The following is a 114,593-nucleotide window of genomic DNA, read 5'->3' on the forward strand; positions in this document are numbered from 1 at the left end:
GGGGGGGGGGGGGGGGGGGGGGGGGGGGGGGGGGGGGGGGGGGGGGGGGGGGGGGGGGGGGGGGGGGGGTGGGGGGGGGGGGGGGGGGGGGGGGGGGGGTGGGGGGGGGGGGGGGGGGGGGGGTGGGGGGGGGGTGGGCGGCTTGGGTGAGGGTGTGGGTTAGGGGGTGGAGGTCCGGCTCGGTGAGCGGGCTGACGGTGAGGCGTAGGGCGGGTGGGCTGGCGATGCGGAAGAGAGCGCCGGGGGCGGCTAGCCAGCCGGCGTCGCGCAGCATGGTGGAGGCGACGGTTTCGTCGGTCACCGGCACCCACACGTTGAGTCCGCTGCGGCCGTGTGCGGTCAGGCCACGTTCGGCGAGGGCGTCGACGAGTCCGCGGCGGCGGCGTTCGTAGCTGTCGGCGGCCCGTTCGATCAGGGCGGTCACCGCCGGGTCGCGCCAGAGGGACAGCACCAGCCGCTGCGCCACGGTGGAGACCCAGCCGGTGCCGACCCGGGTACGGCCGGCCACCCGGGCCACCGTCGTCTCGTCTCCGGCCAGCACGGCCAGACGCAGGTCGGGGCCGAAGGGTTTGCTCACCGAGCGGACGAAGGCCCAGTGGGCGGTCGCCCCGGCGAGCGGGTGCAGCGGTACGCGGGCCAGTTCGGCGGCGTGGTCGTCCTCGATCAGCAGGACGTCGGCGCGGCCGGCGAGCAGGGCACGCAGGGCGGCGGCGCGGTCGGCGGAGACGGCGGCGCCGGTGGGGTTCTGGGCACGACTGGTCACGATGAGCGCCCGGGCACCGGCCGCGAGCGCGGCGGCGACGCCCGCGACCAGTGGGCCGTCGTCGTCGAGTGGTACGCCGATGGGGCGCAGGCCGAGGGCGGCGATGAGGTCGAGTTGGTTGGCCCAGCCGGGATCCTCCACCGCGACGGCGTCACCGGGGCGCAGGTGGGCTGCGAGGAGTCGTTCGATGCCGTCGAGCGCGCCGCTGCTGAGGGTCAGTTCGGTGGCGGGTACGCCGTCGGCGGCGAGTCGCTGGCGGGCCGCCTCGGCGAACTCGGGCAGCGTGCCGGCGTCGGAGTAGCTGATCGCCGGGCCGATGGTGTCGGCGAGCGCGGCGAGGTGGGGGCCGAGCGGCGGCAGCAGCCGCGCGTCGGGTTCGCCTTTGGACAGGTCGCGCAGCCCGGCGGCGGATGGGGGGCGTAGTGCGGCCCGGCGGGCGGCCACCGGTGGGCGGGGGCGGACCCGGGTGCCGTGCCGGCCGGCGGTGACGATGAGTCCGCGTTGGCGCAGTTCGGCGTAGGCGCGGGAGACGGTGGCCGGGCTGACGGCCAGGTCGGCGGCGAGGGCGCGTACCGGTGGTAGCGGGTCGCCGGGGGCGAGGGCGGCGTCGCGGATGCCGGACTCGATGCTTGCGGAAATCTCGGCGGCTGTCGCACCGCTCACCTGATATCGTGCTGACACAAATTCAGCATTGTACTAGAACAAAGGTGGGAGCATGTACGCGCCGACCGCCCGCACCACCGCCAGTCGCTCCCGGGAGCGGATGAGTTACGACCGCGCCGCCGCCCACGCCGTCCTCGACGAGGCGTACCACTGTGCCCTCGCGTTCACTGTGGACGGTGAGCCTCGGGTGCTGCCCACCCTGCACGTACGCCTCGGTGACACGCTCTACCTGCACGGCTCCACCGGCAGCCGGCCGCTGCTGGCCGCCCGCGGTGACGGGCTGCCGGTCTGCGTGGCGGTCACCCTGCTCGACGCCCTGGTCTACGCCCGCTCGCAGGTCCACCACAGCGCCAACTACCGCTCGGTCATCGCGCACGGCACGGCCCGACTGGTCACCGACGCCGCCGAGAAGGCCGAGGTGCTGACCGCCCTGGTCGACAAGGTCGGTGCCGGTCGCGCGGCGGACAGCCGACCGCCGAACCGGCGGGAACTGGCCGAGACCGCCGTGCTGGCGTTGCCGTTGACCGAGGTCTCGGTACGCTCCCGTGCCGGTGGCGTCATCGAGGAGCCGGCTGACCACGCGCTGCCGCACTGGGCCGGGGTGGTCCCGTTGCGGTTGACCGCGGGCCTGCCCGAGCCGGACGTCGGGGTCACCACGCCCGTGCCGGCCTACCTGCGACCGACCCGCACGCCGTGGCACGAGCCCGTGGTGCTGCGCGGCGAACACGTGCTGCTGGAGCCGCTGGACCTGAGCCACACCGAGGGCCTGTTCGCCGCGACCGCCGATCCGCAGGTGTGGCAGCATCTCGGGTTCCCCCGGCCGGCCGCCGCCGACGAGTTGGCCGCCCACGTCGGCGCCTACCTGGCCGCCTGGCAGCGCGGTGAACAGGTGCCGTGGGTGCAGCGCTGCGCGGTGACCGGTGCGGTGGTCGGCACCACCTCGTACTACGAGATCGACCCCGACCGGCGGTCGGTGGCGATCGGGCACACCTTCCTCGGTCGGCCCTGGTGGCGTACCGGAGTCAACACCGAGGCCAAGCTGCTGCTGTTGGAGCGGGCCTTCGGCGACCTGGAGGCGGTGCGGGTGGTCTGGCACACCGACATCCGCAACGAACGTTCCCAGCGGGCCATTGAGCGGCTCGGGGCCACCCGCGAGGGCGTGCTGCGCAAGCACCGGCTGCGCCCGGACGGCTCGTGGCGGGACACCGTCCAGTATTCGATGACCGTCGAAGAGTGGCCGAATGCACAGGTCAGGCTGCGGGAAAGGCTTCGCGCGAAGGCACCTTCGGCCTGATGATGTCCAGCGTGCTGGGGATCACCGACATCTGGACGTACGTGCTGGGCACCGTGGCCATCGTGCTGCTGCCCGGGCCCAACTCGCTGTTCGTGCTCTCCACCGCCGCACGACGCGGGGTGGGTGTCGGTTACCGGGCCGCGGGCGGCGTCTTCGTCGGCGACGGGGTGCTGATGTTCCTCTCCGCGGCCGGGGTGGCGTCGCTGCTCAAGGCGTACCCGCCGGTCTTCCTCGTGATCAAGTACGCGGGTGCGGCGTACCTGGGCTATGTCGGGTTGACCATGCTGCGCGCGGCCTGGCGGCGCTGGCGGGACCGCAACGATCCCACCACCCCGCGGCTGATCGACGCCGCGCAGCCGGCGGAGATGCGCAGCCCGTTCCGCAAGGCGCTGGTGATCAGCCTGCTCAACCCGAAGGCGATCCTGTTCTTCGTCTCGTTCTTCATCCAGTTCGTCGACCCGACCTACCCCTGGCCGGCGTTGTCGTTCCTGCTGCTCGGCCTGATCGCCCAGGTGACCAGCGCGCTCTACCTGACCGCGTTGATCTTCGCGGGCACCTTCCTGGCCGCCCAGTTCCGCCAACGCCGCCGGCTCTCCGCCGGCGCGACCACCGCCGTCGGCGCGCTCTTCCTCGGCTTCGGCGTCAAGCTCGCCCAGGGCTGAGGTGCAAGGAAGGGCCCCTTGTTAACGCCTGAGGTAGTGAAAGGGCCCCCTGTTAACACCTCGGCTCCGGCGCGCGGGCGGATGGGTCAGGTGCCGTCGCCGCCGGTGCCGGCACCACCGGCCGTGCCGCCGAGGCCGTAGCCGGGCGGAATCGGCTGGTCGGGCGGGCGGCTGACATGCGCGGACTCGCTGATGTTCGCCGACCAGTCGGCGTGCGCCGCGGCGGCGGCGTGCCGGTTGATCGTCTCGCGTAGCCAACCGTCGACCGTGGCGGTCCAGTCCCGCTTGTCGGCGTCGACGTGCCAGCTCCGGAACCGGCTGATGCTGGTGTGGGTGATGCCCGCCAGCGCCAGCCGACGGTCGCACCAGAAGATCACCTCAAGGCCGGCGGAGTTGGTCACGAAGATCACCTCCAGCTCGGTGATCGGCCCGGCGTAGAGCGGGCCGACCCAGAACCCCCACCGCTGGTGCAGGGACAGGGTCTGCTCCACCCCGGGCAGCCGGCCGTCGATCAGACCGGACTGCCGCGCGCTGAAGCCGAGGGTGTCCAGCGCGCCGAGGATGTGCTGCTGGGTGGGGAGCGGGTGGACGAAGATCGGCACCATCGCGCCCTGGTCCAGCGCCGGTTCGATGGCCACCTCGGTACGCAGCCCCATCCGCAGGCTGAGCAGCGGTACGCCGCCGAGCGTGGTCACCGGGGTCTCCCAGGGCAGCGGGAACTCGAACGGGATCGACCGGGCCCGCCCCGCCCGTAGGACCAGAGCGTCGGACACCTGCGCCTGGTGGAACTGCACCAGGCGGCGGGGTGCCTCCGGGTCGTCCGGCTCGACCGTGCTGACCAGGCCGAGCCGGACATGGTAGACCGGCACGTCGACGGAACCGGCGATCAGGTTCACCCGCCCCGGCAGCCGTAGGCCGGGGCGGGTGCTCGGATTGGCCAACGCGGTCTGCACCGTCAGGCCCGTACCGCCCGGTGACACCCCCGTCAGCCGCATCCGCGTCGCTCCTACCTCAGCCGGCGTACCGCGCGGGGGATCGGGTCGGTTTCGTCGTCGAACTCACCGATGACCTCCTCCAGCAGGTCCTCCAGGGCGACGAAGCCGACCGGTCGGGTCGGACCGGCGCCGTTGCGGACCATGGCCAGCTGGGACTGGCGGGCCCGCATCACGGCCACCGCCTCGGTCACCGTCGCCGAGTCGGGCAGGGTGATCGCGTCGTTCATCAGATCCGCCGCGGTGGCATCGGGCCGCACGGCGGCGGCACGTACCGCCTCCCGTACGTGCACCAGACCGCAGACGTCACCGGCGGCGTCCAGCACCGCCAACCGCGACCGGCCGCTGTCCCGGCTGACCTGTTCGATCCGCTCGACCGGGTCGTCGCGGCGGACCGTCACCATCCGGTCGAACGGCTCCATCACCTGGGCCACCGTGGTGCCCTGCAGCTCCAGCATGCTGGTCAGCAGCTCGTGCTGGGCGGCACCGAGCAGGCCGTGCTCGCGGGACTGCTCCAGCAGCATCCGCAGCTCGTCCGGGCCGTGCACCTGCGCCAACTGGTCCTGCGGGTTGACCTTCGCCAGCCGCAGCATCGCGTTGGCCACCGCGTTGAGGGCCGACAGCACCGGCCGGGCCACCCGGGCGAAGGCCCGGAACGGCAGGGCCAGCAGCAGCGCGGAGCGCTCCGGGTGGGTGATCGCCCAGGACTTCGGCGCCATCTCGCCGACCACCAGGTGCAGGAAGGTGACCAGGCTCAGCGCGAAGATCAGCGCGATCACGTGGCTGGCGCCGGAGGGCAGGCCGACGGCATGCAGCAGCGGCCCGACCAGTCGTTCGATCGCCGGCTCGGCCAGGGCACCGAGGCCCAGCGTGCACAGGGTGATGCCCAGTTGCGCGCCGGCCAGCATCAGCGACAGCTCGCGTACGCCGTCGAGGGCGGCCTTGGCCGCCCGGCCACCGCCGACGGCCGCCTGTTCCAGGCGGTACCGCTTGCTCGCCACCAGGGCGAACTCGGCGGCGACGAAGAACCCGTTGAGGGCGAGCAGGATCACCGAGGTGATCAGCGCGAATCCGGTGCTCACGCGGTCACCTCCTCACGCCCGCCGGCCAACTGCAGGCGGACCGAGTCGGCCACGTGCCGGTCGACCGCGAGCACCTCGACCAGGGCTCGCGGGGAGACCTCGGCGTTGTCACCGTCGGCAGGCAGGTCGATCTCCAATCGGTCCCCGACCTCGGGCACCCGGCCCAGCTCGCGCATGACCAGACCGGAGAGGGTGTCGTACTCGGGATGTTCGGGCAGCGAGATGCCGGTGCTGTCGGCGACCTCGTCGATGCGCCAGCGCGCCGGCACCACCCAGGAGCCGTCGTCCTGCCGGGCCGGGGCCCGCTCCGGCGGGTCGTCCTCGTCGCGGATCGGGCCGACCAGTTCCTCGGCGATGTCCTCCAGCGTGATCACGCCGGCGAAGCCGCCGTACTCGTCGACCACGCAGGCCAGCTGACGGTGCCCGGAGCGCAGCCGGTCCAGGACCGTCGGCAGCGGCAGCGTCTCGGGCACCAGCAACGGTGGTACGGCCACCTCGCTGATCGGGGTGGTGGCGCGCTGCGCCGGAGGCACCCGGAGCACGTCGGAGATGCCGACCACACCGACCAGGTCGTCCACGCCCTCGGCACCGCGTACCGGGAAGCGGGACCGGCCGGTGTCGAGCAGTTCGACCACCCGGCTGATCGTCTCGTCGGCGCGTACGGTGTGCACGTCGACCCGGGGCACCATGACCTCACCGGCGGTCAGCTCGCGGAAGTCGAGCCCTCGATCGAGCAGCTCGGACATCTCGGCGTCGAGGTGCCCTTCCAGGCGGGACTCGGCGATGATCTGTTCCAGGTCCTCCGGGGTGGCGCCGCTGGGCAACTCCTCGATCGGCTCGATGCCGACCCGTCGCAGCAGCCGCACCGCGGCCCGGTCGAACAGCTTGATCAACGGGCCGGCGATCGCCATGTAGAACAGGGTGGACCGGGACAGGGCCCGGGCGACCGGCTCGGGGCGGGCGATGGCCAGGTTCTTCGGGGCCAGCTCGCCCACCACCATCTGCACCACGGTGGCGATGACCAGAGCCAGCACGACGGACAGCGGCAGCGTGACGCCGGAGGAGACGCCGGCCACGCCGAGCAGTTCGGCCAGTCCGGCGCCGAGGTACGGCTCGGCCACGTAACCGACGAGCAGGGCGGTGACGGTGATGCCGAGCTGGGCGCCGGAGAGCATGAACGACAGCCGCGCGGTCACCTCCAGGGCCCGGGCGGATGCCTGGTCGCCCTCGGCGGCGCGCTGCTTGAGCTTGCCCCGGTCGACGGCGACGTAGCCGAATTCCTGCGCGACGAAGTAACCCGTCGCGACGGTCAGAACGATGATCAGGAGAAGACCGACGAGGATCAACACGGGAAGCTCAGGGCTCCCGGGGTCGTCGGGTCATGTGGATGCCGGGGCTTACCCGGCTGGCTACTGCTGCCCTCCTGGGCAGAAGAGTCGATCATGCGGTCATTCTACCGGCCCGGCCGCCCCCGTCGTGTGGGCTGGGCGGCCCGTGCCTCCGGGATGTGAGATGTCCGCCGGCCCGAGCGTCACCGGGACACCGCGGTCATCAGCAGACCCATCCGTCACCGTCAGCGGTCGGCCAGTTCGTCGGCGTCGAGCAGGCCCCGATCGAAGCGCCCGGTGCGGTAGGCGGCCCGACCGATCATCTGGGCGGCAACCGGGGCGGTGGCCAACTGGAAGACGCCCACCAGCGCGACCATGCCGAGGTCGGAGAGGGTACGCAGCCGCAGCACCAGCCCGAGCAGCAGCAACAGCACGCCCAGCACCTGTGGCTTCGTGGCGGCGTGCATCCGGCTCAGCGTGTCGGGGAACCGCAGCACCCCGATGGCGGCGGCCAGGCTCAGCAACGCCCCGGCGACCAGGCTGACGGCACCGAGCCAGTCCGCCACGTCGGTCACGGTGAGGGCCCAGTCCACGGCGGGCGGCATCCCGCCCGGCCCGGCGGCGGGCGGCGTCACGACTGCTCCCGAACGGCGAAGCGCACCAGGGAGACCGAGCCGACGAAGCCGAGCAGGGCGAGCACCACCAGTACGGGCAGCGTGCTGGCGTGCCGGTTGAGCGCCGCCTCGGCGCCCACCGCGCCGACCATCGTGGCGAGCAGCATGTCGGCGGCGACCACCCGGTCGAGCAACGACGGCCCCCGGTAGAGCCGGACGAGGGCGAGCAGCGCGGCCATGGAGAGCAGGCCGGCGATCATCAGGCCGAGGAGGAAGGTCACGACAACTCCTTGTCGACGGGTACGGAGAGCACCTGACGCAATTCGGCGTTCGAGCCGACCGCGGCGACGATCCGCCGCTCCACGACGCGGACCTGCCGACGGGCGGCGACGAGATCCGCCGGGCCGTGCACGTCGAGCACGTGCACGTAGAGAACCGCGGCCTGCCGATCCGTCTCCACGATCAGGGTGCCGGGGACGAGCGACAGCACCTCGGCGGTGAGCGCCAGGTTGAGATCGGTGGGCACCCGCAGTCGGACCGCCACGATGGCCGAGCGCGGGACGTAGCCGGGCTGCACCGCGATCCGGGCCACGTGCAGGCTGGCCCGGATCAGTTCGCCGACGAACCGCACCGTGAACACCAGCAGCCCGCGCAGCCGCAGTCGACCGTCGAAGGTCACCGGCGGCAGCGGGAAGAACAGCACCACCGCCGCGGCCACCAGCATCCCACCCAGCAGATTCGCCCAGCTGAAGTCGCCCCAGAACAGGTTCCAGGCCACCACCAGCCAGCCCACCGCCAACGCCCGGTCGCGTCGACGTCCCAGCCGGGAACGCACACCCTGCGCGGGCGTCGCGTCCGGCTCCGGCCGGGTCACGGCGGCCCGCCCGGCAGGACGGCATGGATGTACGGGGTTCGTTCCCGCAGGTCGACCGCTGCGCCCGTGGTCACGTCGAACAGGGGGCCGGCCGCCACGGTCAGGGCCACGCCGAGGACCACCAGGGCCGCGGTGGCCCCGACCGTCAACATGGGCAGCGGTGCGCTCGAGTTGACTGTCACGCAGGGCACCCGCCAGAACGCCATGCTCCACGCCCGGCTGGCCACGTAGAGGGTGAGCAGGCTGGTCACCGTGCCGACCGCCACGAGCGTCCAGGGCAACGCTCCGCCGACGGCCGCGCCGGCCTGGAGCAGGCCGAGTTTGCCGAGGAACCCGGAGAACGGTGGGATGCCGGCGAGGTTCATGGCCGAGACGAAGAAGAGCAGTCCGAGCAGGGGCGCGACCCGGGCCAGCCCGCCGAGGCGGCGCAGGTCGGTGCTGCCGGTGCGTTGCTCGACCAGGCCGGCGACCAGGAACAGGGTGGTCTGGATGGTGATGTGGTGGACCACGTAGAAGATCGCGCCGACCAGGCCGGCCACCGTGCTGAGCCCGACTCCGAAGATCATGTAGCCGATGTGGCTGACCAGGGTGAACGAGAACAGCCGCTTCATGTCCGACTGGGCCACCGCGCCCAGGATGCCGACCAGCATGGTCAACCCGGCCACCACCAGCAGCAACGTGCCGGCCTGCCCGCCGGGGAAGAGCAGCGTCTGGGTCCGGATGATCGCATACACGCCGACCTTGGTGAGCAGGCCGGCGAAGACGGCGGTGACCGGGGCCGGGGCGGTCGGGTAGCTGTCGGGCAGCCAGGCCGACAGCGGGAAGACCGCCGCCTTGATGCCGAAGGCCAGCAGCAGCATCAGTTGCAGGCTCAGCCGGACCTCGTCGGGCAGGGCGTCCAGTCGGGCGGCGAGGTGGGCCAGGTTGAGGGTGCCGGTCGCCGCGTACACCAGGCCCACCGAGATCAGGAAGATCATCGAGGCCAGCACGTTGACGACCACGTAGGTGGAGCCGGTACGGATGCGCAGCCGGGTGCCGTTGAGGGTGATCAGGACGAAGCTCGCGGCGAGCAGCATCTCGAAGCCGACGTACAGGTTGAACAGGTCACCGGCGAGGAACGCGTTGGTCACGCCGGCGGTCAGCACCAGGTAGGTGGGGTGGAAGATGGCCAGCGGCGCGCTCTCGCCGGTCTCCCCCTGACCCTGGCCGATCGAGTAGAGCAGCACGCAGAGGGTCACCGCCGAGGAGACCACCAGCATCAGCGCGGCCAGTTGGTCGGCGACCAGCACGATGCCGACCGGTGCGGGCCAGGCGCCGATCTGGACGACAAGTGGCCCGTGCTGGTAGGCCCGCATCAGCAGCAGCACCGACACCAGCAGGGTGGCGCTCAGGCAGCCGACGCTCACCATCCGCTGCGGCAGGGGCCGATTCGCCAGCAGCAGCGTCAGTGCCGCGCCCAGCAACGGCAGCAGCACCGGCAGCGGTACGAGCGCGCTCATCGTCCGCTCCGGCCGGGCTTCGACGCGTACCGGATCATCCCGGCCCCTCCCCGCGCCGCCGCCCGGGTGCGGGCGCGTCGAGTTGTTCGGGGTCGAGTTCCGGTGGCTCCTCACCGAAGTCGACGGTCGAGACCTCCTTGCGCGCGGCGCGTTGCTTGATCCGCTGGTCCTCGATGTCGTCGGGCACCTCGTCGTCGCCGTCCAGGTACCAACTGCGGTAGCTGATGGCCAGCAGGAAGGCGGTGAAGCCGAAGGTGATCACGATGGCGGTGAGCACCATGGCCTGCGGCAGCGCATCGCTCATCGCCGCCGGGTCGGTGACCCCGGCCACCGGCGCCCCGCCGGGCCGTCCGCCGAAGATGATCAGCAGGTTGATCCCGTTGCTGATCAGGATGACGCCGAGCAGGACCCGGCTCAGGCTGCGTTCCAGCAGCAGGGTCACGCCGCACCCCACGAGGATCCCGATCGCGAGGAAGGACACCAGGTTCGCACCGGTACCGGTCACCTGCGCCGCCCTCTCCCACGTTCGACGGCGAGCACCCCGGGCCGCCCGCCCGAGGATTCGATGTTCCGGTCGACCTCGGCACCGAGACTGCGCAGCACGTCCAACGCCAACCCGATCACCACCAGGTAGACACCGACGTCGAAGAAGAGCGAGGTGACCAGGTAGAAGTCGCCGACCAGCGGCAACCAGAAGTCGATCTTGGCGCTCTCCAGCGCCTCGCCACCGGCGAACATGCTGGCCAACGCACCGCCGACCGCCACCGCCAACCCGGCCCCGAGCACGGTGCCGGCGTTGACCGGCGCGGCCTCGGCCAGTTCGTACCGACCACCGGCGAGGTACCGCATGGTCAGCGCCAGGCTGGCGACCAGCCCGCCGGAGAAGCCGCCGCCGGGCGCGTTGTGGCCGGAGAACAGCAGGTAGAACGAGAACAACACGGCGGTGTGGAAGATCAACCGGGTGACCACTTCCAGCACCAGGGAACGGTTGCGCTCGTGCAGGGTGGCACCGCCACGCAGCCAGACCGGTCGACCGGCGAGGACCTCGCCCCGGTCGACGTCCAGTCGACGTGGCCGGGGGCCGGTGCGGGACCGTTGGAAGACCAGGCTGGCCACCCCGGTCGCGGCGACCACCAGGACCGACAACTCACCCAGGGTGTCCCAGGCGCGGATGTCGACGAGCGTCACGTTCACCACGTTGCGGCCGTGTCCCTGCTCGACGGCGAGCTGGGGGAAGTCCTCCGAGATGCTGCGCGCGTGCCGGGCGGTTGCGGCGGCGACGGCGAGGCCGGCCACGGTCAGCCCCACGATCGCCCCGATCCCCCGTCGGAGCCAACGGCTGCTCCACAGCGGACGCACCGAGAACCGTTTCGGCAGGCGGCGCAGCACCAGCACGAAGACCGCGATCGTCACGGTCTCCACCAGGAACTGGGTCAGCGCGAGATCGGGAGCGCCGTACAGCACGAAGAACATCGCGGTGCCGTAGCCGGTCATGCCGACCAGCAGCATCGCGGTCATCCGGCGACGGGCGCCCACGGCGAGGAGCGCCGCCACGCTGATCACCACAAGCACCACCGGCTGGGCCGGCGTCAGCCACAGCGCGATCGGGTACTGCCACGGCTGGATGTACAGCAGCACACCACCGGGCACGGCGGCCAGCACCAGCAGGATCAGACCGAGGTACTGCGGCAGCGAACCCCGCTGGGTGACGCTTGTGACGTCCACCGCGACCCGGTCGAAGCGGTGGGTGACCCACTCGTACCCCTGCTGACCGGTGACCGGCGCGCGTACCCGCGCCAGCGCGGGGGCCAGCGGACGGCGCAACCAGAACACCACCGCGCCGCCGGCCAGGACCAGCACCGACAGTCCGAGCGCCAGGTTGAGGCCCGACCAGATCGCCAGGTGCGCGTGCACGGGCCCGAAACTCTCGGCGTACGGCCGCAGCAGGTGGTCGACCGGGCCGGCGGCCAACCCGGCGGCGAGCCCGACGAGGGCCAGTCCGGCCGGCGGCAGCAGCATCGTCGGCGGGATCCGCCCCAGCCTGGTCGGCGCGATCCCCGGGCGGCTGCCGAAGGCGCCCCAGAGGAACCGGAGGCTGTAGGCGACGGTGAGCACGGTGCCGACGACCAGCACCGCCAACACCACCGGTCGGTCGGTGAACGCGGCGAACACCGCCTCCTTGGCCACGAACCCGAGCAACGGCGGCACGCCGGCCATGGAGGCGGCGGCGAGCACGGCGACGCCGGCCAGCACCGGTGCGGCGCGTCCCAGCCCGGAGAGTTTGCGCAGGTCCCGGGTGCCGGCACCGTGGTCGATCACGCCGACCACGAGGAACAGCGTCGCCTTGAACAGCGCGTGCGCGGCCAGCATCGCCACGCCGGCCAGCGCGGCGTCCGCGGTGCCGACGCCGATCGTCACCGCCAGCAGGCCGAGTTGACTGACCGTGCCGTAGGCGAGCAGCAGCTTCAGATCGTGCTGCCGCAGCGCCGCCCAGCCGCCGATCACCATGGTGGCCAGCCCGGCGACCAGCACCACCGGTCGCCACGGCGCGGCCCCGGCCAGCACCGGGGCGAGCAGGCCGAGCAGATAGACGCCGGCCTTCACCATCGCCGCGGCGTGCAGGTACGCGCTCACCGGTGTCGGCGCCGCCATCGCCACCGGCAGCCACGAGGTGAACGGCAGCAGCGCCGACTTGGACAACGCGCCGAGCAGGATCAGCAGCACCGCAACCACCAGGTACGTGCCCTCGGGCAACGGGCGCGCGGCGATCTCCGACCAACGGTAGGTGCCGGCGTGGTGGCCGAGCATGATGAACCCGACAAGCATGGCCAGGCCACCGAGCGTGGTCAGGATCAACGCCTGACCCGCCGCCCAGCGGGCCGAACGCCGCTCGGCGCTGTGCCCGATCAGCAGGTACGACAGGACGGTGGTCAGTTCCCAGCAGACGTAGAGCAGGAGCAGGTCGTCGGCGAGGACGAGCCCGAGCATCGCCCCGGCGAAGCCGACCATGACGGCGGCGTACTGGGCCGTGCCGACGGCGTCCGCCGGCAGGTAGCGCGCGCTGTAGACCAGCACCACCGCGCCGACACCGCCGACCAGCAGCGTCATCAGCCAGGACAGGGTGGTCATCCGCAGCGCCAGGTCCAACCCCAACTGCGAGATCCACGGGTACGTCTCGACCACCGCGCCGCCGTGCGCCACGTCCGGCGTACGCACCAACGCCCACCCGAACGCGGCGGCGGGTGCCAGGGCCAGCGGGTAGCAGGCACGCGGTCCCCACCGACGCACCAGTAGCGGCGCCACGATGGCTGCCGTCAGGTGCAGGGTCAGCAGTACGAGCACGCGCGCTCCCGTCGAGGTGGGGCAGCGGCGCCCTTTTCGCGTGCTGGCGCCTAAGAGGGATCAGACGATAGTTTCACCGCAAGCCAGGCGACTTTGGCGAAAAAGCCCCATATCTGATGCACCTTGCCGCAATGGCATGACGGTCCTCGGCCAGCCGTGCCACCGCCGCTTCGGTGGCACGACGGCGGCTGCGCGTCGGACGCGGTGCGGGTGCTGCGCGTCGGACGCGGTGCGCTGGTGGTGGCCGGTGGCGCGCGGTCAGCTGTGCGAGGGCCGCGCCGGGTCGCGCGCGGGCTCCACCATCAGATCCGGCCGGCCGATGCGCCGCGCCGCCTCGTTCACCAGCCGCTGGGTGGCGGTCAGGGAGCGGACGGAGAGCAGTCGGCCCCGACTCTCCCGACGCAGCACGAAGTAGTGCACGGCAACCCGCACCTGTGCCCTGTCGGCGGCGCTGGCCTGTGCGGTGACGACGACCAACTCCCGCAGGCAGCTGGCGAGCCGTTCGGCCAACTCAAGGTCGGGGCCACGCAGCCCGGCACGCAGAGCGACGACCCGACTGTCGACCTTGCGGATCAGAACGTCGGTGCCGGATCCTGGGCCCCGCTGCTCGACGGCCATCCGACCTCCTCCCCGCTCATCACGCCGCGGGTGAAGTTACTTTATGTTGCCTGTCACAAGCAAGCAGTTAAGTAAGACTTAACGGATTAAGCGCTCAAACAGCGATGAGCCTTTTAATAACCCCCTAATCTCCTCAGTTTGCCCCCGGCGCCGGTCCGCGGATGTCGGTGCCTCGGTGCAGGATGGGCTGGTGGACTCCAGCGCAGCACCGACGGGCGACTCGACGCTCCCCCGTTTCGGTGCGGCGACCCGGGAATGGTTCAGCGCCGCCTTCGAGGCGCCGACGGCCGCCCAGGCGGGTGCCTGGACGGCGGTCGCCGCGGGCCGCAACGCTCTGGTCGTGGCGCCGACCGGGTCCGGCAAGACCCTCGCCGCGTTCCTCTGGTCGCTCGACCGGCTGGCCCGCGAGCCCGCCCCGGCCGATCCCCGACACCGGTGCCGGGTGCTCTACGTCAGCCCGCTCAAGGCGCTCGCGGTCGACGTCGAACGCAATCTCCGCACCCCGCTGGCGGGCATCCGGCAGGCCGCCAGCCGGCTCGGGCTACCCCCGCCGGAGATCACCGTCGGGATGCGTACCGGCGACACCCCGGCCGACGAACGCCGGGCCTTCGCCCGTACCCCACCGGACATCCTCATCACCACCCCGGAGTCGCTGTTCCTGCTGCTGACCTCGGCGGCACGCGACTCGCTGCGCGGCGTCGAGACGGTGATCGTGGACGAGGTGCACGCGGTGGCCGGCACCAAACGCGGCGCGCACCTGGCGCTGTCCCTGGAGCGGCTCGACGAGCTGTTGCCGGCGGCGGCGCAGCGGATCGGGCTCTCCGCGACGGTCCGACCGGTCGACGAGTGTGCCCGGTTCCTCGGCGGTGCCCGCCCGGTCGAGGTCGTCGCCCCGATCAGCGCCAAGACGATCGAGGTCAGCGTCCAGGTGCCGGTGGAGGACATGACCCACCTCGACGAGGCACCAGCCCCCGGGGACGAGCTGGGCGGTCCGCGCACCGCGTCGATCTGGCCCGCTCTGGAGGAGCGCGTCTACGCCCTGATCCAGGCCCACCGTTCGACAATCGTCTTCACCAACTCCCGCCGCAGCGCCGAGCGGCTCTGTGCCCGGCTCAACGAACTCGCCGCCGAGCAGCCGGTGGGCGAGTCGCCGACGGCACCGACCGGCGCCCACCGCACCCCGGCGCTGATGATGGCTCAGGCCGGTGCGGTGACCGGCGCCCCGCCGGTGATCGCCCGGGCGCATCACGGCAGCGTCTCCCGGGAGGAACGCCGGCACATCGAGGAGTCCCTCAAGGCGGGTCAGTTGCCCGCCGTGGTCGCCACCTCCAGCCTCGAACTCGGCATCGACATGGGCTCGGTCGACCTGGTGGTGCAGATCGAGGCACCGCCGAGCGTCGCCGCCGGTCTGCAGCGGGTCGGCCGGGCCGGGCACCAGGTCGGCGCGGTGTCGCGCGGCGTGGTGCTGCCCAAGCACCGGGGCGACCTGCTCTCCTGTGCGGTGGTCGCCGAGCGGATGAGCGAGGCCACCATCGAGGAGCTGCACCATCCCCGCAATCCGTTGGACGTGCTCGCCCAGCAGATCGTCGCGATGGTCGCGCTGGACCAGTGGCGGGTCGGGGACCTGGCCGCGGTGGTGCGCCGGGCGGCACCCTTCGCCGAGCTGCCCGACTCGGCCCTGCACGCCGTGCTCGACATGCTCTCCGGGCGCTACCCGTCGACCGCCTTCGCGGAGTTGCGTCCCCGGCTGGTCTGGGATCGCGCCACCGACGTGCTGACCGGTCGGCCGGGCGCGCAGCGACTCGCGGTGACCAGCGGCGGCACCATTCCCGACCGAGGGCTGTTCGGCGTCTTCCTGGCCGGCGCGCAACGCGCCGCCCGGGTCGGCGAGCTGGACGAGGAGATGGTCTACGAGTCCCGGGTCGGCGACGTCTTCCTGCTCGGCTCCTCCTCCTGGCGGATCGAGGAGATCACCCCGGACCGGGTGCTGGTCTCCCCCGCGCCCGGGCAGGCGGCCAAGATGCCGTTCTGGAAGGGCGACCAGCCGGGCCGCCCGGTGGAGCTGGGCCGGGCGATCGGGGCCCGGATCCGGACCCTGCTGCGTCACGGCGACGAGCAGGCCACGGCGGCGCTGCGGGCCACCGGGTTGGACGACTGGGCCGCCGGCAACCTGCTGGCGTACCTGCGCGAACAGCAGGCCGCGACCCGCGCGTTGCCGGACGACCGGACGGTGGTGGTCGAGCGGTTCCGCGACGAGCTGGGCGACTGGCGGCTGGCCGTGCACAGCGTCCTCGGCGCCCGGGTGAACGCACCGTGGGCGCTGGCCGTCGCCCGTCGACTCGGCGAACGCCACGGCCTGGACGCCCAGGTCCTGCCCTCCGACGACGGCATCGTCGTACGCCTGCCGGACACCGCCGACAGCCCACCCGGCGCCGACGTGGTGGCCTTCGATCCCGACGAGATCGCGCAGCTGGTGGAGGAGTCGGTCGGCACCTCGGCGCTGTTCGCCGCCCGGTTCCGGGAGTGCGCGGCGCGAGCGCTGCTGCTGCCCCGCCGGGACCCCCGCCGCCGGCAGCCGCTGTGGCAGCAGCGGCAACGCGCCGCGCAACTGCTCGACGTCGCCCGCGAGTACGCCGACTTCCCGGTCACCCTGGAGGCGGCCCGGGAATGCCTCCAGGACGTCTTCGACGTGCCCGCTCTGGTCCAGGTGATGCGCGACCTCGCCGGCCGCCGGGTACGCCTGGTCGAGGTGGAGACGCCCCGACCGTCGCCGTTCGCCCGCTCCCTGCTCTTCGGGTACGTCGGCGCCTTCCTCTACGAGGGCGACGCCCCACTCGCCGAGCGCCGGGCCGCGGCCCTGGCCCTGGATTCGGCCCTGCTCGGTGAGCTGCTCGGCCGGGTCGACCTGCGCGAGTTGCTCGACCCGGCGGTGCTCACCGAATCCGAGCGGCAACTGCGCTGGTTGACCCCACAGCGCCGACCCCGCGACGCGGAGGACGTGGTCGAGTTGCTGCGCCAGCTCGGCGACCTGAGCGCCGAGGAGTTGGCCGAGCGTGGCGTGCCGGTGGCGTGGCTGACCGATCTGGCGGCCGGCCGCCGGGTGCTGCGGGTCCGCATCGCCGGGCAGGACCGCTGGGTGGTGGTGGAGGACGCCGGTCGGCTGCGGGACGCGCTCGGGGTGGCGCTGCCGGTGGGGGTGGCGCAGGCGTACCTCGAACCGGTGGCCGACCCACTCGGCGACCTGGTCGCCCGGTACGCCCGCACCCACGGTCCGTTCCCGGCGGCCAGTTGCGCGGCCCGGTTCGGCCTGGGGGTCTTCGTGGTGGAGCAGGCACTGCGTCGACTGGCCGCCACCGGGCGGGTGGTCTCCGGCGAGTTCACCCCCGACAGCGTCGGCACCCAGTGGTGCGACGCGGAGGTGCTGCGTCTGCTGCGCCGCCGGTCCCTCGCGGCGCTGCGTCGGGAGATCGAGCCGGTGCCGCCCCGCGCGCTCGCCACCTTCCTGCCCCGGTGGCAACAGGTCGGCTCGTCGGCCCGGGGCGTGGAGGCGGTGGCCGCCGTCGTGGAGCAGTTGCAGGGCGTGTCGGTGCCGGCGTCGGCGCTGGAGCGGCTGGTGCTGCCGGTTCGGGTGGCCGACTACTCTCCCGCGTTGCTCGACGAGCTGTGCGCCAGCGGCGAGGTGCTGTGGGCCGGTGCCGGTGCGATCGCCGGCGGGGACGGCTGGGTCACGTTGGCCTACGCCGACGTCGCGCCGCTGCTGCTGCCCCCGCCGGACGACGCACTGGCGCGTACTCCCCTGCACGACGCGGTGCTCGACGCCCTCGGCGACGGTCAGGCATTGTTCTTCCGGGCGCTGTCCGACCGGGTCGGTGCCACCGACGACGCCGAGTTGACCACGGTCGTCTGGGATCTGGTCTGGGCCGGGCACCTCACCAACGACACCCTGGCGCCGCTGCGGACGGTGCTCGGCGGTGGCGGCGCGCACCGGGCCCGACCGGCGGCAACACGCGGCCGCTACCGACGCCCGGGGCGGGTGGCGCTGCCCAGCCGGGGCGGTCCACCGACGGTGGCCGGTCGGTGGTCCCGGTTGCCGGAACGCGACGTCGACCCGACGCGGCGGGCCGCCGCCCTGGCCGACGTGCTGCTGGAACGACACGGCGTGCTCACCCGGGGGGCGGTCGTGGCCGAGCAGGTGTCCGGTGGCTTCGCCGCGGTCTACCCGGTGCTGGCCGCGCTGGAGGAACGCGGTGCCGCCCGACGTGGCTACTTCGTCGACGGGCTCGGCGCGGCACAGTTCGCCGTGCCCGGCGCGGTGGACCGGATCCGCGCCCTGGCCGAGCCGCTGGACGCCACGCCGGCCCGGGGTGGCCCGGCCGTGGTGCTGGCCGCCACCGACCCGGCCAACCCGTACGGTGCGGCGTTGCCCTGGCCGGAACGGGTGGTCGACTCCGGCGACGCGGCGGCACCGGCCACCGGCCACCGGGCCGGCCGCAAGGCCGGTGCCCTGGTGGTGCTGGTCGCCGGTGACCTGGTGCTCTACGTGGAGCGGGGCGGGCGGACCATCCTCTCCTTCACCGACGACGCCGACGCCCTGACCGGTGCCGGAAAGGCCCTGGCCGACGCCGTCGGTTCCGGCGCGTTGGGACCGATCTCGGTGGAACGGGCCGACGGCGAGGCGGTACGCACCTCCGCGCTGCACGACGCGCTCACCGCCGCCGGTTTCCGGGCCACCCCACGCGGCCTGCGCCTGCGCGCCTGATCCCACCGGCGGCGGGGTCGCCCCCGCGCTCAGCGCAGGTCGGCGAGGACCTTCTCGTAGCGCGGTCGCTCGGCCTTCGGCGTCGACGCCTTCAGGTAGTTCAGCACCACCGTGCCCTTGCGGTACGAGACGCCGTCCCACAGTTCGGCCATGTCGGTGGCGCTGCCCTCGTCCGGGAACACGTACACCGCGATGCCGTCGGTGACGACCAGTTCGGAGCAGCCCAGCCCGAGCCCGTCCGGCCCGCACTCGTCCGAGCGGTCCCGCGAGTTGGCGACCTTGAGCCCGGCGGCCCGGAACGCCGCGATGACCTCCCGGGCGCTGGGCGCGTCCGCCTGGCGGGGCGGCAGCTCGATCGGCGGCGGGCTCAGCGGCAGCTTCGGCGAACTGCTCTCGGTGCTCGCCTCGTCCGACGGCGCGCCAGTGGACTCGGGTCCGGCGGCGGCGGTGGCGGTGGCTTCCGGGCTGGGCGGCGGCGGCGCGGTGCTGTCGGCCGACGTTACCGTCGGGGCGGCCGTGGACGGCCGATCCGGGTCATCACCGCAGGCGGTGAGCGCAACGGTGGCCGAGAGCAGGACGACGGCGGGCAGAATCTTCCGGTAAGTCACTCCTGGCAGTCTGCCGAACCCTCCGGTTCCCGGGCAGTGGCCGGTCGGTCAGTGCGCCTGTCGCCTATCCGCTATGGCGGGCGCTGCCCGGCCGGATGGCGGGCGCTGCCTGCGGGGGCCGGTCGCCGCACGTACGATCCGATGCCGTGACCAGTCGTACGCGCACCACCGGGTCGGCCGAGGTCGTCTCGCTGACCACCGACTACGGTCTGGCCGACGGTTTCGGGGCGGCCTGTCACGGGGTGATCGCCCGGCTCGCGCCGACGGTCCGGGTGATCGACGTGACCCATCTGGTGCCACCGGGAGACGTCCGGCGGGGTGCGGCGGTGCTCGCGCAGACCGTGCCGCACCTGCCGGTCGGGGTGCACGTGGCGGTGGTCGACCCGGGTGTGGGCACGGCCCGCCGGGGCATCGCGCTGGCCACGCCCGAGGGCCTGCTGGTCGGGCCGGACAACGGTCTGCTGCTCGACGCCGCCGCCGCGCTCGGCGGGGTGACCGGAGCGGTGGAGTTGACCAACCCACGGTGGCAGGCGGATCGGGTCTCGGCGACCTTCCACGGTCGGGACGTCTTCGCCCCGGTCGCGGCCCGGTTGGCGGCGGGTGGCGCGCTGGCCGACGCAGGCCGGGCCGTCGATCCGTCGACGCTTATCCGGCTGCCCGACCCGGTGGTCGAGGTGCTACCGGACGGCTTCACCGCCGAGGTACTGACGGTGGACCACTTCGGCAACGTGCAACTGGCCGCTGCGGCCGAGTTGCTGTTGCCGCTGCCGGACCGGGTCCGGATCCGCCGCGTGGGCGAGGAGGGCTGGGAGCGTACGGCGGTGCACGGTCGTACCTTCGGCGACGCCCCGACCGGCGCCCTGGTGGCGCACGCCGACTCGGCCGGCCGGGTCGCCTTGTCGGTCAACGGCGGCCGGGCCGCCGAGCTGCTCGCCGTCACTGCCGGTACGCTGCTGCGGATCGATCGACTCGCCGGCTGTTGACCGGCCCGCTGCCACACGCACGAAACGTCCACTGTGGAAGGCTGTCGGAGTGGAAGAACGCTGGGTGCCTGCCGCCTGTCCCTGCTGCGCCTCCCGCACCGGCGGCGGCACCTGTCCGGTCTGTTTCTGGACCGACGACGGGCAGGCCGACGCCGACGCCGACGTGGTACGCGGCGGGCCGAACGGCGACCTGAGCCTGACCATGGCCCGGCTCAACTTCGCCGTCTACGGTGCCTGCCACCCCCGCTACCAGGATGCGGTACGCCCCCCGCGGCCCGAGGAACTGCCCTGACCACAGGGCGAGCCGTAGCGGCGCCCAGCGGGTGCGAGGCGGGCCGGTGCCGCCTGACACCGGCCCGCCTCGACGCACCGGTTCAGCAGCGCGGCACCGTCCCGCCCCAGACCGTCGAGATGTACGCGTGGCTGACGAACTGCCCGCTGGCCAGCCGGTTCCACCGGTTGGTGGTGCGGTACGGGCCGGTCACGCTCTGCCCGGTCACGTAGCACTGGATCGGCACGTTGGCGTACTGGGCGGCCAGGCCGCGCGTCGCGTAGCTGGTGCCGGGGCCGCTGCGGATGTTCAGCGGTCCGTCACCGACCACACCCCGAGATCCGGTACCGGTCCACAGGTACGCCACGTCGACCCAGGCGTTCGTGGTCAGTTGCAGCCCGTCCCAGAAGGTGCCGTCGGCCAGGTCGATGCCGGCCGGGTTGAGCACCACCCGACCGAACTGGTCCCGTCCCCCGTTGTAGCCGGACTGGTAGGCGGCCTGCGCCTCCGGCCGACCCTGCGGCAGGTCCTTCCAGTTCTCCCGGACCGCGCTGGGGTTCCAGTAGTCGTCGCGGGTGTTCCACGGACCGACGTCCCAGACCGGGGCGTACTCGCATCGGCTGCCGGTGGTGGTGCAGACCCGGACGGTGTAGTCGCCGCTGTTGCGGGGTGACAGACCGCGCCGCGACGGCAGGGCCACGAAGTGGTCGCGGGCCACCACGACGTGCCCGTTCGCGGTCGTGTTGCCGACCAGGCCGATCCGGGTCGCGTACACCCGGTAGGTGAGGCCCGGGGTGGCGGCGGTGACGGCGACCCGGTCGGCGGTGAGCCGGACGGCGCGGACCTCGGCGGTCGCGCCGGACCGGCTCGCGGTGAGCACCACCCGGGCCTGCACCTGGCGGACCGGGCTGTCGAAGACGGCGGCCGGGACGGCGTCGCGCCATTCGGTCCAGCCGTGGGCCCGCCAGCCCCGGACCTGGACCGTCGCGGCGGCGCCGGGCCGGGTGGTGACGGTGACCTCGGCGCGGACCCGGGTCGCCGGTGCGGCGAGGGTACGCGCGGAGGTCACCAGCATGCCCTCGGCGACGGCGCTACGCCGTGCCGGGGCGGCGGGTGGGCGGGCGTCGGCCAGTCGCAGACCGGCCCGGGTGTGCCGCACGTTTACGTCGTCTGTGTCGACGACCGACAGATCGGCCTGCCACCGGTCGGTACGGGCGGCGGATGCGGATGCGGGGTGCAGGGCCACCGTGAGCACGGCGGCCATGGCGAGCGAGAGGACGGGGATGCGGAGATAATTCATGGGCAATCCTCCAGATATTTCCCCAATCCTGCCTAGGTACGCAGATCAACGAGAAGTGCGATACAGATAGCGATACACGCGAATTGCGCTCGGTCGGGGGATAATGCCGGGATGCCCGAGGGTGACACCGTGTGGAACACCGCCCGCGTCCTGGCTCGCGCGCTCACCGGGGCCCGGCTGACCGGCAGTGATTTCCGGGTGCCCCAACTGGCCACCACGGACCTCACCGGGTGGCGGGTGACCGACTGCGCCAGCCGAGGCAAGCACCTGCTGATCCGGCTGGACGAGCCGACCGACGCAGCACACTGGACGCTGCATTCGCATCTGCGCATGGACGGCACCTGGCGGGTGTACGCCCCGGGAGAACGCTGGAGCGCCCGCCCGGCCCACCTGATCCGGGTGGTGCTGTCCACCGCGACCTCGACCGCCGTCGGCTACCACCTGCACGAGGTGGCGCTGGTGCCGACCACCGAGGAGCATCGGCTCGTCGGGCACCTCGGCCCCGACCTGCTGGGGACGGACTGGGACCCGCAGGAGGCGGTCCGCCGGCTGGCCGACCGACCGGCCGAGAGCATCGCCGAGGCACTGCTGGACCAGCGCAACCTGGCCGGGGTCGGCAACCTCTACAAGTGTGAGCTGCTGTTCCTGCGCGGGATCAACCCGCGCACCCGCGTCGCCGACGTGCCCGACCTCGCCGGCCTGATCACCCTGGCGCACGACCTGCTCGCCGCCAATCGGGGACGGTGGACGCAGAGCACCACCGGGTCGCTGCGTCGCGGCCAGACCAGTTACGTGTACGGGCGACGGGCCCAGCCGTGCCGGCGGTGCGGCACCGCGATCCGCAAGGAGGAACTGGGTGAGCGGGTCACCTACTGGTGTCCCCGCTGCCAGCCCGCCCCGACCTGACCTGGTCGGACCGGCCGTTGTCGGGGTGGCGGGCGACAACACGCCGGATGAGCAGCAAATTGACACGATTGGGTACTTCCTTAACCGGCAGGTCACGTCGCATGCTGCGGTTGAGCGCTCACGGATAGTCAACGCAGCGCGATGTGGCCGACCACGTCGGGGTGGTGGCCGCCGCGCCCCGATCACCGGGAGAGCCATGGCCGTGTTCCGTAGACTCCGGTCGACCTGGCTCGACCGTGCCACCCGCAGTGACCGAAGCTCGTCCCCGACCGTCCCCAGTGCTCGCACCGGCCCGGCGGCGGTCACCGACGTCACGGCCGTACCCGAAGCGGCCGGCACCCCCGCACCGGCGAGCCTGGACCCGGCGGCGGCACCACGCTGCTTCGGCCCGGTGCCGAACCACGCCTACAGCCCCCTGCCGGCCCTCGACTCCACCGGCGCGGTGGTGACCGGCACCGGCATCCGCAAGTTCGTCGACCCACTGCCCGGCCTCGGCGCGTTGGGGCGTACCCCCCTCGGGGCGGAGCTGCCCGTCGCGGTGCCGGACACCATCAGTCACCCCGGCTGCGACTACTACGAGATCGGGCTGACCGAGTACACCCAACGGCTGCACCAGGACCTGCCGGCGACCCGGCTGCGCGGCTACCGACAGCTGAATCTGGGCACCGACAGCGACGGTCACAACACCGTCGCCCCGCCGTCGCGTGCGTGGCACCTCGGCCCGGTCGTCCTGGCCCGCCGGGGCCGACCGGTGCGGATCAAGTTCATCAATCAGCTGCCGGCCGGCCCGGCCGGTGAACTCTTCCTGCCGGTGGATCCGACCGTGCCCGCAGCGGGCGAGGGTCCGCTCGGCGGCCCGGCGCCGTACCCGCAGAACCGGGCGGTACTGCACCTGGCCGGGGCGCACACCGGTTGGATCAGCGCCGGCAACCCGTACCAGTGGATCACGCCCGCCGGTGAGATCACTCCCTACCCGACAGGCGTCGGCCTGACTCCGGTGCCCGACATGCCGCCGCCGGGGCCGGGTGCCACCACGCTCTACTACCCGAACGAGCAGAGTGCCCGGCTGCTGTGGTTCCACGACAACACCGTCGGACTGTCCCGGCTGACCATCTATTCCGGACAGATAGCGCTGTTCCTGCTCACCGACGAGGCGGAGGATCGGCTGGTCGCCGACGGGGTGCTGCCCGACGAGCAGTTGCCCCTCGTCTTCGAGGACAAGACTTTCGTACCGGACGACGCCCAGCTCGCCGCGCAGGACCCGACCTGGGACCGGCACCGTTGGGGAGCCCGGGGCAGCCTCTGGCACCCGCACGTCTACCAACCCCGACAGAACCCGTACCAACCCGACGGCCGCAACCCGACCGGCCGCTGGGACTACGGCCCGTGGTCCCGTACCGTGCCGGCTGCCGGGTCGGACGCGGCGGCGGTGCCCAACCCGCGCCACGACCCCGTCACCGAGCCGGACGAGCCGCCGGAGATGCCGGGCGTGCCGCATCCCAGCGCGGTGCCCGGCACGTACGGCGACACCGTGCTGGTCAACGGCGCCGCCTACCCGTACCTGGAGGTCGAACCCCGGGTGTACCGGTGGCGGATCCTCAACGCCTGCACCGACCGCTGGCTCAACCTCCAGCTGTACCGGGCCGGCTCGGACGAGCCGATGTGGACGCCCGAGGGTCAGCTCGTCGACGCCGACGCCGGTGAGGTGCCGATGGTCGACGCGGTACGGGCACCGGGGCGTCCGGCGGGCTGGCCCACCGACGGTCGACCCGGCGGGGTGCCCGACCCGGACGCCGGCGGACCCGAGCTGATCCGGATCGGCAACGAGTGCGGCCTGTTGCCGGCCCCCGTGGTGATCCCCAACCGGCCGGTCGGGTTCCGCTACGACCGACGGGATCCGGCCGTGCTCAACGTCGACGGGCACGCGCTGCTGCTCGCCCCCGGTGAACGGGCCGACGTGCTTGTGGACTTCGCCACCGTCGCCCCGGGCAGCACGCTGATCCTCTACAACGACTGCCCCGCGCCGTTTCCCGCCTTCGACCCCCGCTACGACCACCACACCGGCGCACCCGACCGTACCGCCGAGGGTGGCGCGCCGCCGTCCGTCGCCGGCTACGGCCCGAACACCCGGACCCTGCTGCAGATCCGGGTGGCGGGCACCCCGGCCACGCCGTACGACCTCAACCGGTTGCGCGAGCGGCTACCCACCGCGTACGCGGCCAGCCAACACCCCCCGATCGTGCCCGACCCGGCGTACGACCCCTGCTACGGCACCGTCACTGCCGGCGCGACCCGCATCCCCGTGCACGCCACCAGGGTCGATTTCACCCCCGCCGGTGCCGCCGCACCGGCTGCCCTGCCGCTGACGGTCAAGGCGGTCCGACAGGTCTTCGAGCCCGAGCACGGCCGCCTCACCGGGCGGCTCGGGGTGGCGCACCCGCACGCCGGGCCACGCACCGAGACCGTCCTGCCGCTCGGGCCGACCGACCCCGCCACCGAGGTGCTGCACGTCAGCGACCCGGCCGTGCCGGTCGGCGCGCCGGGCGACGGCACCCAACTGTGGCGGGTACGCGGCACCGGCCGCCAGAGCCACCCGGTGCGTTTCGACGGGCTGGACGTGCAGGTGGTCGGCCGGGTCGGGCGCGACGGCGCGATCCGTCCCCCGTATCCAGGGGAGCTGGGCTGGAAACAGATCGTCCGGGTCGACCCCGGCGAGGACGTGATCCTGGCGCTGCGCCCGGAGGCACCGCCCCTGCCGTTCAAGATCGGTGACAGCGTACGGCTGCTCGATCCGACCCGGCCGGTCGGTGAGCCGGTCGGGTCCACCCCCGTCAGTCCGCTGGACGGGCGACCGGCCTCGGTGGTCAACCAGTTGGTCAACCTGGGCTGGGAGTACCGCTGGTGCAGTGGCGCGGGCGGGCACCGCGACCAGGGCATGAGCCGCCCTCTCGTGGTACGCGTGTCACCCCGGGCACCCAGCGGGCTGACCGCCACCGCCGCGCCCGGCTCGGCGACCGCCCTACCGGCGATCAACCTGACCTGGACCGGCAACGGCAGCCGCCCACCGGCCACCAGCCATCTGCTGCAACGCGCCACCGACGCGACGTTCACCAGCGGGCTGACCGAGCTGACCGTGGCGGCCACCGCGACCCGGTACACCGACGCCACAGTCACCCCCGGCGTGACCTACCACTACCGGATCCGGGCCGAGAACGCGGTCGGCTGCTCGGCCTGGTCGAACAGCATCCCGGCCTCGGTGCAGCTCACCGCGCCGACGAAGCTGTCCGCGGCGATCCCACCGGCCGCGCCGCTGCGCGTCGCGCTGCGCTGGGCCAACCGGTCCTTCGCCACCGGCATCGACGTGCAGCGGGCCACCAACCCGACCTTCACCAGCGGGCCGGGCACCACCGCCATCGGCGTCGGCGACCATCACCTCGACCCGGCGGTCGCCCCCGACACCACCTACTACTACCGGGTACGCACCACCTACCTGGGTGCCGCCTCACCCTGGTCGACGGTGGCCACGGTGACCACCCCACCGGCGCCGGGGGTACCGACCTCGGTGAGCGTGGCCACCAGCACACCCGGCCCGGACACGGCGACGGTGATGTTGAGCTGGGCGGCGAGCACCCCCGCCAGCCAGGGCGCGGGCTTCACCGTGGAACGGGCCCTCGACGTCGCCTTCACCCGCGACCTGGCCACCTTCACCGTCACCGGCCGAGGCTTCACCAACACCGGCCTGGCCCGAGGAGTCACCTACCACTACCGAATCCGCTCGTTCAACGTCGTCGGCACCTCTCCCTTCACCCCACCCCTCCCCATCACCACCCCCGAATAACCCTCCTGTGTTGATCAAGAGGTTTGGTCTGGACCCGTCGCTCTGGAGACCAAAACCTCCTGATCAACGGGGCATTCCGGGGGTGGGGTGGGGGCGGAGTTCGGAGAGGGCGGAGGCGAAGCCGTGCAGGAGGTCGGTGGCCTCCGTGAGGCGGGTGGCGGCGGGGTGTTCGAGTTGGGGGCGGTACTCCTCGGCGAGGTAGCCGGCGGCGGCCACCACCAGACGCTCGTACGCCGTCACGCCGGCCTCCAGTTGGCCGGTGAGCGCCTGGTGCGCCTCGGCCAACGGTGGCCGGGCGTCGGCCGGCGCGAGGCGCAGGGTGCGCTCCACGCTGGCGACCCGGTCGGCCAGCTCACGCAGGGACTGCTCGGCGACGCTCGCCTCCGCGACCGCCGGCTCGGCGAGACCGGTGAGTCGGTCCGTCATCCCGGCCATGGTGGTGGCGGCCCGGTCCAGCCGTTCCCACGGACCGGCGGCGCTGGTGCCGCGCAGTGCGGTGCGGGTACGGACCCGGCGCACCTCGGCCACCACCCCGGCACCGGCGGGCAGCCGTTCCACGGCGGCCACCAGGCGGGCCCGGTTGCGGGCGGCGGCCTGGGCCGGATCGAGGGCGGGCGGAGCCGGCTGGGCGGCCAACGCCCGCAGGTCCACCCAACGCCAGGCGGCCAACGCGGTGGTGGCGCCCGCAGCGGCGGCCCAGACCGCGTCGGCCAGCCCGATCCCGGCGTACGGAGTCAGAATGACCGTCGCGCCGCCGAACCCACCGGCCAGGACGCTCCACCGACGCGCGGAGCGGCGCAGCTTGCCCAACCGCCGGAAGTACCGGGTGCGTTCGTCTGCTGCCACCGTGGCCTCCTCGATCCCCCGCTCAACCAGCGGCGCTGGTGTCCCCGGTGCCCCGGTCCCGATTCATGGTCGCCCTGATCTCGTCCAGTCGGGCGACGGCCGGGTCGGCGGTCGCCGGCTGCGGAGCGCCGACCGCGCCCTGCCCGGTGCCGGCACCGAGCTGCTCACCGGCCATGCTCGCCCGGATCTGGTCCAGCCGGGCGGTGCCGGCGGTGTCCAGGGTGGCCTTCTGGATCTCCAACATCCGCCCCTCGGCCGAGTTGCTGGCCAGCTCGGCACGGCCCATGGCGTTGGCGTAGCGCCGCTCGATGCGGTCGCGGACCTCGTCCAGGCTGGGCGTCGTGCCGGGCGCGGTGAGCGCCGACATCGACTCCAACGACGCGGCCACGCTCTCCTGCATCTTGGCCTGCTCAAGCTGGCTGAGCAGCTTGGCGCGCTCGGCCAGCTTCTGCTGGAGGATCATGGAATTGTTCTCCACCGCCCGGCGGGCCTGCCCGGCGGCGGCGAGCGCCTGATCGTGCAGCGTCTTCAGGTCCTCCGCGGCCTGCTCGGCGGAGACCAGCTGGGTGGCCAGCGTCTGCGCGGACTGCTCGTAGCGCCCGGCCTCGACCTCGTCACCCTTGGCCCGGGCCTGGTCGGCGAGGACCAGCGCCTGCCGGGCGTTGCTCTGCAACCGCTCGACGTCGGACATCTGCCGGGACAGCTTCATCTCCAGCTGACGCTGGTTGCCGATCACCGCGGCGGCCTGCTGGACCAACGCCTGGTGCTGCCGGTGCGCCTCGTCGATGGCCTGTTGGAGCTGCACCTTGGGATCGGCGTGCTCGTCGATACGGGCGCCGAAGAGCGCCATCAGGTACTTCCAACCCTTGACGAACGGGTTCGCCATCTCCGCGGTATCCCCTCAGTAACGTCGCTGCGCCAGCCCCCATGTCGGGTGGCCCAGCTCGGCCACCGGCGATGGTGGGTCCATCGTCCCAGCCGAGCACCAGCACGACATCCGTACCGGCGACGAGGGGACGTATGCGATCAACCCTACGCGGCGGTCGCCACCGCGACCATCCGCCACTGAGCCCTTCGCGCGTTCAGGCGGCGCAGACCACGTCCCGGTCGGTGCGGTCGGCGGGCCGGACCCGGGTGCTGCGCAGAGTCGCCTTGAGCGGGGACTCCTGACGCACCGAGACCGCGACACCGTCCGCGCTGACCTGGCGTACGGAGCGGTTCGTCGCCGCGCCCACCGTCGCGGTGACCGGGGTCGACTCGGCCGGCTCGTCCTGCATGGGCACGAGCACACCGGGCAACTGCTCGGCGAGCGCCACGGTGTCGCTCACCTCTCGCAGCAACTCGGAGAGGCGGGCGCCCAGCGCATCGCAGATCGCGGCGAGCAGTTCGCTTGAGGGTTCCTTCTGGCCGCGTTCGATCTCGGACAGGTAACCCAGGCTGACGTTGGCCGCGGACGAGACCTCGCGCAGCGTGCGGTGCTGCCCCTGCCGGCGCGCCCGTAGAGCGTCACCGATCACCCGGCGTAGCAGGACCATCGCACCTCCCCTGGGGGACAGAGTACGCCTGACCGTGCGGCCGGGCGGCGGCACCGGCTCCGATCGACGGAGCCTTCCCGCAACCGTACCCGCTATGGGCCGCCACGACATCCCACCCCGCCCGGCTACTCCGCTGCGTAACCGCCGCGGCCACCGCCGCCGGCCGCCGCCGTGACGCCTTCGGAAAGCTGCGCATGCTCGGTGAGCAGCCGCAACGCCTCGGTCACCGAGGCGCCCCGGATCTGGTCCCGCCCGCCGTCGAGGTGCAACTCGCGTACCTCGGTGCCATCGGGGCCGGCGACCGCGACGAAGACCAGCCCGACCGGCTTGCCGTCCTGCGGTTCCGGGCCGGCCACACCGGTGGTGGCCAGGCCCCAGTTCGCCCCGCAGCGCTGCCGCCCACCCTCGGCGAGCGCCGCCGCCACGTCGGCGTCGACCGGGCCACGCTCCGCCAGCAGTTGCGCCGGTACGCCCGCCAGCCACTCCTTCAGCTCGGTCGCGTACACCACCAGCCCGCCCCGGTAGACGGCGCTCGCCCCGGCGATCTCCACGATCGTGGCGGCCAGCAGTCCCCCGGTCAGCGACTCGACGGTGGCCAGGGTCTCCCGCCGCTCGGTGAGGCGGTGCACCACGCCGGCCGCCGCGCGGCCCATCGATCCTTCGGCTTCTCTCACACCCACGACTGGCATCCTTCCCGACCGGACCGGTTCCTACTCGCCACCAGGCGGGATTTCAGCTGGCAGAGGCGGCACGGCTCAGTCGCGAGCGCGTCGCAGCCGCAGGGCCTGGGCGATGTAGTCGAATCCGGTGACGACCGTCACCACGACCGCCGCACCCATGATCCAGGGACCGATCACGGCCAGCCCGTCCGGCATCGGCCACAGGTACCAGACGATGGCCAGGATCTGCAGGGCGGTCTTGACCTTGCCGCCACGGCTGGCGGCGATCACCCCCCGCCGGATCACCCAGAACCGCAGGGCCGTGATGCCGAGCTCGCGAGCGAGGATGAGCCCGGTCACCCACCAGGGCAGCCGGTCGTACCAGGACAGCAGCAGCAGGGCGGCACCGGTGAGCGCCTTGTCGGCGATCGGATCGGCCACCTTGCCGACCGCGGTGATCAGCCCGAACCGGCGGGCGATCCAGCCGTCGACCAGATCCGTCGCCGAGGCGACGGCGAAGATCAGGCAGGCGGTGATCTGCCACCCGGCGTGGGTCATGCCCGAAACGATCACCGAGGCGGCGAAGACCGGTACGAGCAGCAGCCGCAGGGCGGTCAGCCCGTTGGCGGCGTTCACCACCGGCACCCGGGCCGCCACCGGAGCCGGTGTCGACTCGGTCGCGCCGGTCATCGGCCCACGCTCGGGCACCCCATGCTGTCGTTCCCTCTCGTCTCGGCCCGCCGTCACCGTGTCGCGCCGGGCGCCGCCGAGATCATCTCATCCGGCACCGCCAGCAGGTCCACTCCCTCCGTGCCGGTCACGGTGGCCCGGACCAGGTCACCCGGGCGAAGCGCGGCCAGGTCGACGCCACCGTCGTCGGGCGCGACGAGGGTGGTCGAACCATCGACTTCCGGTGCCTGGTGCGCGGCTCGTCCCTCGACGACGTCGCCCTCGATCGAGTCGACAAGCACCTCGACTGTCGTGCCGAGCCGGTCCTCGGCACGCTGCGAGCACAGCTCGTCGGCGAGCGCGCTGAGCTTGTCGTACCGACGCTTGATGGTGGCGGCGGAGACCTTGCCGGGCAGCCCGGCGGCCTCGGTGCCGTCCTCGTCGCTGTAGTCGAACATGCCGATCGCGTCCAGCCGGGCCTCGGTCAGGAAGCGGACCAGTTCGTCGACGTCGGCCCGGGTCTCGCCGGGGAACCCGACGATGAAGTTGCTCCGGGCCCCGGCCTGAGGGTCCAATTCCCGCGCCGAGGCCAGCAGCTCCAGGAACCGGTCGGTGGAGCCGAAGCGTCGCATCCGGCGCAGCACGGGCTCGCTGGAGTGCTGGAACGACAGGTCGAAGTAGGGCGCGACCCCCGGCGTGGTGGCGATCGCCTCGATCAGGCCGGGGCGGGTCTCGGCCGGCTGGAGGTAGCTGGCCCGGACCCGGACGATGCCGTCGATCGCGGCGAGCTGCGGCAGCAGCTTCTCCAGGGCACGCGGATCACCCAGATCCTTGCCGTACGAGGTGGAGTTCTCGCTGACCAGCACCAGTTCACGGACACCGCTCTTGGCCAGCCACTCCGCCTCGGCGAGCAGCTCGTCCGGGGTACGGGAGACGAAGGCGCCGCGGAAGGCCGGGATGGCGCAGAACGCGCAGCGACGGTCGCAGCCGCTGGCCAGCTTGAGCGAGGCCACCGGCCCGCTGTCGAGCCGGCGACGCAGCACCGGGCGCAGATGCGCGGGGGTGTGCTCGTCGACGTCGGCCCCTCGGCCGTGCCCGGGCAGCGACACCGCGCTGTCCCGGCGGGCGACCGGGGTCAACGGCAGCAGCTCACGCCGGTCGCGGGGGGTGTGCGCGGTGAACTCGCGGCCCTCGACCACCGCGTCCAGCCGGGCCGCGATCTGCGGGTAGTCGTCGAAGCTGAGCACCGCCTGGGCCTCGGGCAGGCTGTCGGCCAACTCCCGGCCGTACCGCTCGGCCATGCAGCCCGCGGCGACCACCTTCGCGCCGGTGTCGGCGGCGGCCAGCAGCGTCTGGATGGAGTCCTGCTTGGCCTTCTCCACGAAGCCGCAGGTGTTGACCACCACCACGTCGGCGCCCTCGCCGTCGGTGGTCACCTGCCAGCCGTCGGCGTGCAGGCGGGCGGCCAACTCCTCCGAGTCGACCTCGTTACGGGCACAGCCCAGGGTCAGCAGGGCGACACGGCGACCGTCAGAAGAGGTGGCAGACACCATCCGAGGGTACCGGGCCGCCGCGCCCGGCCCGGCGGGGCGGGCGCGCCGTCCAACGGGTTGGGCACGCTGTCCACCAGGTGGGGCGGGGCGTCCAACGGGTTGGACGGGGCGGATCAGGTCGGGACGGCCGGGGCGAGGGCCCGGACCACCTGGTCGAGCAGGAACACTTCGGTGCCGGCCAGGCCGACCGAGCAGAAGACCGAGACCTGGTTCGCGTCGGTGCGGCCGGGCGCGGCGCCGGCCAGCACCGCTCCCAGGTCGCGCAACCGCGAGGCGTACGGCGCCTCGGCGGCCAGCATCGGTGGCACGTACGCCCCGGCCTGCGCCGGTGAGTCGGTGACCAGCACAGCGGCGGCGTCGAGGAGATCGGTGCCGAATTCGGCCCGGTCGCGCTGTTTGAAGCCGACCGCGTTGACGTGGGTGCCCGGGGCGAGGTCGGCGGCGTCCAGCACCGGTGTCGGGCTGGTGGTGGCGAGCACCACCACGTCGCGGTCACGCACCGCCGCGCGGGCGGTGTCCACGGCACGGGCCGGGACACCCAGCTCGGTGCGGACCCGGTCGGCGAACGTGGTCCGCCGGGCCGCCGAACGGCTGAACACGGTGACCTCACGCAGCGGGCGTACGGCGGCGGCCGCCCAGACCTGGGTCCACGCCTGACCGCCGGCGCCGATCACCCCGAGGGTGCCGGCGTCCGGGCGGGCCAGCGCGTCCACCGCGACCCCACCCAACCCGCCGGTACGCCGGGACCCCAACTCCTCCCCCACGGCCACCGCCCGCACCGCGCCGGTCTGCCCGTCGTGCAGCACCACCACCTGCTCGGCTCCCGGGTGACCGAAGGTGTCGTACGACCGGTAGCCGTACCACTGTCCGGTCAGGTGCCCGGCGGTGAGCACCATCCGGCCCCCGCCCAGCGGCGCGGCGGCCCGGGGCGGGGCCACCAGCCGCCCGTCGTACGCGGCCAGCAGAGCCCGGCGCATGGCGTCCACGGTGGCCGGTGCGTCAAGCGCGGCAGCGACCTGCGGATCGGAGATGAGCAGGGTCATGCCCCCCATCGTGCAACGTCAAGCAAGGTTGAGGTCCACCCGAGGTGATCGGCCTCACCCGAGCCGCGGCTTCCCCCGGTGCTACGGTCGGTCCCGGTGGCCCGCGAGGGTCCCCCGGACGAGTCGTGGGCGTACCCGGTCAGGCCAAGACGCCCCGTGCAAGGACCCGACTCGTCCCGTGCCAGGTGGCCCGGGCGACCGCGAAAGGTGACCCCGATGGCCTGGATCGTGCTGGTGCTCTCCGGACTGCTGGAAACGGCGTGGGCGATCGCCCTGGACCGCAGCGCCGGCTTCACCCGTCCCCTCCCCTCCGCGATCTTCGCGGTCACGCTGGTGCTGAGCATGGGCGGACTGGCGTACGCGCTGCGGGAGATCCCCGTCGGCACCGGGTACGCGGTCTGGGTCGGCATCGGCGCGACCGGTACCGCCCTGGTGGGGATGCTCGCGCTGGGCGAGTCGACAAGCCTGCCCCGGATCCTCTGCCTGCTGCTGGTGGTCGCCGGGGTGGTCGGCCTGAAGATCTACCACTGAGCCTCGGCACCGGGGGCGTGACGAACCGCACCAGTGGGTAGAGACCGGACGGCAGACGCAGACTCACCATCCGGAGGCAGACATGGCCACCAGCACCGTTCGTTCGACCAGCGCCGCCCGCATCTGCACCATCGTGGGCTTCGTGTGCGCGGTTCTCGCGTTGCTGCTCAATCCGATCCTCTTCGGAGTCATCGGTCTGGTCCTCGGTGTCGTCGGCGCGGTGCTCGGCGACAAGCCACTCGGCTGGTACGCCGCCGGCGCCAACGTGGTCGCCATGCTGCTCAGCATGTTGATCCTCAGCGCGCTCTGACCCACCAGCACGACGGGCCCGCCGCAGCACGCGGCGGGCCCGTACCGTGTCTGCCGGCGGTCAGTCCTCGTCGCCGCGCAGGCCCGCCAGGACCTCTTCCAACTCGTCCGGTTTGACAAGCACGTCGCGGGCCTTGGAGCCTTCCGAGGGGCCGACCACGCCCCGGGTCTCCATCAGGTCCATCAGCCGGCCCGCCTTGGCGAAGCCGACCCGCAGCTTGCGCTGAAGCATCGAGGTCGAGCCGAACTGCGAGGTGACCACCAGTTCGACCGCCTGCACCAGCAGGTCCAGGTCGTCGCCGATGTCCTCGTCGATCTTCTTCTTGCTGTCCTGCGCGGGAGCCAGCACGTCCGGTCGGAACTCCGGTTCGCGCTGGTCCTTGCAGAACTTCACCACGTCGTTGATCTCGCGCTCGGTGACCCAGGCGCCCTGGATACGGATCGGCTTCGAGGCGCCCATCGGCAGGAACAGCCCGTCGCCGCGGCCCAGCAACTTCTCCGCGCCCGGCTGGTCGAGGATGACCCGGGAGTCGGCCAGCGACGAGGTGGCGAACGCCAGGCGGGACGGCACGTTGGCCTTGATCAGGCCGGTCACCACGTCCACGCTCGGCCGCTGGGTGGCCAGCACCAGGTGGATGCCGGCGGCCCGGGCGAGCTGCGTGATCCGGACGACGGAGTCCTCCACGTCACGGGGGGCGACCATCATCAGGTCGGCCAACTCGTCGACGATCACCAGCAGGTACGGGTACGGCCGGATCTCCCGCTCGCTGCCCGGCGGCGCCTTGATCTCACCGTTGCGCACCTTGCGGTTGAAGTCGTCGATGTGCCGGACGCCGTTGGCCGCCAGGTCGTCGTAGCGCATGTCCATCTCGCGGACCACCCACTCCAGCGAGTCGGCGGCCTTCTTCGCGTTTGTCACGATCGGCGTGACCAGGTGCGGGATGCCCTCGTAGCCGGTCATCTCGACCCGCTTCGGGTCGATCAGCAGCAGCCGCACCTCGTCCGGCGTTGCCCGGGTCAGGATGGACACGAGCAGCGAGTTGAGGCAGCTCGACTTGCCCGCGCCGGTGGCGCCCGCGATCAGGATGTGCGGCATCTTCGCCAGGTTGGCCACCACGTAGCCGCCCTCGATGTCCTTGCCGAGAGCGACCACCATCGGATGGTGGTCGCTGGTCGCGGCGCGGGAACGCAACACGTCGCCGAGGGCCACGTTCTCCGGGTCGGTGTTCGGGATCTCCACGCCGACGGCGCTCTTGCCCGGAATCGGACTGAGGATGCGGACGTCCGGCGACTTCACCGCGTACGCGATGTTGCGGGAGAGCTGGGTGATCCGCTCGACCTTGACGCCGTGGCCCAGCTCGACCTCGTAGCGGGTGACCGTCGGCCCTCGGGTGAAGCCGGTCACCGCGGCGTCCACATCGAACTGTTCGAAGACGCCGGTGAGTGCGGCGATCACCTCGTCGTTGGCCTTGCTGCGGGTCTTCGGCGCGGCCCCGCTGCCGAGCATGTTCGCCGGTGGCAGGGTGTAGTCGCCGGCCAGGCCGGTCAGCGCGAGCTGTTCGGCCCGGGTCGGTGCCGGCGAGTGCTCCGGCGGCTCGGCCGGCTTGCGGCTCGCGGGCACCCGCGACGGCGGCTTGCGCGGCAGGACGATGGTCTCCTGGAGATCCACATCGCCCGGGTCGTCGAAGTCGTCCGGGTCGAGCGGCGGCGGGGTCCGCTTCGCGGGACGACGCCGGGCCGGCGTGACGGCCGGCTCGTCGGTGTCCTGTTCGGTCTGGCCGATCACGCTGCCGGCGAGCAGGCCGAGCCGCTCAGGGATCTTGTTGATCGGCGTCGCGGTGACCACGAGCAGGCCGAACACCAGCAGCAGGATCAGCAGGGGCACCGCGACCCAGGCGGTGACCGCCCGTTCCAGCACGCTGCCCACACCCGCGCCGACCAGGCCACCGGCGAAGTCCCGCTCACCCGGGTCACCCGGCTGCTGACCGATGTGCAGCATCGCGGCGGTGGCGATCAGCATGGAACCCCAGCCGATCCAGCCCCGGCCGCGGTGCTCGGGGTCACCGGGCTGGCGCATCAGCCGCCACGCACCGATGCCGAGCAGCACCGGCACCACCACGGAGATGGCGCCGAGGAAGAGCCGGACCGTGTCGGCCAGGCGGGCGCCGACCGGCCCGGCGGCGGAGAACCAGAGGGCTGCTGCGCTGAGCAGGGCGAGGCCGATCATCAGCAGCCCCGCGCCGTCCCGGCGGTGCTCCGGGTCCAGGTCACGGGCGGAGGCGGCCTGCCGGCCGACGGCGCGTACCGCCCAGCCGACGCCGTGGGCCAGGCCCATCCACAGTGCCCCGACCGCGCGACCGACGTAGGCGGCCGGACCGGGGCCCCGCGAGGTGGTGCGACGCCGCGCCGGGGCGGCCTTCTTCGCCGGTTGACGGGCACGACTGTTCGCGCCAGCACGCGGCGACGCGCCGCGTCGCCGGCTCGCTTGAGAGGTACGGCCCGCCATAGCATCACCGTAACGGCGGGTCCCGCGATACGCCGGTCTTCCTGGTCGGCTCCGCGTGTCGCAACGCGGTCCCCGCCACCTGCCGTGATATTTGCCTGGCGAAGGGATGCCCGATGGCGTCGCCGGAGTACGACGACGGTCTGGACGGCCCGCTGGCCGGGCATCCGGACACGCTACGACCGTTGACCCACGACCTGGTCGCCGCGGTGCTCGCCAACCGGGGCCACGCGGTCACCACCGACGCCGGCGGCAACCTGGTCGGACGATGGGCCGAGGCGCACATCTGGTTCCTGCGCGCCGGCGACCTCGGAGAACTGCTCCAGGTCCGTACGGTCGCCACGCACACCTTCCCGGTGGAGCTCGTACCGAGGCTGCACGAGTTCTGCAACGGCTGGAACCGGGACCGGTTCTGGCCGAAGGCGTTCGTGCACGTCGACGACGCCGGGCAGGCCCGGATCTGCGGCGAGGTCATCACCGACCTGGAACGGGGAGTGACACCGCACCAGCTGGACCGCCTGCTCGACCGGGGCATCGTCACCGGCTGCGGGCTGGCCACCGAGGTGGGGCAGATCCTGGGGACGGCACCCCGGTGAGCGGGTGGGCCACCGGCCGCCGCAGCCGGCCACGGATGTCGACGCCGGCCGACGGACGGGCCGACCGGGGTCCCGCCGACCTGCTGGCCGACGCGCGTGACAGGCCCGACGGCGAGGCGCGCATCGCCGAACTGGAACGCGTCGCCGCCCTCGCCGAGGCCACCGGCGATGCCGGGTCCGCGATGGACGCCTGGGCCGAACTGGTCGAGGCCCACCTGCGTGGCGGCCAACGGTGGCGGCTCTTCGAGCCCGTCCGGCGCTGCCTCGACACGGCCCGCCGGCCGCAGCGCCCCGGCGGCGGCACGCGCCCCGTCGGCCCGGACGACGAGACGCTGCGCCGCTACCAGCGGTACGCCGTCGAGGCCCTGCTCGGCACCTCCCGCATCGGCCTCGACCAGGCCCGGACCGTACTGGACGGGCTGGACGACCCGGCGCGCCACGACGGCGAGGCCCTCGTCGCCCAACTGCGCTGCCGCATCGCCGACCACGTCGGGGACGAGCCCACCGCCCGACACTGGCTGCGACGCTGGCAGACCGCCGGCCCGGACCCGGCCGCCGGCTGCCCCGACTGCCTGCCCGTACGCCAGGCCGAACTGCTCGCCGGCTGGGGTGACTGGGCCGAGGCGCTCGCCGCCGTCGAACCCCTGCTCGACGGTACGGCCGGCTGCACCGCCCAGCCCGAGGCCGCGTTGGCCGGTGCGCTGCTGCCGTGGTTGCGGGCGGGCGCGGCGCAGCGGGCGGCGCAGGCGCACGTGCGGGCGTACCGTCGCCACCGCGTCGCCCCGGACGGGTTCGACCACCTCGCCACCCATCTGCGGTTCTGCGCGCTCGGCGGCCACCTCGACCGTGGGCTGGAGATCCTCGTCGAGCAGGTGCCCCGGCTCGACCAGCCGCACGACGACCTGGCCGTGATGGAGTTCGCCGCAGCTGGCGCGCTGGTCTGCGCCCTGGCCGCCGAGGAGCGCGGCGACCGGACGGTACGCCGGCCGGCGTACCACGGGCGGCCCGCCGCGACGGTCACGGTGGCGGCCCTCGGTGCGGAACTGCTCGCGGTCGCCACCGAGTTGGCCGGCAGCTTCGACGCCCGCAACGGCACCGGACACCAGTCCGGCCGAATGGCTGCCTGGCTGGCCGAACGACCGTCGGCCCCGCCGGTGCCCCTGCCCGCCGACGAACCGATCGACGACGAGCCGATCGACGGCGAACCGGTGGACGGCGGGGAACTGGCGGGCGACGACGAGCCGGCGGGCGAGCGTTGGTCGGACGGCGGAACGGCGGGCGAGCGCCGGAGCATGGCCGAGGAGGAGTTGGGGGCGCTCTCCGTGGCAATGATCACTACGGTGTTGGACCGGCGAGGCGACCGGTACGCCCTCGACAGTGCCGGCACGGTGCTCGGGCGCTGGGGCGACGCGGTGATCCAGTTCCGGCGGGCCGGGGAACGCGGCGACGTGCTGCACGCGCGGGTGGTCGCCGACCGTCGACTGCCGACGGCCCGCCGGGCCGAGGCGTACGCCTTCTGCAACGGCTGGAACCGGGACCGGCTGCTACCCAAGGCGTACGTGCACGATCCCGGTGACGGTGAGCTGGTGTTGGCCGGTGAGGTGGTCACGGACCTGGCGTACGGGGTGGCCCCGGCCCAGGTGACGGTCCTGGTCGACGCGGCGGTACGGACCGGCGTCGCGTACGCCGAGGCGGTCGCCGCCCTGCCCTGACCCCGCCGGCGCTCGGGCCCGGCCGCGAGCAACCGCGAGCGGGCCCGACCGGCTGGCGTGCCGGCCGGGCCCGGCAGATCAGCGCTGGCCGCTCAGGGCGCGGAAGTTCTGCGTGGTGAGCAGGGTCAGGTTGTTGCGTTGCAGGATTTCGTTGATCGGCTGGTAGAACGTGGTGCCGCCACGGACGCAGTCACCCGAGCCACCGGAGGTGACGCCCTGGGCCTGGTTGCCCGAGATCCACGAGCCGCCGGAGTCGCCGGGTTCGGCGCACACGTTGGTCCGGACCAGCCCGCTGACCAGCCCCTCCGGGTAGCGCACGGTGGCGTTGCGGGCCTGCACGGTGCCGCAGCGGACCCCGGTGGTGGAGCCGGACCGGCAGATCGACGAACCGGCGGGCACCTCCCGCGAGCCGGCGACCCGGGCGATGCCGCCCCGGAAGTCGGTCACCTCCGGCAGCACCCGGGTGTTGCTGTTGACCTGCACGAAGGCCCAGTCGTCGCCGGGGAACGAGGATGCCCGGAAGACGCCCTGCAACTCCCCGTCCGGGCCGGAGGTGCGGGCACCGACCCGGCCGCAGTGCCCGGCGGTGACGTAGCCGCCGACCACCGCGAAGCCGACCGAGCAGCGTCCCGCGCCGACGAAGAACGGCTCACCGCCACGTACGTCGGCGAAGAGTCGCGGCTGCTCCTCGGTGGCCATCCGGACCGCCTGGCGCGGCACCCCGGCGCGGGCCACGAACCGCCACCCGGCTGCCTCGGCACCCGGCTGGGCGAGCACCACGAGACTGTTCGAGGCCACGTCGACGTACCAGCCGGAGACCTGCTGGGCGCGGGCGGCGCTGCGGTCCATTCTGGTCTTGAGCGCATCGAGCTGCCCGACCCCACGCTCGACCACCTTCGGCACCGCCCCGGCGGCACGGACCCGCGCCGCCTCGGCCGGGTCGGCGACCGCCACGTTCAACTGACTGCCGTCGGCGCTGAGCCAACTGCCGCCGTAGTCCGCCCCCAGCTCCGTCCGGAGCTGATCGACCACGCCGCTGGCCCAGCGTTCGGTCTTCAGCCGGGCCGCGACCTGGGTCTCGTCGAGGCCCAGATCCCGGCGCAGCGCCTCGACCACCTGCGGGTCGGCACCCTCCACCGCCGGACCGGCCGGCACCCGCGGCGCACCGCTGTCACCGGCGAACGACGGCAGGGTCACCGCCGCCGCCGCGCCCACCGCGGCCACCACGACACCGATGGCTGTCAATCTTCTGCGGTCCATCCGCCACGCTCCTCCCGGCGGGCGCGGGCACGCCTGCCGGGTCGGAGTACGGGCAGAACCGCCGGACGGTTCAGACTTCGACGACGGTGGGCACGATCATCGGCCGGCGCCGGTAGGCGTCGTTGACCCAGCGGCCCACGGTCCGACGGACGATCTGCTGAAGCTGGTGTGGATCGGTGATCCCGTCCGCGGCGGCCCGGTTCAGCGCCTCGGTCACCAGCGGGATCACCGCGTTGAACGCCGCAGCGTCCTCCGAGAAACCCTTGGCGGAGACGGTGGGACCGGCGACCACCTTGCCGGTGACCGAGTCGACCACGACGGTGGTGGCGATGAACCCGCCGTCACCGAGGATGCGCCGCTCGGTGAGCAGCGACTCGCTGACGTCACCGACGGCGAGGCCGTCGACGTAGACGTACCGACTCTTGACCCGCCCGACCAGGCTGGCGCGGCCCTCGACCAGGTCGACCACGTCGCCGTCCTCGCAGAGCACCACCCGGTCCGGCGCGACGCCGGACTCGATGCCCAGTCGCGCGTGCGCCCGCAGGTGCCGCCACTCGCCGTGCACCGGCATCAGGTTGCTCGGGCGTACGACGTTGAGCAGGTAGAGCAGTTCGCCGGCCGGGGCGTGGCCGGAGACGTGCACCTTGGCCACGTCCTTGTGCACCACCACGGCACCGGCGCGGGCCAGGCGGTTGATCACCCGGTAGACCGAGGTCTCGTTGCCGGGCACCAGCGAGGAGGCCAGCACCACGGTGTCGCCGGGGGCGATGGTGATGTGCCGGTGATCACCGCTGGCCATCCGACCCAGGGCGCTCATCGGCTCCCCCTGCGAGCCGGTGGACATCAGCACGATCTGCTCCGGCGGCATCGAGGTCGCCTCGTCCAGGCCGACGACCAGGCCGGCTGGGATGTTCAGCAGGCCGAGGTCGCGGGCGATGCCCATGTTGCGCACCATCGACCGGCCGATCAGGGCTACCTTGCGGCCGTGCTCCAGCGCCGAGTCGAAGACCTGCTGCACCCGATGCACGTGGGAGGCGAACGAGGCGACGATGATCCGGCCGCGGGCCTTCGCGAAGATCGAGTCGAGGACCGGGCCGATCTCCCGTTCCGGCGTGACGAAGCCGGGGATCTCCGCGTTGGTGGAGTCCGACAGCAGCAGGTCGACACCCTCGGCGCCGAGCCGCGCGAACCCGGCCAGGTCGGTGATCCGCCCGTCCAGCGGAAGCTGGTCCATCTTGAAGTCGCCGGTGTGCAGCACCAGCCCGGCCGGCGTACGGATGGCCACCGCCAGCGCGTCCGGGATCGAGTGGTTGACGGCGAAGAACTCACACTCGAACGGGCCGAGCCGCTCCCGGCCGCCCTCGCGCACCGTCAACGTGTACGGCTGGATCCGCCGCTCGGCCAGCTTCGCCTCGACCAGCGCCAGGGTGAACTGCGAGCCGACCAACGGAATGTCGGCCTTGTGGGCGAGCAGGTACGGCACGGCGCCGATGTGGTCCTCGTGGCCGTGGGTCAGCACGATCGCCTGGATGTCGTCGAGCCGGTCGAGGATGGGCCCGAAGTCGGGCAAGATCAGGTCGACGCCGGGCTGCTCCACATCGGGGAAGAGCACCCCACAGTCGACGACCAGCAACTTCCCGTCGTACTCGAAGACGGTCATGTTCCGACCGATGGCGCCGAGCCCACCGAGCGGGATGATCCGCAATCCGCCCTCCGGCAGCGGCGGGGGAAGTTGAGCCTCCTCGTTGTGCGCCTCGGTCACGCGCTCACCTCATTCTGTGACGCCGTCACCCGGCGTCCGTCCGGTCGTTTGATCATTCGGGAAGTGGTAGGCCCGCTGCCGCGCAGTCGGCGCGCAGCTGAGCCACCTGGTCCTCGGTGGCGTCCACCAACGGCGAGCGGACCGGGCCGGCCGGTAGGCCCTGCACGGTCAGGCCGGCCTTGACCAGGATGGTGCCCTGGGTACGGAAGATCCCGGTGAACAGCGGCAGCAGTCGACGGTGCAGCGTCAACGCGGTCGACATGTCCCCTGCGTCGTACGCCTCGATCATCCGCTTGGTGTCCGCGCCGCTGAAGTGCGTCGAGGTGCCGACCACGCCGACGGCACCGACGGCCAACGCGGGCAGCGTGAGCGAGTCCTCGCCACTGTAGTACGCCAGGTCCGTACGGCTGGTCACCCAGCTGGTGGCGGTCAGGTCGCCCTTGGCGTCCTTCACCGCGACGATGCGGCCGTGCTCGGCGAGCCGGACCAGGGTCTCGGTCTCGATCGGCACACCGGAGCGGTGCGGGATGTCGTACAGCATCACCGGCAGCCCGGTGGCGTCGGCCACCGCGGTGAAGTGTCGCAGCAGCCCCGCCTGGGGCGGCTTGTTGTAGTACGGGGTGACCACCAGCAGCCCGTGCGCACCGGCCTTCTCCGCCGAGGCGGCCAGCTCGATGGTGTGCCGGGTGTCGTTGGTGCCCACCCCGGCCAGCACCCGCGCCCGGTCCCCCACGGCCTCCACCACGGTGCGGATCAGCTGTTCCTTCTCAGCCTCCGTGGTGGTCGGCGACTCGCCGGTGGTGCCGTTGATCACCAGCGCGTCGTTGCCCTGCTCAGCGACGAGATGGTTCGCCAGCCGCGCGGCGCCGTCCAGGTCGAGCGTGCCCTCGGCGGTGAACGGGGTCACCATGGCGGTGATCACCCGGCCGAAGGGGCGGGACACCGCCCGTGCCGGGGCGTCAACGTGGTCGTGCGTCATGGTGACAACCTATCGGACAGCGACTGGAGGACTGCCGGGGAAGGGTGGCATGCGCCCCGGGCGGGCAGCGCCCGGAACCCGCTCAGGACTGCTCGGCGAGCGGGCTCGCCGCGACCTCGGTGCCGTCGGGCAGGGTCGAGATGACGAAGTCGGCGAAGACGTTCGGCGCGACCCGCTGCAACTGCCGCAGGCACTCCACCGCCAGCTCGCGGATCTCCACGTCGGCGTGCTCGGTGGCCCGCATCGCGATGAAGTGCCGCCAGGCGCGGTAGTTGCCGGACACCACGATGCGGGTCTCGGTGGCGTTCGGCAGCACGGCCCGGGCCGCCTGACGGGCCTGCTTGCGCCGCAGCGTCGGGTTGGGCTCGTCGACGAAGTGCCGCTCCAGCCCCTCCAGCAGCTCGTTGTAGGCCCGTACGCTCGCCTCGGCGGCCTCGACGAACCGCTTGTGCAGCTCCGGGTCCTCGGCGATCACCCGCGGCTCGACCATCGCCGCGTCCCGCTCCGGCACGTACCGCTGGGACAGCTGCGAGTACGAGAAGTGCCGGTGCCGGATCAGCTCGTGGGTGAACGAACGCGACACCCCGGTGAAGTAGAAGCTGACCGACCCGTGCTCCAGCACGGAGAGGTGCCCGACCTCCAGGATGTGCGCGAGGTAGCCGGCGTTGGTGGCGGTGGCCGGGTTCGGCTTCTTCCAGCTCTGGTAACAGGCCCGCCCGGCGAACTCGGCGAGCGCCTGCCCGCCGTCGGCGTCCGTCGACCACGGCACGTCCTGCGGCGGCTCAAAATGAGTCCACGCGATCAACCTGACCTGGGGCTGCACCATCTCCGGCATTCCGCGACTCTAACCCCACCCCTCCCCCGCCCCCACACCCTCCCCACCCCACCCACCACTCCGCGATCTTGCACTTGTGGTCGCCGAGATGCACCCTTCACCCCTTATGCCGCGACCAGAACTGCAAGATCGCGGGCGTGGGGAGGGCGGGGTGGGGGTGGGTTAGACGTAGAGGGTGGTGAAGGGGTACCAGGGGAGGTTGCGGGCTACGGAGAAGGCGAGCCAGGCGGCGAGGAAGACGCCGACCGCCTTCGGGCCGACGCGCAGCTCCGGCAGTCGCCAACCGAACGCCTGCTTGCCGGCCCAGGCGATGAAGAAGTACGCCAGGAAGGGCAGCGCGAAGACGAAGAGGAAATGGTGCCGGGCGGCGGCGGGCAGGTCGGCGTGCAGCACGTACCACAGCGCGCGGGTGCCACCACAGCCCGGACAGTCCAGCCCGGTGGTCAGCTTGAGCAGGCAGCTCGGCAGGGCGTCCGGCGCCGACCGGGTGGGGTCGCTGATCAGGGTGTAGCCGATGCCCGCGCCGACACAGCCGAGCGCGGCCAACGGCACCACCCAGCGGGGCGTACGAGCGTGCACCCGCGCGACGAACCGGGACAGCCGATCCGACTCGACCACCGGATAGCCGCCCGGATATCCCTGCGGCCACTCACCCGGCCCCACACCATGCGGCGCACCAGCCCCCGGCCCGACACCGCCCGGCCAGGCTCCGTCCGCCCCGGCAGGGGTCGGCCCCGCTTCGCCCCGCCCGACAGCACCGGGTACGGCGGCGGCCTGCCCGACACCGCTCGGCGCGGCGCTGCCCGATGGGGCACCGGGTGCGGTGGGGGTTGGTTCGCCGGTCGGCTGGTGCGGCTGGGCGGGCGGCTGGTCAACGCTCGTCACGAGCCTCACCGTACACCGGACACGCCCAGCAGGGCGGCGGCCAGCGGGGCGGCGAGGTCACCGGCGGCCGGCGGTGCCACCGCGTCCAGGCCCAGCCAGCCGGCCAGGCGGTACAGCTCGGCGGCCAGCGCCACGGCGGTCTCCCCCGGGTCGGCGCCCGGCTCGACCCAGGCGGCCGGCACCAGCAGCACGCCGGCCTTGCGGTCGGCCTTCAGGTCGACCCGGGCGGTGAAGCGTTCACCCTGCCGGAACGGCAGCACGTAGTAGCCGTGCACCCGCTTCGCCGCCGGCACGTAGATCTCGATGCGGTAGCTGAAGTCGAACAGCCGCTCGGCACGGGCACGTTCCCAGATCAGCGGGTCGAAGGGGCTGACCAGCGTGTTGCCGCGTACCCACCGAGGTAGCCGGGCGTCGGTGTGCAGCCAGGCCGGATGCCGCCAGCCCTGCACCGTGACCGGTCTCAGCTCCCCCGCCTCGACCAGCTCGGCGATGGCCTGCCGAGCCCCGGCCACCGGCAGCCGGAAGTAGTCGCGCAGCTCCGGCTCGGCGGCCACCCCGAGCGACCGGGCGGCGATGCCGACCAGGGTCCGGTACGCCTCGGCCGCGGTCGGCGTCGGCGCGGCCAGCACCTCGGCGGGCAGCACCCGTTCGGGCAGGTCGTAGCGGCGGGCGAAGGACGTGGTGCGCGTGGCGGCGCAGACCTCACCGGCCCAGAAGAGGAACTCCAGGGCCTGCTTGACCGCCGACCAGTTCCACCCCCAGTTGCCTGTCGTCCGGGGCGCGTCGTGCTCGATCTCGGCGGCGGTCAGCGGCCCCCGGGCAGCCACCTCGTCGCGGACCCAGGCCACCAGCTGCGGCTGTTCCTGCGCGATGCCCCGCATGCCGCCCCAGGCGTCGTCGTGCGCCCGGGCCATCCGCCAGCGCAGCGTCGGATGCAGCCCGACGGGCACCAGCGACGCCTCGTGGCCCCAGTACTCGAACAGCTCACGAGGCGCCCGGTAGGCGGCCGAGTCGAGCAACGACGTCGGGTAGGGCCCGATCCGGCTGTAGAGCGGCAGGTAGTGCGCCCGTTGCAGCACGTTCACCGAATCCATCTGGATCAGGCCGACCCGGTCGAGCACCCGACGCAGGTGCCGGCGGGTCGGTGCCCCGGTGGGCAGGGGGTCGGCGAAGCCCTGGGCGGTCAGCGCGATGCGTCGGGCCTGGGCGAGCGAGAGCGATTCCGGTGCGGCCATCGCAGGCAGGCTACGTCAGCCGTACGACACCCGTGCGCCACGCTGGACCTGCCGTCGTCGGCCGCGTAGAACGGCAGTCATGCCGACCATCCGCCGCGAGCAGGCCACCGACGCCGAGGCGATCGCCCGGGTGCACATCAGCGGATGGCGGGCCGGGTACGCCGGGATCATGCCGGACGAGGTGCTGGCTCGACTCAACCCGGTGGCCTGGGCACAACGCCGCCGCGATCTCGGCACCGCCGAACCGGAGCACCCGTTCACCACCCTGCTCGCCGAGATCGACGGCGTGCTCGCCGGGTTCACCACCTTCGGGCCGTACCGCAACAACCAGGACCGGGGCGACCTCGACCCGGCGTACGGCGAGGTGGTGGCGATGTACGTGGCACCCCAGCACTGGGGTGACGGCACGGCGAAGGCGCTCTTCGCGGCGGCCCGGGCGGGCCTGCGCGATCGGGGCTGGACGCAGTACCGGGTCTGGGTGCTGGCGGACAACCATCGGGCCCGCCGCTTCTACGAGCGGGCCGGGCTGTCACCGGACGGTGAGCGGTCGACCTATCAGGTGCCACTGTCCGGCGGGCGTACGCCGCTCGGACTGGTCGAGCTGCGCTACACCGGACGGCTCGACGACTGAGGCCGGTGGCCCGTCGGCCCGCACGGCTCGGCGTACCGGCAGGAAAGCCAGCAGCGCCAGGCTGATCCACACGTAGGTGTTGCTGAACACGAACCCGTCCAGCCCGGTGAAGTCCCTCTCCCACGCCCAGACGATCCGGCTGATCAGGAAGCCGTACCCGACGATCGCGCCGGCCAGCAGGAGGCGGCGTCGGCGGCTGCGCGACGGCGCGGCCACACCGCCCTCGACCAGCAGCAGCAGCGCCGGCAGCAGCCAGACCAGGTGGTGCACCCAGGTGACCGGGCTGACCAGGCACATCACCGCGCCGGTCAGGGCCAGGCCGGCGGTCTCGTTTCCGGCGGACACGGCGGCACGGGACCGCCACACCCACAGCGCCACCGTCGCCGCCACCAGCGCCAGCCAGGCCAGCGTGCTGGGGCTGGTCGGGTCGAGCCGGGCCACCACGCCACGCAGCGACTGGTTGGAGACGAACGCCAGCTCACCGACCCGGCCGGTGTTCCACAGCGCGGTGGTCCAGAACTCCCGGGAGGCGTCCGGGAACAGCGCCGCGGCGAGCACCGTCGCACCGGTCGCGGCGGCGACGGCGGTGACCGCGGCCCGGATGCGGCCGGTCACCAGCAGGTAGACGATGAAGATGCCCGGCGTGAGCTTGATCGCGGTGGCCAGGCCGATGCCGATGCCGGCCCACCGGCTGCCACCCGGCAGCAGCCGCAGCAGGTCCACCGCGACCAGGAACAACAGCAGCGTGTTGACCTGGCCGAAGTTGATCGTCTCGCGCATCGGCTCGAACGCGGCGGCGAGGCAGAGCGCCACCGCGAAGGCGAACCAGCGGGTCCAGCCGGCCCGGCGCGACACCGGGTCGAGCAGCCACCAGATCAACACCGCGCTGGTCGCCACGCCGGCGGCCACGCTCACCACGATCGCCGCATGCCAGGGCAGGTACGCCATCGGCAGCATCAGCAACGCGGCGAACGGCGGATAGGTGAAGCCGTACTGGGTGCCGGGGCGCAGGTAGTCGTAGAGTTCCCCGCCGTCGCGGGCCCACCAGACCAACGCCCCCCGGTAGACCTGAAGGTCGAAGAAGCCGTGTCGGGCCGCCGCCACGGACAGGAAGGCGGCCACCGCGACGGCGAGCACGACCACGACGACGATCTGTCCGACCGTCCGCCTGGCACCCTGCGCCACCGTCGCCTCCCTCACCCTGCGTAGGCTGTCGTCCCATGGCTCTCGGGTTTGTCCGCCCGGCGCGTCCCGAGGACGCCGGCGAGATCGCACGCATCCAGCTCGCCACGTGGCGGGTCGCCTACCGACGACTGCTGCCCCGGCACGTGCTGGCCAACCTCGACGAGGCGATGCTCGCCCAACGCTGGGAGGCTGCGGTGCGCCAACCGCCCAGCGAGAACCATCGGGTACTGGTCGCCGTCGAGCAGGCCGAGCAATCGTATCTGGTGGGCTTCGCCGCCTCCGGTCCGGTCGACGCCGAGGCGCTGGCCCCGAACGAGCCGGCCGAGGCCCTCGGCCCGGACGTGGTCGCGGTGACCGACCTGCTGGTCGAGCCCCGGTGGGGCCGCCGTGGACACGGCAGCCGGCTGCTGGCCGCCAGCGTCGACCTGTGGCGCGAATCCGGCTTCAGCACGGCCCTGGCCTGGGTGTTCGAGGGCGACCAGGCGTCCCGCAAGTTCCTCACCGCGGCCGGCTGGGAACCCGACGGCGCGGGCCGCGCGCTGGACGTGGACGACATGCTTGTCCCCCAGCTCCGCCTGCACGTCGCCGTCCCCACCGAGCCGACCGAGGCCAGCTGACCGGCGCCCCACCGCCTCCGCAACAAGCGCACCGTCTATTCCTTGGTAGCACACCGATTGGCGGACCGCTGGCTCTTCGCCGCCTACCAGAACACTCCGTTGGGCGGTCACTGACGATCGAGCGGCTCAGTCGAGCAGCGGGTCCAGGCCGACGGTCAGGCCGGGGCGGTTGCCGACCGCGCGGACCGCGACAAGCACGCCGGGCATGAACGAGACCCGGTCGTACGAGTCGTGCCGGATGGTCAACGTCTCACCGGTGGTGCCGAAGAGCAGCTCCTGGTGGGCGACCAGCCCGGTGGCACGAACGGCGTGCACGCGTACCCCGTCGATGTCGGCGCCCCGGGCACCGGCGACCTCGTCGGCGGTGGCGTCCGGCACCGGGCCCAGGCCGGCCTCGGCGCGGGCCGCGGCGATCAGGCGGGCGGTGTGGGTGGCGGTGCCGCTGGGCGCGTCGAGCTTGCGCGGGTGATGCTGCTCGATGATCTCCACGGACTCGAAGTGCCGGGCGGCGCGGGCCGCGAACTGCATCATCAGTACGGCGCCGATGCCGAAGTTCGGGGCGATCACCACACCCACGCCCGGCTTGCCGGCCAACCAGTCGCGCACCTGGTCGAGACGCTGCTCGGTGAAGCCCGTGGTGCCGACCACCGCGTGGATGCCCTGCTCGATGCACCAGCGCAGGTTGTCCATGACCACCCCGGGGGTGGTGAAGTCCACCACCACCTGCGCACCGGCGTCCGCGACAGCAGCCAGCTCGTCGCCCTGGTCCACCGCCGCCACCAGCGTCGTGTCGGCAGCGGCGTCGACGGCCTTGCACACCTCGGCACCCATCCGGCCCCGCGCACCCAGCACGCCGACCCGGATCGGCCCACCCATTTCCCGCTCGTCAGTCACGCGGCACAACCTATCCCAAGCGGCTCCGCAGCCACCGCCAGAGGCAGGAGATCCGGCGTGATCGACTCCGTTACGGCGCAGTGGCGGTATCCGGCCGACCGGGTTACCGCCATTACGCTGTCATGGAGTCGATCACCGCGCACGAAGCCGACAAGGGCGGTCGGGCGGTCAGAAGGTGCGGTTGGCGAAGGGGCCGACGACTGCCAGGGACATCGGTCGGGCGAGCAGGTCGGCAGCGAGGGTGTTGACGTCGTCCAGGGTGACCGAGTCGACCCGGTCGAGCAGTTCGTTGACCGGCATCAGGTTGCCGTAGAGCAGCTCACCCTTGGCCAGTCGGCTCATCCGCGAGCCGGTGTCCTCCAGGCCGAGCACGAACGACCCCTTGCTCATCCCCTTGCCCCGGGCCAGCTCGGCCTCGGTGATGCCCTGTTCGGCGGTACGCGCCAGTTCGGTCCGGGTCAGCTCCAGCACCTCGTCGACCCGGCCGGGCGCACACCCGGCGTAGACACCGAACAGTCCACTGTCGGCGTACTGGCTGGCGTAGGAGTAGACCGAGTAGGCCAACCCTCGCTGCTCCCGGATCTCCTGGAACAGCCGGCTGGACATGCCGCCGCCGAGCACGTTGTTCAGTACGCCGAGCGCGAAGCGCCGCTCGTCGAGCCGGTCGATGGCCGGGCAACCGAGGACGACGTGCGCCTGCTCGGTCTCCTTCACCTGCACCACAGTGCTGGCGGCCCGGGTGCGTACCGCCGGGGCGGCCGGTCGGTGCGGCGCGGGCGACGCCGGTTCGGTGTCCAGCGGGGTGCCGCGCAGCGCCTGCCGGACCAGCCGGACCACGGCGGCGTGGTCGAGGTTGCCGGCGGCGGCGATGACGATCTGCGGCGCGACGTACCGACGCCGGTAGAAGGTCTGGATCTGACGGCGGGTCATCGGAGTGACCGTGTCCGAGGTGCCGGAGATCAGCCGGCCCAGCGGATGGTCGCCGTAGACGGCCCGGGCGAACAGGTCGTGCACCTCGTCGCCCGGCTCGTCGTCGTGCATGGCGATCTCTTCGAGGATCACGCCCCGCTCGGTCTCCACGTCGGCCGGTTCCAGTACCGAGTCGGCGACCAGGTCACACATCACGTCGATGGCCAGCGGCAGGTCCTCGTCGAGCACCCGGGCGTAGTAGCAGGTGTACTCCTTCGTGGTGAAGGCGTTGGTCTCACCGCCCACCGCCTCGATCGACGAGGAGATCTCCAGCGCGCCCCGCTTGTGGGTGCCCTTGAACAGCAGGTGTTCCAGGAAATGCGCGGCTCCGGCCGTGGGCCCGGTCTCGTCCCGCGATCCGACCGCGACCCAGATGCCGAACGAGACGCTACGCATCGCCGGGATCGCCTCGGTCAGTACCCGCAGCCCGCTGGGCAGCACGGTGCGGCGCACCGTACCCCCCAGGGGGTCCTCGCTCAGCGTCCGGGTGACGGCCCGGGTCGAGCCGCCGGCCGACCGGATGGTGCCGACGGCGTGCCGGTCGGTGCCGGGTGGCGTCGCCCCCGGGCGCGCCACGGACGGGAACGAACGCCGGGTACGACTCACGGCAACCTGCTTCCAGTACGACGGGGGTGGACGGTGACGAACCGGCCGGGCGACTTCGTCGCCCGGCCGGTCAGCGGATCATTCAGTACGGGTGGGAGATCAGCTGTGCCGGGTGCGCCGGCGCGGCCGGGAATCGCCGCCACCTTCGCCGCCCTCGCCCCGCTCCGGGCCACGGCCGCCACGGTCGCCGCCGCGCTCCCGGTCACCCCGGTCACGCGGACCACGGTCACCCCGGTCACCACGGCTGGCCGGCCGCTCACCCTCCGCCTCGGCGGGAGCCGGTGCCTCGGCGCCCTCGGGACGGACCTTGTCCAGGTAGATCTTGCCGCGCTGGTCGATGTCGGCGATCTCGACCTCGACCCGGTCGCCGACGTTGAGGAAGTCCTCGACCTTCTCGACCCGCTTGCCGTCGCCCACCTTGGAGATGTGCAGCAGGCCGTCACGACCCGGCAGCAGCGAGATGAACGCGCCGAACGGTGCGGTCTTGACCACCGTGCCGAGGAACCGGTCACCGGCCTTCGGCATGGTCGGGTTGGCGATCGCGTTGATCCGCTCGACCGCCGCCTGCGCCGACGGGCCGTTGGTGGCGCCGACGTAGATCGTGCCGTCGTCCTCGATGGAGATCTCGGCGCCGGTCTCGTCCTGGATGGCGTTGATGGTCTGACCCTTCGGGCCGATCACCATGCCGATCTTGTCGACCGGGATCTTCACCGTGGTGACCCGCGGCGCGTAGTCGGACATCTCGGCCGGAGCCTCGATGGCCCGCTGCATCACGTCGAGGATGGTCTGCCGGGCCTCGTGGGCCTGCTGGAGCGCGGCGGCCAGCACGTCGGACGGGATGCCGTCGAGCTTGGTGTCGAGCTGCAACGCGGTGACGAAGTCCCGGGTGCCGGCGACCTTGAAGTCCATGTCACCGAAGGCGTCCTCGGCACCGAGGATGTCGGTGAGCGTGACGTACTGGGTCTTGCCGTCGACCTCGTCGGAGATGAGGCCCATGGCGATGCCGGCCACCGGGGCCTTCAGCGGCACACCGGCGCTGAGCAGACCCAGCGTCGAGGCGCAGACCGAACCCATCGAGGTGGAGCCGTTGGAGCCGAGCGCCTCGGAGACCTGGCGGATGGCGTACGGGAACTCCTCGCGCGAGGGCAGCACCGGGATCAGCGCCCGCTCCGCGAGCGCGCCGTGGCCGATCTCGCGACGCTTCGGCGAGCCGACCCGGCCGGTCTCACCGGTCGAGTACGGCGGGAAGTTGTAGTTGTGCATGTAGCGCTTGGACTTCTCCGGGGAGAGGGTGTCCAGCGCCTGCTCCATGCGCAGCATGTTGAGCGTGGTGACGCCGAGGATCTGCGTCTCGCCGCGCTCGAACAGCGCCGAGCCGTGCACCCGGGGCAGTACGCCGACCTCGGCGTTCAGCGGCCGGATGTCGCGCGGGCCACGCCCGTCGATGCGGACCTGCTCACGCAGTACCCGGTTGCGCACCTCGGACTTGGTCAGCGAGCGGAAGGCAGCCGACAGCTCCTTCTCCCGACCCTCGAAGCGCGGGCCGAGCTCCTCCACCAGGCGGGACTTGATCGCGTCCAGGGCTTCCTCGCGGTCCGCCTTGCCGGCGATCTGGAGGGCCTCGGCGACGTCGGCGCGAGCGAACTCGGCGACCGCGTCGTACGCGTCGTCCTGGTAGTCCAGGAACACCGGGAACTCGGCGACCGGCTTGGCGGCCACCTCGGCCAGCTCGCTCTGCGCCCGGCACAGCTCACGGATGGCCGGCTTGGCGGCCTCCAGACCGCTGGCCACGACCTCCTCGGTGGGGGCCGGGGCACCGTCGGCGACCAGCTTGACGGTGTGCTCGGTGGCCTCGGCCTCGACCATCATGATCGCGACGTCGCCGTCGGCCAGGGCCCGACCGGCCACCACCATGTCGAAGGTGGCCCGGCTCAGCTCCTCGTGGGTCGGGAAGGCGACCCACTGGCCGTCGACGTGCGCCATCCGGGTCGCCCCGATCGGGCCGGAGAACGGCAGGCCGGACAGCTTGGTCGACATCGAGGCGGCGTTGATCGCCACCACGTCGTACGGGTGCTGCGGGTCGAGCGCGAGGATCGTCTCGACCACCTGGACCTCGTTGCGCAGGCCCTTGACGAACGACGGGCGCAGCGGCCGGTCGATCAGGCGGCAGGTGAGGATGGCGTCCTCGCTGGGACGACCCTCGCGACGGAAGAACGAGCCGGGGATGCGGCCCGCGGCGTACATCCGCTCCTCGACGTCGACGGTCAGCGGGAAGAAGTCGAACTGCTCCTTCGGCTGCTTGCCGGCGGTGGTGGCGGAGAGGACGACCGTCTCGCCCAGCTGGGCGACGACGGAGCCGGCGGCCTGTCGGGCCAGCCGACCGGTGGAGAACGTGATCTCGCGGGTGCCGAAGGACCCGTTGTCGATCACGGCGGTGCGGGATTCGGTGCCGAGTTTGGTCTCGGTCATGGTGCGGCAATGCTCCTTCGCATCGGGGGGCCACGAGCGGGAGCTGTACCGACGGCCGGTCTTCGATCGAAGCGCCCGGGACCACCGACGAGATGCCGGAGGCCCGGAGGCCACTACCGGAGACCGGTACGCCGACGGCTCCCCTGTCTGGGTGCTCGCGGCCCGTGTCTCGAGTTGGGACGCCGACGGGGGAGCGGCCCGGTGGCCACTCCCCCGTCTCACGTCACCGGCGCAGGCCGAGCCGCTCGATGAGCGACCGGTAGCGGTTGATGTCCTTCTTCTGCACGTAGTTGAGCAGCCGACGGCGGCGGCCGACCAGCAGCAGCAGCCCACGGCGGCTGTGGTGGTCGTGCTTGTGCACCTTCAGGTGCTCGGTGAGATCGGCGATCCGCTTGGTGAGGACCGCGACCTGAACCTCGGGCGACCCGGTGTCACCCTCGGCGGTCGCGTACTCCTCGCGGATCTTGGCCTTTGCCTGCTGGTCGAGCGCCATGTTCTCCCTGTTTCAGTGGGTTGTCGATGCAGTCCGTGCGGGCCAGGCTGAATTGCTACAGGCTGGGCACCTTTTCCGGACCGTCCTCGCATCCGCGGCGTCGAGCAGACATGCGAGGACTCACGTCGGTCAGCCGACGTCTCCGCCAGCCTACCAGCACCTCGTCCCGATCGCCCGGATGAGGCCACTCAGTGCAGCGCCCGGCGGGTCAGTCCAGCGCTCGGCGGGTTCGCTCGACGTCCTGGGCGATCTGGGCCACCAGCGGTTCGATCCCGTCGAAGCGGATCTGCCCCCGCAGATGCGCCACGAAATCCAGGGCCAGCCGCTCGCCGTACAGGTCGCCGGTGAAGTCCAGCGCGTACGCCTCGACCCGACGTTCCCGCCCGGAGAAGGTCGGGTTGGTGCCGATCGAGACGGCCGCGCCCAGCGGCTCCCGTCGGCCGCGACGGATCAGCCGGGCGGCGTAGATGCCGTCGGCGGGAATCGCGGCGTACCGGTGGCAGAGCAGGTTCGCGGTCGGGAAGCCCAGCTCACGGCCGCGCTGGTCGCCCCGGACCACCACGCCCTCCAGCCGGTGCGGCCGGCCCAACGCGCTGGCCGCCGCCGTGACGTCGCCGGCATCCACGCAGGAGCGGATGTACGTCGAGGAGAAGACCGTGCCGGCCTCGGCCACCAGCGGGGCGCTCTCCACGGCGAAGCCGAAGGTACGACCGAGTTGCTCCAGCAGCGCCACGTCCCCGGCCGCCCGGTGCCCGAACCGGAAGTTGTCCCCCACCACCACCAGCGCGGCGTGCAGGTGTTCGACCAGCACGTCATGGACGAACGCCTCGGCCGGCAGCCGGGAGAACTCGGGCGTGAACGGCACCACACAGAGCACGTCGACGCCGAGGGCCTCGATCAACTCCGCCTTGCGGGCCGGCTCGGTGAGCACCGCCGGATGGGAGCCGGGCCGGACCACCTCCGCCGGGTGCGGGTCGAAGGTGACCACGACCGACTGCACGCCCAACTCCCGGGCGCGGGCCACGGCGTACCCGATGGTGGCCTGGTGGCCCTTGTGCACGCCGTCGAAGACACCGATGGTGACGACTGCGCGTCCCCAGCCCCCCGGCGCCGCGTCGTACCCCCGCCACCGCTGCATGCTGATCCTTTCCTGTCGCCGGTATGCCGGTGTCCCACCCCGGGCACCGGCCGCTGTCACGCCGGGGCGAGCACGATCTCGGCGCGGGCCCGGCCGGCCCGCTCGCTGACGATAGCGATCAGCTGGCCGGCGGGGTCGAAGACCGCGTACGGCCCCGGGTGGCCGACCGCGTCGAGTGGTCCGCCGTGGGAGAGCACCTTCGCCTCGTCCGGGCTGGCGTCCCGGCGGGTGAAGAACCGGGCGGCCGCCGCCGCCAGCGGCAGATCGACCACCTCGGGCGCCCGCTGCTCCAGCTCGTCGAGGGTGGCGGCCTCGGCCAGGGTGAAACCGCCCACAGCGGTACGCCGCAGGGCGGTGAGGTGCCCGCCGACCTGTAGCGCCAGGCCCGCGTCCCGGGCGATCGCCCGGATGTACGTGCCGGTCGAGCAGGCCACCTCGACGTCGACGTCCACCAGGTCGGGCTGATCGCGTCGGATCGCCAGGACGTCCAGCCGGGACACGGTGACCCGCCGGGCGGGCAGGTCGACGCTCTCGCCGTCCCGGACCCGCTTGTACGCCCGCTGCCCATTGATCTTGATGGCGCTGACCGCGCTCGGCACCTGGTCGATCTCGCCGGTCAGCGCGGCCAGGGCGGCGCGGATCGCCTCGTCGGTCACGCCACCGGCGGGTGCGGTGGAGATCACGTCGCCTTCCGCGTCGTCGGTGACGGTGGACTGCCCCAACCGGATGGTGGCGGCGTACGTCTTGTCGGCACCGATCACGTACGTCAGCAGGCGGGTCGCCCGCCCCACCCCGATCACCAGCACGCCGGTGGCCATCGGATCGAGGGTGCCTCCGTGGCCCACCCGCCGGGTACGCGCGAGGCGGCGCAGCCGCGCCACCACATCGTGCGACGTCATGCCGCCCGGCTTGTCCACCACGATCAGACCGTCTGTGCTCACGACGTGCAAGCCTGCCAGATCGACCCGGCGCGCTCGGCAGCGGACGACCGGCCCTCCGAACCCGATTTACGGCATGGAACCCGACTGTAACGATGAGCTGACAGCGGCGTCGGCCGACCCGGTGCCGCCGACCACGGGGAGACCGAGATGACCAGGGACGGCACACCCGCCGAGCAGCCCGCCACGGATGAGACGATCCGCCTGCGTACGCCTCGACAGGCGAGCACGCTGCCCGCCTGGATGCTCGATCCGCCGCCGCCGAGGCGCACCCTGGGCGTTCGGGTCGGCCAGGCGTTCGCCGCGCTGCCCGGCGCGGGCCGGCTGCGCCGTCGTTGGTGGGCCTGGCAGGACCGGGACCGCCTCTACCAGCGCTATCCCATAGCATTCAAGCTGGTCGCCATGGTCGTCTCCTGGGTCGTGGTGATGGCCCTGGTGCTGCTGGTCTACGCCCTCTACGGCCAGATCTGACCCCTGCGGGTGATCCGAGGCGGCCCGATCCGACCGACCCGGAAGGGGATCAGCTGGCGGTTCGTGCGCGACCTTCGGTGCGGACCGCCCCGGTGACCGCCCAGGCGCCACTGCGCAGGCGCAGCAGCAGGCCGATCAGCCGGATCACGACGAACAGCAACAGACCCGCCCAGATGCCGCCGAGGCCAAGCGCGAAGGCGTGGGAGAGCCAGATCGCGGGGAGAAATCCGCCGAGGGCGCCGACCACTGTCAGATTTCGCAGATAACGGATGTCACCGGCACCGATCAGGACACCGTCGAGGGCGAACACCACCCCGGCCAGCGGCAGCATGACGACGAACCAGGGCCAGGCCACCAACGCCTGCTCGTGCACCGCCGGGTCGGAGCTGAACCAGGTCGGCACCACGCCCGCACCGGCTGCCGCCAGCACGGCGAACGCCGCCCCGCAGACCGCACCGAACCGACCGATCCGCTTGGCCAGCGTGCTCGCCGCCACCGCGTCGCCGGCCCCGAGCGCGGCACCGACCAGCGCCTGCGCGGCGATCGCCAGCGCGTCGAGCACCAGCGCCGCGAAGAACCAGAGTTGTACCGCGATCTGGTGGGCACCGACCGCGGCGGCGCCGAACCGGGCGGCGACCGCCGTCGCGGACAGGAAGCTGGCCTGGAAGGCCAGGCCCCGGATCAACAGGTCGCGGCTGAGTACGAGTTGCTGGCCGATGACCCGCGGACGGGGTCGCAGAGCCACCCGCTCGGACACCAGTGCCACGGCGAAGAGCACGCCGGAGAGGGTCTGGGCGATCACGTTCGCCACGGCGGAACCGTTGAGGCCCATGCCCACGGGATAGACCAGCACCGGGCAGAGCACCGCGGAGAGCAGGTTGGGCCCGACCACGAACCAGAGCGGCCGGCGGGTGTCCTGCACGCCGCGCAGCCAGCCGTTGCCCGCCGCGGCGAGCAGCAGCCCGGGCGCGCCGAACGCGGCGATCCGCAGCCATTCGCCGGCGGCCCGGCCCACGTCACCACCGCCGGCCAGGGCGCCGGTCAGCGCCGGGCCACCCACCTGCATGCCGACGGCGACCAGCACACCCAGGGCCAGGGCCAGCCAGGACGCCTGGACACCCTCGGCCACCGCGGCGGCCCGGTCGCCGGCACCGAAGCGGCGAGCCGCCCGCCCGGTCGTGCCGTACGCGACGACGGTGCCCACCCAGGCGGTGAGGGTCATCACGGTGCCGCCGACGGCGACCGCCGCCAACGGGACCTGGCCGAGGTGTCCGACGACAGCGGTGTCCACCAGGACGTAGAGCGGCTCGGCGGCAAGGACCACAAGGGCCGGCAGGGCGAGCGCGGCGATCCGGCGCAGCGAGGCGACCTGGTCGACGGCGGGGGTGGAGTGGCTCATCGCCGCCGATACTGGCACGCGATGTGTAAGGAGACAAGACCGGGGCGCTGCTTACCTTCGGCGGATCGCGTCACACCGTCGGGCGAGCAGCGGAGGGTCGGACGGAGCAGAAGAACTGCCGGACGGTGACGCCGTACGCACGGAGGCGGCTCGGCGTCACCGCCGGTCGCGTACCGTCACTGACGGGTGTCCATGGAGGTCTGCAGGGCGCGGCGGGCCTGCTCGCGGGCCTCGTCGGTGGTCTCGGGCTTGGGCTTGGCGGCCATGGTGGAACCCCTTCCAGGGCGCGCGTCGCCGAACACGGCGGCGCGTCACGGGCGGTGTCGCTGACGGCGCCCGGCCACGGACTCCGGGGTCGCCGGAGCGGTGGATGGACGACCTTACGGCCCGGGTCGGTCGACCCTGGAGGAAAGCGGCGCAGGGTATGGCTCCGCCATCCTGACCTGCGCCATAGTGGCGTCGGCCGATACCCAAGCTATCGTTCAGGTCCACATGTTGTCCGGTGTTCCCGACATCTGGACAGGTCCACCCCCGTCACCGAGCCAGGAAATGCCACCCCACCCACCACCAGAAACCGAACAGCCCGATCCGACCGACCGGGACCGGGCCCACCTCGTAGCGCATCACGTAGGCGCAGACCTCACCGAGGGTCGGAATCCGTGAACCCTCCCGGCGGGCCAGCCACTCCACCAGCCCGAACAGCGCCAACCCGAGCAGAAATCCACCGATCGCGACTGCCCGCATCATCGCCGCACCAGCCCCCAGAACGCCGACAGCCACACCAGCCAGCCGGCCGATCGCACCAGCCGGTCCTCCAACAACGGGTCCGCCAGCAACGAGAAGGTGGGGAAATCCTCGCCCGCGGCCGAGAAAAACGTCGCACCTTCGAAGACGCCGAACACCAGCACCGGCAGCGTCCACCAGACCGCACCCGAACTCAGCCGCTGCGGCGCCGGTCGGCGCGGCACCCGGTTCGACAGACCGAGCCAGATCAGCGCGCCGCCGGCACCGAAGACATAGAGGTTGGCCTCCGTCGAGAAGGACGGAAAACGACCGCCGACCAGGGAGAGAGCGACGAGCACCGGCACGCTGACGACCGGGCGTTCCCAGGTACGAGGGGCGTCGAGGGTGAGATCGTGGGGCTGCTCCATCATCCGATTCTCCCGATCCTGTCCAGGTACGGAAATGTCGACACCCCCGGAAGCGACCCTGATATCACCCCTGCTGGTCGACGCCTTCCCGCACCGCAGGCACGTCCAGTTCGGTCCGGATCCGCTCGATGACCTCGTCGACGGTCCCCCGGGCGGTGAAACCGGCGGCGAGGCGATGCCCCCCACCGCCCAGCGCGACAGCCACCCGACTGACGTCGACCGCGCCCTTGCTGCGCAGCGACACCGCCCACTCGGCCGGCCCGGTCTGCTTGACCACACAGCTCACGTCGGCCTCCGCGGTGCACCGCACCGGGTCGATGAGGGCCTCCAGCACGTACGGTCGCTGCTCGTACCGCGCCAGGTCGTCGAGCGTCGCGTAGGTCCATACCAGGCCGGTCCCACCGGCGGCGGCGGGTTCCAGCCGGGCCCGACCGAGCACCTCTCCGAAGAGTCGCACCGCACCGAACGGACGGTTGTCGAAGATCCGCCGGGAGATCTCGCCGGGCCGGATGCCGGTGGCCAACAGCCGGGCCGCCATCTCGTGCACCGACGCGGTGGTCGCGTCGAACCGGAACGAGCCGGTGTCCGTGCTCAGCGCGACGTACAGGCACTCGGCGATGCCCGCATCGAGCGGTACGCCGAGCCGAGCCAGCAACTCCTCCGCGACCACCGACGTCGCCGCGGCACCCGGGTCGACCAGGTTGACGTCACCGAAGCCGGGGTTCGACGCGTGGTGGTCGAGCACCAGGGCGGTGCCGGTCCCGGTCAACCGGCCGGCCAGGTCGCCGAGGCGCGACGTGCTCGCCGCGTCGAAGCAGATGACCAGATCCGGCTCCGGCTCCGCCTCCGTCGCCGGCACCAGCAACTCCATGCCGGGCAGCCCGCGCAGCGGCTCGGGAACCTCCGGCGGGCCGGGGAAGGTCGCCTGCAGCCGCCCCACGCCGAGCCGGCGCAGGCCGAGCCCGAAGCCGAGCATGCTGCCCAGCGCGTCACCGTCCGGGTTGACGTGGCAGATCAGCAGCACCCGGGCGTCCGGTGGCAACCGACGCACCGCCGCCACTGCCGCCGCCCAGTCGGCCTCGGTGGGACCCGCCGATCCGGCAGGTGTGCCCGCCGACCGGTCCTGGACCGAACCGGAGGAACCCGGCTGCTCCGGAACCGCACCGCCGATGCCGACCCGCGCCGCTCCCGGCGGCGTGTCGGCCGGCCCCACCTCGGTCGTGGCACCGCCGGAGGGGGCGGTCACCGCCGGTCCCCGCCCCGGGCCCCGTCGGAGTCGGCACCCTCGGCCTCGTCGCCGTCCTCGGCCTCGTCGACGTCCTCCAGGCGGTACGGCTGGGCGTCACCGGCGTACGCGGCCCGGGCCGCGAGGCGCTGCACCTCGGCGTCGGCGTTACGGGCCGCCGCGAGCAGATCGTCGATGTGCTTGACCTGATCCTGCACGTCGTCGAGAACGAAGGTCAGGGTCGGCGAGTGCCGCAGGCCCAGCGCCTTGCCGACCGTGCTGCGCAGCATGCCCTTGGCGCTGTCCAGCGCGGCGGCGGTGCCCGCCTGGGCCGCCGCGTCACCGAGCACGGTGTAGAAGACCGTGGCGTCGCGAAGGTCGGCGGTGATCCGGGCGTCGGTGATCGTGATCATGCCCAGCCGCGGGTCCTTGATCTGGCTCCGCACCACCGACGCGACCAGTTCACGCACCCGTTCCGCGTGCCGGCGTACCTTGGCCGGATCCGTCATCTCGCCACCTCCACGGCGTGCCGCTACCGACCGGACCGGATGGCGCCGTACGCCACCGGCCGGACCGGCCCTGACAACTCGAACCCTACCTGCGCCGCACCCGCCCCCGCGCGGGGCGGCCGATGCCCCGGTCAGTCCTCCTCGCCGTGCAGCCGGCGGCGTACCGACAGCAGTTCGATCTCCGGCCGACCGGCCACCATTCGCTCACAGGAGTCGAGCACCTCGCGGGCGTGCGCCGCCTCGGCAGCCACGACCGCCACACCTATCTCCGCTCGCCCGTGCAGGTCGAGCGCGCCCACCTCAGCGGCCGAGACCTCGAAGCGGCGCAGCGCCGCCACGATCGGCCGTACGTACGATCTCTTGGCCTTCAGCGACCGGGAGTCGCCCGGCAGCAGCAGGTCGAATACTGCGGTTGCGGTGTACATCGTCTGCGGACACTACCCGCACCCCACCCCACATGATCAAGGGGTTTACGCCTTTCGGCGTAAACCCCTTGATCAGTGCGTCACCGCAGGATCAGGCGCGAACCTTCTCCCGCATCTCGAAGGTCTCGATCACGTCGCCGACCTGGACGTTGTTGTAACCACCCAGGGTCAGACCACACTCGAAGCCCTCGCGGACCTCCGTCGCGTCGTCCTTGAAGCGCTTGAGCGAGCTGATCGTGAGGTTGTCCGCCACGACCGTGCCGTCGCGCAGCAGGCGCGCCTTCGCGTTGCGCCGGATGACACCCGACCGGACGATGCAACCGGAGATGTTGCCGATCTTGGACGAGCGGAACACGTCGCGGATCTCCGCGGTGCCGAGCTCGACCTCCTCGTACTCCGGCTTGAGCAGGCCCTTGAGCGCCGCCTCGATCTCCTCGATGGCCTGGTAGATGACGGTGTAGTACCGGATCTCCACGCCTTCGCGGTCGGCCATCTCGCGGACCTTGTTCGAGGCCCGCACGTTGAAGCCGATGATCGTGACCGGCTCGGACGAGGCGCTGGCGAGCATGACGTTGCTCTCCGTGATCGCGCCGACGCCCCGGTCGAGGACCTTGAGCTGGACCTCCTCGGGAATGTCGAGGTTGAACAGCGCGTCCTCCAGGGCCTCCACCGAACCGGAGACGTCACCCTTGAGGATGAGGTTGAGCGACGTCTTCTCGCCCTCCTTGAGCTGCTCCATGAGCGTCTCAAGGGTGGCCCGGCCACGGGAGTTGGCGAAGGCCGCCGCCCGCCGCCGTGCCTGGCGCTGCTCGGCGATCTGCCGCACCGTACGGTCGTCCGCCGCGGCCAGGAAGGTGTCGCCCGCGCCCGGCACCGCGGTCAGACCGAGAACCATGACCGGACGCGCCGGACCAGCCTCGGTGACCTGGTTGCCGTTCTCGTCGAGCATCGCCCGGACCCGGCCGTGCGCCCCACCGGCGACGATCGAGTCGCCCGCCCGCAGGGTGCCCTTCTGCACCAGCACCGTCGCCACCGCACCGCGGCCCTTGTCCAGGTGCGCCTCGATGGCCACACCCTGCGCCGGCCCGTCGATCGGAGCGGTCAGCTCCAGCGACGCGTCGGCGGTCAGCAGCACCGCTTCGAGGAGGTCCTCGATGCCGATGCCGGGCTTCGCGGCCACGTTGACGAACATGGTGTCGCCGCCGTACTCCTCGGCGACCAGGCCGTACTCGGTCAGCTGCTGGCGGACCTTGTCCGGGTTGGCCTCCGGCTTGTCGACCTTGTTGACCGCGACCACGATCGGCACGTCCGCCGCCTTGGCGTGGTTGAGCGCCTCGATGGTCTGCGGCATCACGCCGTCGTCGGCCGCCACCACCAGGATCACGATGTCGGTGACCTGGGCACCACGGGCACGCATGGCGGTGAACGCCTCGTGACCCGGGGTGTCGATGAAGGTGACCGCCCGGTCCTCGCCCTCGTGCGGGACGTGGACCTGGTAGGCGCCGATGTGCTGGGTGATGCCACCGGCCTCGCCGGCCACCACGTTCGCCTTACGGATCGCGTCGAGCAGCTTGGTCTTACCGTGGTCGACGTGACCCATGACGGTCACCACCGGCGCACGGCTGACCAGGCGGTCCTCCGCGACCTCGGCGTCGAGGTCGATGTTGAACTGCGCGAGCAGCTCGCGGTCCTCGTCCTCCGGGCTGACGATCTGCACGTTGAAGCCAAGGTGCTCACCCAGCAGCAGCAGGGTGTCGTCGGAGCACGACTGGGTCGCGGTGACCATCTCGCCCAGGTTGAACATCTCCTGGACCAGCGAACCCGGGTTGGCGTTGATCTTGTCGGCGAAGTCCGACAGCGAGGCGCCCCGGGAGAGCCGGACCGTCTGCCCCTGACCCCGGGGAGCACCCGAGCTCATGGTCGGAGCCGACAGGTTGTCGAACTCCTGTCTGCGCTGCTTCTTGGACTTGCGACCACGGGTCGGCTTGCCACCCGGACGCCCGAAGGCACCGGCGGCACCGCCGCCACGGCCACGACCGCCACCACCCGGACGGCCACCGCCGCCGGCCGGCGCACCTGGCCGGAAACCGCCGCCGGCACCGGCACCACCACCGGGGCCGCCACGGTAGCCACCGCCACCGGCACCACCACCGGGGCCGCCACGGTAGCCACCGCCACCGCCGCCACCACCGGGGCCGCCACGGTAGCCACCGCCACCGCCGCCACCACCGGGACGACCGGCACCGCCGCCGCCACCGGGACGACCGGCGCCAGGACCACCCGGACGACCGGGACGCTGGCTCGGCATCGACGCCGGGCTGGGCCGCGGCGGCATGGACGCCGGGCTCGGACGGGGCGGCATGGACGCCGGGCTCGGACGGGGCCCACCGGCACCGGCGGCCGGCGGACGCTGCTGCTGGCTGCCCTGGATGCCGAACGGGTTGTTACCGGCACCCCGCGCCGGCGGACGGCCCTGCCGGCCACCAGGGCCGGGGGTCGGACCACCAGGGCGGCCCGCGGCCGGGGAACCCGGACGGGGCGGCATGTTGCCGGGGCCGGGACGGGGACCCGGACGGGCGGTCCCTTCCGCCGGGGGCTCCCGGCGGACGTTGTCACGCTGCTGCTGGCGGGCGGCCTGCGCGGCCTTGACCGCAGCCTCCTGCTCAGCCTTCAGCGCAGCCGCACGCGCCTCGGCGGCGGCCACCTCGATGTCGTGAGCGCTCGCCGGCTTGGCGACCGGGGCCGCCGGCGGCGGCGGACCGGGCACCGGGGCCTTCGGCTTGGGCCCGGGAGCCGCCGGACGCCGAGGCGGCGTCGGCTTGGCGGTGATCCGGGGCTCGCCGGGGGTCGGCGACGGGGTCGGTGCCGCCGGAGCCGGCGCGGCCGACGGCGCAGCCGCCGGAGCACCAGCTCCACCGGAGGCGACGAAGGCGCTACGCAGCCGCCGGGCGACCGGCGCCTCGACGGTGCTCGATGCGGACTTCACGAACTCGCCCATTTCCTTCAACTTGGCGAGAACGGTCTTGCTTTCGACCCCGAGCTCCTTTGCAAGCTCGTGTACGCGGGCCTTACCTGCCACTGCACTCCTCACTCCGAGGTCGTGCGGGCAGCACCCGCAGCGACCTCACTCGTGCACTTGAAGCCTGGTCATTTCTGGGACTTCATCGTGTGCTCATGCTGGTCGTCCTACCTTGCTAGCGAACCTCGCCCGACCGGATGGCCGGACGTGGTGGTTGACGCGTCAGGTACTCCGCGAGGGCTCCGTCATCGGGAACCCCGGCGAGGCGCAGTGCCCGCCCGAAGGCGCGGCGCCGCACTGCCTGCGCGAAGCAGGCCGGATCCGGGTGCATGTTCGCTCCCCGACCCGGCAGTCTGCGGGCCGGATCGGGTCGGAGACCGTAGCCAGCCTCGTCGTCGATCGCGACGATCCGCAGTAACTCACTGGCCGGCGCACGCTGTCGGCAGCCCACACAGGTGCGCTCCGGCGGCGTGCGTCGTACCACTGGTGGAAGTCTACCCCTAGCTGCCCGAGACCGCGCCGCCCGGTTCCCGGACCTGATCGACTCCAGGGCGACCGGCAGCGCCAGCCTGCTCGGCATCGGACCGAATGTCGATCCGCCATCCGGTCAACCGGGCAGCAAGCCGGGCGTTCTGCCCTTCCCGCCCGATCGCCAGCGACAACTGGAAATCCGGGACGGTCACCCGCGCCGCCCGGTTCGCCAGGTCGACCACCTCGACCCGCAGGGCCTTGGCCGGAGAAAGCGCATTACCGACGAAGGTGGCCGGATCGTCCGACCAGTCGATAATGTCGATTTTTTCGCCGTGCAGCTCGCTCATCACAGCCCGGACCCGCTGACCCATCGGACCGATGCAGGCACCCTTGGCGTTGACACCGGGCGTGGTGGAGCGCACAGCGATCTTCGTACGATGACCCGCCTCGCGGGCGATCGCGCTGATCTCGACGGTGCCGTCGGCGATCTCCGGCACCTCCAGCGCGAAGAGTTTCTTGACCAGGTTCGGATGCGTACGCGACAGGGTGATCTGCGGGCCGCGCATGCCCTTGGCCACGTGCACCACCACGCACCGGATCCGCTCACCGTGGGTGTACCGCTCCCCGGGGACCTGCTCCGACTGCGGCAGGACACCTTCCAGCTTGCCCAGGTCGACGGTGACGATGCCCTTCTCGGCCCGCGCCTCGTGCGCCTGCACCACCCCGGTCACCAGGTCGCCGTCGCGGCCCACGTACTCGCCGAAGTGCACCTCGTCGGTGGCCTCCCGCAACCGCTGGAGGATCACCTGCTTGGCCGTCATGGCGGCGATCCGACCGAAGTCGTGCGGAGTGTCGTCCCACTCCCGGACGACACCGCCCTCCGGGTCCATCTCCTGGGCGTAGACCAGGGCCGCGCCGCTCTTGCGGTCGATCTCCACCCGGGCGTGCGACTGGGCACCCTCGGTGTGCCGGTACGCGGTCAGCAACGCGGTCTCGATCGCCGCGAGGATCGTGTCGAACGGGATCTCCCGCTCGCGCTCGAGTGCGCGCAGCGCCGCGAGGTCGATGTTCACCTCTCCTCGTCCTCCACATCATCTTCGTCGTCGACGTCTTCTGATTCGGGTAGTTCGTCGAGGCGGCTGAACTCGACCTGCACCCGGCCCGGGCCGAGATCGGCGTACGGCCACTGGACGCGCTCACCGTCGACCTCCAGCGCCACGGACTCGTCGTCCGCGGCGACCACGCGACCGGTCACCTGCCGGTCGCCCGCCGGTCGGGCACCGGACTCGCCGGCGCCCCGGACGGTCACCCGGACCAGCCGGCCGACGTTGCGTCGCCAGTGCCGGGGCAGGGTCAACGGACGGTCCACGCCCGGTGAGCTCACCTCAAGCTGATATTCACCGGCGACGATGTCGCCGCCGCTCTCCTCGGCCGCGTCCAGCGCCGCCGAGACCGCCCGGGAAACGTCCGCCACCGCGTCCAGGTTGATCCCGCCGTCGGCGTCCACGATCACCCGGACCACGTGCCGACGGCCGGCCCGGGAGACGGACAGGTCCTCCAGGTCGTAACCGGCGCTGTCGACCACCGGCGCGATCACCGCGCGTAGCCGCTCCCGGCGGGCGGCAAGGTCACCCCGGGCACCCTGGCCGTCACGCGGGGCCGGGCCGCCACGCGGTCGCCCCGCCGTTCTGGTGGCACGGCCACGCTGCGTCATCTGTCCGACCCTTCCACTGCTCGCCGACTGCCATGCCGGCACGCCACCGGTGCGGACGCGCCGGTGGCTGCGCAGAGCGTAACGCGCCCGCCTCCGGACGGCCCGGGCGGCGCACCGACGCCACCGCCGTACACGGGCCGTGGTGATGGTGTTGACTTGTCCGGTGGCGATGGGCAGAACGACTCGGCGGGACGGATCCTCCCCGCTCTCCCGACGCGCGGTGCTGCGGGCCGGCGCGTTGCTGGCGCTCGGCGGGGCCGCCGCGCCGCTGACCGGATGCGGCTTGCTCGACCGCGACGAGCCGCCCCGGCCGGACCCGCTCGCTCCGCTGATCGACGAGTCGCTGCGTCTCGCGGCGGGGCTGCGCTCCGCCGCCGACGCCCATCCCGACCTGGCCGCCCGCCTCGTCCCACTGGCCGAGACACATGAGGCGCACGCCACAGAACTCGCCCGGGTGACCGGCACGGCCCTTCCGTCGGGGTCGCCGTCCGGATCGGCCGCCCCACCGTCACCGGAGCAGCCGGCGGGCCGGGCCGCCACCCTGTCCGCGCTGCGCAAGGCCGAACGCGCCGGGCGGGACTCGGCCACCGCGGCCTGCGCCGCCGCACCCGGTGACCGGGCAGCGCTGCTCGGCTCGATCGCCGCCGCGCGGGCCACCCACCTGGAGGCGCTCAAGTGATGACCGCACCGACCGGCACCGAGGACCCGCTCGCCGCCGCGCTCACCGCCGAATACGCCGCGATCTGGGCGTACGGCCCGATCGGGGTACGCCTCGCCGACGCCGAACGCAAGGCCGCCGTCGAGGCGGAGGACGCCCACCGCGGCCGGCGCGACGCACTGATCCTGGAGTTGAGTACCGGTGGCGCCGCCGTTCCGCCGGACCGACCCGGCTACGCGCTGCCCTTCCCGGTCACCGACCGGGCCAGCGCGCTGCGGCTCGCGGTGGAGGTCGAGGAGCGCACCGCGGCGTTCTGGCGGGCGGTGCTGCCGGCCAGCACGGGTGCCGAACGGGACCGGGCACTGAGCGCTCTGATCGAGTACGCGGTACGGGCCACCCGCTGGCGACGGGCCGCCGGGATCACCCCGCTGACCGTGGCGTTTCCGGGCCGTCCTGGCTGAGCAGGCAGGCCCCGCGAGCCGCCCAGCGGTTGCGATCTGACATACCAGGTATGCATACTCCGCAGCATGTCCATCCGCCACGGTCTGCTCGCCCTGCTCGAACGCGGCCAGATGTACGGCTACCAACTGCGCGCCGCGTTCGAGGAGTCGACCGGCTCGACCTGGCCGCTGAACATCGGGCAGGTCTACACCACGCTGTCCCGGCTGGAACGTGACGGACTGGTCCGATCCCTGCCGGAGAGCGAGGCCGGGCAGCGGCCGTACGAGATCACCGACGCCGGGCGGGCGGACCTGGCGCTGTGGTTCGCCACGCCGATCAGCCGCACCGACCGCCCCCGCGACGAGTTGGCGATCAAGTTGGCATTGGCGTTGACCACGCCCGGGGTGGACGTCCGCACGGTGGTGCAGAACCAACGCACCGCCACCATGCGTACATTGCAGGAGTTGACCCGGTTGAAATACACCAGCGACCGGCCGGAGGATCTGCCCTGGCGGTTGGTGCTGGACGCGATGATGTTCCAGGCCGAGGCAGAGGTGCGCTGGCTCGACCACTGCGAGACGAGTCTGGTGCGACACCGCCCCCCGGCTTCCGGCCCGACGCCCACCTCCGAGGCGGTGGGCTTCAGGGATGAGGAGGCGCGACGGTGAGTTCGGGCAACGAACCGACACCTGCCCTTTCCAATCGCAGCGGTCAGCCGGGCGCGGGGGGCCAGGGCAGCGCCCCGACCGCGACGACGACCGACGCGGTGCTGGAACTGCGTGACGTACACCGCACCCACGGCAACGGCCCCGCCGCCGTCCACGCCCTGCGCGGAGTGAGCCTGGTCGTACGCCCCGGCGAACTGGTCGCCGTGATGGGTCCCTCCGGCTCCGGCAAGTCGACCTTGCTCACCCTGGCCGGTGGCCTGGACAGCCCGACCTCCGGTGAGGTGCACGTCGAGGGCCAGCCGCTGCACGCCCTGGACCGCAGCGGCCTGGCCCGGTTGCGGCGACGCCGGATCGGCTACATCTTCCAGAACCTGAACCTCATCGGCAGCCTGACCGCGGTGGAGAACGTCGCGCTGCCCCTGGAACTCGACGGGACGGGTGTGCGCCGGGCCCGGCGGCTCGCGCTTGACGCGCTGACCGAGGTGGGCATGTCGGAGCTGGGCGATCGGGTTCCGGACCAGCTCTCCGGCGGTCAGCAGCAGCGGGTGGCGATCGCCCGGGCCCTGGTCGGCGAGCGTCGCCTCGTGCTGGCCGACGAGCCGACCGGGGCACTGGACTCGCAGACCGGGGAGGCCGTCCTGCGGCTGCTGCGCCGCCGGGTCGACGCGGGCGCCGCCGGTGTGCTGGTCACCCACGAGGCCCGACACGCCGGCTGGGCAGACCGGGTGGTGTTCCTGCGCGACGGCCTGGCCGTCGACTCGACCGCACCGCTGGTCGGCATCGAATCCCTGCTCTCCGGCAGCGGCCGGTGAGCGAGCAGGGACGCCCGAGGTTCGGTAAGGCACGGACGGCCGAGTTCGTCGGGTCGTGGCGCGCCGCGCTGCGCATCGCCCGCCGGGAGGCGAGGCGAGCGCGCGGCCGTACCGCCCTGGTGCTGAGCATGATCATCCTGCCGGTGCTGGCACTCACCTTCGTCGCGGTCAGCGTGGACATGTCGCGGCTCACCGCCGACGAACGACTCGACCGCCAACTGGCAGCGGCGGACGCCGAGCTGCGACTCGTCTCCCGCGCCGGCCCGATCACCCAGAGCGGCAACGGCGACCACTGGAACGTGGCGGTCGAGAACGACGACGAGACCACCGAGGTTCCGCGGCCGCCCAGCACGCAGGAGATCGCCGCCCTCCTTCCCGAAGGCAGCCACGTCCTGCCGGTGGTGCGCTGGCTGCCGATCACCACCTGGGATGACGACCAGGACCACATGCACGAGCTGACCGCGTCCGTGGTCGACCTGACCGATCCGCTCGGACGCGGACTGGCGCACATCCACGCCGGCCGGGCACCAGTCGGTGCCGACGAGATCGCGGTGAACCCGGCCGCTCGGCGCAAGCTCGGCGTAGCCCTCGGTGACCAGGTCAACGCCAGCAACGGCAGGCAGAGCTGGACGGTCGTCGGAGTGATCGAGGCTCCCGATCAGCTGAGCCCGGCAGCGATCCTGCACCCCGCCGGGGTGCCACCGGGCGCGGTGGAAATCGACCCTGTCTTCCTGGTCGACCTGCCCGGACCGATCACCACCGACCTGTTCCGCCACCTCAACGACCACGGCGTGGTGGTGACCACCCGGACTCCCGCGCCACCGACGGAGTACGACGCCGCGTGGCGCGGCGGGATCGGGGCGCGGGAGGAACTCAGCCTCGGGGTGCTGATCGGCGGACTCGGTCTGCTTGAGGTGGTGCTGCTGGTCGGCCCGGCCTTCGCCGTCGGGGTACGGCGCCGACGGCGGGAACTCGCGCTGGTCGCGGTGGCCGGTGGCGACGCCACCCAACTGCGCCGGGTGGTACTCGCCGACGGTGTGGTCCTCGGCGCCGTCGGTGCCCTGCTCGGCATCGCGCTCGGCATCGGTCTGGCCGTGGCCGGTCGACCGTTGATGGAGGAGTTCGTCTTCCAGCACCGCTTCGGCGGGTACCGTTTCTGGCCCGCCGCCCTTGTCGTGATCGGGCTGGTCGCGGTGCTCGCCGGGGTGTTGGCGGCCCTGACACCGGCGTGGATGGCCGCGCGACAGGACGTGGTGGCCGGGCTCGCCAACCGGCGTACGCCTCCGGTGCACTCGCGGCGGTGGCTGATCGTCGGCCTGCTCCTTGCCGCCGGTGGGGCCGCGGTGGCCGCGCTCGGTGCGGTGGTGTCCTCGGATTCGGTCACCCTCGCCGGGCTGCTGGTCGGTGAACTCGGGCTGGTCTTCGCCACCCCGACGCTCGTCGGGCTGGTGGCCCGGGTCGGCCGGTTCCTGCCACTCGTGCCCCGGATGGCACTGCGCGACGCCAGCCGCAACCGGTCCTCGGCCGCGCCCGCCATCTCCGCGGTGATGGCCGCGGTCGCCGGCAGCGTCGCACTCGGTCTGCTGCTGGTCAGTGAGCAGGCGCGCGACGAGGAGCGGTTCCGACCGTCGTTGCCGGACCGCAGCGTGCTGGTATCGGTCGACGGTGCGCCCGGCGACCATTCGCCTCCCACGCTCGCCGAGATCACCGAACCGGCTCGCGAACATCTCCACGCCCGGGCCATCGCCCCGCTGATGTCGGCCGGTTGCGTGCGGTTGCCGGACAACTGTCTGATCACCGCGACGTTGCCGCCCGAGCGGGCCTGCCCGTGGCGAAGTGACCGGACGCTCAGCGAAGCCGAGCAGCTCCAGGCCCGGGCCGACCCCCGCTGCCAGGGACGACCCGACGACTACTTCGGTCTCACCTTCCGGGTGGCCGTCGACGACGGGTCGGCGCTGCCGATCCTCACCGGTGCCGGGCCGGATCAGGTCGCCGCCGCCACCGCCGTGCTGCGCGCCGGCGGAGCGGTGCTGACCGACCCCCGCTACGTGGTGGACGGTCGAGTGGAGTTGCAGGTGCTCCGCCACCTCGACGAGGAGCGGCAGGAGCAGGTGCGGACCCTGGAGGTGTCCGGCCACGCGCTGCACCACGATCTCGACATGAAGTGGCTGCTGCTGTCTCCGGCCGCAGCCGACCGGCTGGGACTCGTCACCCGACACACCGGCTGGGCGATCGGCAGCGATTCCGTACCCGAGCAGGAGCAGCAGATGCGGTTCAACAGCGCGATCCGCGCGCTCGGACCGCTCGGGGTGGAAATCTCGGATTCGCATTACCGCAGTGGCACGCTGGCCGGGTTGCTCCTGCTGGCCGGGGTCTCCGCGGTGGTGACGGTGGGCGCCACGGCGAGCGCCACCGGCCTGGCCGCGGCCGAGGGTCGCGCCGACCTGTCCACCCTCGCCGCGGTCGGCGCCAGTCCGCGCGTACGTCGACTGCTCTCCCTGTGCCAGGCCGGTGTGATCGCCGTGCTCGGCTCGGCGCTGGGCATCGTCGCCGGCCTCGGCGCAGCGATGATCATCTTGCTCTCCAGCAACCAGCGGTACGTGGACACCTGGCCGATCGAGCCGCCGTACCCGGTGATCGTGCCCTGGATCACCCTGGGCGTACTCGTCGCGGTGCCGCTGGTGGCGATGGTCGGGGCGGCGTTGTTCACCCGCTCCCGGCTGCCGGTGGAACGACGGATGGACTGAGCCGGGACACTAGGAGAATGTCCACTCTGGGTTCCCTCACCCGCCGACTCGGACGGTACCGCTGGTTCGGTGCCGCCATGCGCCTGCTCGTCCCCGCCGACCGGCTCGTCGGGCGGCTCACCCGGGGCCGGGTGGTGGCGCTCGGGCTCGTACCGTCCCTGGTCATCACCACGACCGGTCGCCGCTCCGGCAAACCCCGCAGCAACCCCCTGCTGTACGTACCCGACGGCACCTCGTACGTCGTGATCGGCTCCAACTGGGGACAGACCCACCAGCCGGCCTGGTCGCTCAACCTGCTGGCCAACCCCGAAGCCGAGGTCGACGTCGGGGGACGACGCATCCCGGTACGCGCCGAGTTGGCCACCGGCCCCGAACGCGACCGCCTGTGGCAACTGCTGCTCGACGAGTGGCCCGCCTACCAGGCCTACGTCGAACGATCCGGCGGCCGCCAAATCCGCATCTTCCGCCTAACCCCCACCACCCCCTAGCCCCTGCCCCTGCCCCTGCCCCGTCGATCTTGCACTTTTGGTCGCTGAATTGCGGCTTAAGTCGCTTTCACCCCGACAGAAAGTGCAAGATCGACGGTGCGGTCGGGGCGGGGCGGGGGTGGGGTGGGGGTGGGAGGGGTGGGGGTGGGGGGAGGGCTAGCCTAGGCCGCCTTGGACGCCGATGAGGGTGCCGATGGCGTAGGTGGCTGCGGCGGCGGCGGCGCCCAGGAGCAGTTGGCGCAGGCCGCCGGTCCACCAGCGACGGTTGGTGAACCGGGAGACGACCGCGCCGGCGACGAAGAGGCCGAGCCCGCCGACCGCCAGGGCCAGCGCCAGGCTCGTCGCACCGAGCAGATACGGCAGCAGCGGCACCAGCGCGCCGACGGAGAAGCAGAGGAACGACGAGGTCGCCGCCGTCCACGGGTTCGGCTGTTCGTCCGGGTTGACGCCCAACTCCTCCTGCACGTGCACGCGCAGCGCCGTCTCCGGGTTGCGGCGGATCGCCTCGGCCATCTGCCGGGCGAGGTCCTCCGGCAGACCTCGGGCGACCCAGATCTCGGCCAGTTCCCTGGCCTCGCCCTCGGGGTTGCGTTCCAGTTCGCGCCGTTCCTTGGCCACCTCGGCGGCGATCTGCTCGTTGGCCGACCGGACGCTCGTGTACTCCCCGAGCGCCATCGAGATCGCGCCGGCGACCAGACCGGCGGTGCCGGTCAGCACGATGTTGCGCGGCGACACTCCGCCGCCGCCCACGCCCGCGATCAGCGCGATGTTGGTGACCAGGCCGTCCATCGCCCCGAAGACGGCCGGCCGCAGCCAGCCGCCCGAGACGTCCGCGTGGTGCGGCTCCCGAAGCGCCGCCGGAGTCTCGGTCACGGCAGGGTCAGGATCTCGTGACCGTCCTCGGTCACCACGATGGTGTGCTCGAACTGGGCGGTCCACTTGCGGTCCTTGGTGACCACCGTCCAGCCGTCGTCCCAGAGGTCGTACTGGTAGGTGCCGAGAGTGATCATGGGCTCGATGGTGAACGTCATGCCGGGCTCCATCACGTCGGTGGGCCGAGGGCTGTCGTAGTGCGGCACGTAGAGCCCGCTGTGGAACGCCTCACCGATGCCGTGGCCGGTGAAGTCACGGACCACCCCGTAACCGAACCGCTTGGCGTACGACTCGATGACCCGGCCGATGACGTTGATCTGGCGGCCCGGGGCGACCGCCCGGATGCCGCGCATCATCGCCTCGTGGGTCCGCTCGACGAGCAGCCCGGCTTCCTCGCTGACCTCACCGACGCAGAAGGTGGCGTTGGTGTCGCCGTGCACCCCGCCGATGAAGGCGGTGACGTCGACGTTGATGATGTCGCCGTCGGCCAGCACCGTCGAATCCGGGATGCCGTGGCAGATCACCTCGTTGAGGCTGGTGCAGCAGGACTTTGGGAAGCCCTTGTAGCCCAGTGTCGACGGGTACGCGTCGTGGTCGACGAGGAACTCGTGCACCACCCGGTCGATCTCGTCGGTGGTGACGCCGGGCTTGCAGTGCTCCCCCGCAAGCTGCACGGCCTGGGCGGCGATCCGCCCGGCGACCCGCATCTTCTCGACGGTCTCCGGAGTCTGCACGTGCGACCCCTGCCACGGCCGGGGCGCCTTCTTACCGACGTACTCGGGCCGGGCGATGTTGGCGGGCACCTGCCGCCACGGGGATTGCCTGCCTGGGGTCAGCGGCGCACGGACGGTCATGCGGCAAGCCTATCGCCGAGCGCTCGGTGACCCCCAACACCGTCCGGGACCGACGGTTGTTGCCACACCAGGAACGCTGTGTCAAGGTGTCAGCGTGGATCAAGGGAGCGCACCTCCCGTCTTCTCCGCCGTCGCGGAGACCGACGGTGATCACCTCATCGTGGTGGTCACCGGTGAGGTCGACATGGCCACCGCCGACACCATGCTGCAGGCCGCGCTCCGCGAGCCGGCGGCCCGGGTGACCCTCGACCTGCGGGCGGTCACCTTCTTCGACTCGGCGGCCATCCATGCGGTGGTTCGACTCGCCGGCCACTATCCGGGCACCCTGACCGTGCTGCCCTCCCGACAGGTCACCCGGGTGCTGGAGATCGCCGGGCTGGGCGGGCAACCCTGGCTGCCGCCCGGCTGACCGGCCGATCGACGCAGAGATCAAGTGCGGCGGTCGGGAGGACTCAGTCCTCCAACCTTCGGCGCAGGGTGACCTGCGTCCCTTCTGGGGTGTGGTCGACCGACAGCTCCCCGAGTGCCCGGATCAGCGACAGGCCCCGGCCCCGGAAGCCCGAACCTGTCGACTTGCGCCACCGGCCGGTGTCCCGCACCGTCGCCACGACCTCCCGGTTCTCCACCGACACCTCGATCTCGATCACCGGCTCCACCGGGTCGACCGGATGCTCGATCGCGTTCGCCGCCGCTTCGGAGACCGCCACGGTGAGGTCGAACAGGTCGGTTTCGCTCACCTCGTGCGCGACGAGGAAGTCCTCAAGTCGCTTGCGGAGCACGCTCAGCCGGGTCGGGTCGGCGGGCAGCCGCAGCGCGAACCGGTTGAGTTCGGTGGCCTCCAGAGCGAGCACCGCCACGTCGCCGCGGCGCGGCCGGTCGGCGACCCGGTTGACCACCGTGTCGACCAGATCCGCCACGTGTTCGCTGGCCCGCGCGGCGTCGGCCCGCAACTGGGTCAGGGCCACGTCGATGGCGACCTGCCGGTCCTCGATCAGCCCGTCGGTGTAGAGCAGCAGACGGTCACCGGCCCGCAGCTCGCCGGAGACCGTCTCGTACGCCGCGCCGGGGATCGCTCCGACCGGCGGACCGAGGGCCCGGTCGTGCAGGAACGCCACGTCGCTGCCGCGGATCAGCAGCGGGGACGGGTGGCCGGCGCTGGCGTAGCGCAACTGCCCGGTACGCGGGCTGAACCAGAGGCAGAAGACCGTGGCGAAGGTACGCGACTCGGTGGAGTCCACCAGCCGGTTCAGTCGGGTCAGCGACTCACCCGGGTCGAAACCCTCCAGCACGTACGCCCGCAGCGCGTTGCGCAGCTGACCCATGGCCGCCGCGGCCGGCACGCCCTTGCCGACCACATCGCCGATCACCAGGACGAGTTCGTCGTCGTCGCGGGCGACGACGTCGTACCAGTCGCCGCCCACCTCGACGTCGGCGCTACCCGGCAGGTAGCGGCTGGCGACCACGGTGCCGGGCAGTTGCGGCAGCGTACGGGGCAGCAGACTGTGTTGCAGGGTGGTGGCGATGCGGTGCTCGGCCTCGTAGAGCTGAGCGTTCTCCAGCCGGACGCCGACCAGTCGGGCCAATTGGGTCAACGCGGCCTCGTCGGTGCCGATGCCGTCCACGGACGGCCGCCACACCCGCAGCTCACCGAGCTGCCGTCCGGCGACGCCGGTCAACGGCAGCACGAAGGACGGGTCGACCGGCGCGGTGCCGCCGCCGTCGGCCTCGTACCGTGCCCCGCCGGCGGCGACCACGACCCGGACGGCCTCGGCGAGGCTGAGCGCGTGCCGGGCCGCGACCTGGAGCACGTCGGCGGTGGACCGGGCGGTGTTCACCGCGACCGCGGCGTCGGCGAGGGCGCGCAGCCGGCGGATGATCTGGCCGCGCAGCTGGCCGAGTTCCACGTTGGCGCGGACCCGGGCGATCAGCTCCTGCCCGGAGAAGGGCTTGGTCAGGTAGTCGTCCGCGCCGACCGACAGCCCGGCCACCTCTTCGGCGGAACCGGCTCGGGCGGAGAGCAGCACGATCGGGACGTACCGGGTGCGGGGGTCCGCGCGCAGCGCGGCGACCAGGCCGAATCCGTCCAGCCGGGGCATCATCACGTCGGTGAGCACCAGGTCGAAGGCGACCTCGGTGGCTACCCGCAGCGCCTCGACGCCGTCGGTGGCGGTCACCACGTCCCAGGTCGGCCCGAGCAACCGGGCCACGTGTTCGCGCAGGTCGGGGTTGTCGTCGACGACCAGGATGCGGCCGTGCGAGCCGGCCGGGACCGATCCGGGGGTGGGCGTGGCGTGGTCGTCGCTGGTCCAGCGAGCCGACTCGGCCACGAACAGCGGGGCCTGCCGCAGCTCGCGTTCGGTGGGGTCGGCGTCGGCGACCCGCTCGGCGGGCAGGTGCGCGGTGCCGAACGGGATGGTGACCGCGAAGGTGCTGCCCTTGTCGACCTGACTGCTGGCGCTGACCTGCCCGCCGTGCATCTCGACCAGTTCACGGACCAGCGCGAGCCCGATGCCGGTGCCCTCGTGGCTGCGGGAACGCACTCCCGGCACCCGGTGGAAGCGTTCGAACACGTGCGGCAGTTCGTCCGGGTGGATGCCCACGCCGGTGTCGGTGACCTCCAGCCGGGCCGCCCCGTCGACCGGCCGGACCCGGATCTGGATCTCGCCGTCGAAGGTGAACTTCACGGCGTTGGAGACCAGGTTGAGGACGATCTTCTCCCACATGTCCTGGTCGACGTAGACCGGCTCGGCCAACGGCGGACAGTCCACCACCAGGCGCACGCCGGTGCGTTCGGTGGCCGAGCGGAAGGTGCTGGCCAACCTGCCGGTGTAGTCGGCCAGGTCGGTGGGCTCGTAGTGGGCGGCCAGCCGGCCCGACTCCAGGCGGGAGAAGTCCAGCACGGTGTTGACCAGCTTGAGCAGTCGCAGCCCGTTGCGGTGCATCACGGTGAGCCGCTGGGTGTACGCCTCCGGCAGCTCGGGATCGGCGAGCATCTCCTCCAACGGGCCGAGCACGAGCGTCAGCGGCGTACGGAATTCGTGGCTGACGTTGGCGAAGAAGTTGGTCTTCGCCAGGTCCAGCGCGGCCAGTTCGGCGGCGCGGGCCCGTTCCTGCTCGTACGCCCGCTGTTTGCCGACCGCCCGGGAGATCTGGGCGGCCACCAGCTCGAAGAAGGTGCGGTAGTCGTCGGTGAACGGCAGCCGGCGGGCCACGCCGAGCACCAGGACACCGGCCGGCTCGTTGGTCGCGCTGATCGGCAGCACCACCACCTCGTCGGCGGCTCCGGTGGGGACCCGGCCGAGCAGATCGACGGTGGGCACGGTGACGGCGGCACCGGTCATCGCGACCTCGACAAGCCGGCTCGCCGGATCGGCGGGCGCGCTGTCGAGCCCGGTCATTCCGGCCCGACGCAGGTGCCCGTCGCCGGCGTCGAGATAGAGCAGGGCGAAGGGCACGTCCGCGCGATGCCGGTCGAGCACGGCCGTGACGGCGCGGCCGAGGTCCTCGATGCTGCCCGGGTCGGCCAGTTCCGACCCGAGTTCGGCCAGGGCGCGCAGCCGGCGTTCACCGAGCACCCGGCCGGTGGTCTCGCTGCAGATGCAGAGGACGCCGTGGATGGCCCCGTCCGCGCCACGGATCGGGTCGTAGGAGACGTCGAAGTAGACGTCCTCGACGAAGCCGTGCCGGTCGAGCAGAAAATGGTGGTCCTGCGCCTGGTACGCCTCGCCGTCGCGCAGCACCCCGGTCAGCAGCGGCCCCAGCACGTCCCAGGTCTCCGCCCAGTGTTCGCGGGCCGGCTGCCCGAGCACGGCGGGATGCTTGTCGCCGATGGTCGGCCGGTAGGCGTCGTTGTAGAAGGCGCGTAGCTCCTCGCCCCAGAACACGACGATCTGCGCCTTGGAGGCGAGCATCGTGCTCAACGCGTTGCCCAGCGCGTCGGGCCAGTGCTCCGGGACGCCCAGCGGACTCGCCGACCAGTCATGATCGCGCAGCAACCGGCCCATCTCGCCGCCCCCGGCGAAGGCTGCCGCGAGAAGAGGCGGAATCCGGCCGTCCGTCCCGGACGGATAGCCTCCGCCCGCACCCCCTTGGGCCGAGTTCATGCAGCCTCCCCGGCCGTCCACATGCGCTCCGATCATCTCTGCCGCGTCCGCCTTCTACCCCGACGGGCCAGCAACGTAACGCATCAGGACTGCCAGACGCTGCTTGGAGCCGCCCGGTCCGCGACACCACCCGGGCCGATCACCGTTCGCATCGAGGCAATCACAGCGGGGTGACATACGCTCCGGTGATCCCGCCGTCCACCACGAACTGTGCAGCGGTCATGAACGATGCGTCATCGCTGGCCAGGAAGGCGACCGCGGCGGCGATCTCGCTCGGCTCGCCGAAACGCCCCATCGGCACGTGCACCAGCCGACGCGCGGCGCGTTCCGGGTCGGCCGCGAACAACTCCCGCAGCAGCGGGGTGGCCACCGGGCCGGGACACAGGGCATTGACCCGGATGCCCTCCCGGGCGAACTGCACGCCAAGCTCCCGGGTGAGCGCCAGCACGCCACCCTTGCTCGCGGTGTAGGCGATCTGCGACGTCGCAGCACCCATCAGCGCCACGAAGGAGGCGGTGTTGATGATCGATCCCCGGCCCTGCCGACGCATGTGCGGGATCACGTACTTGCAGCAGAGGTAGACGCTCGTGGTGTTGACCCGCAGCACCCGTTCCCAGGCGTCCAGGCCGGTTTCCAGGATCGAATCGTCGTCCGGTGGGGAGATGCCGGCGTTGTTGAAGGCGATGTCCACCCGTCCGTACCGCTCGACCACCCCGTCGAACAGGGCCCGCACCGCCGCCTCGTCGGCCACGTCGGCCGCGACGAAGCTGCCGTCGACCTCCTCGGCGGCCCGTCGACCGGCCTCGGCGTCGATGTCGACGCAGACCACCTGCGCCCCCTCGGCGGCGAACCGGCGTACCGTGGCCAGCCCGATTCCGCTGGCCGCTCCGGTCACCACGGCGACCCGGTCCTGCAACCGTCCTGGCATGCTCACTCCTCTGTGCTGATGAACACGTTCTTGACGTCGGTGAAGGCGTGCAGCGCGTCGGGGCCCAGTTCCCGGCCCAGCCCGGAACGCTTCATGCCGCCGAACGGGGTCCAGTAGCGCACCGAGGAGTGCGAGTTGACGCTGAGGTTGCCCGCCTCGACCGCCCGGGCCACCCGCAGCGCCCGGCCCACGTCCCGGGTCCAGATCGAGCCGGACAGGCCGTACTCGGTGTCGTTGGCCAGCCGGATCGCGTCGGCCTCGTCGTCGAACGGGAGCACCGAGACCACCGGGCCGAAGACCTCCTCCCGCCAGTGCCGGTCGGCGGGCGAGTCGGCGAGCAGCACCGTCGGGGCGTACCAGTAGCCGGGGCCGGAGGGGCAACCGCCGGTGAAGGCGACCCGCGCGTCGTCGACGTAGCCGGCGACCCGGTCGCGGTGCCCGGCCGAGATGAGCGGCCCCATCTCGGTCTCCTCGGCGGCCGGGTCACCGACCCGGAAGGCCTGCACCGCCGGTTCGAGCAGTTCGAGGAAGCGGTCGTGGACCGACCGCTGCACCAGCAGCCGGGAGCGGGCGCAGCAGTCCTGGCCGGCGTTGTCGAAGACGGCGTACGGCGCGGTGGCCGCCGCCCGTTCCAGGTCGGCGTCGGCGAAGACCACATTCGCCGACTTGCCGCCCAACTCCAGGGTCAGCCGTTTCACCTGGGCCGCGCAGCCGGACATGATCCGGGTGCCGACCTCGGTGGAACCGGTAAAAACGATCTTGCGTACGGCCGGATGGGTGACGAACCGTTCGCCGACCACGTCACCCCGACCGGGCAGTACGGTGAACACCCCCTCGGGCAGGCCCGCTTCCAGCGCCAACTCGGCCAGCCGCAGCGCGGTCAGCGGGGTCAACTCGGCGGGTTTGAGCACCACCGTGTTGCCGGCGGCCAGGGCCGGGGCGAAGCCCCACGCGGCGATGGGCATCGGGAAGTTCCACGGCACGATCACCCCGACCACGCCCAACGGCTCGTGGAAGGTGACGTCCAGCCCACCCGCCACCGGGATCTGCCGTCCGGTCAGCCGCTCGGGCGCGCCCGCGTAGTAGTCGAGCACGTCCCGCACGTTGCCCGCCTCCCAGCGAGCATTGCCGACGGTGTGCCCGGCATTACGCACCTCCAGCCCCGCAAGTTCCTCCAGATGCGCATCCACCACCGACGCGAACCGCCGCAGCATCCGCGCCCGCTCCCCCGGCGCCACCCCCCGCCACCGCTCAAACGCAACCCCCGCCCGCGCAACCGCCGCATTCACCTCCCCCACCGAACACCCCGCAACCTCCCCCAACACCACTCCCCGAGCCGGATCCCAAACCACCCCCACGCCCTACCCCCTCTCCCTCAACGCCCTCAGCGCCCTCAACACCCCACCCACCCCTACCCACCCACCCACCCCTACCCACCCACCCCACCCACCCCGCCCACCCCGCCCGCCTCAGCCCGTCGATCTTGCACTTTTGGTCGGGACAAATAGCCGCTAACCACCACGAAAGGGCGACGCAAAGTGCAAGATCGCGGCGGAAAGGAGGGGCGGGGGTGGGGAGGGAGGGTTAGAGGCGTTCGAAGCCACGGGTTAGTTCCCAGTCGGTGACGGCGGCGTCGAAGGCGGAGAGTTCTACGCGGGCCATGTTGGCGTAGTGGGCGACCACTTCGGCGCCGAAGGCTTCACGGGCCATGGTGGAGGACTCCCAGAGGGTGAGGGCGTCGCGCAGGGTGCCGGGGACGCGGTCGGCCTCGGCGTCGTCGTACGCGTTGCCGGTGCACTCCGGTGGCAACTCCAGTTCCTGCTCGATGCCGCGTACCGCGCCCGCCACCAGCGCCGCAATCGCCAGGTACGGGTTGACGTCGGCGCCGGGCACCCGGTTCTCCACCCGCATCCCCTGGCCGTGCCCCACCAGGCGCAGCGCGCAGGTGCGATTGTCCGTGCCCCAGCGCAGCGCGGTCGGCGCGAACGAGCCCGGCTGATACCGCTTGTAGGAGTTGATGTTCGGGGCGAAGAGCAGGCTCAGCTCACGCATGGTGGCGAGCAGCCCGGCGAGCACCCGCTGCCCGGTGACGCTCAGGTGTGCCGGGCCGTCGCCGAGCATCGCCGAGCCGCCGGAGGCGTCCCGCAACGAGAAGTGGATGTGGCAGGAGTTGCCCTCCCGGGCGTTCGGCTTGGCCATGAAGGTGATCGACATGCCCTCCTGGGCGGCGATCTCCTTCGCCCCGTTCTTGTAGATCACGTGGTGGTCGGCGCAGGCCACCGCCTCGTCGTACCGGAAGGCGATCTCGTGCTGACCGAGGTTGCACTCCCCCTTCGCGCTCTCCGGGGTCAGCCCCGCGCCGGCCATCTGGTTGCGGATGCGCCGCAGCAGCGGCTCGACCCGGGCGGTACCCAGCAGCGAGTAGTCCACGTTGTACTGGTTGGCCGGGGTCAGGTCGCGGTAGCCACGCGCCAACGCCTGCTCGTACGAGTCCCGGAACAGCACGAACTCCAACTCCGTGCCGGCGTACGCGGTCAGCCCGTGCGCGGCCAGGCGGTCCAGTTGACCGCGCAGGATCTGCCGGGGCGAGGCGACCACCGGACCGCCGCCGTCCGGCCACTCCAGGTCGGCCAGGAGCATGGCGGTGCCCGGCTGCCACGGCACCCGGCGCAACGTGTCGAAATCCGGCTTCATCACGAAGTCGCCGTAGCCGCGTTCCCAGCTCGACATCGCGTACCCGTCGACGGTGTTCATGTCGACGTCCACGGCGAGCAGGTAGTTGCACCCCTCGCTGCCGTGGCCGACCACCTGATCGAGGAAGTACGGCGCATGGAACCGTTTGCCCTGCAACCGGCCCTGCATGTCGACGAGCGCCAACGCCACCGTGTCGATCTCACCCTCGGCGACGGCGACCCGCAGTTGTTCCAGCGTCAGCGGGGCTTTCCTCATCCGCGAGCCTCCATCACCAAGGTCTACCGGCCGCGCCGATGACCGTCAATGGGCCGCTCCGCTCGTACCCCGATCCCCTGCCCTGACAAACCGACCACCGCTCACCTCCGGTCGCGCCGCCGCGCCCAGCCGAGAAAGCGGTCGTACAGATCCGGGGTGTGCTCGGGGTTGAGCTGGGCGAGCTGATCGCGGGCCTGGACCATCAGCCCACCCAGGTAGAGCAGCAACCCGAGCCGGTCCCTGCGGTACTCCATCAGCAGCGCCAGCCGGGCCGGCTGACAGGGCCACTCGGCACCGCAGTTGCGGCACCGCCAGAGCGGACGCATCGCCACATGGGGAATCACCCGCCGCCCCATCAGCGCACCCACCGTCTGCGGCCTGCGGCGTCGCCCCAAACCCCGAGACAAGGTACGGCGAACGGACGCGAACGAACAGACATGTCGACCCCTCTCGGCTCTGGAGGGGGCCACCCCGCCCGGCCGAAGCAGGGCGACCCCGCGCAGGAGCCCACCCCACCGCCGATCCCGACAGAGCAAGCCCGCAATGGTGACAGTTTGGTGAGGACAGCACTACTGTCGATACACGCTCAGGGCATCCGCGCAGTTCAGCAGGGTGATCGGGCAACGGTGAGCAACCCACCATCGACGCTGAGCAGAGGTTGGGGAATTGATGGGAAGTGCCACGGATTATGTGCTGGGCGAGTTGCGCATGTTCCGAACCGCACTGGGGCTGAGCCAAGACGAATTCGGCCGGAGCATCGGCTACTCCGGCTCTCATGTCAGCTCTGTGGAGACCGGTGGCCGCCCTCCCACCAGGGACTACATGAAGGCCATCGACGCTCAGCACCACACCGGTGAACGCTTCGCCCGGATGCTCCGGGAACTGGGGCAACTCGATGCCGACCCACCTTGGCTGCGGGAATGGATCGAGTTCGAGCGGGAGGCGACCACCCTGCGGTGGTTCGAGCTGGCCTACGTTCCCGGCTTGCTTCAGACCGAGCGATATGCCCGCGCCACCCTGATCGGCGGCCGGTTCAGTCCGCCCGAGGTGGACAAGGCAGTGACGTCCCGGCTGGAGCGGCAACTGATCCTCGAACGTGAGCACCCGCCACAGTTCATCGCCGTGTTGGACGAGGCGATTCTCCGTCGACCGGTGCTCGACCAGCCGGGCCTGATGGCGGAACAACTCGACCACCTGGCCGAGCAGGCACGACGCGAGCACATTCAGGTGCACGTCGTGCCGTCGGATGCTGGCATGTATCTCGGCCTGGCTGGTCAGTTCATCATCGCCGAGCTACCGGACGGCACCCGAACCGCACATGCCGACAACCAGCTCACCGCACAGATCATCGACGCACCCGCTGACATCGCTAAGCTGGCGAAGACGTGGGAGATCGTGCGGAACGAGGCGCTCCCCCGCCGGCAGTCGTTGGAGCTGATCAAGGAAGTGGCGAAGTCATGGACATGACGGCCGCGCAGTGGCGGAAATCGACCAGGTCCGGTGGCAACGGCGGGTCGTGTGTCGAGGTTGCCGACAATCTGCCGGGGGTCGTGCTGGTCCGGGACACCAAGGACCGGGAGGGCGGCACGCTGCGCCTCACGCCGTCGTCGTGGCAGTCCTTCGTCGACCTCGCCAGGCAGATCGGTCCCGTGGGCTGACCGCTTAACGTCGTACCCGCCCGAACAATGGTGGGCATGTCGCAGCCGACCACGCACCGCCACCATTGCATCGACTACATCGAGTTCACGGTCACCGACCTGGCCGAGGCCAAGCGGTTCTACGCCGAAGCGTTCGGTTGGCAGTTCACCGACTACGGCACGGCGTACGCCGGCATCCAGGGCGGTTCCGGCGCTGAGGTGGGCGGCCTGCGTCAGGTGCAGCAGGCACGCACGGGCGGCGGTCCGTTGGTGCTGCTCTACTCGGCCGATTTGGAGCAGAGCGTCGAGGCGGTCGAGAAGGCCGGTGGCACGGTGGTGGCAGGGTCGTACGAATCCCCGGTGGTCGTCGCTTCCACTTCACCGATCCGAGCGGGAACGAGCTGGGCGTCTGGGCCGAGGCGTAGCCCTGCGGATGTCGCCGGCGGAACGCTTGCTCCTCACGTGGCGTCAGGTCACATAGTCGGTGGCGTGGATGAGCTCCTGACCGTCGGGCGGGTGGCGCGGTTGACCGGCGTCAGCGTCCGCACCCTGCACCACTATGACGAAGTCGGCCTCCTGGTGCCGTCGGCACGGACCACGTCGGGGCACCGGGCGTACTCCGCCGAGGATGTGGAGCGGCTCCGGGAGGTGCTCGCGTACCGGCGGCTCGGTTTCGGGTTGCGGGAGATCGCCGATCTGGTGGGCGACCCGGCCACCGACGCGGTCGCGCACCTGCGCCGGTTGCGTGGCCTGCTGGTGGACCGGCAGGACCGGGCCGCCGCCATGGTGGCGGCCATCGACCGGGAGTTGGCGGCGCGGGCGATGGGGGTCACGACGCCGCAGGTGCCGCTGAAAGCGTTCGGTGCCCGGTTGTACGACGCCATCGGGTCGGCGTACCCGGCGACGCGGCGCACCGAGCCCCGGATCGCCGCGCGGGTCTGGGCGGCGCTGGGCGACGCACGGACGGTCCTGAACGTCGGGGCGGGCACCGGCTCCTACGAGCCGCCCGACCGCGAGGTCACGGCGGTGGAGCCGTCGGCGGTCATGCGGGCCCAGCGTCCCCCGGGCGCGGCACCGTGCGTGGCCGCCGCTGCGGAAAGCCTGCCGTTCGAGGACCAGTCGTTCGACGCCGCGATGGCCTTCAGCACCATTCACCACTGGCACGACCCGATCGCCGGGCTGCGCGAGATGCGGCGGGTGGCCCGGCGGGTGGTGGTGTTCACCCACGATGCCAGTGACACCGGTTGGCGGCACCGGTTCTGGCTCACCCGCGACTACCTGCCCGAGGTCGTCGACCTGGTGGCCGACCGTCCGCCGGTGGACCAGGTGGCCCGCGCGATCGGGGCCCACATGGAGCCGGTGCTCATTCCGTGGGACTGTGCGGACGGCTTCTTCGAGGCACACTGGCGCCGCCCTGAGGCGTACCTGGACGAACGTGTCCGCGGGGCGGTGTCGGTATGGGCCAGGGTCGGCCCGCAGGCGCAGCGACGGGCGGTAGAGACGCTCCGCGACGACCTCGCGTCCGGCCGGTGGGTCGAGCGCAACCGCGAGATCCTCGCCCTCGACGCGGCGGAACTCGGCCTCCGTCTGCTTGTGGCCTGACCGGCGCTGGTGAGCGGATCAGCGGCCCGGCGGTGGTGCGGGGTTCTCGCTCAGCCGCGCGGTCTGGGTTTCCTGCACGTGGCGGGCGGTCTTCAGGAAGTCGAGGATCGTGGCGAGCTGGTCCCCGCTGTACCCGCCGAGGGCCCGGGCGCCGGCCTCGCCGACGGGTAGGTAGATGTCCTGTTCCACGGCGCGGGCGGTGTCGGTGGCGGTGACCAGGACCCGTCGTCGGTTCTCGGCGTCCCGGGTACGGGCCACCAGGCCGGCGCGTTCCAGCCGGTCGATGACCGTGGTGGTCGCCGCCGGGCTGATCTTGAGGGCGCGGGTGAGTTCCCCTGCGGAGAACGGCCCGTCGTTGGCGAGGACGAGATCCAGCGCCCGCAGGTCGGTGCGGTTGAGCCCGAGCCGAGCGGCGGCGGCCTCGTCGAAGGCGTCGAAGCTCTGCTGAAGCAGCCGTAGCTGCATCGCCACGTCCCGGATGAGGCCATCTTTCGACATTCGAAACCTTCTGCTATCGTAAAATCAGATGATCGAAGCGATCCTAGCCCACGGGGGGCGTAGATGACCATGGACGACCGCCAGATCCGCGACCTGTTCGATCGACTCATGCGGGCCTGGACCGACAACGACGCCGCCGCCTACGGGGCCTGCTTCACCGACGACTCCGACTACGTCTCCTACGACGGAACCCGAGCCGTCGGTCGCCACGACATGCAGGAGGCCCACGATCGACTGTTCCGCGGCGTGCTCGCCGGGTCCGCACTCGTCGGCGACATCGAGTCGATCCGGTACGTCGCTCCCGGAGTCGCGATCGTCCACGGCACCGCGTCGGTGCTGATGCCCTGGCGCTCCAGGCTGCCCAGGCGACGCCTGTCCCGCCAGACCCTCGTCGCCGTACGCACCGACCAGGGCTGGCGGTTCACCGCACTGCACAACGGACGAGTGCGCCCCGTGCAGATCCCGGCCCCGGACTCGCTGCCCTCCCGCATGGCCCAGGCCATGGGTCACGCAGCCCGCCGCCTCGGCATGGGCCGAGCCACCGCCCGCATCTGACCGGCACGCCGGTTCATCGGGCGGGCCCGGCCGCCCGCCCGTCCACGCTCACTCGACCACGCTCCCGGCTCAGCCACGTGCACCGCATCTCCGTCACCCGGCCTCGCCGGACAGGCGGTCGTGTCGCCCTGTCAGGGCCGCGGCAGAGCTGCCAGGATTGCGGGCACGAGCCGACTGTGCACTGAGGAGACGACGTGAGCGACTGGAACGACAAGATCATCGCCGAGTTTCGGGCCAACGGCGGGCAGGTGGGCGGCCATTTCGCGGGCCAGCCGCTGCTGTTGTTGCACACGGTCGGCGCCAAGAGCGGCCTGCCGCGCGTGAACCCGGTGATGTACCAGCAGGTGGACGGCGGCTACGCCGTGTTCGCCTCCAAGGCGGGCGCACCCACCAGTCCCGACTGGTATCACAACCTGCTCGCCCACCCCCGGGTGCAGGCGGAGATCGGCACGGAGACGGTCGAGCTGGTCGCCCGAGTCGCCGACGACGACGAGCGGGAGCGGATCTGGAGCGCGCAGAAGGCGGCGTACCCGTTCTTTGCCGAGTACGAGCGCAAGACCACCCGTCGGATTCCCGTCGTGGTGCTGGAGCCGGTGCGCTAGGCGTCGCCGGGATCTTCGCCCGCCGGCTGGGCGGCGGGCCTCGGGGCGGACGTGGTCAGGATGACGTGACCGCGGAATCCGGGACCGAGGACGATCGCCGCACGGCCGGCGGGCGGGGCGCCGAGGGCACTGCTTTCCGCCGCCGGTATCGCGGGAGCGAAGTCCGGCCCGCCGAAGTCCCCGGCGTCCGCGTCACCGTCACCCATGATCACTCCCCTGTCGTCGGCGCCTGCATACGCCAGGATATCTTGTCTTCCACTATATTAGGGGGATGAGTGCTCGGGCTATGACCGAACCGGCCTTCTTCATCCTCACCGCGCTGCTCGACGCCCCGCGCCACGGCTACGGGATCGTCGCGGAGGTCGCGGACCTGTCGCAGGGGCAGGTGCAGTTGAAGATCGGCTCCCTGTACGGAGTTCTCGATCGACTCGTCGGTGACGGCCTGGTCGAGTTGGACCGCGAGGAGGCGTGGCAGGGGCGATTGCGCCGGTACTACCGGGTGACCGAACAGGGCCGCGCCGCCCTCGCCGCGGAGGCGCACCGGCTGGCCGCCAACGCGCGCCTCGCCTCCACCCGGTTGCACGAGCAGCGGAACCCGATCACGGGGACGTCGTCGTGAGTCGCCTGGAGGAGCGCTACCGCCTGCTGTTACGCCTGCTGCCCGCCGCCTACCGGCAGGAGTGGGAAGACGACATGGTCGCCGCCTTCCTGGAGAGCATGGACACCGGCGACCCCGAGACCACCGCGTACCTCGCCGACTACGGCCGGCCGAGCCTGTCGGAGGCCGCCAGCATCGTGGCGCTCGCGGTGCGGCTGCGCCTGCGCGCCGACACGTCACCCCGCTCGCGGGTGTGGGGACACGCGGTGCGGCTGGCGACCCTGATGCTGCTGCTGACCCACGCCGTCATGGTCACCGGCAGCATCGCCGTCACCCTGTGGTACGCCGGGAAGCTCGCCTGGCTGCCCGCTCCGGCACCCGAGTTGACGCTCAGCACACCGGCGAGCATCTGGAGTACGACGTGGCACCTTGCCGGCTACGCCTGGTTGCCGGCCTACCTCGCGCTCGTCCTCGGCTACCGACGCGTGGCCCAGGCGGTCGCCCTGATCGCCATCGTGCCCCCCGCGATCACCGTCGCGATGGCACAGGCCGTCGGCGACGTACCGCTGACCGTGTCGCCCTGGGCGATGCGGCTCGTCGACGTCGCTCTGCTCCTCGCCATGGCGGCCTTCCCCCACGGTGCCGCACCCGTGTCACGCCGGCCATGGCTCCTCGCGTTACCGACCGGCATCTTCCTCGTCGCCCTGCCGCTGTTCAGCCTTCAGGCGGTCGAACCGGCGCTGAGACTGCTGGACTGGCCGGGCCTGTTGTGCACGGCGGTCGCTGTGGCCATGGCGGTCCACCTGACCGCTCGCGCCACCGGTCGATCGACGCGCACCCTGCCGTGGTCACTGGCGTTCACGCTGCTCGCCGCAACCGCGCTCGTCCTGCGCGCCGCTACCCTGCCCGACTTCCTCGACCAGGCAGAGCGCACGACGCTCACCACGATCGCGTTCGTTCAGGTCATCGCCGTGCTCGCGGTAGGCGTACCGCTCGCGGTGTCGGCCCTTCGCGCGCTGCGCAACGTTCCCTCGGCCCCCGCCGCCACCCCGAAACCCACCACACCGTCGTAGCAGCCGGTCACGGTCCGAGATTCCGCGCGCCCGGCAAGCGTAAAAATGGCAGAGCCAGCGGTTAGCCTGCCGTCATGGGGAGCGCGGAACTGGATGAGTTGATCGTCGCGGATGCCGATGCGCTGCGCGACTGGTTGTCGGCCCACCACGCCACGTCGGCCGGGGTCTGGCTGGCGCTGACCAGAAAGGGTGGCACCGTCACCACGCTGACCTGGCAGCAGGCGGTCGACGAGGCGCTGTGCTTCGGTTGGATCGACGGGCAGGCCCGCAAACGCGACGAGGAGAGTTCCTGGATCCGGTTGACTCCGCGCCGGTCCCGCAGTTCGTGGTCGCAACGGAACGTGTCCCATGTGGCCCGGCTTGAGGAACAGGGGCGGATGCAGCCGTCCGGCCGCGCTGCGGTGGAGGCCGCGAAGGCGGACGGGCGTTGGGCCGCCGCCTACGCCCCGCCGTCGGAAGCGGAGGTGCCGGCCGATCTGCTCGCCGCCATTGCCGCCAACCCCGCTGCTCAAGCCATGTTCGACGTGCTCACCAAGACCAACCGGTTCGCCCTCATCCACCGTCTCAACGCCGCCAAACGGGCGCAGACCCGCGAGCGGAAGATCGTCGAGTTCGTCGCCATGCTGGCCCGCCACGAGACGGTCTACCCGCAGAAGGCCAGGCCCTCGACGCCGCCGACCGGCTAGTCGGGTCGCGATCCTCGGATGAACTGGTCGACGGCGGCCGGCACGAGACCGTCGACCAGGTGCGGTGGGACCAGGTTGCCGTTGATCAGGGTGGCGATGCCGTGCAGGGTCGCGAACAGCACGATGCCCACCTGCTGCGGGTCGCCGGGGGCGAGTACGCCCTGCTTCTGCCCCTGCACGATCAGATCGTCAAGCAGTCCGAACGCCGCCGCGGCGGCGGCGACGAGCCGGTCGGCGCCTTCGCGGTGCTTGCCGGCGAACATCAGTTCCAGCAGCGCGGCGTCCTCGGTGGCGAACCGCAGGTAGGCGGTTGCCACGCCGTGCAGGCGAGGCTCGAACTCCGGCCCGGCGGCGGCGAGCGCCGCGCGCAGTTCCGCGTCCAGGCGGGCGAATCCGGCCTCCGCGAGCGCGTCCAGCAACGCCTGGCGGTCGGGGAAGTGCCGGCGCGGCGCGGCGTGGCTGACCCCGGCCTCCCGCGCCAGCTCGCGCAGGGAGAGCTGCTCCGCGCCGTGTTGGCGCAGGCTGCGCTCGGCGGCGGCGAGCAGTGCCGCACGGAGGTTCCCGTGATGGTACGCGGACATGGGCTCCACTCTAACGGAATGTAGTCGTTGACATCATTGTTGTCAGTGCATACATTGTTTCCCATGACAACATTCACGCCCGGTCAGATCCCTGCCATGAACAACCGGACCGTCGTCATCACCGGCGCGAACAGCGGCATCGGCCGCGCCGCCGCCCGCGCGCTCGCCGCCAAGGGCGCCCGCGTCGTGCTCGCCGTCCGCGACCCCGCAAAGGGACAGGCCGCCGCCGCGACCATGGCCGGCGACGTCGTACGCCGACTCGATCTCGCCGATCTCGCCTCGGTGCGGACGTTCGCCGAGGAGTCCAGCGACCCGATCGACGTGCTGATCAACAACGCCGGCCTGATGGTCCCGCCGCTCGGCCGCACCGCCGACGGCTTCGAACTCCAGTTCGGCACCAACCACCTCGGGCACTTCGCGCTCACCAACCTGCTGCTGCCACGGATCCGGGGCCGGGTGGTCACGGTCTCCTTTAACGGGCACCGGGCCGGCACGATCGACTTCGACGACCTCAACTGGGAGCGCAAGCCCTACCGGGCCTTCCGGGCGTACGCGCAGTCGAAGTTGGCGAATCTGCTCTTCACCGCCGAACTGCAGCGCCGCCTCACCGATGCCGCCTCACCGGTGCTCGCGGTCGCCGCGCACCCCGGCCTGGCGGCCACCAACCTCATCGGGCACCTCGACGGTGAACCCCTGCGGAGGCGTCTGGTGCACACGGTCGCGGTCAACTTCCTGGCTCAGAGCGAGCAGGACGGTGCGCTACCCACGCTCTACGCGGCGGTGGCCGACATCCCGGGCGGCAGTTACGCCGGCCCCGGCGGCCTGCTGCAAGGACGCGGCGCACCGAAGCTCGTCGGCCGTTCCAAGGCCGCCCGGGACGCTGCCACCGCCCGTCGCCTGTGGCTGGCCTCCGAAGAACTGACCGGCGTACGGTTTCCGCTGCCGGTCACCCCGTCGCGGAGCCGGTGACCCCGGCCGGTGGCCCCGGCCGGTGGCCCCGCAATTGCGTTGCCGGGTACGTCGGCGTACCCCATCCTTGGGTTTGTGACCAGGCCCGATCGCGACGGGCCGACCCGGGCCCTCGGAACGGCCCGGCAGCCGCGGCGGCGCGGGGAACGTCACCTCTCTCTCGGGTACGGCGCTGCGCCCTACCCTGGCTCCGCCCCGCGCCGCCCGGTCCCCAGCAAGCCCGGCCCTCAGTGAGCCCGGTCCTCAGCAAGCCCGGCCCTCAGTGAGCCCGGCCGTCAGGTCAGCACCAGGCCGGCCACCCAGAGTGCGCCGATCACCACCCCGGCGAGGAACTCGATCAACATGGCCAGGCCGGCGGCGGCGACCGCCTGCTTGGTAGCGGGCCAGGCCAGTCCGGTGTCGCCCAGCCGCAGCCGTTCCATCAGGAAGATGCCGACGACGAACCCGATGATCAGCCCGACGACGGGGATGACGAAGAAGCCGACCAGACCGAGCAACGCCCCGACGAGCAACGTGGCGGTGGGTACGCCGGCCCGTTTGAGGTTGCGGCCGGGCCAGAGGTACTTGACCACGGTGCCGCCCAGGGCAACCACGGTGGCCGCCGCGAGCACCAGCCAGCGGCCGGCGCCGGCCTCACCGAACAACGCCCACACGAGTACGCCGCCCCAGCACAGCGGCAGGGCCGGCAGGCCGGGCACCACCACCCCGGCCAGCCCGGCGAGGATGGCCAACGCGGTGATCACCGAAACCACGGCGCCGGTCTCTGTCAGGCTCACGGCTCCCCATCCGATCGCTTCATCTGTTAAAAGGGGGCCCTTTCTCTACCGCAGGCGTTAATAAGGTGCCCTTCCTTACCCGCCGGCCAGGCGGGTGGAGATTGCTGCGGCGGGCGCTGGTGGGCCGAACAGGCGCCCCTGAGCGGAATCGCAGCGTAGCGCCCGGAGCCGCTCGGCCTGCGGCTCGGTCTCCACCGCCTCGGCGGTCACCCACAGTTCCAGAGCGTGGGCCAACCGCACCAGCGCGTCGACGATCCGCTCGTCGCGGTGGTCGGCGGCATCCGGCTCGTCGCCCCGGATGCCCTCGACGAACGGCGCGGCCAGCTTCAGGCAGGTGATCGGCAGCCGACGCAGGTACGCCAGGTTCGAGTAGCCGGTGCCGAAGTCGTCGACGGCCAGCCGGACCCCGAGCTCGGCCAGCCGGTACAGCGTCCGCAGCGGCTCACCGCCGGAGCCCATCACGGCGCTCTCGGTCAACTCCAGTTGCAGCAGTTCCGCCGGCAGTCCACTGCTGGACAGGGCATCGGCCACGGTGTCCACGATCACCGGAGCGTCGGCCTGCCGGGCGGCCAGGTTGACGCTGACCACCAGCCGCGCCTCGGGGAAGTCGACGTGCCACCGACGGGCGTCCCGACAGGCCTGCCGCAACACCCACTCGCCGAGCCGGACGATCAGACCGGTCTCCTCGGCCAACCCGATGAACCGGTCCGGACCGATCAACCCCAGCTCCGGATGCTGCCAGCGGACCAGCGCCTCGACCGCCAGCATCCGACCGTCCAACAGCGACACGATCGGCTGGTAGTGCAGCACGAACTCGTCCCGGTCCAACGCCACCGGCAGTCCGGCGAGCAGGGTCGACCGGGCGATGTCCCGGGCGCTGCGCTCCGGGTCGTACACCGCCCACCGGCCCCGGCCCTCGGCCTTGGCCCAGTACAGCGTGGTGTCGGCGGCCTTCATCAGCTCAGCGGCGCTGGTGCCGACGAGGTCGGAGGCGACGATGCCGACGCTGGCCGAGACCATCAGCTGGTGGTCGTCGATGAAGACCGGGGCGGACACGGCGGTCAGCGCCAGTTCGGCCACCGCGATCATGTTGTCGACCCCGGCGTCGCCGTCGACCAGGATGACGAACTCGTCGCCGCCCATCCGGGCCACCAGGTAGCCGTACTCGGCCACGCAGCCGGCCAGCCGCCGGGCGATCGTCATGAGTAGCCGGTCACCGACGTCGTGCCCGAGGCTGTCGTTGATCGCCTTGAAGCCGTCGAGGTCGAGGAAGCAGACTCCGACCCGGCCCGAGGCGCTGAGCAGGCGGCTCAGTGTCTCGAAGAACAGCGTGCGGTTGGGCAGTTCGGTAAGCGGGTCGTGCAGCGCCTGGAAGCGCAACCGACGCTGGAGTTCGTACCGTTGCGTGATGTCCTCGGCAACGGCGATGGTGAACCGGGGCCGGCCGTCGTCGTGCCGGATCAACGAGACTGCCAGGTCCGTCCAGACGGAGGTGCCGTCCTTGCGGTAGTACCGCTTCTCGACCCGTGCGGATTCGTGTTTGCCCTCGATCAGTTCCCCGTACAGCTCCCACATGCCGGGTGCGTCGTCGTGGTGGAACAGGGCCGTCACGTTGAGCTGGCGCATCTCCTCGATGGAGTAGCCGAGCAGGTCGGCGAAGGGCTGGTTGACGTCGATGATCTGCCCGTCGACGTCGGCGATGCCGATGCCGATCGCCGCGCCCCGGAAGACCGCCCGGAACCTGGCCTCGCTGTCGCGCAACGCCCGCTCGACATCGTCGCGGGCCTGCCACGCCGACCGTGCGATCCGCTCCTGCTGGGCGAAGGTGCGATCACGCAGCGCGCGGGCGAACCCGGCCGCGAGCGCGCCCTGCGCCACCGCGATCCGGTCGTCGAGCCCGGTCGACCCGCCCAGTACCTGGTCGGGCAACCGGTCGGCGAGCGAGCGCACCGACCACTCGATCATGTCCGGTTCGGTCAGGTGCGCCTCGACCAGGGCCTGACCGACCTCCGCCGCCACCGGGGCCACCTCGTCGGCGTGCAGCAGCGCCTCGGCCAGCCGCAGGGTGTACGACAACAGCAGCCGCTCGGTGTCGGCCGCGCTCATCGGTACGAAGCCGAGCCGGCGTACCGCCTGCGCCCACTCGGTCGCGTAGTTGTGCGCGCCGGCCGGATCGACGGCACGCCCTCCGGGGGCACCGACGGCCGACATCAGGTCACCCCGCTACGTCGTCGTTGCGAGCCACCGCGCCGAAGGCACCGAAGCGTTGCGCGTCGGCGGCCACGTCGGACGGCGAGTCCGGACGCCACAGCTCCATGTGCACCACGCCCGGATCGAGGATCGTCCAGTCGCCGAAGAACGAGGTGATCTCGGCCCGCGACCGGAGCGTGATCTCGGTGCTGGTACGCGCCGAGAGCCGCTGCGCGTCAAGCATCTCCTGCGGCTGGTCCTCGAAGGTGGAGTGCGAGATCACCAGGTGGCTGCCGGGTGCGGCGGCGGCCCGCAGGGTGGCCAGGATGTCGCCGGGCCGGTCGGCGTCGGGTACGAAGTGGACCACGCCGGCCAGCAGGATGCCCAGTGGCCGGTCGAAGTCGAGCAGGTGCAACGCCCGGGTCTCGGCGAGAATCCGCTGCGGGTCGCGCAGGTCGGCGTGGATGACGCCGGTCGACTCGTTGCCGGCCAGCAGTTGCCGACTGTGCGCCACCGCCACCGGGTCGATGTCGACGTAGACCACCCGGGCCTGCGGGTTGGCGGCCTGGGCGACCTCGTGCACGTTGCCGACGGTGGGGATGCCCGAGCCGATGTCGAGGAACTGGTCGATGCCGGCGTCGAGCAGCACGCGTACGGCCCGGCGCAGGAACTCCCGACCCGCCCGCATGGTCGCCGGCAGGTTCGGCGTCATCGCCGCGATCTGGTCGGCCAACTGCCGGTCGACCTCGAAGTTGTGGGCACCGCCCAGGAAATAGTCGTACACCCGGGCCGCGCTGGGCCGGGAAAGGTCGATCTCGATGGGTGCTCCGTCCGGCTGCTGCACTGGTTACCCCAAGTCGTCGCGACGGACCAAGTAACGCTGCCTACTCTAGGCCCGCGCGCCACACCCTGGGAGATCCACAACCGCCTTTGTCCGGCGACCGTGCCGGCGCGCCCGGTCAGGCGGCGCCGGCCCGGCGATCAAGCAGCCTCGACCCGGCCGTCAGGCGGCTTCGAGCAGCATGGAGATGCCCTGGCCGACGCCGACACACATGGTGGCGACGGCTCGGCGGCCGCCCCGGCGACGCAGCTCCAGCGCGGCGGTGAGCGCGAGCCGGGCGCCGCTGGCACCGAGCGGGTGGCCCAGCGCGATGGCCCCACCGTTCGGGTTGACGTGTTCGGCGTCCTCGGGCAGGCCCAACTCCCGCAGCACCGCGACGGACTGGGCGGCGAACGCCTCGTTCAACTCGATCACGTCGAGGTCGGTCACGGAGAGGCCCTGCCGCTGAAGCAGTCGCCGGGTCGCCGGCACCGGGCCGATGCCCATGATCCGCGGCGGCACCCCTGCCGTCGCCGTCCCGACGACGCGGGCCAGCGGGGTGAGACCGTACTCCTCGACGGCCCGCTGCGAGGCGACCAGCAGCGCCACCGCACCGTCGTTGACCCCGGAGGAGTTGCCGGCGGTCACCGTGCCGCCGGTACGGAACGGGGTGGGCAGCGCGCCCAGCTTCTCCATCGAGGTCTGCCGGGGGTGCTCGTCGACCTCGACCAGCCGCGTCTCGCGCCGACCGGCAGGCACGGTCACCGGCACGATCTCCTCGGCCAGCCGGCCGTCGGCCTGCGCCTTGGCGGCCCGCATCTGCGAGCGGTACGCGAACTCGTCCTGGGCGAGCCGGTCGACACCGAACTCGACGGCGACGTTCTCCGCCGTCTCCGGCATCGAGTCGACCCCCCAGCCCTGCTCCATCAGCGGGTTGACCAGCCGCCAGCCGATCGTGGTGTCGTACATCTCGGCGGCGCGGGAGAAGGCGCTGGTGGCCTTCGGCATGACGAACGGGGCCCGGCTCATGCTCTCCACCCCGCCGGCGACCATCAGATCGGCCTCCCCGGCGACGATCGCCCGCGCGGCGGTGGCCAGCGCGTCGAGGCCGGAGCCGCAGAGCCGGTTGACCGTGCTGCCGGAGACCTGCTCCGGCAGGCCGCCGAGCAGCGCCGCCATCCGGGCCACGTTGCGGTTGTCCTCACCGGCCTGGTTGGCGCAGCCGAACACCACGTCGTCGGTGCGGGACCAGTCCACCGACGGGTGCCGGGCGACCAGTTCGCGGATCACGTGCGCGGCCAGGTCGTCGGGGCGTACGCCGGCGAGGGCGCCCGCGTACCGGCCGATCGGGGTGCGGACACCGGCCACCAGGTATGCCACGGTCATCGCGAGTCCTTCGGGGGTGGGAAGGCAGGGGTGGGGAGCGTCCAGCGGATCAACCAGGACGTCCTGCCGCCAGGATATCGCCGCCGAGTCCGGATAGGTTTGTCGGCATGGCAGGAGCCCAGTTCAGCGCGGAGACCAGTGAGGCCGGCGCGTTCGTCCGTCAACCCAACCGGTTCACCGGTCGGGTCACCCCGCACTCCGGTTCGCCGCCCGGTGCCGGGCCCGACGAACAGGACCGCTGGCCGCTGGAGCCCGGCCGGTACCGGCTGATCTGGTGCCGGGCCTGCCCGTGGTCGCACCGGGCGCTGATCGTCCGCAATCTGCTGGGCCTGGACGAGGCCATCTCACTGGGCACCGTCGATCCGATCCGCGACGAGCGGGGCTGGCGGTTCACCCTCGACCCGGACGGCTTCGACCCGGTGCTGGGCGTCGGCTTCCTCGCCGAGGCGTACCTGGCCACCGATCCCGACTACACCGGCCGGGTCACCGTGCCGGCGCTGGTCGACACCGTCACCGGGCGGGTGGTCACCAACGACTATCCGCAGCTCACCCTGGACCTGTCCACCGAGTGGCGGCGGCTGCACGCACCGGACGCACCGGATCTGTACCCGGTCGAGCTGCGCCCGGAGATGGACCAGCTGATGGCAGACATCCACCGCGACGTCAACAACGGCGTCTACCGGTGCGGCTTCGCGACCTCCCAGCAGGCGTACGACGAGGCGTACACGGCGCTGTTCGCCCGGTTGGACGCGCTGTCGCTGCGGCTGGCCGAGCAGCGGTACCTGATGGGCGACACGATCACCGAGGCGGACGTGCGGCTGTTCGTCACGCTGGTCCGCTTCGACGTGGCGTACCACGGACACTTCAAGTGCAACCGGCGCAAGCTCACCGAGATGCCGGTGCTGTGGGCGTACGCCCGGGATCTGTTCACCACCCCCGGTTTCGGGGAGACAGTCGACTTCGACCACATCAAGCGGCACTACTACGCCACCCATGACGAGATCAACCCGACCGGCATCGTGCCGCTCGGCCCGGACCTGCACGGCTGGACGACGCCGCACGGACGTGGCTGAGCGCCGAGCCACGGACGTGGCCGAGCGCCGTGCCGCGGGTGTGGTCGAGCGCCGTGCCACGGGCGCGGCGGTCTGCGTGCTCGTCGGCGCGGTCGCGGCGACGTTCGCCGTGGTCGCCGGTCCCGGCCCGGGCCTGACCGGGTACGTCAGCGAGGCCGGCGTGGCCGACAGCATCTACGCCTGGACGTACCGGCTCGGGGTGCTCACCCTGGGTTCCGCGCTCCTGCTGCTCGCCGCGGCCCTACGCGACCAGCCCGCTGACGACGCCGCGTCCCGACCGGCGCGACAGCCCGACAGAGCCGTGCGGATCGCGGTGGTGCTGCTCGTCGTCGGGGCGGTGGCCACCGCCCTGTCCGGCGCGGTGACCTGTAGCGACGGCTGCCCGTTACCGCCGTTCGAGACACCCACCGTGGCGGATCTGGTGCACGGCGCGGCGAGCATCGTCGCCGCCGGTGCCACGGTCCTCGCCATGATCGCGATCCTGTTCTCCCGGGCAGCAGCGGAGCCGCTGCGCCGCACCGCCACGATCTGCGTGGCGGCGGCCCTGCCGCTGGCGGGCGCGCTCGGCCTCGCCATGCTGCTCGTCGGCCGGGGAACGCTTGCCGGCGTGCTGGAACGACTGCTGCTGCTGGTGATCGTCGCCTGGGGTGTGGTCACCGCCACGATCCTGGCGACCGCGAGAAGATGAACCCATGAGTACGTTGTTCACACCGCTGACGCTGCGCGCGGTCACCCTGCCCAACCGGATCGCGCTGGCCCCCATGTGTCAGTACAGTGCCGGCCCCGACGGCCTCCCCCACGACTGGCACCTGGTGCACCTCGGTACACGGGCGGTCGGTGGCGCCGGCCTGGTGATGACCGAGGCGACCGCGGTGCTGCCCGAGGGACGGATCAGCCCGCAGGACACCGGCATCTGGTCCGACCGGCACGTCGACGCCTGGCGTCCGGTGACCCGGTTCGTGGCCGCCCACGGCGCGGTGCCCGTCGTACAGCTCGCGCACGCCGGGTTCAAGGCGTCGACCTACCGGCCCTGGGATCCGCATCGGGGCGGAGTACCCGACGCCGAGGGCGGGTGGACTCCGGTCGGGCCCACCGAGCAGCCGTTCCTCCCGGAGTACCGGACGCCGACCGCCCTGGACGAGGCGGGCATCGCCGCCGTGGTGGAGGCGTTCGCGGTGGCGGCCGACCGGGCACTGGCCGCCGGATTCGCCGCCGTGGAGGTGCACGCGGCACACGGCTACCTGCTGCACGAGTTCCTGTCCCCGCTGACCAACCACCGCACCGACGCCTGGGGCGGCGACCGGGCCGGGCGGATGCGGCTGACCCTGGAGGTCGCCCGCGCGGTCCGCGCCGCCGTCGGTGAGCAGGTGCCGGTACTGGCCCGGATCTCGGCCACCGACTGGGTCGAGGGCGGCTGGACGGTCGACGACAGCGTGGCGCTCGCCGTCGAGCTGGCCCGGGCCGGGGTCGACCTGGTCGACTGTTCCTCGGGCGGGGCGTCGCCGAACGCCACCGTCCCGGTCGGCCGTGGTTACCAGGTGCCGCTCGCCGCCCAGGTGCGCCGGGAGGCGCAGGTGCCCACCGGGGCGGTCGGCCTGATCGTCGAGCCGGAACAGGCCGAGGCGATCATCGCGGACGGCGAAGCCGACCTGGTGCTGCTCGGTCGCGAGCTGCTGCGTAATCCGTACTGGCCGCGCCAGGCCGCCGCCAAGCTCGGCGCGGAGACCACCTGGCCCGAGCCGTACCTGCGGGCGGCCTGAAGGCCCGAGGCTGAGCCCGGCAGGTCACACTGCCGGGCTCAGCCCGCTGGGTGGCACTGCCGGGCTCAGCCCGCCAGGTGGCCCCACTTGTCTTCCAGGTCGCACCACGGCCCCTGGGCCGCCACCACACCGTCGGTGAGCACCACGACATGGTCGGCCCGCACCAGCGCGGCCCGCTTCGACGTGGAGCCGACGACTGTCACGCCGTGTTCGCGCAGCGCCTGCCACAGTGCCAGCTCGGTGGTGACGTCCAACGCGGAGGAGACGTCGTCGGCGACCAGCAGTTCGGTACGCGGCGCCAACGCCCGGGCCAGCGCCAAGCGCTGGAGTTGGCCGCCGGAGAGCCGGGTGCCCTTGTGCCCGATGAGCAGCCCGAGCCCGCTGCCGGTGGCCGCCAGGTCGTGTTCCAGCTGGGCGGTGGCCACCGCGTGCCGGGCGTCGACCGGATGCCCGAGGGTGATGTTGTCGGCGACCGTGCCGGAGAGCACCCGGGGCAACTGGCCGACGTAGCCGACCTGGTTGGGGCGCAGGAACAACTCCGGCTCGGTGACCGGATCGTCGTTCCAGGTCAACTGCCCGATGTGCGGGGCGATCCCGGCCAGGGCGCGCAGCAGGGAGGACTTGCCCGAACCGACCGGGCCGACGATCAGGACGAGCTGGCCACGCTCCACGGTCAGGTTGACATCGCGTACCGCCACGGTGCCGTCGGTGTGCCGTACGCCGAAATCGGTCAGCTCCAGCCGACGCAGCGGGGTACGCGGCGCCTGCGGTGGGGCGGGCGCCGTCCCTGCCATGAGATCGACACCCGGGATCCGCGCCGAGTACGCCTCGACGCCGGCCATCTCCACCGTCCGACGCGTCCACACCCGAGCCGACGGCACCTGCGAGACCAGTGACGCGGTGGTCCACGCGAACCAGCGGGCCGCGCCCAGCGTGGCGACCGCGACCAGCGCCGCCCCGGCGGTCAGACCGCCGGACAGATACAGCGCCCAGACGCCGATCGGCAGCAGGCCGCTGGCCAGTGCCGGGGTGGACCGGGCCCACACCTGCACGGCGATCTCCCGACGCTGCCGGTCGCTGCGGACCGTGTCGAGGCCGGCCAGGTGCGTCAGTACCGGCCGGGTGGCCCCGGCGAGCTTCACCGTCCGGGCCGCCGAAAGGCTGGACACCAGCGCGGTGGCGAAGGCGGCGCGGGCGGCCACCGTGTCGCGGGCCGCGCGTTCCAGTCGCGGCCCGAACGCCGTCGCGGCCAGCCCGGACAGCACCATCGTGCCGATGAAGAACAGCCCCGGCACCACGCTGTCGGTGACCACGGTCATCACCACCAGCAGGATCACCGCGACCGTCTGATCCAGCACGTTGTCGGCCAGTTGGACGACGCGTTCGGTGTCACCGCCCTGGGCCACCACCTCGGCGGGGCTGTGCCGACTGATCCGGCGTGGACCGGTCTGCCCGTGCACCAGGCGGGCACTGATTCGCAGCATCTGCCGGACGAACCAGGCCGGGAACCACAGGTGGGTCCAGTAGTTGGCGGGAATGGCGAGGATCAGGCCGGCCGCGATGCCCAACGCGGGCAGCCACGGACTACCGGTGCCGTCCACCACGTCGACCCAGAGCCAGGCCAGCAACGGCCCGTCCAGACCGAACACGGTCAGTACGGAGAAGATGCCGATGGCTGCCAGGCCGTAGCGGGGATCGTTGAGGCAGAGCCGGACGATCTCCCGCATCGTCTGGAACCGGGACGCCGGTCGACGCTCCACCCCCGGCCCACCTGCCGGCACGTCACCGCCGCCCTCGGTACGCCCGCCGCCCTGGCGTCCCTCGACCGGCTCGACCGGTTCGGGTCCGACGACCGGCGCGGGATCGTCGGCGGACCGCTCGACGCCCGGCATCGACGATCCGCCGCGTTCACCGCCGAGCGGGCCACCCGACAGCGCGGCAGCGTCGGGGAACGCGCCGGCGGCCAACTCCGTCGAGGCGGCCCCGACCAACGCCGGTTCACCCTGCGCGCCGTCGGATTGCACGAGCACGGCGGCGTCGTACGTGTCCGCGTGGCTGGCCGCGAGCAGCTCGGCGAAGCGGCGGGAACTGGCCAGCGGGCCGGCCTCCACCACCGCGCCGTCGGCCAGCACCACCACCTCGTCGCACTCGCGTACGGAGGAGAGCCGGTGCGCGATGACGATGCCGATCCGGTCGCGCAGCAGCCGCGAGGTGGCCCGCTGTACCCGTGCCTCGGTGACCGGGTCGAGCCGGGCGGTGGCCTCGTCCAGGATCACCACGTGCGGGTCGCGGACCAGGATGCGGGCGAAGGCGACCAACTGCTCCTGCCCGGCCGACAGCACATGCCCGCCCTCGCCGAGCCGAGTGTTCAGGCCGGCGGGCAGCTCGGCGATCCAGCCGGCCAGGTCCAGCTCGTGCAGGGCCCGTTCGGCGGCGTCGAGCAGTTCGGGGTCGAACAGCGCCACGTTCTCGGCGAGGGTGCCGGCCAGGATCTCGGTACGCTGCGGCACCACGGCGATCCACCGACGTAGCTCCTCCACGTCCAGGTCGAGCACGTCCCGCCCGCCGAGCAGCACCGTGCCGGCCGGCACGTCGACAGCCCGGGTGAGCACCTTGGCCAGCGTCGACTTGCCCGAGCCGGTCCGCCCGACCAGCGCGTACGACCGGCCGCGGACGAAGGTCAGGTTGACCTCGCGCAGCGCCGGACCCCGCTCGGCCTCCGACTCGACCGGGTAACGGAAGGTCAGGTCACGGATGACCAGGTCCCCGTCGACCGGGGAGTCGCCGCCGGTCGGTTCCTGCTCGGCGTTCTGCAGCAGTTGCACCCGACCCCAGGCGCCGAGGGCGTACTGCACGTCGGGCACCATCCGGCTGACGTGTTCGACGGTCATGCCCAGGGAGAGCGCGAGCAGCCAGATCGCGGTCAACTGGGCGGCGTCCACCCGGCCGGTGCCGAACGCCCACACCCCGCCCAGCACCACCAGCGCGATGCCGGCCCGGGTCACCCCGGCCGCGATGGCGTTCACCTGCGCACCCATCCGCCAGACCCGCAGTCCGCGGCGGAGCACCTCGGACGCCCGGCGGGCGTACAGGCGCAGCACGTACGGCCGGGCCAGGCTGGTGCGTACGTCGTCCTGGCCGTGGATGGACTCCTCCATCACCGCCGCCAGGTCGGACCAGGCCGCCTCCTCCTTCATCCGCGCCGGGGCGATCCGACCGGCGGGCCGGCGCAGGGTGACCGCGAGCAGGACGGTCACCAGCAGCATGCCGATTCCGGCCGGCCACCAGACGGTGATCGCGACCAGGGTGGCCACCACACCCACCGCCAACGACTGGGCCAGCCGGATGCCCGGGCCGCGTACCCCGGAGGCCACGTCGTAGACGTCACCGTCGATGCGGTCGAGCATCTCCCCGACCGGCGTCGTCTCCAGGGCGGGCACGGGTTGCCCCAGCGCCACCCGACAGAGCCGGCGGCGCAGGTCGGCGGACCAGTCGGCGGTCACCCCGGCCATCACCAGGCTGACCACCAGGTCGCTGAGGACAGCGGCGGTCAGGGCGATCGTCAGCAGCACGAAGAAGACGACGGACCGGTTCACCAGCACCGGCCCGGCCAGCGCGGCGGTGGCCGCCTGGCCGATGCCGCCCATCACGACCAGAACGGCCACCAGGGTCATCCTGCGGGGCGAAGTGACCCACAGATCACGAAGCAGTCGCACGGGTCGCGTCCTCCGGTGTGATGGCGAAGGTTCTAGCCTGAGGGCAGGACCGTGCCGCTTCAACGCCTTTTTTGCGCAATCCGGCCCGACCCGTTGCTTTCCGCCGGGTCGCGTGCCGCAGTCACCAGCGGGGGACCACCGGGGCAGTCAGGCGGCTCAGAACAGCACGGTCGCCAGCGTGCCGACCGGGCGGAACCCGCACCGCTCGTAGACCCGCCGGGCGGGCAGATTGAAATCGTTGACGTACAGGCTGACCGTCGGGGCGACCCGGTTGAGCGCGTCGCGCACCACGGCCGCCATCGCCGCCGTCGCGATCCCACGCCCACGCCACTCGGGCGCCACCCAGACCCCCTGGACCTGCGCCGTGTGCCGGGTGACGACCGCGAGCTCCGCCTTGAAGACCACCTGACCATCGACAATCCGGGCGTACGCCCGACCCGAGCGGATCATCTCGGTGACCCGGCGGCGGTACCCGCGCCCGGCGTCCTCGGCCAGCGGCGAGACGCCGACCTCCTCGGTGTACATCGCCACGGCCGCCGGAAAGAGCAGGTCGAGCTCACTGCCACGAACCAGGCGTACGTGCGGGTCGGCGGGGACCCTGGGCAACGCCTCGGTGGCCAGCAACGGCTGATTGGGGCGTACGTCCCGGGCCGGCCCCCAGGTGTCGGAGAGCCGGTCCCACAGTTCCAGCACCGCGTCGGCCCGTCCCACGATCGACGAGCAGATCCGGTCCTCACCGGCGAGCAGATCGGCGAAGGCGGCGGTCGCCTGTCGGGTGGCCAGCACCGGGGTCAGGTTGCCGCCCAGCCAGCAGACCGATTCGAGCTGCCGGCGGGAGCCGTACCCGAGCACCCGCCCCTCGGCCCGCCACCACGCCAGCCCACGCGCGGCGATCCGCTCCGCGACCTGCGCACCCGCGTACGGGTCGAGGTCGAGCAGCCGCTCGACCGCGCGACGCTCTGACTCACCCAGTTGCCGCACCGGCGCCGTCAGCACGGTTACCAGCCTGCCAGATCCGTCCGAGTCGTGTTGGCGGACGGTAACCGTCCCCGCCACCTTCCGCGTCGAGGGCACCCGACACCCCATTCCCCCGCTCAAGATCGCGCTCGATCACAGATCGAGTGGTCTCGTCACGAGCACAAGCCACTCGATCCCACATCGAGCACGATCATGGGCGACTGTGGGGTGGGTCAGTGGACGGTGACGGTGGCGCCGGGGATCAGGCCGCGCAGTTCCTCGGGCAGTTCGGCGCCCATCTCCTCGGCCAGCCGCAGCGCCTCTTCGATGAGGGTCTCCACGATCTGCCCCTCGGGCACGGTCTTGACGACCTGGCCCTTGACGAAGATCTGCCCCTTGCCGTTGCCGGAGGCGACACCCAGGTCGGCCTCGCGGGCCTCGCCGGGGCCGTTGACCACGCAGCCCATCACGGCCACCCGCAGCGGCACCGGCAGCCCTTCCAGGCCGGCGGTGACCTCCTCGGCGAGCTTGTAGACGTCCACCTGGGCACGCCCGCAGGACGGGCAGGAGACGATCTCCAGGCCGCGCTCGCGCAGCCCGAGGGACTCCAGGATCTGGTTGCCGACCTTGATCTCCTCGACCGGCGGCGCGGACAGCGACACCCGGATGGTGTCGCCGATCCCCTCGGCCAGCAGCGCGCCGAAGGCGACCGCCGACTTGATGGTGCCCTGGAAGGCCGGGCCGGCCTCGGTGACGCCCAGGTGCAGCGGGTAGTCGCACTGCTCGGCGAGTTGCCGGTACGCCCGGATCATCACCACCGGGTCGTTGTGCTTGACCGAGATCTTGATGTCCCGGAAGCCGTGCTCCTCGAACAAGGAGCACTCCCACAGCGCCGACTCGACCAGCGCCTCGGCGGTGGCCTTGCCGTACTTGGCGAGCAGCCGCTTGTCCAGCGAGCCGGCGTTGACCCCGATCCGGATCGGCGTACCGGTGGCGGAGGCCGCTGCGGCGATCTCCTTGACCTTGTCGTCGAACTGACGGATGTTGCCGGGGTTGACCCGCACGGCCGCGCAGCCGGCGTCGATCGCGGCGAAGACGTACTTCGGCTGGAAGTGGATGTCGGCGATGACCGGGATCTGTGACTTGCGGGCGATCGCCGGCAGCGCCTCCACGTCGTCCTGGCTGGGCACCGCGACCCGGACGATCTGGCAGCCGGAGGCGGTCAGCTCGGCGATCTGCTGGAGAGTGGCGTTGACGTCGGCGGTCAGGGTGGTGGTCATCGACTGCACGGAGACCGGCGCGCCACCACCGACCGGCACCGAACCGACCATGATCTGGCGGCTCGCCCGGCGGGGGGCCAGCGGCGGCGGCGGTACGGCAGGGATACCGAGGCTGACAGCTGTCACTTCAGGCACTCACCTTGGGAAGAGGGTGATCGGGTTGACGACGTCCGCAGTGATCGTGAGCAGGGTGAACACCCCACCGATCAGGATCACCACGTACGTGAAGGGCATCAGTTTGAAGTAGTCGACGCGGCCCGGGTCGGGGCGGCGCAGTCGCGCGTACACCCAGGAGCGGGCCCGCTCGAACCAGGCGATGGCGATGTGGCCGCCGTCCAGTGGCAGCAGCGGCAGCAGGTTGAACACCCCGATGAAGAAGTTCAGCGAGATGAACAACATGATGAAGATTTCCCAGGCGTTGTTGGCGACGGCCTCGCCGCCGAGCACGCTGGCGCCGACCACGCTGATCGGGGTGTCGATGTCGCGTTCGCCGCCGGTGATGGCGGTCCAGAGCGCGGGAATCTTCTCCGGCAGGCGCTGCAACGCCTTCGCGGTGGCCACCGCCATGTCGCCGATGAAGGTGCTGGTCGCGCCGACGGCCTCCACCGGACCGTAGGAGACCAGACCCGGGGTGCTCAGGACCAGGCCGACGCCGAGCGCGGAGACCTCGGTGACCGGGCCGTCCGGGTTGTCGATCGGCGGACGCTTGGTGGTCGCCAGGGTGGTCTCGGTGGTGCCGGGCTGGCCGTCGCGCTCGTACCCGATGGTGGCGGTGCTGCCCGGGGTGGTGGCCCGCAGCGTGGTCAGCAGCTCGCCGTAGTTGTTGATCGGGGTGCCGTTGATCGAGGTGATCCGGTCGCCGTTGCGCAGCCCGGCCGCCCCGGCGGGGCTGGCCGCGTCGCCCGCGGCGCACTCCCGGTAGGTGGTGTCCGGCAGGACGCAGTCCTGGATGGCGATCACCGCGGGCTCGGCGCGGATCTGCTGCTCGTCCCGCGGGAAGTCGGGGTTGGGCAGGCCGAAGGTCATCGCCGCCAGCCAGGCCGCGAAGATCGCCAACCCGAAGTGGGTGATCGACCCGGCGGACATCACGATGGTCCGCTTCCACACCGGGTAGCGCCACATGGCCCGCTTCTCGTCGCCGGGCTCGACGTCGTCGTCCTGCGGCGTCATGCCGACGATCTTGCAGAAGCCACCGAGCGGGATGCCCTTGAGGCCGTACTCGGTCTCGCCCCGCTTGAAGGAGAAGATCGTCGGGCCGAAGCCGACGAAGTAGCGGGTGACCTTCATGCCGAAGGCCTTGGCGGTGAGCATGTGGCCGGCCTCGTGCAGGCTGACCGAAACCAGGATGCCGAGGGCGAACAGCGCCACCCCGAACGCGAACGACATCAAGCTCCTTCCACCGCAGCAGCGATGATCTCCTGCGCGTGCGCGCGGGCCCACGACTCGGCTTCGAGTACGTCCTCGACGGTACCCGGTTCACCGAAATCGGGAGCTCCCTCCAGCACTCGCTGTAGCGTGTCGACGATGCCGAGGAAGGGCAGTCGCCCGGCGACGAACGCCGCGACGCACTCCTCGTTCGCCGCGTTGTAGATCGCCGGTCGGCAGCGCCCCGCCTCACCGGCCGCCTTGGCCAGCGCCACCGCCGGGAACGCCTCGTCGTCGAGGGGCGCGAACTCCCAGGTGTGACTGGTCGTCCAGTCGACGGCGGCGGCGGCGTCCGGCACCCGGTCCGGCCAGCCGAGGCCGAGGGCGATCGGCAGCCGCATGTCCGGCGGGCTGGCCTGGGCGATCGTGGAACCGTCGACGAACTCCACCATCGAGTGGATCACCGAGGTCGGATGGATCATCACGGTGATGTCGGCGTACGGCACGTCGAACAGCTCGTGCGCCTCGATCACCTCCAGCGCCTTGTTGACCATGGTCGCCGAGTTGATCGTGACCACCGGCCCCATGTTCCAGGTCGGGTGTGCCAGGGCCTGCTCGGGCGTGACGGCTGTCAACTCGTCGCGTCGCTTACCCCGGAAGGGCCCACCACTGGCGGTGACGATCAGTCGGCGTACCTCGGCCCGGGTGCCGGAGCGCAGGCACTGGGCGAGGGCGGTGTGCTCCGAATCCACCGGGACGATCTGCTCCGGCCGCGTCACCGCGGCCTTGACCAGCGAGCCGCCGGCGACGAGGGACTCCTTGTTGGCCAACGCGAGCGTACGACCGGCGCGCAGCGCGGCCAGGGTCGGCGCCAGCCCCAGGGACCCCACCACCCCGTTGAGTACGACGTCACAGGGCCACTGCGCCAACTCGGTCATCGCGTCCGGCCCGGCCACGATCTTGGGCAGCTTGAACTCCCCGCTGGCCCAGCCCCGCCGACTGGCCTCGGCGTAGAAGGCCAACTGGAGGTCCTGAGCGGCGGAAGCCTTGGCCACCCCGACCGCCTCGACGCCGAGTTCGAGCGCCTGGGCGGCGAGCAGGCCGACGTTGCCGCCACCGGCACCCAGCGCCACCACCCGGAACCGGTCCGGGTTGCGTCGCACGATGTCGATGGCCTGGGTACCGATCGACCCGGTAGAACCCAGCAACACAAGATCACGGGGGGAACTCACGCCGCCCATTCTTCCCCACGCCGCTGGGCGAGAAGGAAGGGCACCTTATTAACGCCTGCGGTAGAGGAAGGGCCCCTTGTTAACAACGAGCTACCCGCAGGAAGAACGGCACTGCGGCGGCAGCGCACTCGCGCGGCCGGTCGATGACGTCCCTGCGCCGGTGACCCGCAGACACGATCTCGCCGAGCAGCACCGCCGTGGCGATGTCGACGGCGCAGCGGCCACCACCTGGCCAGCGAACCACACCCTGCCGGCGTCAAGGCCCTAACCGCCCGTCCCGATCTCCTTCCGGTCAGACCCTGCCCTGTCACACTGTCCAGCCCTGCTGATCGTCAGGCCATCCGACGTGATCGACACCGTTACGCCCGAACGGCGGTGTCCCACTGCCGTGGTCACCACCATTCCGCCGAATTGCTGAGTGATCATGGCTGGGCCGGGCGGACACACACAGCATTGCGAGCCTTCGGCTGACCTCAACAACCTGAGGGCCTGAGCACTTCGCTGCGACGGCTCTCGCCGACTTCGCCGTCGCCGATCAATCGAGCTGCGCGCGGCGGAGGGCTTCGCGGGAGAGGAAATCGGCTCGGCGGATGACCTCCGGGAGGCGGTAGCGCGGGCTCAGGTCGAGGGTCAGGGTGGTTGCCTGGTCCAGGGTGGTGCGGTGGCCCACCGACACGAACACCGGCTTGACTCCGGTCTGCGTACGCAGCACCCGGCCCAGCACCTCGCCGTCGGCCCGCAGCGGCAACCAGTCGCCCCGGCTTCCGCCCGGCTCGTCGTACCCGGCGACGAAGGGGGTCTTCGCCACCCCGAAGGTCGGCAGCCCGGCGACCACGCCCAGGTGACAGGCCAGCCCGAAGCGTCGGGGATGGGCGATGCCGTACCCGTCGCACACCACCAGGTCCGGGCGCGCCGCGAGCCGGTCGAGCGCCGTCAGCAGGATCGGCACCTCGCGAAACGCCAGCAGCCCGGGAACGTACGGGAAGCTCACCTCGCCGGGCACGACGGCCGACTCCACCTCGACGCCGGTGGCCAGGTCGAAGACCACCGCGGCGGCCGTGACACGCGGCGACGATCTGTCGTACGACACGTCGACGCCGGCCACGAGTCGTGGCGCGGTGGTGAGGTGTTCGTGCAGGTCGAGACGCTGCCGCAACTGTTCCTGGATGCCCTCGGCCTCCGCCACCGTCGCAGGAGCCACCAAGGCAGGAGCTACCGAGGCAGGAGCTACCGAGGCAGGAGCTACCGAGGCAGGAGGGGCGGGCTGCTCACCGGGGTCGGGTGGTCGGGTCACGCCGGGCGGGCCAGGACGAAGGTCTCCAGCTCCTCGCCGCCGTACCAGTCGCTGCGGCGACCGACGGGTGTCATGCCGAGCCGGCGGGCCACCGCCATCGAGGCGGTGTTGCCGGGGGCGATCACCGCGTGGATCAGCGGTGTGCCGGTGGCGAATTCCCGTTCCATGCAGGCGCGTGCGGCTTCGGTGGCGTATCCGTTGCCCCAGGCTTCCGGGTGTAGGTGCCAGCCCACCTCGATGTCATCGGTGAGCACCTGCTCGTCGCGCCCCGGCAACGGCTTGATCATCACCGTGCCGACCACCACGCCGGTCTCGCGCACCTCGACCGCCCACAGGCCGTACCGCTCGCCGTACGCCGCGTGTCGTCGGTGCCACCTTGCCAGCAGCTCGGCCGCCTGTGCCGGGTCCGTCAACGGGAACCTCGATGCGGCGCCGAGCCACTGGGCGATCTCCGGCCGGGAGTAGATCTCGAACAGCCGGGCCAGGTCCGCCGGCCGATCGGTCCAGTCCCGCACGAGTAGCCGCTCGGTGGTCGCGATCGTCATGAACCATGATCATAATTATCGCCGACCTGGCCGCAACACCATTTGGAACACGACGGGCGATCCAGGTAGACCTTGGCACCCCGATCAGCTGGTGGAGCGAACTTGCCCCGGCCGATGCATCGCGCACCGGCCGGGGCAACGATCACCCGAGCTGGTCAGTTCACCACCACAGGGCGGCGGCGACCTGCGGGTACAGGCCCTCGGGGTGAGCCCGGAACAGCGGCTCGGTGCCGAACAGGGTCACGTTCGCCCCCTTCGCCACGCCACTGACCACTACCGCGTGACCGGCGGCGGCCTCCTGGCCACCCCAGTGCCCGGCGAGGAAGAAGCCCTCGGCGGCCAGGCGCTGGTCGACACGTACGCCGTCCCCGACGCGGGTGAAGTACTGCGGTGCGTCGACGAACGCGGTCGGCAGCGCGTTGCCGGTGATCGGCGAAGCCGGGTCGTTGACCACCTTGACGATGCCGTTGGCGTCGCTGCGTCCCGCCGCGATTGTCACGTCGAGTAGCCCGGCGCGGTCGTTGAACTGCTTTCCGCTGGCCCCGCGCCCGACGATGGTGCCGCCGTCGGCCAGCCACTGGTTGAACGCGGCGGCCTGGGTGGCGTTGAGGCTCAACGGGTTGAACGCCGTCGTCGAGACGAAGAAGGCGTCGAAGTCGGCGAAGGACAGGATGCCGTTGTTGAACGCGGTGTGCGTCACCGAGATCGGCTGGAAGCCCATCTGCTGCAGGGCGAAGATCTCACCACCGTTGGCGGCGACACCGAGGCGCGTCTTCGACACCGGGGTGGTGTTGCGGACCTGCGGCGGGGTCATCCGGATGAACTCCACCCCGTACGCCTCGGCGACCTGGCGGACGACGGTCAGGTCACCGGGCACCACGAAGGTGCCGTCGGCGGTCCGGGACAGCCGTACCCCGTCGTTGAGCAGCTGGTTGACCGCCTGGATGCCGGCCACGGAGTCGACGACCAGGCCGTAGTGGGCCTGCTTGCCCGGCGGCACGGAACCGGTGGCGCGGGCCTCGGTGACCGTGCGCAGCGCCTTGTCGTCCAGGGTGACGTTGCCGTCCACCTGCTGCACGGTGGCGCCCCAGAGGTGACCGTGGCTCCAGGCCGAGATGTCGTACATCGCGTTGAAGTCGTTCGTCACGTCCCGCCCGACCCCGAGCAGGGTGCTGGCCAGGCCCCGCTTGGCCTGACGCATGTCGACGACGTAGGTGCCGGCCTCGTAGTGGGTGCCGCCCAGCTTGAACGGCCGCGAGGCGCGCTGCACCTCAAGGTCGTTGTCGAGCATGAACTGCACCAGCCGGGCCGCCGCGGTGGCGCTGCGCTGGTCCTTGCCGGCCGGGATGACGTACGCGCGGGCGAAGTCCTGCAGGTGCGTCTTGACGTTGTCGCCGCGGGCCAGCGAGATGGCCAGCGGGTCGTCGATCGGCCGGGTCGACTCACCGTCGACGCCACGGCGGAACCACTCCAGCTGGTTGGCGAGCAGTTCCTCGCGGTTCTGGGTGGCGTACTCGAAGTTGCCGCGGATGGTGGCGGCGGCGACGGCGGTGTTGATCCGGGTGCGCTCGTGGCGCTCGGCGACGGTCAGGTTGCCGCGCGGGTTGAGCGGCACCTCGATGGTGTGGCCGATGGCGCCGTGGTACATGGCGTACATCGGGGTGAAGATCGGCGGCCAGTCGTCCCAGCCCTGGGTGCGGTCCCGGAACGGGATGTCGTTGCGCCGGGTGCCGTCGGAGTTGACGCAGCTGGCCCGGGTCTCGCCGGTGGCCAGCACGGCCCGCTCCATGGACAGCCCGTTGCGCAGCGCGTGCTTGATGTACAGGTCGTACTCGTAGTTGTCGCCGTGCGGGCCGGTGGTCGGCTCGATGAGCGTGCAGTTGACGTACCCGTGGATGTCCAACATGGTCAGCGGGCTGTAGCGGACCAGCTGGGCCCGCACCGCGCGGACCTCCGGCTGCGAGGCCGTGATGTAGTCACGGTTCATGTCGAAGCCATTGGCGTTGGCTCGGGTCGCGGCCACCCGGCCGTCCGGGTTGTTGGTGACCACGAAGGCGAAGACGTGCTTGTTGAGCATGTCCACGATCGCCGGGTCGGTGGAGAACGCCAGGTCCTGCAGGATCTGGAGGCTGGCGTCGGTGCCTTCCCACTCGTTGCCGTGGATGTTGTTGTTGACGAACAGCGGGGTGCGCCAGTTGGCGTACCCGCCGGCGGCCAGCTTGGCCTGCGCCGCGTGCGGGTCGTTGATCCGCAGGTCCGACAGCTGCTGCCAGGTCTTCCACTGGGCGTCGCTCATCGGTGCGGTGGCCACCACCAGGTGCAGGTCCCGGCCGAGCACGGACTGGCCGATCACCTCCACGCTGATCCGGTTGCTGCGCTGCAGGTTACGCAGGGCCGCCGGGATGTCGTGGTACGGGATGAGGTTGAGCGGGATCGACGCGTCGGTCAGCTCCACCGGCACGTCGACGATGACATCGTTGCGGGGTTTGCCCGGCAGTTTGGCCGTTGCGGCCGGCTGGGCGGGCTGCCGTCCGGGGGCGTCGGCGGAGCGTCCACGCTGGCCGGGGCCGACGCCGAAAGGCAGCTCGGTGTCGGACTGGCCGCGCGGTGAGGCAGCGGCCGGGCCGCGCTCCGCCGGGTCGGGGGGTGCCGCCACGGCGGCGGACGCCGGTCCGAACAGCAGCGCCGCGGAGATCAGGGCTATCAGTGGTCGTCGTACAGCCACGCAGATACCTCGCTTCGAGGAGTGGGCGCAAGGTGGCGACTCTTGATCGCCAGCGCCGATGATTGGCTGTTCTACCAGCGACGACAGCACAAGTCGATAGCCGAGCCAGCGGGAGCGCTCCCCTGCCTATTCGCCGGTCAGGACGAAGGTCTCCACTTCGGTGCCGCCGTACCAGTCGGTGCGTCGGCCCAGACTGGACATACCGAGCCGCCGACAGACCGCCATCGACCGCTCGTTGCCCGGCATCACCACCGCGTACACCTGGCGGTTGCCTGCGGCGAACTCGCGGGCCAGCACGGCGCGGGCCGCCTCGGTGGCATAGCCGTGGCCCCAGGAATCAGGGTGCAGATGCCAGCCCACCTCGATGTCGTCGGTCGGGGTGTGGCCGTCGGCGCCGGGCAACGGCTTGAGCAGTACGCTGCCGGCCACCGTCCGGGTGTCGCGGACCTCGATCGCCCAGAGGCCGTACCGCCCGTCGTACGGGGCGTACCGCTGCCGCCAGGTGGCGAGCCGCTCGGCGGCCTGGTCGGGGTCGAGCAGCCGGCCCGCTCCCCCGCCGAGCCAACGCATCACGTCCTCACGGGAGTAGATGTCGAAGATCCGGGCGAGGTCGTCCGGCGAGTCGGTCCACTCTCGCAGCACGAGACGGTCGGTGCTGGCTACGGTCATGGCTGGCGATCCTAACGTCGCCGCGAACCCCTCGACGCGACCACGCGAGCACGCCGCCCGCCACCCTGCCGGCGCAGCCCAGGCGTGAGCGGAGCCGGTACGGGGAACAGGGGCGTGATGGGCGAGGCATGGCGGCGGACGAAGCGGATCACCCGGGCCGCCTTCCGGCCGGTACGCGGACGGGATCTGTCGTTGCACGCCGCCGCGATCACGTTCTACGGTGCGATCGCCGTGGTGCCGGTGGCCCTGCTGGCGATCTGGCTGACCACGCTGGTGGCGGGCGCCGACCGGGTACGGCGGCTCACCTCGTACGCCGTGGAGGCACTGCCCGACGCGATCGGTGCGCCGCACGCGGTGGCCGCCCTGGTCGAGGCCGGGGTGGATCTGACGCCGTGGCTCGCGCTGGCCGCCGTGCTGCCCGCGTCACTGTACGGCGAAGGGCTGCGTCGGGCGTTCGTCTCGGTCGCCGCGCCCCGCTCCGATGAACACCTGATCGGCTGGCGGGGTCGGCTGTTGCTGCTGCCCCTGCTCGCGCCGGCCCCGGCGCTGCTGCTGGCCGTCCTGCTGGCCCTGCCGACCACCACCGGCCTGGTCCGCCGGGGCGGCTGGGCCGGCGCGCTCGGCGTGGTGCTCTCCTTCCTGGCGGTGTGGCTGGTGCTCACCCCGGTGCTGCTGTGGGTGTTCCGGGTGGTCGGTCGCGCGTCACCGGACTGGCTGTCGGCTCTGCTTGTGGGTTCGTTCACCGCGGCGAACCTCTCCGGTTTCCTGCACGGCTTCGTGCTGTTCGCCTCGCTCCCGCTGGACCTGGGCGTCCCCTTCGGCGGCCTCGACGAGGTGGGTGCCGCCGTCGCCGTCCTCCTGTGGCTCTACGTCTTCCACGTCATCGTCCTGGCCGGCTACTCCGCCACCCTCGCCCTGTCCGGGTGGCGTGACCGCAGGCGACGCACCGCACCGGTCACCTCCTAGCCGAACGCGACAGCATGTCGCACTGCGGTCCGCCCGCCTGGATGCGCCGCAATCCCGAGCGGTCGATACTGACCCGCACGGAGCGACAAGGTCATTCCGCGCCAGGCACCTACATACCGGGGTATCAGGAGGAGTAATCAGATGACGGACACGTCTGCACCCACCACGGCGGCCGGCAAGCCGCTCGGCTCGACCGTACGACTGCTGTCGATCCTGGTGATCATCGCCGGGCTGGTCATGCTGGCCGCCGGAGCCACCACATGGTTTGTCGTGCAGAGCCAGCTCGCCGACGAACGCATCACCGTCTCCGACGACGCCGACAACTTCGCCGGCAAGCAGATCAAGGGCCCGTTCACCGCGTACGCGGAGGCGGAGGTCATCGAGAAGCACGCGCTGGAGGCCAGCGGCGGCAAGACCTATGCCGAACTCGACCGGGAGGACCCCAACCGGCAGGTGGTGATGACAGGTTCGTTCCTGCGCTCGTCCCTGTTCACCTCGGTGGTGTCCTTCGGCGTCGCCGCCCTGGCGATGGGCCTCGGGGTGGTGCTCGCGCTGATCGGCTACGCCCTGTTGGCCGTCTCCCGTCAGCTCAACGCCATCACGCCCGCATCGTCGAGCACCTCCTGACCATCCGAGGGCCGGCCACGAACCCCTCGGCGTTGGTGGCCGGCCCGCTACGGGTACGAACAGATCAGGCAGGTCGCGGGTTAGGGTGCGGGGATGACGGGTGAGCTGCCGGGCAGAGTCGACGTGGTGGTGGTCGGGTCGGGGCACAACGGGCTGGTCGCGGCGACCCTGCTGGCCCGGACCGGGCTCGACGTGCTGGTGTTGGAAAGCGCCGAGGTGATCGGTGGGGCGACCCGTACCGAGAACCCCTTTCCCAAGGTGCCGGCGCTGCGGCACTCCACCGGGTCGTACCTGCTCGGGCTGATGCCGCCGGAACTGCTCGCCGCGCTCGACGTGCGGATCCCCGTGCTGCGTCGCGACCCCCACTACTTCCTGCCCACCCCCGGCGGGGTCGGCTCGCCGTACCTGCTGTTCGGCACCGACACGAAGGCCACCCGAGAGCAGCTCGCCGAGTTCTTCTCCCCCGCCGACGTGGCCGCCGACGACGCCCTCCAGGCCGAACTGGCCGCGCTGCGGGCCGACCTGGCCCCGGCCTGGCTGGCCGAGCCGCTCGACGTCGAGCAGACCGCACAGCGTTACGTCCGTCCCGAGTTGCAACAGGTCTTCGTCGACCTCGTCCGGGGCTCGGTCGCCGACTACCTGGCCCGCTTCGAGTTCCGCTCCGAGCTGCTGGTCAGCATGTACGCGGTCACCGACGGCCTGTCCGGGCTCAACGCCGGCCCGGACGACCCCGGCACCGGTCACAACTTCCTGGTGCACAACATGTGCCGGCTACCCGGTGCCGGCGGCACCTGGATGATCGTCGAGGGCGGCATGGGCACCGTTTCGGGCACCTTCGCCGATGCGGCCCGCGCCTCCGGTGCCCGCATCGTCACCGGCGCACCCGTTACCGCGATCACGCTGGACTCAGGTGCCGCCAGTGGCGTGGTGCTCGCCGACGGCCGCGAGATCGGCGCCGAGGTGGTGCTCGGCGCCTGCGACCCGTACCGGCTGATGGAGCTGTTGCCCGACGGGGCGCTGCCCACCGCACTCACCGATCGGATGGCGGCAGTCCGACGCACCGGCACCACTCTCAAGCTCAACCTGGCGCTGCGCGGCCTGCCCCGCTTCTCCTGCCTGCCGAAGGACGCGCCGAGCCCGTTCGGCTCCACGATCCACCTGCTGCCCGGGTCGGCGTCGCTGACCTCCGGCGGTGGTGAGTCCCCGATGGCGGCCCTGCGGGGGATGTGGGCGGACGTGCAGGCCGGGCGGCTGCCGG

The 114,593-nt window shown here is 71.9% G+C and carries 103 protein-coding genes, 1 pseudogene and 1 riboswitch (1 of these 105 running past the window's edge); of the genes and pseudogenes, 37 read left to right on the forward strand and 67 right to left on the reverse strand.

Features of this window, described 5'->3' with window-relative positions:
* On the reverse strand, positions 1-1,444 hold a 1,444-nt coding region (locus tag EG812_RS10505; RefSeq protein ID WP_233579446.1), incomplete at its 3' end, for an aminotransferase class I/II-fold pyridoxal phosphate-dependent enzyme.
* 34 nt (positions 1,445-1,478) lie between these two features.
* On the opposite strand from EG812_RS10505, the gene EG812_RS10510 reads away from it, so the two are divergent.
* Positions 1,479-2,720 (forward strand): bifunctional pyridoxamine 5'-phosphate oxidase family protein/GNAT family N-acetyltransferase, encoded by a 1,242-nt coding sequence (locus tag EG812_RS10510; RefSeq protein ID WP_013732227.1) that lies wholly within the window; start codon positions 1,479-1,481, stop codon positions 2,718-2,720.
* Entirely contained in the window at positions 2,720-3,382 is a 663-nt protein-coding gene (gene leuE, locus EG812_RS10515) for a leucine efflux protein LeuE (protein WP_013732226.1), read from the forward strand. Before EG812_RS10510 ends, leuE begins: the two co-directional genes overlap by 1 nt.
* Before the next feature lie 86 nt (positions 3,383-3,468).
* On the opposite strand, the gene EG812_RS10520 is transcribed toward leuE, so the two are convergent.
* The 10 genes from EG812_RS10520 to EG812_RS10565 form a co-directional block, all read right to left on the reverse strand.
* Positions 3,469-4,377 carry a sporulation protein gene (locus tag EG812_RS10520; RefSeq protein ID WP_013732225.1) on the reverse strand — a complete coding sequence of 303 codons (909 nt, stop codon included), beginning with the start codon at positions 4,375-4,377 and terminating at the stop codon, positions 3,469-3,471.
* Positions 4,378-4,388: 11 nt separating this feature from the next.
* Positions 4,389-5,456, reverse strand: coding sequence for a hemolysin family protein (locus EG812_RS10525; RefSeq protein WP_013732224.1), 1,068 nt, complete (start codon positions 5,454-5,456; stop codon positions 4,389-4,391).
* Positions 5,453-6,805, reverse strand: coding sequence for a hemolysin family protein (locus EG812_RS10530; protein ID WP_013732223.1), 1,353 nt, complete (start codon positions 6,803-6,805; stop codon positions 5,453-5,455). The genes EG812_RS10525 and EG812_RS10530 overlap by 4 nt, the downstream gene beginning before the upstream one ends.
* Positions 6,806-7,029: 224 nt before the next feature.
* Positions 7,030-7,389 carry a monovalent cation/H(+) antiporter subunit G gene (gene mnhG / locus EG812_RS10535; RefSeq protein ID WP_199743859.1) on the reverse strand — a complete coding sequence of 120 codons (360 nt, stop codon included), beginning with the start codon at positions 7,387-7,389 and terminating at the stop codon, positions 7,030-7,032.
* A gap of 26 nt (positions 7,390-7,415) precedes the next feature.
* Positions 7,416-7,658 carry an MrpF/PhaF family protein gene (locus EG812_RS10540; RefSeq protein WP_198408952.1) on the reverse strand — a complete coding sequence of 81 codons (243 nt, stop codon included), beginning with the start codon at positions 7,656-7,658 and terminating at the stop codon, positions 7,416-7,418.
* Between the two features lie 17 nt (positions 7,659-7,675).
* On the reverse strand, positions 7,676-8,272 hold the full coding sequence (locus EG812_RS10545) for a Na+/H+ antiporter subunit E (RefSeq protein WP_013732220.1): 597 nt from the start codon (positions 8,270-8,272) through the stop codon (positions 7,676-7,678).
* Positions 8,269-9,771, reverse strand: a complete 1,503-nt coding sequence (locus EG812_RS10550) for a Na+/H+ antiporter subunit D (protein ID WP_126711473.1) — start codon at positions 9,769-9,771, stop codon at positions 8,269-8,271. Before EG812_RS10550 ends, EG812_RS10545 begins: the two co-directional genes overlap by 4 nt.
* A 34-nt stretch (positions 9,772-9,805) precedes the next feature.
* Positions 9,806-10,276: a Na(+)/H(+) antiporter subunit C gene (locus EG812_RS10555; protein WP_013732218.1), complete on the reverse strand. Its 471-nt coding sequence runs from the start codon at positions 10,274-10,276 to the stop codon at positions 9,806-9,808.
* Positions 10,273-13,113, reverse strand: a complete 2,841-nt coding sequence (locus tag EG812_RS10560; protein WP_013732217.1) for a Na+/H+ antiporter subunit A — start codon at positions 13,111-13,113, stop codon at positions 10,273-10,275. The genes EG812_RS10555 and EG812_RS10560 overlap by 4 nt, the downstream gene beginning before the upstream one ends.
* A 258-nt stretch (positions 13,114-13,371) precedes the next feature.
* Complete coding sequence (locus tag EG812_RS10565) at positions 13,372-13,731, reverse strand: hypothetical protein (protein WP_013732216.1); 360 nt, start codon at positions 13,729-13,731, stop codon at positions 13,372-13,374.
* A gap of 175 nt (positions 13,732-13,906) precedes the next feature.
* On the opposite strand from EG812_RS10565, the gene EG812_RS10570 reads away from it, so the two are divergent.
* Complete coding sequence (locus EG812_RS10570) at positions 13,907-18,490, forward strand: ATP-dependent helicase (protein ID WP_126711474.1); 4,584 nt, start codon at positions 13,907-13,909, stop codon at positions 18,488-18,490.
* Positions 18,491-18,519: 29 nt separating this feature from the next.
* Here EG812_RS10570 and EG812_RS10575 read toward each other — a convergent pair whose 3' ends face one another.
* Positions 18,520-19,098 carry a hypothetical protein gene (locus tag EG812_RS10575; RefSeq protein ID WP_013732214.1) on the reverse strand — a complete coding sequence of 193 codons (579 nt, stop codon included), beginning with the start codon at positions 19,096-19,098 and terminating at the stop codon, positions 18,520-18,522.
* 146 nt (positions 19,099-19,244) lie between these two features.
* Between EG812_RS10575 and EG812_RS10580 the strand changes: the two genes are divergently transcribed.
* Both EG812_RS10580 and EG812_RS10585 read left to right on the forward strand, forming a co-directional pair.
* Positions 19,245-20,081 (forward strand): SAM hydrolase/SAM-dependent halogenase family protein, encoded by an 837-nt coding sequence (locus tag EG812_RS10580; RefSeq protein WP_126711475.1) that lies wholly within the window; start codon positions 19,245-19,247, stop codon positions 20,079-20,081.
* A 49-nt stretch (positions 20,082-20,130) separates the two neighbouring features.
* The gene (locus tag EG812_RS10585; RefSeq protein ID WP_013732212.1) at positions 20,131-20,373 is read left to right on the forward strand and encodes a CPCC family cysteine-rich protein; all 243 of its coding nucleotides are present in this window, start codon (positions 20,131-20,133) and stop codon (positions 20,371-20,373) included.
* Positions 20,374-20,455: 82 nt separating this feature from the next.
* Here the strand turns inward: EG812_RS10585 and EG812_RS10590 are convergent, their stop codons facing one another.
* Positions 20,456-21,652 carry a DUF8814 domain-containing protein gene (locus tag EG812_RS10590; RefSeq protein ID WP_126711477.1) on the reverse strand — a complete coding sequence of 399 codons (1,197 nt, stop codon included), beginning with the start codon at positions 21,650-21,652 and terminating at the stop codon, positions 20,456-20,458.
* A gap of 111 nt (positions 21,653-21,763) precedes the next feature.
* Here EG812_RS10590 and EG812_RS10595 point away from each other — a divergent pair, with 111 nt between their 5' ends.
* Both EG812_RS10595 and EG812_RS10600 read left to right on the forward strand, forming a co-directional pair.
* On the forward strand, positions 21,764-22,558 hold the full coding sequence (locus EG812_RS10595; RefSeq protein ID WP_126711478.1) for a DNA-formamidopyrimidine glycosylase family protein: 795 nt from the start codon (positions 21,764-21,766) through the stop codon (positions 22,556-22,558).
* Between the two features lie 196 nt (positions 22,559-22,754).
* Positions 22,755-26,396, forward strand: coding sequence for a hypothetical protein (locus tag EG812_RS10600; protein ID WP_126711479.1), 3,642 nt, complete (start codon positions 22,755-22,757; stop codon positions 26,394-26,396).
* A 63-nt stretch (positions 26,397-26,459) separates the two neighbouring features.
* Here the strand turns inward: EG812_RS10600 and pspM are convergent, their stop codons facing one another.
* The 7 genes from pspM to EG812_RS10635 all read right to left on the reverse strand — a co-directional run bounded on the left by pspM (position 26,460) and on the right by EG812_RS10635 (position 32,701).
* Positions 26,460-27,242 (reverse strand): phage shock envelope stress response protein PspM, encoded by a 783-nt coding sequence (gene pspM / locus EG812_RS10605; protein ID WP_126711480.1) that lies wholly within the window; start codon positions 27,240-27,242, stop codon positions 26,460-26,462.
* A gap of 22 nt (positions 27,243-27,264) precedes the next feature.
* Positions 27,265-28,128 carry a PspA/IM30 family protein gene (locus EG812_RS10610; protein ID WP_013732207.1) on the reverse strand — a complete coding sequence of 288 codons (864 nt, stop codon included), beginning with the start codon at positions 28,126-28,128 and terminating at the stop codon, positions 27,265-27,267.
* Between the two features lie 196 nt (positions 28,129-28,324).
* Entirely contained in the window at positions 28,325-28,777 is a 453-nt protein-coding gene (locus tag EG812_RS10615; protein WP_013732206.1) for a helix-turn-helix domain-containing protein, read from the reverse strand.
* 125 nt (positions 28,778-28,902) lie between these two features.
* Entirely contained in the window at positions 28,903-29,430 is a 528-nt protein-coding gene (locus EG812_RS10620) for a CinA family protein (protein ID WP_126711697.1), read from the reverse strand.
* A 102-nt stretch (positions 29,431-29,532) separates the two neighbouring features.
* On the reverse strand, positions 29,533-30,126 hold the full coding sequence (gene pgsA, locus EG812_RS10625) for a CDP-diacylglycerol--glycerol-3-phosphate 3-phosphatidyltransferase (RefSeq protein ID WP_043720008.1): 594 nt from the start codon (positions 30,124-30,126) through the stop codon (positions 29,533-29,535).
* A gap of 53 nt (positions 30,127-30,179) precedes the next feature.
* Positions 30,180-31,658, reverse strand: coding sequence for a 30S ribosomal protein S12 methylthiotransferase RimO (gene rimO / locus EG812_RS10630; protein WP_013732203.1), 1,479 nt, complete (start codon positions 31,656-31,658; stop codon positions 30,180-30,182).
* Positions 31,659-31,771: 113 nt separating this feature from the next.
* On the reverse strand, positions 31,772-32,701 hold the full coding sequence (locus EG812_RS10635) for an ornithine cyclodeaminase family protein (RefSeq protein ID WP_126711481.1): 930 nt from the start codon (positions 32,699-32,701) through the stop codon (positions 31,772-31,774).
* 93 nt (positions 32,702-32,794) lie between these two features.
* A riboswitch (guanidine-III (ykkC-III) riboswitch) is annotated at positions 32,795-32,860 on the forward strand.
* A gap of 57 nt (positions 32,861-32,917) precedes the next feature.
* On the opposite strand from EG812_RS10635, the gene EG812_RS10640 reads away from it, so the two are divergent.
* Together EG812_RS10640 and EG812_RS10645 are read left to right on the forward strand one after the other, a co-directional pair.
* A complete protein-coding gene (locus tag EG812_RS10640; protein WP_013732201.1) occupies positions 32,918-33,232 on the forward strand; it encodes a DMT family transporter in 315 nt (104 codons plus the stop codon).
* Between the two features lie 82 nt (positions 33,233-33,314).
* Positions 33,315-33,542: a hypothetical protein gene (locus EG812_RS10645; protein ID WP_013732200.1), complete on the forward strand. Its 228-nt coding sequence runs from the start codon at positions 33,315-33,317 to the stop codon at positions 33,540-33,542.
* A 60-nt stretch (positions 33,543-33,602) separates the two neighbouring features.
* Here EG812_RS10645 and EG812_RS10650 read toward each other — a convergent pair whose 3' ends face one another.
* On the reverse strand, positions 33,603-36,047 hold the full coding sequence (locus tag EG812_RS10650; RefSeq protein ID WP_043720003.1) for a DNA translocase FtsK: 2,445 nt from the start codon (positions 36,045-36,047) through the stop codon (positions 33,603-33,605).
* 113 nt (positions 36,048-36,160) lie between these two features.
* Between EG812_RS10650 and EG812_RS10655 the strand changes: the two genes are divergently transcribed.
* Positions 36,161-36,640, forward strand: a complete 480-nt coding sequence (locus EG812_RS10655) for a type III secretion system chaperone family protein (protein ID WP_013732198.1) — start codon at positions 36,161-36,163, stop codon at positions 36,638-36,640.
* Positions 36,641-36,675: 35 nt separating this feature from the next.
* Entirely contained in the window at positions 36,676-38,352 is a 1,677-nt protein-coding gene (locus EG812_RS10660) for a type III secretion system chaperone family protein (RefSeq protein ID WP_126711482.1), read from the forward strand.
* 78 nt (positions 38,353-38,430) lie between these two features.
* Here EG812_RS10660 and EG812_RS10665 read toward each other — a convergent pair whose 3' ends face one another.
* The 6 genes from EG812_RS10665 to EG812_RS10690 all read right to left on the reverse strand — a co-directional run bounded on the left by EG812_RS10665 (position 38,431) and on the right by EG812_RS10690 (position 45,308).
* Positions 38,431-39,612 (reverse strand): S1 family peptidase, encoded by a 1,182-nt coding sequence (locus EG812_RS10665; RefSeq protein ID WP_013732196.1) that lies wholly within the window; start codon positions 39,610-39,612, stop codon positions 38,431-38,433.
* Positions 39,613-39,682: 70 nt separating this feature from the next.
* Positions 39,683-41,374 carry a ribonuclease J gene (locus tag EG812_RS10670; protein ID WP_013732195.1) on the reverse strand — a complete coding sequence of 564 codons (1,692 nt, stop codon included), beginning with the start codon at positions 41,372-41,374 and terminating at the stop codon, positions 39,683-39,685.
* Positions 41,375-41,426: 52 nt separating this feature from the next.
* Positions 41,427-42,353, reverse strand: coding sequence for a 4-hydroxy-tetrahydrodipicolinate synthase (dapA, locus tag EG812_RS10675; RefSeq protein ID WP_013732194.1), 927 nt, complete (start codon positions 42,351-42,353; stop codon positions 41,427-41,429).
* Positions 42,354-42,435: 82 nt separating this feature from the next.
* On the reverse strand, positions 42,436-43,179 hold the full coding sequence (gene thyX / locus EG812_RS10680) for an FAD-dependent thymidylate synthase (protein ID WP_043723373.1): 744 nt from the start codon (positions 43,177-43,179) through the stop codon (positions 42,436-42,438).
* 171 nt (positions 43,180-43,350) lie between these two features.
* The gene (locus EG812_RS10685; protein ID WP_199743849.1) at positions 43,351-44,073 is read right to left on the reverse strand and encodes a DUF2752 domain-containing protein; all 723 of its coding nucleotides are present in this window, start codon (positions 44,071-44,073) and stop codon (positions 43,351-43,353) included.
* Between the two features lie 5 nt (positions 44,074-44,078).
* Entirely contained in the window at positions 44,079-45,308 is a 1,230-nt protein-coding gene (locus EG812_RS10690) for a winged helix-turn-helix domain-containing protein (RefSeq protein WP_126711483.1), read from the reverse strand.
* Positions 45,309-45,387: 79 nt separating this feature from the next.
* Here EG812_RS10690 and EG812_RS10695 point away from each other — a divergent pair, with 79 nt between their 5' ends.
* Positions 45,388-45,939 (forward strand): GNAT family N-acetyltransferase, encoded by a 552-nt coding sequence (locus EG812_RS10695; protein ID WP_013732190.1) that lies wholly within the window; start codon positions 45,388-45,390, stop codon positions 45,937-45,939.
* On the opposite strand, the gene EG812_RS10700 is transcribed toward EG812_RS10695, so the two are convergent.
* The gene (locus EG812_RS10700) at positions 45,838-47,124 is read right to left on the reverse strand and encodes a glycosyltransferase family 87 protein (RefSeq protein ID WP_126711698.1); all 1,287 of its coding nucleotides are present in this window, start codon (positions 47,122-47,124) and stop codon (positions 45,838-45,840) included. The genes EG812_RS10695 and EG812_RS10700 overlap by 102 nt on opposite strands.
* A 35-nt stretch (positions 47,125-47,159) precedes the next feature.
* Between EG812_RS10700 and EG812_RS10705 the strand changes: the two genes are divergently transcribed.
* Positions 47,160-47,741 carry a GNAT family N-acetyltransferase gene (locus tag EG812_RS10705; RefSeq protein WP_013732188.1) on the forward strand — a complete coding sequence of 194 codons (582 nt, stop codon included), beginning with the start codon at positions 47,160-47,162 and terminating at the stop codon, positions 47,739-47,741.
* A 126-nt stretch (positions 47,742-47,867) separates the two neighbouring features.
* On the opposite strand, the gene dapB is transcribed toward EG812_RS10705, so the two are convergent.
* The 6 genes from dapB to truB all read right to left on the reverse strand — a co-directional run bounded on the left by dapB (position 47,868) and on the right by truB (position 55,251).
* Entirely contained in the window at positions 47,868-48,617 is a 750-nt protein-coding gene (gene dapB / locus EG812_RS10710; RefSeq protein WP_502697185.1) for a 4-hydroxy-tetrahydrodipicolinate reductase, read from the reverse strand.
* A 186-nt stretch (positions 48,618-48,803) separates the two neighbouring features.
* On the reverse strand, positions 48,804-50,126 hold the full coding sequence (locus EG812_RS10715) for a M16 family metallopeptidase (RefSeq protein ID WP_126711699.1): 1,323 nt from the start codon (positions 50,124-50,126) through the stop codon (positions 48,804-48,806).
* Positions 50,127-50,309: 183 nt separating this feature from the next.
* A complete protein-coding gene (locus EG812_RS10720) occupies positions 50,310-52,679 on the reverse strand; it encodes a polyribonucleotide nucleotidyltransferase (RefSeq protein WP_126711485.1) in 2,370 nt (789 codons plus the stop codon).
* Between the two features lie 223 nt (positions 52,680-52,902).
* Entirely contained in the window at positions 52,903-53,172 is a 270-nt protein-coding gene (gene rpsO, locus EG812_RS10725; RefSeq protein WP_013732184.1) for a 30S ribosomal protein S15, read from the reverse strand.
* Positions 53,173-53,380: 208 nt separating this feature from the next.
* Entirely contained in the window at positions 53,381-54,310 is a 930-nt protein-coding gene (locus tag EG812_RS10730; RefSeq protein ID WP_013732183.1) for a bifunctional riboflavin kinase/FAD synthetase, read from the reverse strand.
* A 56-nt stretch (positions 54,311-54,366) separates the two neighbouring features.
* Entirely contained in the window at positions 54,367-55,251 is an 885-nt protein-coding gene (truB, locus tag EG812_RS10735; protein WP_126711486.1) for a tRNA pseudouridine(55) synthase TruB, read from the reverse strand.
* 147 nt (positions 55,252-55,398) lie between these two features.
* Between truB and EG812_RS10740 the strand changes: the two genes are divergently transcribed.
* Positions 55,399-55,719, forward strand: coding sequence for a hypothetical protein (locus EG812_RS10740; protein WP_126711487.1), 321 nt, complete (start codon positions 55,399-55,401; stop codon positions 55,717-55,719).
* A 49-nt stretch (positions 55,720-55,768) separates the two neighbouring features.
* Here EG812_RS10740 and EG812_RS10745 read toward each other — a convergent pair whose 3' ends face one another.
* The 10 genes from EG812_RS10745 to rimP form a co-directional block, all read right to left on the reverse strand.
* A complete protein-coding gene (locus tag EG812_RS10745; RefSeq protein WP_126711488.1) occupies positions 55,769-57,118 on the reverse strand; it encodes an MATE family efflux transporter in 1,350 nt (449 codons plus the stop codon).
* 534 nt (positions 57,119-57,652) lie between these two features.
* The gene (locus EG812_RS10750) at positions 57,653-57,862 is read right to left on the reverse strand and encodes a DUF6186 family protein (protein WP_013732179.1); all 210 of its coding nucleotides are present in this window, start codon (positions 57,860-57,862) and stop codon (positions 57,653-57,655) included.
* On the reverse strand, positions 57,862-58,269 hold the full coding sequence (locus EG812_RS10755; protein ID WP_043723360.1) for a hypothetical protein: 408 nt from the start codon (positions 58,267-58,269) through the stop codon (positions 57,862-57,864). Before EG812_RS10755 ends, EG812_RS10750 begins: the two co-directional genes overlap by 1 nt.
* Positions 58,270-58,333: 64 nt before the next feature.
* Positions 58,334-59,329, reverse strand: a complete 996-nt coding sequence (locus EG812_RS10760) for a DHH family phosphoesterase (protein ID WP_126711700.1) — start codon at positions 59,327-59,329, stop codon at positions 58,334-58,336.
* A gap of 182 nt (positions 59,330-59,511) precedes the next feature.
* Positions 59,512-60,003: a 30S ribosome-binding factor RbfA gene (rbfA, locus tag EG812_RS10765; RefSeq protein WP_126711489.1), complete on the reverse strand. Its 492-nt coding sequence runs from the start codon at positions 60,001-60,003 to the stop codon at positions 59,512-59,514.
* A 131-nt stretch (positions 60,004-60,134) separates the two neighbouring features.
* Positions 60,135-60,428 (reverse strand): DUF503 domain-containing protein, encoded by a 294-nt coding sequence (locus EG812_RS10770; RefSeq protein ID WP_013732175.1) that lies wholly within the window; start codon positions 60,426-60,428, stop codon positions 60,135-60,137.
* A 91-nt stretch (positions 60,429-60,519) separates the two neighbouring features.
* Complete coding sequence (gene infB / locus EG812_RS10775; protein ID WP_126711490.1) at positions 60,520-63,507, reverse strand: translation initiation factor IF-2; 2,988 nt, start codon at positions 63,505-63,507, stop codon at positions 60,520-60,522.
* A 115-nt stretch (positions 63,508-63,622) separates the two neighbouring features.
* Positions 63,623-64,027 carry a YlxR family protein gene (locus EG812_RS10780; RefSeq protein WP_126711491.1) on the reverse strand — a complete coding sequence of 135 codons (405 nt, stop codon included), beginning with the start codon at positions 64,025-64,027 and terminating at the stop codon, positions 63,623-63,625.
* Positions 63,948-64,991 carry a transcription termination factor NusA gene (gene nusA / locus EG812_RS10785; protein WP_013732172.1) on the reverse strand — a complete coding sequence of 348 codons (1,044 nt, stop codon included), beginning with the start codon at positions 64,989-64,991 and terminating at the stop codon, positions 63,948-63,950. Before nusA ends, EG812_RS10780 begins: the two co-directional genes overlap by 80 nt.
* A complete protein-coding gene (gene rimP, locus EG812_RS10790) occupies positions 64,988-65,632 on the reverse strand; it encodes a ribosome maturation factor RimP (RefSeq protein ID WP_126711492.1) in 645 nt (214 codons plus the stop codon). The genes nusA and rimP overlap by 4 nt, the downstream gene beginning before the upstream one ends.
* Positions 65,633-65,852: 220 nt before the next feature.
* Between rimP and EG812_RS10795 the strand changes: the two genes are divergently transcribed.
* The 6 genes from EG812_RS10795 (at position 65,853) to EG812_RS10820 (ending at position 71,446) form a co-directional block, all read left to right on the forward strand.
* Positions 65,853-66,311: a hypothetical protein gene (locus EG812_RS10795; RefSeq protein ID WP_013732170.1), complete on the forward strand. Its 459-nt coding sequence runs from the start codon at positions 65,853-65,855 to the stop codon at positions 66,309-66,311.
* Positions 66,311-66,751, forward strand: a complete 441-nt coding sequence (locus tag EG812_RS10800; RefSeq protein ID WP_013732169.1) for a ferritin-like domain-containing protein — start codon at positions 66,311-66,313, stop codon at positions 66,749-66,751. The genes EG812_RS10795 and EG812_RS10800 overlap by 1 nt, the downstream gene beginning before the upstream one ends.
* Positions 66,752-66,817: 66 nt before the next feature.
* Positions 66,818-67,399 carry a PadR family transcriptional regulator gene (locus EG812_RS10805; protein WP_013732168.1) on the forward strand — a complete coding sequence of 194 codons (582 nt, stop codon included), beginning with the start codon at positions 66,818-66,820 and terminating at the stop codon, positions 67,397-67,399.
* A 98-nt stretch (positions 67,400-67,497) separates the two neighbouring features.
* Positions 67,498-68,211: an ABC transporter ATP-binding protein gene (locus tag EG812_RS10810; protein WP_043723355.1), complete on the forward strand. Its 714-nt coding sequence runs from the start codon at positions 67,498-67,500 to the stop codon at positions 68,209-68,211.
* Positions 68,208-70,958 carry an ABC transporter permease gene (locus tag EG812_RS10815; RefSeq protein WP_158632498.1) on the forward strand — a complete coding sequence of 917 codons (2,751 nt, stop codon included), beginning with the start codon at positions 68,208-68,210 and terminating at the stop codon, positions 70,956-70,958. The genes EG812_RS10810 and EG812_RS10815 overlap by 4 nt, the downstream gene beginning before the upstream one ends.
* Positions 70,959-70,975: 17 nt before the next feature.
* Positions 70,976-71,446 (forward strand): nitroreductase family deazaflavin-dependent oxidoreductase, encoded by a 471-nt coding sequence (locus EG812_RS10820; RefSeq protein WP_126711493.1) that lies wholly within the window; start codon positions 70,976-70,978, stop codon positions 71,444-71,446.
* A 156-nt stretch (positions 71,447-71,602) separates the two neighbouring features.
* Here the strand turns inward: EG812_RS10820 and EG812_RS10825 are convergent, their stop codons facing one another.
* Together EG812_RS10825 and map are read right to left on the reverse strand one after the other, a co-directional pair.
* On the reverse strand, positions 71,603-72,319 hold the full coding sequence (locus EG812_RS10825; RefSeq protein WP_013732164.1) for a VIT1/CCC1 transporter family protein: 717 nt from the start codon (positions 72,317-72,319) through the stop codon (positions 71,603-71,605).
* Positions 72,316-73,173 (reverse strand): type I methionyl aminopeptidase, encoded by an 858-nt coding sequence (gene map / locus EG812_RS10830; protein ID WP_013732163.1) that lies wholly within the window; start codon positions 73,171-73,173, stop codon positions 72,316-72,318. Before map ends, EG812_RS10825 begins: the two co-directional genes overlap by 4 nt.
* A gap of 94 nt (positions 73,174-73,267) precedes the next feature.
* Here map and EG812_RS10835 point away from each other — a divergent pair, with 94 nt between their 5' ends.
* Positions 73,268-73,582: an STAS domain-containing protein gene (locus EG812_RS10835; protein ID WP_013732162.1), complete on the forward strand. Its 315-nt coding sequence runs from the start codon at positions 73,268-73,270 to the stop codon at positions 73,580-73,582.
* A gap of 43 nt (positions 73,583-73,625) precedes the next feature.
* Here the strand turns inward: EG812_RS10835 and EG812_RS10840 are convergent, their stop codons facing one another.
* The 5 genes from EG812_RS10840 to EG812_RS10860 all read right to left on the reverse strand — a co-directional run bounded on the left by EG812_RS10840 (position 73,626) and on the right by EG812_RS10860 (position 81,509).
* Complete coding sequence (locus EG812_RS10840; protein WP_126711494.1) at positions 73,626-77,276, reverse strand: SpoIIE family protein phosphatase; 3,651 nt, start codon at positions 77,274-77,276, stop codon at positions 73,626-73,628.
* Positions 77,277-77,436: 160 nt separating this feature from the next.
* Complete coding sequence (locus tag EG812_RS10845; protein WP_126711495.1) at positions 77,437-78,204, reverse strand: 3-oxoacyl-ACP reductase; 768 nt, start codon at positions 78,202-78,204, stop codon at positions 77,437-77,439.
* Between the two features lie 2 nt (positions 78,205-78,206).
* The gene (locus tag EG812_RS10850) at positions 78,207-79,562 is read right to left on the reverse strand and encodes an aldehyde dehydrogenase family protein (RefSeq protein WP_126711496.1); all 1,356 of its coding nucleotides are present in this window, start codon (positions 79,560-79,562) and stop codon (positions 78,207-78,209) included.
* Between the two features lie 226 nt (positions 79,563-79,788).
* Positions 79,789-81,153: a glutamine synthetase family protein gene (locus EG812_RS10855; protein WP_126711497.1), complete on the reverse strand. Its 1,365-nt coding sequence runs from the start codon at positions 81,151-81,153 to the stop codon at positions 79,789-79,791.
* A 101-nt stretch (positions 81,154-81,254) separates the two neighbouring features.
* Complete coding sequence (locus EG812_RS10860; RefSeq protein WP_043719971.1) at positions 81,255-81,509, reverse strand: hypothetical protein; 255 nt, start codon at positions 81,507-81,509, stop codon at positions 81,255-81,257.
* 313 nt (positions 81,510-81,822) lie between these two features.
* Between EG812_RS10860 and EG812_RS10865 the strand changes: the two genes are divergently transcribed.
* From EG812_RS10865 to EG812_RS10880, 4 genes and pseudogenes are all read left to right on the forward strand, one after another.
* Positions 81,823-82,620 (forward strand): helix-turn-helix domain-containing protein, encoded by a 798-nt coding sequence (locus EG812_RS10865; protein WP_126711498.1) that lies wholly within the window; start codon positions 81,823-81,825, stop codon positions 82,618-82,620.
* Complete coding sequence (locus EG812_RS10870; protein WP_126711702.1) at positions 82,617-82,811, forward strand: DUF397 domain-containing protein; 195 nt, start codon at positions 82,617-82,619, stop codon at positions 82,809-82,811. Before EG812_RS10865 ends, EG812_RS10870 begins: the two co-directional genes overlap by 4 nt.
* Positions 82,812-82,847: 36 nt before the next feature.
* Positions 82,848-83,215: pseudogene (locus EG812_RS10875) on the forward strand (VOC family protein).
* A gap of 64 nt (positions 83,216-83,279) precedes the next feature.
* The gene (locus EG812_RS10880; protein WP_126711499.1) at positions 83,280-84,392 is read left to right on the forward strand and encodes a MerR family transcriptional regulator; all 1,113 of its coding nucleotides are present in this window, start codon (positions 83,280-83,282) and stop codon (positions 84,390-84,392) included.
* Positions 84,393-84,410: 18 nt separating this feature from the next.
* Here EG812_RS10880 and EG812_RS10885 read toward each other — a convergent pair whose 3' ends face one another.
* A complete protein-coding gene (locus EG812_RS10885; protein ID WP_013732152.1) occupies positions 84,411-84,890 on the reverse strand; it encodes a MarR family transcriptional regulator in 480 nt (159 codons plus the stop codon).
* A gap of 63 nt (positions 84,891-84,953) precedes the next feature.
* On the opposite strand from EG812_RS10885, the gene EG812_RS10890 reads away from it, so the two are divergent.
* Both EG812_RS10890 and EG812_RS10895 read left to right on the forward strand, forming a co-directional pair.
* A complete protein-coding gene (locus EG812_RS10890; RefSeq protein ID WP_126711500.1) occupies positions 84,954-85,445 on the forward strand; it encodes an SgcJ/EcaC family oxidoreductase in 492 nt (163 codons plus the stop codon).
* Positions 85,446-85,639: 194 nt separating this feature from the next.
* Positions 85,640-86,047, forward strand: coding sequence for a nitroreductase family deazaflavin-dependent oxidoreductase (locus EG812_RS10895; protein WP_126711501.1), 408 nt, complete (start codon positions 85,640-85,642; stop codon positions 86,045-86,047).
* Here EG812_RS10895 and EG812_RS10900 read toward each other — a convergent pair.
* Positions 86,044-86,253 (reverse strand): hypothetical protein, encoded by a 210-nt coding sequence (locus EG812_RS10900; RefSeq protein WP_126711502.1) that lies wholly within the window; start codon positions 86,251-86,253, stop codon positions 86,044-86,046. The two genes, EG812_RS10895 and EG812_RS10900, sit on opposite strands and share 4 nt — an antisense overlap.
* Before the next feature lie 65 nt (positions 86,254-86,318).
* Here EG812_RS10900 and EG812_RS10905 point away from each other — a divergent pair, with 65 nt between their 5' ends.
* From EG812_RS10905 to EG812_RS10915, 3 genes are all read left to right on the forward strand, one after another.
* A complete protein-coding gene (locus EG812_RS10905; protein WP_233579447.1) occupies positions 86,319-86,666 on the forward strand; it encodes a PadR family transcriptional regulator in 348 nt (115 codons plus the stop codon).
* Complete coding sequence (locus EG812_RS10910) at positions 86,663-87,718, forward strand: hypothetical protein (RefSeq protein WP_126711503.1); 1,056 nt, start codon at positions 86,663-86,665, stop codon at positions 87,716-87,718. The genes EG812_RS10905 and EG812_RS10910 overlap by 4 nt, the downstream gene beginning before the upstream one ends.
* 74 nt (positions 87,719-87,792) lie before the next feature.
* The gene (locus EG812_RS10915) at positions 87,793-88,404 is read left to right on the forward strand and encodes a YdeI/OmpD-associated family protein (protein ID WP_013732146.1); all 612 of its coding nucleotides are present in this window, start codon (positions 87,793-87,795) and stop codon (positions 88,402-88,404) included.
* Here EG812_RS10915 and EG812_RS10920 read toward each other — a convergent pair.
* Complete coding sequence (locus EG812_RS10920) at positions 88,401-88,985, reverse strand: TetR/AcrR family transcriptional regulator (RefSeq protein WP_013732145.1); 585 nt, start codon at positions 88,983-88,985, stop codon at positions 88,401-88,403. The genes EG812_RS10915 and EG812_RS10920 overlap by 4 nt on opposite strands.
* 63 nt (positions 88,986-89,048) lie before the next feature.
* On the opposite strand from EG812_RS10920, the gene EG812_RS10925 reads away from it, so the two are divergent.
* The gene (locus tag EG812_RS10925; protein WP_126711504.1) at positions 89,049-89,954 is read left to right on the forward strand and encodes an oxidoreductase; all 906 of its coding nucleotides are present in this window, start codon (positions 89,049-89,051) and stop codon (positions 89,952-89,954) included.
* 275 nt (positions 89,955-90,229) lie between these two features.
* Here EG812_RS10925 and EG812_RS10930 read toward each other — a convergent pair whose 3' ends face one another.
* From EG812_RS10930 to pcaF, 4 genes are all read right to left on the reverse strand, one after another.
* Complete coding sequence (locus tag EG812_RS10930) at positions 90,230-90,730, reverse strand: DUF456 domain-containing protein (protein WP_013732143.1); 501 nt, start codon at positions 90,728-90,730, stop codon at positions 90,230-90,232.
* Positions 90,731-90,805: 75 nt separating this feature from the next.
* Complete coding sequence (locus EG812_RS10935; protein WP_126711505.1) at positions 90,806-92,941, reverse strand: putative bifunctional diguanylate cyclase/phosphodiesterase; 2,136 nt, start codon at positions 92,939-92,941, stop codon at positions 90,806-90,808.
* A 4-nt stretch (positions 92,942-92,945) separates the two neighbouring features.
* A complete protein-coding gene (locus tag EG812_RS10940) occupies positions 92,946-93,764 on the reverse strand; it encodes an SAM-dependent methyltransferase (protein WP_126711506.1) in 819 nt (272 codons plus the stop codon).
* 159 nt (positions 93,765-93,923) lie between these two features.
* Entirely contained in the window at positions 93,924-95,126 is a 1,203-nt protein-coding gene (gene pcaF, locus EG812_RS10945; protein WP_013732140.1) for a 3-oxoadipyl-CoA thiolase, read from the reverse strand.
* 107 nt (positions 95,127-95,233) lie between these two features.
* Between pcaF and EG812_RS10950 the strand changes: the two genes are divergently transcribed.
* The 3 genes from EG812_RS10950 to EG812_RS10960 are packed head-to-tail and all read left to right on the forward strand — an operon-like array spanning position 95,234 to position 97,959.
* Positions 95,234-96,199 (forward strand): glutathione S-transferase family protein, encoded by a 966-nt coding sequence (locus EG812_RS10950; protein ID WP_126711507.1) that lies wholly within the window; start codon positions 95,234-95,236, stop codon positions 96,197-96,199.
* Positions 96,192-96,887 (forward strand): DUF998 domain-containing protein, encoded by a 696-nt coding sequence (locus tag EG812_RS10955; protein WP_233579449.1) that lies wholly within the window; start codon positions 96,192-96,194, stop codon positions 96,885-96,887. Before EG812_RS10950 ends, EG812_RS10955 begins: the two co-directional genes overlap by 8 nt.
* Before the next feature lie 4 nt (positions 96,888-96,891).
* Positions 96,892-97,959, forward strand: a complete 1,068-nt coding sequence (locus EG812_RS10960; protein WP_013732137.1) for an NADH:flavin oxidoreductase/NADH oxidase — start codon at positions 96,892-96,894, stop codon at positions 97,957-97,959.
* 65 nt (positions 97,960-98,024) lie between these two features.
* On the opposite strand, the gene EG812_RS10965 is transcribed toward EG812_RS10960, so the two are convergent.
* The 9 genes from EG812_RS10965 to EG812_RS11005 form a co-directional block, all read right to left on the reverse strand.
* Complete coding sequence (locus EG812_RS10965) at positions 98,025-101,675, reverse strand: ABC transporter ATP-binding protein (protein WP_126711509.1); 3,651 nt, start codon at positions 101,673-101,675, stop codon at positions 98,025-98,027.
* Between the two features lie 156 nt (positions 101,676-101,831).
* Positions 101,832-102,671, reverse strand: a complete 840-nt coding sequence (locus tag EG812_RS10970; protein WP_013732135.1) for a GNAT family N-acetyltransferase — start codon at positions 102,669-102,671, stop codon at positions 101,832-101,834.
* Positions 102,672-102,865: 194 nt separating this feature from the next.
* Positions 102,866-104,038, reverse strand: a complete 1,173-nt coding sequence (gene ispG, locus EG812_RS10975) for a flavodoxin-dependent (E)-4-hydroxy-3-methylbut-2-enyl-diphosphate synthase (RefSeq protein WP_126711510.1) — start codon at positions 104,036-104,038, stop codon at positions 102,866-102,868.
* Between the two features lie 9 nt (positions 104,039-104,047).
* On the reverse strand, positions 104,048-105,298 hold the full coding sequence (locus EG812_RS10980) for a M50 family metallopeptidase (RefSeq protein ID WP_013732133.1): 1,251 nt from the start codon (positions 105,296-105,298) through the stop codon (positions 104,048-104,050).
* Positions 105,298-106,509 carry a 1-deoxy-D-xylulose-5-phosphate reductoisomerase gene (gene dxr, locus EG812_RS10985; protein WP_043719956.1) on the reverse strand — a complete coding sequence of 404 codons (1,212 nt, stop codon included), beginning with the start codon at positions 106,507-106,509 and terminating at the stop codon, positions 105,298-105,300. The genes EG812_RS10980 and dxr overlap by 1 nt, the downstream gene beginning before the upstream one ends.
* Before the next feature lie 535 nt (positions 106,510-107,044).
* Complete coding sequence (locus EG812_RS10990; RefSeq protein WP_233579450.1) at positions 107,045-107,710, reverse strand: endonuclease V; 666 nt, start codon at positions 107,708-107,710, stop codon at positions 107,045-107,047.
* Positions 107,711-107,799: 89 nt separating this feature from the next.
* Entirely contained in the window at positions 107,800-108,348 is a 549-nt protein-coding gene (locus tag EG812_RS10995) for a GNAT family N-acetyltransferase (RefSeq protein ID WP_126711511.1), read from the reverse strand.
* Between the two features lie 160 nt (positions 108,349-108,508).
* Positions 108,509-111,073: a M14 family metallopeptidase gene (locus EG812_RS11000; RefSeq protein WP_158632499.1), complete on the reverse strand. Its 2,565-nt coding sequence runs from the start codon at positions 111,071-111,073 to the stop codon at positions 108,509-108,511.
* A gap of 126 nt (positions 111,074-111,199) precedes the next feature.
* Complete coding sequence (locus tag EG812_RS11005) at positions 111,200-111,742, reverse strand: GNAT family N-acetyltransferase (RefSeq protein ID WP_013732128.1); 543 nt, start codon at positions 111,740-111,742, stop codon at positions 111,200-111,202.
* 117 nt (positions 111,743-111,859) lie between these two features.
* Between EG812_RS11005 and EG812_RS11010 the strand changes: the two genes are divergently transcribed.
* The 3 genes from EG812_RS11010 to EG812_RS11020 form a co-directional block, all read left to right on the forward strand.
* Complete coding sequence (locus EG812_RS11010) at positions 111,860-112,708, forward strand: YhjD/YihY/BrkB family envelope integrity protein (protein WP_126711705.1); 849 nt, start codon at positions 111,860-111,862, stop codon at positions 112,706-112,708.
* 141 nt (positions 112,709-112,849) lie between these two features.
* Positions 112,850-113,335, forward strand: coding sequence for an aromatic ring-opening dioxygenase LigA (locus EG812_RS11015; RefSeq protein ID WP_102659002.1), 486 nt, complete (start codon positions 112,850-112,852; stop codon positions 113,333-113,335).
* Between the two features lie 93 nt (positions 113,336-113,428).
* Positions 113,429-114,593, forward strand: partial view of a phytoene desaturase family protein gene (locus EG812_RS11020; protein ID WP_126711513.1) — the 5' portion only. It continues 431 nt past the right edge of the window; 1,165 of the gene's 1,596 nt are visible here — the first part of the coding sequence; it begins with the start codon at positions 113,429-113,431; the stop codon falls past the right edge of the window.

The organism is Verrucosispora sp. FIM060022, from assembly GCF_003977705.1.
In the GTDB taxonomy this organism is placed as follows: domain Bacteria; phylum Actinomycetota; class Actinomycetes; order Mycobacteriales; family Micromonosporaceae; genus Micromonospora; species Micromonospora gifhornensis.

What these genes read in the sequence shown, in the direction of transcription:
- EG812_RS10510 (WP_013732227.1), top strand. Translation starts at nt 1,479, where the DNA reads ATGTACGCGCCGACCGCCCGCACCACCGCCAGTCGCTCCCGGGAGCGG.
- leuE (WP_013732226.1), top strand. Translation starts at nt 2,720, where the DNA reads ATGATGTCCAGCGTGCTGGGGATCACCGACATCTGGACGTACGTGCTG.
- EG812_RS10520 (WP_013732225.1), bottom strand. Translation starts at nt 4,377, where the DNA reads ATGCGGCTGACGGGGGTGTCACCGGGCGGTACGGGCCTGACGGTGCAG.
- mnhG (WP_199743859.1), bottom strand. Translation starts at nt 7,389, where the DNA reads ATGCCGCCCGCCGTGGACTGGGCCCTCACCGTGACCGACGTGGCGGAC.
- EG812_RS10540 (WP_198408952.1), bottom strand. Translation starts at nt 7,658, where the DNA reads ATGATCGCCGGCCTGCTCTCCATGGCCGCGCTGCTCGCCCTCGTCCGG.
- EG812_RS10550 (WP_126711473.1), bottom strand. Translation starts at nt 9,771, where the DNA reads ATGAGCGCGCTCGTACCGCTGCCGGTGCTGCTGCCGTTGCTGGGCGCG.
- EG812_RS10565 (WP_013732216.1), bottom strand. Translation starts at nt 13,731, where the DNA reads ATGGCCGTCGAGCAGCGGGGCCCAGGATCCGGCACCGACGTTCTGATC.
- EG812_RS10590 (WP_126711477.1), bottom strand. Translation starts at nt 21,652, where the DNA reads ATGAATTATCTCCGCATCCCCGTCCTCTCGCTCGCCATGGCCGCCGTG.
- EG812_RS10595 (WP_126711478.1), top strand. Translation starts at nt 21,764, where the DNA reads ATGCCCGAGGGTGACACCGTGTGGAACACCGCCCGCGTCCTGGCTCGC.
- EG812_RS10600 (WP_126711479.1), top strand. Translation starts at nt 22,755, where the DNA reads ATGGCCGTGTTCCGTAGACTCCGGTCGACCTGGCTCGACCGTGCCACC.
- EG812_RS10610 (WP_013732207.1), bottom strand. Translation starts at nt 28,128, where the DNA reads ATGGCGAACCCGTTCGTCAAGGGTTGGAAGTACCTGATGGCGCTCTTC.
- EG812_RS10615 (WP_013732206.1), bottom strand. Translation starts at nt 28,777, where the DNA reads ATGGTCCTGCTACGCCGGGTGATCGGTGACGCTCTACGGGCGCGCCGG.
- EG812_RS10620 (WP_126711697.1), bottom strand. Translation starts at nt 29,430, where the DNA reads ATGGGCCGCGCGGCGGCCGGCGTGGTGCACCGCCTCACCGAGCGGCGG.
- pgsA (WP_043720008.1), bottom strand. Translation starts at nt 30,126, where the DNA reads ATGACCGGCGCGACCGAGTCGACACCGGCTCCGGTGGCGGCCCGGGTG.
- rimO (WP_013732203.1), bottom strand. Translation starts at nt 31,658, where the DNA reads ATGGTGTCTGCCACCTCTTCTGACGGTCGCCGTGTCGCCCTGCTGACC.
- EG812_RS10635 (WP_126711481.1), bottom strand. Translation starts at nt 32,701, where the DNA reads ATGACCCTGCTCATCTCCGATCCGCAGGTCGCTGCCGCGCTTGACGCA.
- EG812_RS10640 (WP_013732201.1), top strand. Translation starts at nt 32,918, where the DNA reads ATGGCCTGGATCGTGCTGGTGCTCTCCGGACTGCTGGAAACGGCGTGG.
- EG812_RS10645 (WP_013732200.1), top strand. Translation starts at nt 33,315, where the DNA reads ATGGCCACCAGCACCGTTCGTTCGACCAGCGCCGCCCGCATCTGCACC.
- EG812_RS10650 (WP_043720003.1), bottom strand. Translation starts at nt 36,047, where the DNA reads ATGGCGGGCCGTACCTCTCAAGCGAGCCGGCGACGCGGCGCGTCGCCG.
- EG812_RS10655 (WP_013732198.1), top strand. Translation starts at nt 36,161, where the DNA reads ATGGCGTCGCCGGAGTACGACGACGGTCTGGACGGCCCGCTGGCCGGG.
- EG812_RS10660 (WP_126711482.1), top strand. Translation starts at nt 36,676, where the DNA reads ATGTCGACGCCGGCCGACGGACGGGCCGACCGGGGTCCCGCCGACCTG.
- EG812_RS10665 (WP_013732196.1), bottom strand. Translation starts at nt 39,612, where the DNA reads ATGGACCGCAGAAGATTGACAGCCATCGGTGTCGTGGTGGCCGCGGTG.
- dapA (WP_013732194.1), bottom strand. Translation starts at nt 42,353, where the DNA reads ATGACGCACGACCACGTTGACGCCCCGGCACGGGCGGTGTCCCGCCCC.
- thyX (WP_043723373.1), bottom strand. Translation starts at nt 43,179, where the DNA reads ATGGTGCAGCCCCAGGTCAGGTTGATCGCGTGGACTCATTTTGAGCCG.
- EG812_RS10690 (WP_126711483.1), bottom strand. Translation starts at nt 45,308, where the DNA reads ATGGCCGCACCGGAATCGCTCTCGCTCGCCCAGGCCCGACGCATCGCG.
- EG812_RS10695 (WP_013732190.1), top strand. Translation starts at nt 45,388, where the DNA reads ATGCCGACCATCCGCCGCGAGCAGGCCACCGACGCCGAGGCGATCGCC.
- EG812_RS10705 (WP_013732188.1), top strand. Translation starts at nt 47,160, where the DNA reads ATGGCTCTCGGGTTTGTCCGCCCGGCGCGTCCCGAGGACGCCGGCGAG.
- dapB (WP_502697185.1), bottom strand. Translation starts at nt 48,617, where the DNA reads ATGGGTGGGCCGATCCGGGTCGGCGTGCTGGGTGCGCGGGGCCGGATG.
- EG812_RS10720 (WP_126711485.1), bottom strand. Translation starts at nt 52,679, where the DNA reads ATGACCGAGACCAAACTCGGCACCGAATCCCGCACCGCCGTGATCGAC.
- rpsO (WP_013732184.1), bottom strand. Translation starts at nt 53,172, where the DNA reads ATGGCGCTCGACCAGCAGGCAAAGGCCAAGATCCGCGAGGAGTACGCG.
- EG812_RS10730 (WP_013732183.1), bottom strand. Translation starts at nt 54,310, where the DNA reads ATGCAGCGGTGGCGGGGGTACGACGCGGCGCCGGGGGGCTGGGGACGC.
- EG812_RS10740 (WP_126711487.1), top strand. Translation starts at nt 55,399, where the DNA reads ATGACCAGGGACGGCACACCCGCCGAGCAGCCCGCCACGGATGAGACG.
- EG812_RS10745 (WP_126711488.1), bottom strand. Translation starts at nt 57,118, where the DNA reads ATGAGCCACTCCACCCCCGCCGTCGACCAGGTCGCCTCGCTGCGCCGG.
- EG812_RS10750 (WP_013732179.1), bottom strand. Translation starts at nt 57,862, where the DNA reads ATGCGGGCAGTCGCGATCGGTGGATTTCTGCTCGGGTTGGCGCTGTTC.
- EG812_RS10755 (WP_043723360.1), bottom strand. Translation starts at nt 58,269, where the DNA reads ATGGAGCAGCCCCACGATCTCACCCTCGACGCCCCTCGTACCTGGGAA.
- rbfA (WP_126711489.1), bottom strand. Translation starts at nt 60,003, where the DNA reads ATGACGGATCCGGCCAAGGTACGCCGGCACGCGGAACGGGTGCGTGAA.
- EG812_RS10770 (WP_013732175.1), bottom strand. Translation starts at nt 60,428, where the DNA reads ATGTACACCGCAACCGCAGTATTCGACCTGCTGCTGCCGGGCGACTCC.
- EG812_RS10780 (WP_126711491.1), bottom strand. Translation starts at nt 64,027, where the DNA reads ATGCCGAGCAGGCTGGCGCTGCCGGTCGCCCTGGAGTCGATCAGGTCC.
- rimP (WP_126711492.1), bottom strand. Translation starts at nt 65,632, where the DNA reads ATGACGCAGCGTGGCCGTGCCACCAGAACGGCGGGGCGACCGCGTGGC.
- EG812_RS10800 (WP_013732169.1), top strand. Translation starts at nt 66,311, where the DNA reads ATGACCGCACCGACCGGCACCGAGGACCCGCTCGCCGCCGCGCTCACC.
- EG812_RS10805 (WP_013732168.1), top strand. Translation starts at nt 66,818, where the DNA reads ATGTCCATCCGCCACGGTCTGCTCGCCCTGCTCGAACGCGGCCAGATG.
- EG812_RS10820 (WP_126711493.1), top strand. Translation starts at nt 70,976, where the DNA reads ATGTCCACTCTGGGTTCCCTCACCCGCCGACTCGGACGGTACCGCTGG.
- map (WP_013732163.1), bottom strand. Translation starts at nt 73,173, where the DNA reads ATGACCGTCCGTGCGCCGCTGACCCCAGGCAGGCAATCCCCGTGGCGG.
- EG812_RS10840 (WP_126711494.1), bottom strand. Translation starts at nt 77,276, where the DNA reads ATGAACTCGGCCCAAGGGGGTGCGGGCGGAGGCTATCCGTCCGGGACG.
- EG812_RS10845 (WP_126711495.1), bottom strand. Translation starts at nt 78,204, where the DNA reads ATGCCAGGACGGTTGCAGGACCGGGTCGCCGTGGTGACCGGAGCGGCC.
- EG812_RS10855 (WP_126711497.1), bottom strand. Translation starts at nt 81,153, where the DNA reads ATGAGGAAAGCCCCGCTGACGCTGGAACAACTGCGGGTCGCCGTCGCC.
- EG812_RS10860 (WP_043719971.1), bottom strand. Translation starts at nt 81,509, where the DNA reads ATGGGGCGGCGGGTGATTCCCCATGTGGCGATGCGTCCGCTCTGGCGG.
- EG812_RS10865 (WP_126711498.1), top strand. Translation starts at nt 81,823, where the DNA reads ATGGGAAGTGCCACGGATTATGTGCTGGGCGAGTTGCGCATGTTCCGA.
- EG812_RS10870 (WP_126711702.1), top strand. Translation starts at nt 82,617, where the DNA reads ATGACGGCCGCGCAGTGGCGGAAATCGACCAGGTCCGGTGGCAACGGC.
- EG812_RS10885 (WP_013732152.1), bottom strand. Translation starts at nt 84,890, where the DNA reads ATGTCGAAAGATGGCCTCATCCGGGACGTGGCGATGCAGCTACGGCTG.
- EG812_RS10890 (WP_126711500.1), top strand. Translation starts at nt 84,954, where the DNA reads ATGACCATGGACGACCGCCAGATCCGCGACCTGTTCGATCGACTCATG.
- EG812_RS10900 (WP_126711502.1), bottom strand. Translation starts at nt 86,253, where the DNA reads ATGGGTGACGGTGACGCGGACGCCGGGGACTTCGGCGGGCCGGACTTC.
- EG812_RS10905 (WP_233579447.1), top strand. Translation starts at nt 86,319, where the DNA reads ATGAGTGCTCGGGCTATGACCGAACCGGCCTTCTTCATCCTCACCGCG.
- EG812_RS10915 (WP_013732146.1), top strand. Translation starts at nt 87,793, where the DNA reads ATGGGGAGCGCGGAACTGGATGAGTTGATCGTCGCGGATGCCGATGCG.
- EG812_RS10920 (WP_013732145.1), bottom strand. Translation starts at nt 88,985, where the DNA reads ATGTCCGCGTACCATCACGGGAACCTCCGTGCGGCACTGCTCGCCGCC.
- EG812_RS10925 (WP_126711504.1), top strand. Translation starts at nt 89,049, where the DNA reads ATGACAACATTCACGCCCGGTCAGATCCCTGCCATGAACAACCGGACC.
- EG812_RS10935 (WP_126711505.1), bottom strand. Translation starts at nt 92,941, where the DNA reads ATGTCGGCCGTCGGTGCCCCCGGAGGGCGTGCCGTCGATCCGGCCGGC.
- pcaF (WP_013732140.1), bottom strand. Translation starts at nt 95,126, where the DNA reads ATGACCGTGGCATACCTGGTGGCCGGTGTCCGCACCCCGATCGGCCGG.
- EG812_RS10950 (WP_126711507.1), top strand. Translation starts at nt 95,234, where the DNA reads ATGGCAGGAGCCCAGTTCAGCGCGGAGACCAGTGAGGCCGGCGCGTTC.
- EG812_RS10960 (WP_013732137.1), top strand. Translation starts at nt 96,892, where the DNA reads ATGAGTACGTTGTTCACACCGCTGACGCTGCGCGCGGTCACCCTGCCC.
- EG812_RS10980 (WP_013732133.1), bottom strand. Translation starts at nt 105,298, where the DNA reads ATGTCGTTCGCGTTCGGGGTGGCGCTGTTCGCCCTCGGCATCCTGGTT.
- EG812_RS10995 (WP_126711511.1), bottom strand. Translation starts at nt 108,348, where the DNA reads ATGACGATCGCGACCACCGAGCGGCTACTCGTGCGGGACTGGACCGAT.
- EG812_RS11005 (WP_013732128.1), bottom strand. Translation starts at nt 111,742, where the DNA reads ATGACCGTAGCCAGCACCGACCGTCTCGTGCTGCGAGAGTGGACCGAC.
- EG812_RS11010 (WP_126711705.1), top strand. Translation starts at nt 111,860, where the DNA reads ATGGGCGAGGCATGGCGGCGGACGAAGCGGATCACCCGGGCCGCCTTC.
- EG812_RS11015 (WP_102659002.1), top strand. Translation starts at nt 112,850, where the DNA reads ATGACGGACACGTCTGCACCCACCACGGCGGCCGGCAAGCCGCTCGGC.